Source organism: Glycomyces terrestris, assembly GCF_003933745.1.
Classification (GTDB): domain Bacteria; phylum Actinomycetota; class Actinomycetes; order Mycobacteriales; family Micromonosporaceae; genus Glycomyces; species Glycomyces terrestris.
This window is the reverse complement of record NZ_RSEB01000001.1, coordinates 1-112,320: the sequence shown is the minus strand read 5'-3', so window position 1 is coordinate 112,320 and position 112,320 is coordinate 1. Positions and strand designations below refer to the sequence as shown.

The 112,320-nt window shown below is 74.6% G+C and carries 102 protein-coding genes and 1 pseudogene (1 of these 103 only partly in view); 61 read left to right on the top strand and 42 right to left on the bottom strand.

The window, feature by feature from the left end:
* On the bottom strand, positions 1-519 hold the 5' portion of the coding sequence (locus EIW28_RS25550) for a ribosomal protein L7/L12 (protein ID WP_125245776.1). It extends 87 nt beyond the left edge of the window; the window shows 519 of its 606 coding nt (coding positions 1-519); its start codon is at positions 517-519; its stop codon lies beyond the left edge, outside the window.
* A gap of 196 nt (positions 520-715) precedes the next feature.
* On the opposite strand from EIW28_RS25550, the gene EIW28_RS00500 reads away from it, so the two are divergent.
* Complete coding sequence (locus tag EIW28_RS00500; RefSeq protein WP_125245775.1) at positions 716-1,930, top strand: glutamate-cysteine ligase family protein; 1,215 nt, start codon at positions 716-718, stop codon at positions 1,928-1,930.
* A gap of 56 nt (positions 1,931-1,986) precedes the next feature.
* On the opposite strand, the gene EIW28_RS00495 is transcribed toward EIW28_RS00500, so the two are convergent.
* The 3 genes from EIW28_RS00495 to EIW28_RS00485 form a co-directional block, all read right to left on the bottom strand.
* Positions 1,987-3,234, bottom strand: coding sequence for an MFS transporter (locus EIW28_RS00495; RefSeq protein WP_125245774.1), 1,248 nt, complete (start codon positions 3,232-3,234; stop codon positions 1,987-1,989).
* 256 nt (positions 3,235-3,490) lie between these two features.
* Positions 3,491-3,982 carry a VOC family protein gene (locus EIW28_RS00490; protein WP_125245773.1) on the bottom strand — a complete coding sequence of 164 codons (492 nt, stop codon included), beginning with the start codon at positions 3,980-3,982 and terminating at the stop codon, positions 3,491-3,493.
* A gap of 74 nt (positions 3,983-4,056) precedes the next feature.
* Positions 4,057-4,794: a class I SAM-dependent DNA methyltransferase gene (locus EIW28_RS00485; RefSeq protein ID WP_125245772.1), complete on the bottom strand. Its 738-nt coding sequence runs from the start codon at positions 4,792-4,794 to the stop codon at positions 4,057-4,059.
* Positions 4,795-4,994: 200 nt separating this feature from the next.
* Here EIW28_RS00485 and EIW28_RS00480 point away from each other — a divergent pair, with 200 nt between their 5' ends.
* Positions 4,995-5,507, top strand: a complete 513-nt coding sequence (locus EIW28_RS00480; protein ID WP_125245771.1) for a SigE family RNA polymerase sigma factor — start codon at positions 4,995-4,997, stop codon at positions 5,505-5,507.
* 17 nt (positions 5,508-5,524) lie between these two features.
* Entirely contained in the window at positions 5,525-6,934 is a 1,410-nt protein-coding gene (locus tag EIW28_RS00475) for a hypothetical protein (RefSeq protein WP_125245770.1), read from the top strand.
* A gap of 129 nt (positions 6,935-7,063) precedes the next feature.
* Here the strand turns inward: EIW28_RS00475 and EIW28_RS00470 are convergent, their stop codons facing one another.
* On the bottom strand, positions 7,064-7,897 hold the full coding sequence (locus tag EIW28_RS00470; RefSeq protein WP_197716996.1) for a sugar nucleotide-binding protein: 834 nt from the start codon (positions 7,895-7,897) through the stop codon (positions 7,064-7,066).
* Positions 7,898-8,258: 361 nt separating this feature from the next.
* Between EIW28_RS00470 and EIW28_RS00465 the strand changes: the two genes are divergently transcribed.
* The 11 genes from EIW28_RS00465 (at position 8,259) to EIW28_RS00415 (ending at position 17,247) form a co-directional block, all read left to right on the top strand.
* Positions 8,259-9,809 carry an SDR family oxidoreductase gene (locus EIW28_RS00465; RefSeq protein ID WP_125245768.1) on the top strand — a complete coding sequence of 517 codons (1,551 nt, stop codon included), beginning with the start codon at positions 8,259-8,261 and terminating at the stop codon, positions 9,807-9,809.
* Positions 9,810-9,959: 150 nt separating this feature from the next.
* Positions 9,960-10,493, top strand: a complete 534-nt coding sequence (gene idi / locus EIW28_RS00460) for an isopentenyl-diphosphate Delta-isomerase (protein ID WP_125246668.1) — start codon at positions 9,960-9,962, stop codon at positions 10,491-10,493.
* A complete protein-coding gene (locus EIW28_RS00455; RefSeq protein ID WP_125245767.1) occupies positions 10,490-11,548 on the top strand; it encodes a polyprenyl synthetase family protein in 1,059 nt (352 codons plus the stop codon). Before idi ends, EIW28_RS00455 begins: the two co-directional genes overlap by 4 nt.
* A complete protein-coding gene (locus EIW28_RS00450) occupies positions 11,545-12,402 on the top strand; it encodes a phytoene/squalene synthase family protein (protein WP_197716995.1) in 858 nt (285 codons plus the stop codon). Before EIW28_RS00455 ends, EIW28_RS00450 begins: the two co-directional genes overlap by 4 nt.
* The gene (crtI, locus tag EIW28_RS00445; protein ID WP_125245766.1) at positions 12,399-13,925 is read left to right on the top strand and encodes a phytoene desaturase family protein; all 1,527 of its coding nucleotides are present in this window, start codon (positions 12,399-12,401) and stop codon (positions 13,923-13,925) included. The genes EIW28_RS00450 and crtI overlap by 4 nt, the downstream gene beginning before the upstream one ends.
* Position 13,926: 1 nt before the next feature.
* Positions 13,927-14,250 carry a lycopene cyclase domain-containing protein gene (locus EIW28_RS00440; RefSeq protein ID WP_125245765.1) on the top strand — a complete coding sequence of 108 codons (324 nt, stop codon included), beginning with the start codon at positions 13,927-13,929 and terminating at the stop codon, positions 14,248-14,250.
* Positions 14,247-14,552, top strand: coding sequence for a lycopene cyclase domain-containing protein (locus tag EIW28_RS00435; RefSeq protein ID WP_125245764.1), 306 nt, complete (start codon positions 14,247-14,249; stop codon positions 14,550-14,552). The genes EIW28_RS00440 and EIW28_RS00435 overlap by 4 nt, the downstream gene beginning before the upstream one ends.
* Entirely contained in the window at positions 14,549-15,430 is an 882-nt protein-coding gene (locus EIW28_RS00430; protein ID WP_125245763.1) for a prenyltransferase, read from the top strand. Before EIW28_RS00435 ends, EIW28_RS00430 begins: the two co-directional genes overlap by 4 nt.
* A 12-nt stretch (positions 15,431-15,442) precedes the next feature.
* Positions 15,443-15,826, top strand: coding sequence for a DUF4267 domain-containing protein (locus EIW28_RS00425; RefSeq protein WP_125245762.1), 384 nt, complete (start codon positions 15,443-15,445; stop codon positions 15,824-15,826).
* 60 nt (positions 15,827-15,886) lie between these two features.
* Positions 15,887-16,519, top strand: a complete 633-nt coding sequence (gene sigK / locus EIW28_RS00420) for an ECF RNA polymerase sigma factor SigK (protein ID WP_125245761.1) — start codon at positions 15,887-15,889, stop codon at positions 16,517-16,519.
* Positions 16,516-17,247, top strand: a complete 732-nt coding sequence (locus tag EIW28_RS00415) for an anti-sigma factor (RefSeq protein WP_125245760.1) — start codon at positions 16,516-16,518, stop codon at positions 17,245-17,247. Before sigK ends, EIW28_RS00415 begins: the two co-directional genes overlap by 4 nt.
* Positions 17,248-17,299: 52 nt before the next feature.
* On the opposite strand, the gene EIW28_RS00410 is transcribed toward EIW28_RS00415, so the two are convergent.
* Entirely contained in the window at positions 17,300-17,962 is a 663-nt protein-coding gene (locus EIW28_RS00410) for a response regulator (RefSeq protein WP_125245759.1), read from the bottom strand.
* A complete protein-coding gene (locus tag EIW28_RS00405; protein ID WP_125246666.1) occupies positions 17,959-18,741 on the bottom strand; it encodes a sensor histidine kinase in 783 nt (260 codons plus the stop codon). The genes EIW28_RS00410 and EIW28_RS00405 overlap by 4 nt, the downstream gene beginning before the upstream one ends.
* Positions 18,742-18,898: 157 nt before the next feature.
* Between EIW28_RS00405 and EIW28_RS00400 the strand changes: the two genes are divergently transcribed.
* From EIW28_RS00400 to EIW28_RS00390, 3 genes are all read left to right on the top strand, one after another.
* Complete coding sequence (locus EIW28_RS00400; RefSeq protein ID WP_125245758.1) at positions 18,899-19,606, top strand: ABC transporter ATP-binding protein; 708 nt, start codon at positions 18,899-18,901, stop codon at positions 19,604-19,606.
* Entirely contained in the window at positions 19,603-21,930 is a 2,328-nt protein-coding gene (locus EIW28_RS00395; protein WP_125245757.1) for an ABC transporter permease, read from the top strand. Before EIW28_RS00400 ends, EIW28_RS00395 begins: the two co-directional genes overlap by 4 nt.
* Before the next feature lie 387 nt (positions 21,931-22,317).
* Positions 22,318-23,319, top strand: coding sequence for an NAD-dependent epimerase/dehydratase family protein (locus EIW28_RS00390; protein ID WP_125245756.1), 1,002 nt, complete (start codon positions 22,318-22,320; stop codon positions 23,317-23,319).
* A gap of 87 nt (positions 23,320-23,406) precedes the next feature.
* Here the strand turns inward: EIW28_RS00390 and EIW28_RS00385 are convergent, their stop codons facing one another.
* Complete coding sequence (locus EIW28_RS00385) at positions 23,407-24,828, bottom strand: FAD-dependent monooxygenase (RefSeq protein ID WP_125246665.1); 1,422 nt, start codon at positions 24,826-24,828, stop codon at positions 23,407-23,409.
* 536 nt (positions 24,829-25,364) lie between these two features.
* A complete protein-coding gene (locus tag EIW28_RS00380) occupies positions 25,365-26,618 on the bottom strand; it encodes an MFS transporter (RefSeq protein WP_125245755.1) in 1,254 nt (417 codons plus the stop codon).
* 303 nt (positions 26,619-26,921) lie between these two features.
* Here EIW28_RS00380 and EIW28_RS00375 point away from each other — a divergent pair, with 303 nt between their 5' ends.
* Positions 26,922-27,521, top strand: a complete 600-nt coding sequence (locus tag EIW28_RS00375; protein ID WP_125245754.1) for an HXXEE domain-containing protein — start codon at positions 26,922-26,924, stop codon at positions 27,519-27,521.
* A 7-nt stretch (positions 27,522-27,528) separates the two neighbouring features.
* On the opposite strand, the gene EIW28_RS00370 is transcribed toward EIW28_RS00375, so the two are convergent.
* Positions 27,529-30,252: an ATP-binding protein gene (locus EIW28_RS00370; protein ID WP_125245753.1), complete on the bottom strand. Its 2,724-nt coding sequence runs from the start codon at positions 30,250-30,252 to the stop codon at positions 27,529-27,531.
* A 102-nt stretch (positions 30,253-30,354) separates the two neighbouring features.
* Positions 30,355-31,296, bottom strand: coding sequence for an alpha/beta fold hydrolase (locus tag EIW28_RS00365; RefSeq protein ID WP_125245752.1), 942 nt, complete (start codon positions 31,294-31,296; stop codon positions 30,355-30,357).
* An 89-nt stretch (positions 31,297-31,385) separates the two neighbouring features.
* Between EIW28_RS00365 and EIW28_RS00360 the strand changes: the two genes are divergently transcribed.
* Positions 31,386-31,955, top strand: coding sequence for a TetR/AcrR family transcriptional regulator (locus EIW28_RS00360; RefSeq protein WP_125245751.1), 570 nt, complete (start codon positions 31,386-31,388; stop codon positions 31,953-31,955).
* A 357-nt stretch (positions 31,956-32,312) separates the two neighbouring features.
* On the top strand, positions 32,313-33,050 hold the full coding sequence (locus EIW28_RS00355) for a sigma-70 family RNA polymerase sigma factor (protein ID WP_125245750.1): 738 nt from the start codon (positions 32,313-32,315) through the stop codon (positions 33,048-33,050).
* A 34-nt stretch (positions 33,051-33,084) separates the two neighbouring features.
* Here the strand turns inward: EIW28_RS00355 and EIW28_RS00350 are convergent, their stop codons facing one another.
* Positions 33,085-33,915, bottom strand: a complete 831-nt coding sequence (locus tag EIW28_RS00350; RefSeq protein WP_125245749.1) for an NAD(P)H-binding protein — start codon at positions 33,913-33,915, stop codon at positions 33,085-33,087.
* Between the two features lie 483 nt (positions 33,916-34,398).
* On the opposite strand from EIW28_RS00350, the gene EIW28_RS00345 reads away from it, so the two are divergent.
* Positions 34,399-36,144, top strand: a complete 1,746-nt coding sequence (locus EIW28_RS00345) for an ABC transporter ATP-binding protein/permease (protein ID WP_125245748.1) — start codon at positions 34,399-34,401, stop codon at positions 36,142-36,144.
* The gene (locus EIW28_RS00340) at positions 36,144-37,934 is read left to right on the top strand and encodes an ABC transporter ATP-binding protein (RefSeq protein ID WP_125245747.1); all 1,791 of its coding nucleotides are present in this window, start codon (positions 36,144-36,146) and stop codon (positions 37,932-37,934) included. Before EIW28_RS00345 ends, EIW28_RS00340 begins: the two co-directional genes overlap by 1 nt.
* Positions 37,935-37,985: 51 nt before the next feature.
* Here EIW28_RS00340 and EIW28_RS00335 read toward each other — a convergent pair whose 3' ends face one another.
* Positions 37,986-39,713 carry an ABC transporter ATP-binding protein gene (locus EIW28_RS00335; protein WP_125245746.1) on the bottom strand — a complete coding sequence of 576 codons (1,728 nt, stop codon included), beginning with the start codon at positions 39,711-39,713 and terminating at the stop codon, positions 37,986-37,988.
* On the bottom strand, positions 39,710-41,446 hold the full coding sequence (locus EIW28_RS00330; RefSeq protein WP_125245745.1) for an ABC transporter ATP-binding protein: 1,737 nt from the start codon (positions 41,444-41,446) through the stop codon (positions 39,710-39,712). Before EIW28_RS00330 ends, EIW28_RS00335 begins: the two co-directional genes overlap by 4 nt.
* Positions 41,447-41,535: 89 nt before the next feature.
* On the opposite strand from EIW28_RS00330, the gene EIW28_RS00325 reads away from it, so the two are divergent.
* Positions 41,536-41,943, top strand: coding sequence for a MerR family transcriptional regulator (locus EIW28_RS00325; RefSeq protein WP_158630232.1), 408 nt, complete (start codon positions 41,536-41,538; stop codon positions 41,941-41,943).
* Between the two features lie 10 nt (positions 41,944-41,953).
* On the opposite strand, the gene EIW28_RS24025 is transcribed toward EIW28_RS00325, so the two are convergent.
* A complete protein-coding gene (locus EIW28_RS24025) occupies positions 41,954-42,643 on the bottom strand; it encodes a sigma-70 family RNA polymerase sigma factor (protein WP_158630231.1) in 690 nt (229 codons plus the stop codon).
* A gap of 234 nt (positions 42,644-42,877) precedes the next feature.
* Here EIW28_RS24025 and EIW28_RS24020 point away from each other — a divergent pair, with 234 nt between their 5' ends.
* The gene (locus EIW28_RS24020) at positions 42,878-43,540 is read left to right on the top strand and encodes a GAP family protein (protein WP_158630230.1); all 663 of its coding nucleotides are present in this window, start codon (positions 42,878-42,880) and stop codon (positions 43,538-43,540) included.
* Between the two features lie 99 nt (positions 43,541-43,639).
* On the top strand, positions 43,640-44,290 hold the full coding sequence (locus EIW28_RS24570; RefSeq protein WP_197716993.1) for a general stress protein: 651 nt from the start codon (positions 43,640-43,642) through the stop codon (positions 44,288-44,290).
* 106 nt (positions 44,291-44,396) lie between these two features.
* On the opposite strand, the gene EIW28_RS00310 is transcribed toward EIW28_RS24570, so the two are convergent.
* Positions 44,397-45,017, bottom strand: a complete 621-nt coding sequence (locus EIW28_RS00310; protein WP_125245742.1) for a sigma factor — start codon at positions 45,015-45,017, stop codon at positions 44,397-44,399.
* Between the two features lie 285 nt (positions 45,018-45,302).
* Between EIW28_RS00310 and EIW28_RS00305 the strand changes: the two genes are divergently transcribed.
* A complete protein-coding gene (locus tag EIW28_RS00305) occupies positions 45,303-46,058 on the top strand; it encodes an N-acetyltransferase (protein WP_197716992.1) in 756 nt (251 codons plus the stop codon).
* 9 nt (positions 46,059-46,067) lie between these two features.
* Here EIW28_RS00305 and EIW28_RS00300 read toward each other — a convergent pair whose 3' ends face one another.
* A complete protein-coding gene (locus tag EIW28_RS00300) occupies positions 46,068-47,039 on the bottom strand; it encodes an RNA polymerase subunit sigma-70 (protein WP_125245740.1) in 972 nt (323 codons plus the stop codon).
* Between the two features lie 223 nt (positions 47,040-47,262).
* Between EIW28_RS00300 and EIW28_RS00295 the strand changes: the two genes are divergently transcribed.
* Both EIW28_RS00295 and EIW28_RS00290 read left to right on the top strand, forming a co-directional pair.
* Complete coding sequence (locus EIW28_RS00295) at positions 47,263-47,826, top strand: dihydrofolate reductase family protein (protein WP_125245739.1); 564 nt, start codon at positions 47,263-47,265, stop codon at positions 47,824-47,826.
* A gap of 103 nt (positions 47,827-47,929) precedes the next feature.
* Positions 47,930-48,859, top strand: coding sequence for an alpha/beta hydrolase fold domain-containing protein (locus EIW28_RS00290; RefSeq protein WP_125245738.1), 930 nt, complete (start codon positions 47,930-47,932; stop codon positions 48,857-48,859).
* Positions 48,860-48,884: 25 nt separating this feature from the next.
* Here the strand turns inward: EIW28_RS00290 and EIW28_RS00285 are convergent, their stop codons facing one another.
* From EIW28_RS00285 to EIW28_RS00275, 3 genes are read right to left on the bottom strand one after another with little or no spacing between them, the layout of a single operon-like run.
* Positions 48,885-50,018, bottom strand: a complete 1,134-nt coding sequence (locus EIW28_RS00285; RefSeq protein ID WP_125245737.1) for a hypothetical protein — start codon at positions 50,016-50,018, stop codon at positions 48,885-48,887.
* Positions 49,909-51,516, bottom strand: a complete 1,608-nt coding sequence (locus EIW28_RS00280; RefSeq protein ID WP_125245736.1) for a M48 family metallopeptidase — start codon at positions 51,514-51,516, stop codon at positions 49,909-49,911. Before EIW28_RS00280 ends, EIW28_RS00285 begins: the two co-directional genes overlap by 110 nt.
* Positions 51,516-52,145, bottom strand: a complete 630-nt coding sequence (locus EIW28_RS00275) for a hypothetical protein (protein ID WP_158630229.1) — start codon at positions 52,143-52,145, stop codon at positions 51,516-51,518. The genes EIW28_RS00280 and EIW28_RS00275 overlap by 1 nt, the downstream gene beginning before the upstream one ends.
* A gap of 235 nt (positions 52,146-52,380) precedes the next feature.
* Here EIW28_RS00275 and EIW28_RS00270 point away from each other — a divergent pair, with 235 nt between their 5' ends.
* The 7 genes from EIW28_RS00270 to EIW28_RS00240 all read left to right on the top strand — a co-directional run bounded on the left by EIW28_RS00270 (position 52,381) and on the right by EIW28_RS00240 (position 60,548).
* Positions 52,381-54,804: an ATP-binding protein gene (locus EIW28_RS00270; protein ID WP_158630228.1), complete on the top strand. Its 2,424-nt coding sequence runs from the start codon at positions 52,381-52,383 to the stop codon at positions 54,802-54,804.
* 93 nt (positions 54,805-54,897) lie between these two features.
* Positions 54,898-55,926 carry a LacI family DNA-binding transcriptional regulator gene (locus tag EIW28_RS00265; RefSeq protein ID WP_125245733.1) on the top strand — a complete coding sequence of 343 codons (1,029 nt, stop codon included), beginning with the start codon at positions 54,898-54,900 and terminating at the stop codon, positions 55,924-55,926.
* Positions 55,927-56,092: 166 nt separating this feature from the next.
* A complete protein-coding gene (locus EIW28_RS00260) occupies positions 56,093-57,112 on the top strand; it encodes an ABC transporter substrate-binding protein (protein ID WP_125245732.1) in 1,020 nt (339 codons plus the stop codon).
* A gap of 4 nt (positions 57,113-57,116) precedes the next feature.
* Positions 57,117-57,926 (top strand): ABC transporter permease, encoded by an 810-nt coding sequence (locus EIW28_RS00255; RefSeq protein ID WP_125245731.1) that lies wholly within the window; start codon positions 57,117-57,119, stop codon positions 57,924-57,926.
* On the top strand, positions 57,923-58,726 hold the full coding sequence (locus EIW28_RS00250; RefSeq protein ID WP_125245730.1) for an ABC transporter ATP-binding protein: 804 nt from the start codon (positions 57,923-57,925) through the stop codon (positions 58,724-58,726). Before EIW28_RS00255 ends, EIW28_RS00250 begins: the two co-directional genes overlap by 4 nt.
* Positions 58,723-59,535, top strand: coding sequence for an ABC transporter permease (locus EIW28_RS00245; RefSeq protein ID WP_125245729.1), 813 nt, complete (start codon positions 58,723-58,725; stop codon positions 59,533-59,535). The genes EIW28_RS00250 and EIW28_RS00245 overlap by 4 nt, the downstream gene beginning before the upstream one ends.
* Positions 59,532-60,548, top strand: a complete 1,017-nt coding sequence (locus tag EIW28_RS00240; RefSeq protein ID WP_197716991.1) for an amidohydrolase family protein — start codon at positions 59,532-59,534, stop codon at positions 60,546-60,548. The genes EIW28_RS00245 and EIW28_RS00240 overlap by 4 nt, the downstream gene beginning before the upstream one ends.
* 45 nt (positions 60,549-60,593) lie before the next feature.
* Here EIW28_RS00240 and EIW28_RS00235 read toward each other — a convergent pair whose 3' ends face one another.
* A complete protein-coding gene (locus EIW28_RS00235; RefSeq protein ID WP_125246663.1) occupies positions 60,594-62,225 on the bottom strand; it encodes a GH39 family glycosyl hydrolase in 1,632 nt (543 codons plus the stop codon).
* A 171-nt stretch (positions 62,226-62,396) separates the two neighbouring features.
* On the opposite strand from EIW28_RS00235, the gene EIW28_RS00230 reads away from it, so the two are divergent.
* A complete protein-coding gene (locus EIW28_RS00230; RefSeq protein WP_125245728.1) occupies positions 62,397-63,431 on the top strand; it encodes a LacI family DNA-binding transcriptional regulator in 1,035 nt (344 codons plus the stop codon).
* 4 nt (positions 63,432-63,435) lie between these two features.
* On the opposite strand, the gene EIW28_RS00225 is transcribed toward EIW28_RS00230, so the two are convergent.
* Positions 63,436-64,233 (bottom strand): class I SAM-dependent methyltransferase, encoded by a 798-nt coding sequence (locus tag EIW28_RS00225; RefSeq protein ID WP_125245727.1) that lies wholly within the window; start codon positions 64,231-64,233, stop codon positions 63,436-63,438.
* A 176-nt stretch (positions 64,234-64,409) separates the two neighbouring features.
* Between EIW28_RS00225 and EIW28_RS25545 the strand changes: the two are divergent.
* The 3 genes and pseudogenes from EIW28_RS25545 to EIW28_RS00215 form a co-directional block, all read left to right on the top strand.
* Positions 64,410-64,655 (top strand): annotated as a pseudogene (locus EIW28_RS25545) (SRPBCC domain-containing protein); the annotation flags it as partial.
* Positions 64,656-64,705: 50 nt separating this feature from the next.
* Positions 64,706-64,936: an SRPBCC domain-containing protein gene (locus tag EIW28_RS25540; protein ID WP_408612175.1), complete on the top strand. Its 231-nt coding sequence runs from the start codon at positions 64,706-64,708 to the stop codon at positions 64,934-64,936.
* 127 nt (positions 64,937-65,063) lie between these two features.
* Positions 65,064-65,645: a redoxin domain-containing protein gene (locus EIW28_RS00215; RefSeq protein WP_125245726.1), complete on the top strand. Its 582-nt coding sequence runs from the start codon at positions 65,064-65,066 to the stop codon at positions 65,643-65,645.
* Position 65,646: 1 nt separating this feature from the next.
* Here EIW28_RS00215 and EIW28_RS00210 read toward each other — a convergent pair whose 3' ends face one another.
* Positions 65,647-66,423, bottom strand: a complete 777-nt coding sequence (locus tag EIW28_RS00210) for a cytochrome c biogenesis CcdA family protein (RefSeq protein WP_125245725.1) — start codon at positions 66,421-66,423, stop codon at positions 65,647-65,649.
* A gap of 232 nt (positions 66,424-66,655) precedes the next feature.
* Here EIW28_RS00210 and EIW28_RS00205 point away from each other — a divergent pair, with 232 nt between their 5' ends.
* On the top strand, positions 66,656-67,558 hold the full coding sequence (locus tag EIW28_RS00205) for an NADP-dependent oxidoreductase (RefSeq protein WP_125245724.1): 903 nt from the start codon (positions 66,656-66,658) through the stop codon (positions 67,556-67,558).
* A 242-nt stretch (positions 67,559-67,800) separates the two neighbouring features.
* On the opposite strand, the gene EIW28_RS00200 is transcribed toward EIW28_RS00205, so the two are convergent.
* The gene (locus EIW28_RS00200) at positions 67,801-68,391 is read right to left on the bottom strand and encodes a TetR/AcrR family transcriptional regulator (RefSeq protein ID WP_125245723.1); all 591 of its coding nucleotides are present in this window, start codon (positions 68,389-68,391) and stop codon (positions 67,801-67,803) included.
* An 87-nt stretch (positions 68,392-68,478) separates the two neighbouring features.
* Here EIW28_RS00200 and EIW28_RS00195 point away from each other — a divergent pair, with 87 nt between their 5' ends.
* The 5 genes from EIW28_RS00195 to EIW28_RS00175 all read left to right on the top strand — a co-directional run bounded on the left by EIW28_RS00195 (position 68,479) and on the right by EIW28_RS00175 (position 74,588).
* The gene (locus EIW28_RS00195) at positions 68,479-68,913 is read left to right on the top strand and encodes a VOC family protein (protein ID WP_125245722.1); all 435 of its coding nucleotides are present in this window, start codon (positions 68,479-68,481) and stop codon (positions 68,911-68,913) included.
* 115 nt (positions 68,914-69,028) lie between these two features.
* Positions 69,029-70,492, top strand: coding sequence for an RICIN domain-containing protein (locus EIW28_RS00190; protein ID WP_125245721.1), 1,464 nt, complete (start codon positions 69,029-69,031; stop codon positions 70,490-70,492).
* Positions 70,493-70,659: 167 nt separating this feature from the next.
* Complete coding sequence (locus EIW28_RS00185; protein ID WP_125245720.1) at positions 70,660-72,840, top strand: MMPL family transporter; 2,181 nt, start codon at positions 70,660-70,662, stop codon at positions 72,838-72,840.
* 130 nt (positions 72,841-72,970) lie between these two features.
* Positions 72,971-73,633, top strand: a complete 663-nt coding sequence (locus tag EIW28_RS00180) for a hypothetical protein (protein WP_125245719.1) — start codon at positions 72,971-72,973, stop codon at positions 73,631-73,633.
* 214 nt (positions 73,634-73,847) lie between these two features.
* Positions 73,848-74,588 (top strand): ABC transporter permease, encoded by a 741-nt coding sequence (locus EIW28_RS00175; RefSeq protein ID WP_125245718.1) that lies wholly within the window; start codon positions 73,848-73,850, stop codon positions 74,586-74,588.
* Positions 74,589-74,710: 122 nt separating this feature from the next.
* On the opposite strand, the gene EIW28_RS00170 is transcribed toward EIW28_RS00175, so the two are convergent.
* Positions 74,711-75,304: a TetR/AcrR family transcriptional regulator gene (locus EIW28_RS00170; protein ID WP_125245717.1), complete on the bottom strand. Its 594-nt coding sequence runs from the start codon at positions 75,302-75,304 to the stop codon at positions 74,711-74,713.
* Positions 75,305-75,409: 105 nt separating this feature from the next.
* On the opposite strand from EIW28_RS00170, the gene EIW28_RS00165 reads away from it, so the two are divergent.
* From EIW28_RS00165 to EIW28_RS00145, 5 genes are all read left to right on the top strand, one after another.
* A complete protein-coding gene (locus tag EIW28_RS00165; RefSeq protein WP_125245716.1) occupies positions 75,410-75,625 on the top strand; it encodes a hypothetical protein in 216 nt (71 codons plus the stop codon).
* On the top strand, positions 75,615-77,210 hold the full coding sequence (locus EIW28_RS00160; protein ID WP_125245715.1) for a carboxylesterase/lipase family protein: 1,596 nt from the start codon (positions 75,615-75,617) through the stop codon (positions 77,208-77,210). The genes EIW28_RS00165 and EIW28_RS00160 overlap by 11 nt, the downstream gene beginning before the upstream one ends.
* Positions 77,211-77,498: 288 nt before the next feature.
* On the top strand, positions 77,499-77,807 hold the full coding sequence (locus tag EIW28_RS00155; RefSeq protein WP_125245714.1) for a trypco2 family protein: 309 nt from the start codon (positions 77,499-77,501) through the stop codon (positions 77,805-77,807).
* 24 nt (positions 77,808-77,831) lie between these two features.
* Entirely contained in the window at positions 77,832-81,800 is a 3,969-nt protein-coding gene (locus tag EIW28_RS00150; RefSeq protein ID WP_125245713.1) for a S1 family peptidase, read from the top strand.
* Positions 81,797-82,246, top strand: a complete 450-nt coding sequence (locus tag EIW28_RS00145; RefSeq protein ID WP_125245712.1) for a DUF4913 domain-containing protein — start codon at positions 81,797-81,799, stop codon at positions 82,244-82,246. Before EIW28_RS00150 ends, EIW28_RS00145 begins: the two co-directional genes overlap by 4 nt.
* 7 nt (positions 82,247-82,253) lie before the next feature.
* On the opposite strand, the gene EIW28_RS00140 is transcribed toward EIW28_RS00145, so the two are convergent.
* Genes EIW28_RS00140 through EIW28_RS00110 form a run of 7 tightly spaced genes read right to left on the bottom strand, consistent with a single transcriptional unit; the run spans position 82,254 to position 90,253 of the window.
* Positions 82,254-83,459, bottom strand: a complete 1,206-nt coding sequence (locus EIW28_RS00140; protein WP_125245711.1) for an MFS transporter — start codon at positions 83,457-83,459, stop codon at positions 82,254-82,256.
* Between the two features lie 2 nt (positions 83,460-83,461).
* The gene (locus EIW28_RS00135) at positions 83,462-84,616 is read right to left on the bottom strand and encodes an ATP-grasp domain-containing protein (protein WP_125245710.1); all 1,155 of its coding nucleotides are present in this window, start codon (positions 84,614-84,616) and stop codon (positions 83,462-83,464) included.
* Positions 84,613-85,821 (bottom strand): ATP-grasp domain-containing protein, encoded by a 1,209-nt coding sequence (locus tag EIW28_RS00130; protein ID WP_158630227.1) that lies wholly within the window; start codon positions 85,819-85,821, stop codon positions 84,613-84,615. Before EIW28_RS00130 ends, EIW28_RS00135 begins: the two co-directional genes overlap by 4 nt.
* Position 85,822: 1 nt before the next feature.
* On the bottom strand, positions 85,823-86,857 hold the full coding sequence (locus EIW28_RS00125) for a cupin domain-containing protein (protein ID WP_197716988.1): 1,035 nt from the start codon (positions 86,855-86,857) through the stop codon (positions 85,823-85,825).
* A complete protein-coding gene (locus EIW28_RS00120; protein WP_125245708.1) occupies positions 86,854-88,035 on the bottom strand; it encodes an FAD-dependent monooxygenase in 1,182 nt (393 codons plus the stop codon). The genes EIW28_RS00125 and EIW28_RS00120 overlap by 4 nt, the downstream gene beginning before the upstream one ends.
* Positions 88,032-89,231 carry an aminotransferase class I/II-fold pyridoxal phosphate-dependent enzyme gene (locus tag EIW28_RS00115; protein WP_125245707.1) on the bottom strand — a complete coding sequence of 400 codons (1,200 nt, stop codon included), beginning with the start codon at positions 89,229-89,231 and terminating at the stop codon, positions 88,032-88,034. Before EIW28_RS00115 ends, EIW28_RS00120 begins: the two co-directional genes overlap by 4 nt.
* The gene (locus tag EIW28_RS00110; protein WP_125245706.1) at positions 89,228-90,253 is read right to left on the bottom strand and encodes an FkbO/Hyg5 family chorismatase; all 1,026 of its coding nucleotides are present in this window, start codon (positions 90,251-90,253) and stop codon (positions 89,228-89,230) included. The genes EIW28_RS00115 and EIW28_RS00110 overlap by 4 nt, the downstream gene beginning before the upstream one ends.
* Positions 90,254-90,734: 481 nt before the next feature.
* Here EIW28_RS00110 and EIW28_RS00105 point away from each other — a divergent pair, with 481 nt between their 5' ends.
* Genes EIW28_RS00105 through EIW28_RS00095 form a run of 3 tightly spaced genes read left to right on the top strand, consistent with a single transcriptional unit; the run spans position 90,735 to position 93,093 of the window.
* The gene (locus EIW28_RS00105; RefSeq protein WP_125245705.1) at positions 90,735-91,718 is read left to right on the top strand and encodes a fatty acid desaturase; all 984 of its coding nucleotides are present in this window, start codon (positions 90,735-90,737) and stop codon (positions 91,716-91,718) included.
* 38 nt (positions 91,719-91,756) lie between these two features.
* A complete protein-coding gene (locus tag EIW28_RS00100; RefSeq protein ID WP_125245704.1) occupies positions 91,757-92,482 on the top strand; it encodes a B3/B4 domain-containing protein in 726 nt (241 codons plus the stop codon).
* Positions 92,479-93,093: a LysE/ArgO family amino acid transporter gene (locus tag EIW28_RS00095; RefSeq protein WP_125245703.1), complete on the top strand. Its 615-nt coding sequence runs from the start codon at positions 92,479-92,481 to the stop codon at positions 93,091-93,093. Before EIW28_RS00100 ends, EIW28_RS00095 begins: the two co-directional genes overlap by 4 nt.
* Before the next feature lie 4 nt (positions 93,094-93,097).
* On the opposite strand, the gene EIW28_RS00090 is transcribed toward EIW28_RS00095, so the two are convergent.
* Positions 93,098-94,468, bottom strand: coding sequence for an alpha/beta hydrolase family protein (locus EIW28_RS00090; RefSeq protein ID WP_125245702.1), 1,371 nt, complete (start codon positions 94,466-94,468; stop codon positions 93,098-93,100).
* Positions 94,469-94,600: 132 nt separating this feature from the next.
* Positions 94,601-95,227 (bottom strand): GTP cyclohydrolase I, encoded by a 627-nt coding sequence (gene folE, locus EIW28_RS00085; protein ID WP_125245701.1) that lies wholly within the window; start codon positions 95,225-95,227, stop codon positions 94,601-94,603.
* Between the two features lie 90 nt (positions 95,228-95,317).
* Here folE and EIW28_RS00080 point away from each other — a divergent pair, with 90 nt between their 5' ends.
* Complete coding sequence (locus EIW28_RS00080; RefSeq protein ID WP_125245700.1) at positions 95,318-95,968, top strand: helix-turn-helix domain-containing protein; 651 nt, start codon at positions 95,318-95,320, stop codon at positions 95,966-95,968.
* Between the two features lie 15 nt (positions 95,969-95,983).
* On the opposite strand, the gene EIW28_RS00075 is transcribed toward EIW28_RS00080, so the two are convergent.
* Positions 95,984-96,541: a TetR/AcrR family transcriptional regulator gene (locus EIW28_RS00075; RefSeq protein ID WP_125245699.1), complete on the bottom strand. Its 558-nt coding sequence runs from the start codon at positions 96,539-96,541 to the stop codon at positions 95,984-95,986.
* 93 nt (positions 96,542-96,634) lie between these two features.
* Here EIW28_RS00075 and EIW28_RS00070 point away from each other — a divergent pair, with 93 nt between their 5' ends.
* The gene (locus EIW28_RS00070; RefSeq protein ID WP_125245698.1) at positions 96,635-97,477 is read left to right on the top strand and encodes an alpha/beta fold hydrolase; all 843 of its coding nucleotides are present in this window, start codon (positions 96,635-96,637) and stop codon (positions 97,475-97,477) included.
* 59 nt (positions 97,478-97,536) lie between these two features.
* Here EIW28_RS00070 and EIW28_RS00065 read toward each other — a convergent pair whose 3' ends face one another.
* From EIW28_RS00065 to EIW28_RS00050, 4 genes are all read right to left on the bottom strand, one after another.
* Entirely contained in the window at positions 97,537-97,956 is a 420-nt protein-coding gene (locus EIW28_RS00065) for an arsenate reductase ArsC (RefSeq protein ID WP_125246661.1), read from the bottom strand.
* A 20-nt stretch (positions 97,957-97,976) separates the two neighbouring features.
* On the bottom strand, positions 97,977-99,032 hold the full coding sequence (gene arsB / locus EIW28_RS00060) for an ACR3 family arsenite efflux transporter (protein ID WP_125245697.1): 1,056 nt from the start codon (positions 99,030-99,032) through the stop codon (positions 97,977-97,979).
* On the bottom strand, positions 99,029-99,400 hold the full coding sequence (locus EIW28_RS00055; RefSeq protein WP_125245696.1) for an ArsR/SmtB family transcription factor: 372 nt from the start codon (positions 99,398-99,400) through the stop codon (positions 99,029-99,031). The genes arsB and EIW28_RS00055 overlap by 4 nt, the downstream gene beginning before the upstream one ends.
* Positions 99,401-99,577: 177 nt before the next feature.
* A complete protein-coding gene (locus EIW28_RS00050; protein ID WP_125245695.1) occupies positions 99,578-101,068 on the bottom strand; it encodes an FAD-dependent oxidoreductase in 1,491 nt (496 codons plus the stop codon).
* A 106-nt stretch (positions 101,069-101,174) separates the two neighbouring features.
* Between EIW28_RS00050 and EIW28_RS00045 the strand changes: the two genes are divergently transcribed.
* From EIW28_RS00045 to EIW28_RS00035, 3 genes are all read left to right on the top strand, one after another.
* A complete protein-coding gene (locus EIW28_RS00045) occupies positions 101,175-101,534 on the top strand; it encodes an ArsR/SmtB family transcription factor (protein WP_125245694.1) in 360 nt (119 codons plus the stop codon).
* A gap of 114 nt (positions 101,535-101,648) precedes the next feature.
* A complete protein-coding gene (locus EIW28_RS00040) occupies positions 101,649-102,251 on the top strand; it encodes a maleylpyruvate isomerase family mycothiol-dependent enzyme (RefSeq protein WP_125245693.1) in 603 nt (200 codons plus the stop codon).
* 192 nt (positions 102,252-102,443) lie between these two features.
* Positions 102,444-102,710, top strand: a complete 267-nt coding sequence (locus EIW28_RS00035) for a hypothetical protein (RefSeq protein ID WP_125245692.1) — start codon at positions 102,444-102,446, stop codon at positions 102,708-102,710.
* Between the two features lie 49 nt (positions 102,711-102,759).
* Here the strand turns inward: EIW28_RS00035 and EIW28_RS00030 are convergent, their stop codons facing one another.
* Positions 102,760-103,173 carry a tautomerase family protein gene (locus EIW28_RS00030; protein ID WP_125245691.1) on the bottom strand — a complete coding sequence of 138 codons (414 nt, stop codon included), beginning with the start codon at positions 103,171-103,173 and terminating at the stop codon, positions 102,760-102,762.
* A gap of 141 nt (positions 103,174-103,314) precedes the next feature.
* On the opposite strand from EIW28_RS00030, the gene EIW28_RS00025 reads away from it, so the two are divergent.
* Entirely contained in the window at positions 103,315-104,280 is a 966-nt protein-coding gene (locus EIW28_RS00025; protein WP_125245690.1) for a sigma-70 family RNA polymerase sigma factor, read from the top strand.
* Between the two features lie 56 nt (positions 104,281-104,336).
* Here EIW28_RS00025 and EIW28_RS00020 read toward each other — a convergent pair whose 3' ends face one another.
* Entirely contained in the window at positions 104,337-105,899 is a 1,563-nt protein-coding gene (locus EIW28_RS00020; RefSeq protein WP_125245689.1) for an MFS transporter, read from the bottom strand.
* 110 nt (positions 105,900-106,009) lie between these two features.
* Between EIW28_RS00020 and EIW28_RS00015 the strand changes: the two genes are divergently transcribed.
* Positions 106,010-109,234 carry a BTAD domain-containing putative transcriptional regulator gene (locus EIW28_RS00015; protein WP_125245688.1) on the top strand — a complete coding sequence of 1,075 codons (3,225 nt, stop codon included), beginning with the start codon at positions 106,010-106,012 and terminating at the stop codon, positions 109,232-109,234.
* Positions 109,235-109,545: 311 nt separating this feature from the next.
* Positions 109,546-111,198 carry a PHP domain-containing protein gene (locus EIW28_RS00010; protein WP_125245687.1) on the top strand — a complete coding sequence of 551 codons (1,653 nt, stop codon included), beginning with the start codon at positions 109,546-109,548 and terminating at the stop codon, positions 111,196-111,198.
* Positions 111,199-111,227: 29 nt separating this feature from the next.
* On the opposite strand, the gene EIW28_RS00005 is transcribed toward EIW28_RS00010, so the two are convergent.
* Positions 111,228-112,103 (bottom strand): alpha/beta fold hydrolase, encoded by an 876-nt coding sequence (locus tag EIW28_RS00005; protein WP_125245686.1) that lies wholly within the window; start codon positions 112,101-112,103, stop codon positions 111,228-111,230.
* Positions 112,104-112,320 lie beyond the last annotated feature (217 nt).

The window sequence follows — 112,320 nt, the reverse complement described above, 5'->3', positions numbered from 1 at the left end:
GACGGTCGAGGGCACCCGTTCGGCCGCCTGCTTCGCCTCGGCGAGGCCGAGGCCCGTGAGGGACCGGATCTCCTTGATGACCTCGATCTTGCGGCGGCCCGCGTCGTCGAGGACGACGTCGAACCAGCCGCCGGGCGGCGGCGTCGGCACCGGGGCGGTCTCGGTGATCCGCACCGCCGCGCCCGCGTCCGCGAGAATCCGGTGGGCGGCCTCGGCCGAGGCCCGGTCGACGCCGTCGAGCACGACCGACGGCGTGCGGTCGGTCAGCGCCTTCGCATCGGCGAGCCCCAGTCGCGTGATCACGCGGAGCTCCTTGATGACCTGGATCTTCCTCGGCCCGGCGCCGTCCAGCACCAGCAACCACTCGCCGGCGCGCACCGACGCGGCGTCGAACGGCGCGGTCCCGGAGAGGCGGGGCCCGTTCCGGTCGGCGCGCCGGGCGCCGATCCACGCGGCCGCCGCACCCACGACCAGGATCGCCACCAGCGCCCACAGCGCCACGTTCGGGTCACGGCTCATAACGGTCCTTCCGGGTCGATCGGCCGCTTCCGGCGGCCCGCCCGCCCAGCCTAGTGGGAGCCCGCCCGCGCCCCGGGTCCGCGCGGGCGGCGGCCCGCTCTGCTTAACCGGCCCGGTTCTGGGAATCCTCCCGGCGCCTCCGGGCGGGCTCGGGCCCGCGCGGGGCGCTCTGCATTCTGGTGTGAGGAGACGTGCCATGGACACGCCGTTGACCTTCGACGACGCGGCCGCTTTCATCGGGCGGCGGGCGTTCACGACGGGCCCCTCGCGGCGCGTCGGCGTCGAGCTCGAATGGCTGGTCGACCCTCGCGGCGACCTGGAGACCGGCTGGGACCTGCCCAACGGCGGCACCGTCAGCCGCGAGGCCGGCGGCCAGGTGGAGATGAGCTCCGCGCCGGCCGACGACCTCGCCTCGTGCATCGCCGGGGCCGAGGCCGACCAGGCCGCGCTCGAGGCGGCCCTCGCCACGCGCGGCCAGACCGTCCGCGGGGGCGGCTTCGACGGCGTCCGCGACCCGGTCCGCTACGTCGACGACGACCGGTACCGGACCATGGAGGCCTACTACGACCGCACGGGGCCATGGGGCCGCATGGTCATGTGCGGGACCGCCTCCGTGCAGGTCAACCTCGACGCGGGCGACGACGACGCCGACCTGCGACGCCGCTGGGACCTCGCGCACCGGCTGGGCCCGGTCCTGATCGCGTCGTTCGCGAACTCGCCCGAGCTCGACGGCCGCCCCAGCGGCTGGAACTCCACCCGCCAGGCCCTGTGGTCGCGGCTCCCCGGCTGGGGCCGCCCGGTCTCCGAGGAGGGCGACCTGCGGCGCGACTTCGCGAACTGGGTGCTCGACGCCGAGGTCATGTGCCACCGCTGCGACCCGCCCGGCGGCTGGGGCGTCCCGCCCGGCATGACCTTGCGGGACTGGCTCCGCCACGGCCACGACGGCCGCTGGCCCACCCGCGGGGACCTCGAGTACCACATGAGCACGCTCTTCCCGCCCGTGCGGCCGCGCGGGTGGCTCGAGCTGCGCATGATCGACCAGCAGCACGGCGACGGCTGGATCGTGCCCGCCGTCCTCGCCGCGACCCTCATGGACGACCGCCGCGCCGCCGACGCCGCCCACGAGGCCACCGAGGCCCTCTGCGGCGGCCGCCCGCAGCCGCCGCCGGCGATGTGGGACCAGGCCGCGCGCATCGGCCTGGCCGACCCGGTCCTGCACGAGGCGGCGCAGGCGTGCTTCGCCGCCGCGGCGGAGGCGCTGGCGCGTGGGGAGGCGCCGCAGCGGCTGCGCTCCCGCCTCGCCGAGTTCCGGCTCCGCTACACCGACCTGCGCCGCTGCCCGGCCGACGACCGCCTCGACGCGATCCGCGCGAACAGGCCGATACCCCAGGAGGCGGCCCCGGCGCTCTGACCGGCGCTCCCGCGCCCGGCCGGCGTCGGGCGGCCGTACTGTGCGCGTTCGCGAGGTCAGTTGCGCCGCTTCATGATCCGTTCCGCCAGGACGATGAGGGTCGCCACCCCGGCGAGGGCGGCGAGGAGGGTGAACATCGGGGCGGTACCGCCGGTCCAGGCGGCGAGGTGGGCCCCGGCCCAGGGGCTCAAGGCGAGGGCGACGGTGGCGGGTGCGGTGAGGATGCCGTGGAGGGTGGCGTAGCCCTGCGGTCCCCAGCGGTCGGTGATGACCGTGGCGTCCAAGAGGGTGAAGGCGCCGCGGGCGGCGCCCAGGAGGACGACCGTGGCGAAGACGAGCGGGACGGGTCCGGCGATGAGCGCGGTGGCGAGCAGCATCGCGGCCCCGGTGCCGAGGATCGCGACGGCGCGGACGGTAGGGCCGGTGCGGATCGCGATGGGGGCGTAGGCGATGCGTCCGAGCAGCTGGCCGGCGCCGCAGAGGCCGAGCGCCCAGGCGGCGACGGTGGTGTCCATGCCGCGGCCGGTCATGAGCGGCACGAGGTAGAGGTTGGAGGTGCCCATCGCGAACCCGGTCAGGGCGATGGCGGCGGCGAGGGCGACGAACCCCGGTGAGGTGATGATCCGCCTGCGGTCCAGCGCCGGGGTTTCGAACGCCGCTTCGCGGCCGGCGTGGAGCGGCTGCGCGGGCCAGGGCGGATCGAGCGCGATGGCGTGGGCGGGGACGGTGAGGGCGGCCAGCACGACGGCGAGCACGAGGTAGGTGCCGCGCCAGTCGAAGTGGCCGTTGACGAACGCGGTGAGCGGGGCGAAGACGGTGGAGGCGAGGCCGCCGGCGAGCGTGACGATCGTCAGCGCGCGGACGCGCCGGGCGCCGTACCAGACGGTGATGGCGGCGAACGCGGGCTTGTAGAGGACGGCGGCCTGGGCGACGCCCGAGAGGACCCAGGCGGCGGTGAACCACCACAGGTTCGGGGCGGTCGCGATGCCGACGACCGCGAGCACGGCCGCGACCGAGCCGGCGGTCATGACCAGGCGGGGGCCGCGCCGGTCGAGGAGGTGGCCGATCCAGATCCCGGCGAGCGCGGAGGCGCCGAGCCCGATCGAGAAGGCGCCCATCACGGCCGCGGTCGACCAGCCGGTGTCCGCGGTGATGTCGGCGAGTAGGACGGGCAGGGCGTAGAACAGCACGCCCCAACTGGTGATCTGCGTGGCGCACAGCGCGATGAGGACCCGCCGCGGCACCCGCTCGCCTGCGGGCGGGCGGCGGTCGTCGGTCGCGGAGGCGGTGCCAGGAACGGGCATGGGGTCAGGTCTATCACCCCCGAGCCGCGTCTCCGCCGGAATGCGTCGCGCGACACTGCCTGGCGCACTGCACTTCTCGTCAGATCGCCGCGCCGGAACCCGGTCGGGCCGCCCCGCGGGAGGGCGGAACGACCGCCGCGCCGGTCCGGACCTGGCGCCTGCGACAGCCCCTCGCGGACCGGACCTCGACCGGGCGAAGCCGACCCGACGGCGGGCGGCCGCCGCGACCGGTTCGGGCCGCGGCGGCCGCGTGCCGTCAGGACAGGCCGGGCGCGTCCATGACCTGGGTCTGCTCCATCGCCTTGTGGTACTTCGGGTCTGCGAACCGGCGGCCCAGCTCCTGCTCGGTGACCTCCTCGACCCGCTCCTGGAGCCAGTAGAGGTTGCCGATCGGGTCTCTGACCCGGGCGATGCGGTCGCCCCAGGCCTGGACGTCGGTCACCGGGGTCACGACGGCCGCGCCGGCGCCGACGGCGCGCTGGAGCGCAGCCGCGGCGTCGGCGACGTACAGGCGCAGCATGGCGGGCGTCTCGACCGTGAACGGCGAGTCGAACATCATCACGATCGAGGTGCCGATGCGGACCTCCGCATGGCCGATCGAGCCCGGCTCGGCGCCCTCGACGCGGCCGAGTTCCTCGGCGTCGAACGCGGCCTTGAGGAAGTCGATGACCGCCGCGGTGTCCTTGGTGATGATCCAAGGGGTCACGGTGCCGTACCCCTCGGGGATCGGGTCGGGTCTGGTGGTCATGGCATGGTCCTTCCTCCGCTGGAGCGTCCGTCCCGCCCAGTATATCAGAACGGAATTATACGTTCCGAAAAGCCTCAGGCCGGCAGCCGGTACACCGAGACGTGCGAGCGCGACTCGGCGGTGAACTCGGCGCCCCTCCAGTCGGCGTGGCGCGATTCGAGTTCGAAGCCGGCCAGGCGCGCCATCAGGTCGAGTTCCGACGGCCAGACGTACCGCTGGGAGCTCCGCCCGAGCCGTGCCCGGCGGCCCTCGTCGAACCGGAAGTGGTGGGAGACGAGGCGCTGGTTCAGGACGTCGTACACGTCGACGCCCATGTAGCCGGGCTTGACGGCGAACACCGCCGCGCCGGTCCCCGGGGACGTGTGCGTGATCCCCGGGACGCCGAGCTCGACCGCGAACCGGCCGCCGGGGCCGAGGTGGGCGGCGGCGTTGCGGAAGCACTCGACCTGCTCGTCCTGGGTGACCAGGTTCGAGATCGAGTTGTAGACCACGTACACCAGCGAGAACTCGCCCTCGACCCGTGCGGTCGCCATGTCGCCCTGGACGACCGGGATCACGCTCTCGTCCACTTTGGCCCGAAGCCGCTCGATCATCGCCTCGGACAGCTCGATTCCGGCGACGGGCACGCCGCGCTCGGACAGCGGCACGGCCACGCGGCCGGTGCCGACCGCGAACTCCAGCGCCCGCCCGCCGGCGGCGAGTTCGGCGAGCCGGTCCACGGCGGGGTCGAGGACCTCCGGCGCGAACATGCCCTCACCGGGGGTGTCGTACGTGCGGGCCGTCTCCGCGTCCCAGATCTCACTTGAAGTCATGCGGCCAGCGTCGTACACCCCCGCGCCGGTGTCGACCCGTTTTCGCCCCTTTCGCGCGATGCGGGCCGCCGCTCCGAAACCAGGCACCGAAACCGGCAACCTCACGGACCCGGCGCAGCGGTACATACGGTGTCGGGCCTCGCCGCATCCACCGAGCGGGCGGGCCGGACCCCGCCACCCGTCACCAGAGAAGAGGCCACGTGCAGACCAGAGAGCAGCAGGAGGCCGAGTTCCGGGCCTTCACCGTCGCGCACAGGAGCGCGCTCCGCAGGCAGGCGTACCTGCTGTGCGGCGACTGGTTCCAGGCCGACGACCTCGTGCAGACCGCGTTGATCAGGCTGTTCGCGGCGTGGAAGCGCGTCGATCCGGGCGGAGCGCCCGCGTACGCGCGCCGCATCGTGATCAACGTCTTCTTCTCGCACCGCCGCCTGGCCTGGGTGCGCCGCGAGCGCGCCAGCAGCGAGACGCCGCCCGCCCGCCCGGAGGCGCCGCCCGACGACGACGGCCGGCTCCAGGAGGTCATCGACGCGCTGGCGCTGCTGCCGCAGCGGCAGCGGGCCACCCTCGTCCTGCGGTTCTGCGAGGACCTGTCGGTCGAGGACACCGCTGCCGCGCTGGGCTGCTCGGCCGGGACCGTGAAGAGCCAGACCGCCAAGGGACTCAAACGGCTGCGCGAGGTCCTCGCGCCGTCGGCGCTGATCAATCTCGTTTGACTGCTGAGGAAGGCACCATGAACTCGTACGAAGACACGCTGGCCCTGCTTCGCGGCACGACCGAGCACCTCGATGCCGGTGCTCCCGACATCGACGTCGACCTGATCGTCCGCGAAGGCTACCGGGCGCGCCGGCGCCGGTCCGCCGCCCTCGGCGGTGCGGTCGCCGCCGGCGTCGCCGCCGTGGCCGCGGTGCTGGCACTGTCCCTGGCGGGTCTGCCGGTCGAGGACCGCGTCCCCGCCGGCGGCGTCGACGACCCCGAGACCGCCGGGTACCCGTTCGAACCCGACGAGGAGTTCGGCACCGACGAGGAGCGCGCGCAACTGGACGATGCCGCGGCCACAGCCTTCGGGACCCTGCTCGCCGAGGCGGGCCTGACCGCCGCGGGGGAGGAGCCGGAGTTCGGCTTCGGGTCGGTGCAGACGCCCGGGAACTACGGTCAGACCTGGCTGCGCTCCTTCGTCTCCCAGATCCTGCCCGAGGGCGGACAGGCCCCCGAGGACACGGTCCTGCGGATCGAGGCGCTGCTGCCCGGCGGCTGGACGCCCGAACCGGGGCCGGCCACCGAGCAGGTGTTCCCGCAGCACCTCATCAGTGCCAGCGGCGCACCGTGGTACGACGGCGCCGACTGGACCGACGAGCTGACCACGACCGAGCTCGAGGACGGCCGGACCCTGTACGCCGTCGACCACGAGTGCGCGTACGAAGCCGCCGTCGCCTACCCCAACGGGACGGGCCTCCGCGTGGTCTGGGACATGGGGTGCCACGGACCCGAACCGGAGTACGCGATCGCGATGGAGGACTTCACCGCGGCCGTCGAGGCCATGCCGGAGTTCGACTTCGACACCACGGGCCTGGCCCCCGTGGGCGACCTCGTCGAGGTCCCCGCCGGCTGGACCCACGACCCCGAGTGGGAGGACGCGGCCGAGCCCGACGCCCTGTCCACGATGGAGGCCGCCGGGACTGCGCTGTCCGGCGTCCACCCCGATGGGGTCCTCGGCGCCGCGACCGCCGTGCAGCTGGGCGAGACCGGGTACGGCGCCGTCGTCACACGCGCCTACACCGCCGCCGGCCAGTACCCGGGCGCGGACGGCGACGTCGGGTTCGACCTGACCTACTACCTGCCGGGAGGCTGGATCCCCGGCGTCGCCGACCTGGTCGAGCGCGGCCCGTTCCCGGTCGTGTGCCGCGAGGGCTTCACCTGCACGCAGGCGACCGACGACGACGGCACCCTGTGGGTGTTCGCCGAAGGCCCGGCCGGTGTGAACTGGTTGGAGGTCGTCAGGTTCGACCCCGACGGCTGGGCCGTCGGCGCCTTCACGCAGGCGGACGCCCCGGTCGGCGCCGACGAGCTCGGCGACCTCCTCCGCTCGATGCCCGCGCCGGTGTACGACGCGGACGCGGTCCCCGCGATCCCCGCGGACTGACACCGCTCGCCCCGAGGCGAACGCGGCGACCAGGAGCAGGAGCGGCACTCCGAAACGGAGTGCCGCTCGACGCCCGCCTCCGGCGACGCGCCAGCGGGGGGAGCGCCGACCGCACCGCCCGCGCTCAGCTCACACCCAGCGGCCGGCGTCCCCGGCCGCGACGATCTCGGCGTAGCCTGAGCGGTAGTCCGGGTACCGCAGCGCGCCGAGGAACGACGCCAGGCGCGCGCCGGAGAGGACGTGGCCGCTCGGCTCCGTGTCCAGCGCGGGCGGCGGCGGGACGTGCAGCAGACGCGCGATGTGGTCGGCGACCTCGCCGCGGGTCGCGGGGCGGCCGTCGACCGCGTGCAGTGTGGACGGCGGTGACGGCGTGCGCAGCAGCTCGTGCAGGGTCCGCACGAGGTCGGTCTCGTGGATGCGGTTGGTGCGCCGGTTGCGGTCGATCGGGACGCCGCGCGCCACCTGGCGGATCAGGTGCTCGCGTCCCGGCCCGTAGATCCCCGCCGGGCGGAGGACGACCGCGCCGAAGCGGCGCCGGGCCTCGTTCTCGCTGTCCAGGAGCGCTTGCGCGCGTCCGCTCGCGGGCCGCGGCTCGTCGGCCTCGGTGAGCGGCCGGGTCCGCGGATCGCCGGCGAAGACGCCGGTCGAGGACACCAGGATCACGCGCCGCGGCCGCGCGGGCAGCGCCGCCGCGAGCCTGCGCAGCGGGCTCACGAGGTCGGGCGCGTCGGCCTCGGACCGGTCGGGCGTCAGCGTGACGACCACCGAGTCCACATGCGGCAGCGCGGCGGTGAAGGGCCGGCGGTAGTCGAGCGCGATCCCGGTGAACGAAGGCGGGAGCGCCTCGACGCGGCGGCGCACCGCGACCACGCGCCGCCCTGACGCGGCGAGCCGCTCGCCGAGCCGCACACCGACCTTCCCGCAGCCGAACAGGAGCACCGAGGACTCGGCCTGATCCGTCACGCGATCCCCCTTCGCCGCTCCCCGGCGCCCGCGTCCGGCGCCCTCGAGGATCCTCCCACGGCCCGCCGCCCCCGGCCGCCGCCCGGCCGCGCGGACGGATCCCGGTCTCACCGGGCCCGCCGCGCTGCGGCGCAGCCCGCTCGGCTCACAGTCGATAATGAGACCGGTTTGCATTCCGGTTCCCTCGGCAACATCGACGCCGTCCGGACCATCGCCGCCGGCCTCCACCCCGAGGCATTCGCGGAGTGACCGCCGCCCGGCGCGGAACGGCGGCATTCCGGCCGTGACCGGGACGACCAGCGGTCCGCTCCCATAAGCTGCCCTGGAGGAGCCGTGCGCGCACGGCGGCGGGGAGGCGCGGATGGGCGGGCCGGATCTGACGGCGCCGAGCGGGCGCGAGCCCGCGTACCGCTGGGCGCCGACCCGCGCGGGGGAGCCGCGCCCGCTCGTGCTGCTGCTCGGGGCGACCGGGTACATCGGCGGGCGGCTGCTGCCGCGGCTCCTGAACGCCGGATACCGGGTCAGGGTCCTCACCAGACGGCCCGAACGCGCGCGCGGCCTCGCATCGGCGGACGTCGAGGTTGCGGCGGGCGACGCCGCCGACCCCGCGGCGGTGCGGTCGGCCGCGGACGGCGTCCGCTTCGTGTACCACCTGGTCCACTCGATGACCGACCGCCGCGACTTCGAGCGGCGCGACCGGCTCATCGCCCGCAACGTCGCCCGCGCCGCCGCGGCCGCGGGCGTCGAGCGCGTGGTGTACCTCGGCGGGCTCTCCCCGCGCACCGGGCCGCTGTCGCCGCACCTGGCGTCGCGGCGCGAGGTCGGCGAGATCCTCCAGCGCTCCGGCGTGCCGGTACTCGTCCTCCAGGCCGGCGTCGTCATCGGATCGGGCTCGGCCTCCTTCGAGATGATCCGGCACCTGACCGAGGTGCTCCCGGTGATGACCGCCCCGCGCTGGGTCCGCAACCGCATCCAGCCCATCGCGGTCCGCGACGTCCTCCACTACCTCCTCGCCGCACTGCGCACCGACGGCGCCGACGGCGCCTTCGACATCGGCGGACCCGACGTGCTGCGCTACGACCAGATGATGAACGGGTACGCCCGCGTCGCCGGACTGCCGCCCCGCTGCGTCCTCGCCCTTCCGGTCCTCACCCCGCGCCTCGCCTCGCACTGGGTCGGGCTCGTGACGCCCGTGCCCCGCAACCTGGCCCGCCCGCTCGTCGAATCGCTCCAGCACGACTGCGTCATGCACGACCACCGCATCGACACCCTCATTCCGCCCCCGCCCGGCGGCCTCCTCCGCTACGACGAGGCCCTGCGCCTCGCCCTCGGCCGGATCGAGGTCGACCGGGTCGAGACCAGCTGGGTCGACGCCACCGTCGCCCGCGCCCCGAGCGACCCGCTGCCCGGCGATCCCGAATGGTCCGGCCGCGTCGTCTACACCGACGAGCGCACTGTCGCCACCACCGCGAGCCCCGAAGCGCTGTGGCGCGTGATCGCCGGCATCGGGGGCGAGAACGGCTGGTACTCCACGCCTCTGCTGTGGGCCGCCCGCGGCTGGGGCGACCGCGCGTTCGGCGGCGTCGGCCTCCGACGCGGACGCCGCAGCCGCTCCCGCGTGAGCGTCGGCGACGGCATCGACTTCTGGCGCGTCGAGGTCTGCGAGCCCGGGCGCCTCCTGCGCCTCCGAGCCGAGATGCGACTGCCCGGCCTCGCCTGGCTCGACCTCGCCTGCGAACCCGGCGCCGCCACCCGCTACCGCCAACGGGCCGTGTTCTTCCCGCGCGGCCTCGCCGGACGCCTCTACTGGCTCGCGGTGCTCCCCTTCCACGGCCTCGTGTTCTCCGGCATGGCCCGCCGCATCGTCGCCATCGCCGAAACCGAGGAACGGTCCCGCGCCGGGCCGCGATAGCCCGCGACCTGGGACGGGACCAGCCAGAAAAAAATCCGGTCCGGGACCAATCCGAAGCCCGGCCGGCTCCGAATGCCTGCTCGAGATCCAGGAGAGGACGTGAGGCATGGTCGGGACCGCAGCTCCGCACACCACGAGGGGACGGGCGCCATGGGCGACGACGTGATCCTCCTCGACGACGCCGGGAACGCGATCGGGACCGCCCCGAAGACGTCGGTCCACACCAGCGACACCCCGCTCCACCTGGCCTTCTCCTGCCACGTCACCGGGCCGGACGGCAGGCTGCTGGTCACGCGCCGGTCGCTGGCGAAGACCGCCTGGCCGGGCGTGTGGACCAACGCGTTCTGCGGCCACCCGCGGCCCGGCGAGTCCTTCGAGGACGCGATCGAGCGCCACGCCGACCGCGAGCTCGGCCTGCGCGTCACGGCGATCGCACCCGCGATCCCCGGCTTCCGCTACCGCGCCGTCGACCCCGGCGGCATCGTCGAGAACGAGGTCTGCCCCGTCTACACCGCGACCGCCGCCGGCCCCGTCCGTCCCGAGCCGGCCGAGGTCATGGACGTCGCCTGGACCGAGGCGCGCGACCTCGCCTCCGCGATCGCCGCCGCGCCGTGGGCCTTCAGCCCCTGGCTCGTCCTCCAGGCCCGGGGCCTCGACCTGCTCCGCCCGGACGGTGAACCGTGACGGCCCTCGAAGCCGGGCGGACCGCCGTCGGCACCGCCGTCGACCTCGCCCTGGCGCGCCTCGTCGAGCAGGGCCGCGCCCGCGACCGCCGGTCCGCGGTCCTCGCCGAAGCCGCCCGCGACGCCGCCGCGGGCGGGAAGCGGTTCCGGCCGCGCCTGGTAGCCGAGTCCAACCTGGCCTTCGGCGGCCGCGGTACCGCCGATCCCGCGGTCGCCGACGTCGCCGCCGGCTTCGAGCTGCTGCACACCGCCTTCGTCGTCCACGACGACGTCATCGACGGCGACGTCGAGCGCCGCGGCCGGCCCAACACCTCCGGGCGCTTCCGCGCCGACGCGCGGGCGGCGGGTGCGGCAGTCGGCCGCGCCGCCCGCTACGGCGACGCCGCCTCGATCCTGGTCGGCGACGTCCTCCTCTTCGAGGCCGTGCGTCTCATCGCCGCCGCCGACCTCCCGGCCGGCCCGCGCCGCAGGCTCCTCGACCTCCTCGACGACGTCATCCTCCTCTCGGCCGCAGGCGAACTCGCCGACGTCGAGTACGCCTCCCTACCCGACCCGCCCGACCCCGAAGCCGTGCTCGCCGCCGCCCGCGACAAGACCGCCGTCTACTCCATCAGCGCCCCGCTCCAAGCAGGCGCGATCCTCGCCGGAGCCCCCGAACCCGCCGTCGCCGCGCTCGGCGCCGCCGGACGCTCCCTCGGCCTCGCGTTCCAGCTCGCCGACGACCTCATCGGCGCCTTCGGCACCGCGGAGCAGGCGGGCCGCGCCCCCGGCGCCGACCTCCGCGAAGGCAAGCACACCGCGCTCATCGCGACGGCCCGCCACAGCGGCTCCTGGCCCGAAGTGAAGGCCGCGCTCGCACTGGCCCCCACCGGACCCGAAGGGGTGCAGGCCGCGCGGCGCGCCCTGGACGCCTGCGGCGCCCGCAAGCGGGTCCACGCCCTGATCGACGAGATCCTCGGCGCCGCGCGCGAGCGCTGGTCCCGCGCCCCCGTCCCCGAAGCGTCCAAGCGAATGCTCGGCGACCTCACCGACGTCATCGAGGAGCGCATCCCGTGAACGACCCCGTAGGACTCGACCTCTACCACCGCACCGCGATGCGCGCGGCCGCCGAGGTCATCGCCGGGTACTCGACCTCGTTCGGCCTCGCGTGCCGGCTCCTGGGCCCGCGCGTGCGCGCCCACGTGCGCGCGGTCTACGCGCTCGTGCGCGTCGCCGACGAGATCGTCGACGGCCCCGCCGCCGCGGCCGGCCTCGAACCGGCCGCCACCCGCCACGTCCTCGACGACCTCGAGGCCCACACCCTGCTCGCGATCAAGGAGGGCTTCAGCGCCAACCTCGTCGTCCACGCCTTCGCGCTCACCGCGCGCGAGTGCGGCATCGGCCCTGACCTGGTGCGGCCCTTCTTCGCCTCGATGCGATCCGACCTCGAGGTCGTCGAGCACGACGAGCGCTCCCTGCGGCAGTACGTGTACGGCTCTGCGGAAGCGGTCGGGCTCATGTGCCTCCAGGTCTTCCTGAACGCCGGCCGTCCCGGCACCGACCGCGCCGACCCGCTGGTCAGCGAGGGCGCGCGCCGCCTCGGCTCGGCGTTCCAGGAGATCAACTTCCTGCGGGACGCCGGCCACGACCGCGACCGGCTGGGCCGCGACTACCTCGGCGACGCCCCCGGCACCCGAGCGGCCGTCCTCGACCGCATCGACCGCGACCTGCACGCCGCCCGCGCGTGCATCCCGCTGCTCCCCAAGGACTGCCGCCGCGCCGTCGCCACCGCCCACGGCCTGTTCGCGGCCCTCGCGCACCGGCTGCGGGAGGACGACGGGACCGGCCGGGCCCGGGTCTCCAACTGGCGCAAGGCGGTCATCGCCGCCAAGGTCTCACTCGCCCCCTCCCCGCGAGGAGTGCGGGCATGAAGGCGATCGTCATCGGCGCGGGGATCTCCGGCCTGGCGGTGGCCGGCCTGCTCGCGAAGGACGGCCACGACGTCACCGTGCTCGAGGCCCGCGACGCGACCGGGGGCCGCGCCGGCGTCTGGGAGCACGGGGGCTTCCGCTTCGACACCGGCCCGAGCTGGTACCTGATGCCCGAGGTCTTCGAGCATTACTTCCGGCTCATGGACACCACGGCCGCAAGGGAACTCGACCTCGTCCGGCTCACCCCGGCCTTCCGCGCCCATTTCGAACCGCCCGGCGCCGGCCCGGTCGACGTCGTCTCCGGCCGCGAAGCGGCCACCGCGCTGTTCGAGCGGATCGAGACCGGTGCGGGCCCCCGCCTGGCGTCCTACCTGGACTCGGCCCGGGACGCGTACGAGCTGGCCGTCGGCCGCTTCCTCTACGACACGTACGAGACGACCGCCGGCCTGCGCGACCCGGCGCTGCTGCGGCGCCTGCCGAGACTGGCGCCCCTGCTTACCCGCCCCCTCGCCGCCCACGTCGAGCGCCGCTTCGCCGACCGGCGGCTGCGACAGATCCTCGGCTATCCGGCGGTCTTCCTCGGCAGCTCCCCGTACCGGGCGCCGAGCCTGTACCGCCTCATGAGCCACCTCGACCTCGCCGACGGCGTGCTCTACCCCATGGGCGGGTTCACGAGCGTCATCGCCGCGGTCGAACGGCTCGCCGCGGCCGCCGGCGCCAAGATCCGGACCGGCGCGCCCGTGGCGCGCATCCTCACCCGCGACGGGCGGGCGCGAGGCGTCCGCCTCACCGCCGGGGGCGACCTCGAAGCGGACCTCGTCGTCTCCACCGCCGACCTGCACCACACCGAGACCGCGCTGCTCGGCGGCCGCGACCGCACCTACCCCGAGTCCTGGTGGCGGCGGCGCTCACCGGGCCCCGGCGCGCTCCTGCTCATGCTCGGCGTCGACGGCCCGCTTCCGCAGCTCGCCCACCACAACCTGCTGTTCACCCGCGACTGGAAGGCGAACTTCGACGCCGTCTTCGGACGCCGCCCGCGCGTCCCCGATCCCGCCTCGATCTACGTGTGCCGGCCCGGCGCCACCGACCCCGCCGCGGCTCCGCCGGGGAGCGAGAGCCTGTTCGTCCTCGTCCCCGTCCCCGCCGACCCGGGACTCGGCCGCGGCGGCGACCTCCGCGTCGAGGCCGCCGCCGACCGCGTCATCGCGCAGATCGCCCGCTGGTGCGGCATCGGGGACCTGCCCGAGCGGATCACCGTCCGGCGCACCGTCGCCCCCGGCGACTTCGCCGCCGACCTCAACGCCTGGCGCGGCGCCGCGCTCGGCCTCGAGCACACCCTCCGCCAGAGCGCGGTCTTCCGGCCGCGCAACGCCTCCCGCAAGGTGCGGGGACTGTACTACGCCGGAGCCTCGACCCTGCCGGGCATCGGTCTGCCGATGTGCCTGATCTCGGCCGAACTCGTCCTCAAACGGGTGCGCGGAGACCGCTCCCCCGGCCCGATCCCCGAACCCGGAGCGGAGTGACATGCCCGGCCTCTACCTCCTGGCGATCCTCGCCGCCGCCGGCGGCGTGGCCGCCCTCGACCGCCGATTCCGCCTGGCCGCGTTCCGGTCGCCGCGCCGCACGCTGCTCGCGGTCGCCGCCGGCACGGTGTTCTTCCTGCTGTGGGACGCCGCCGGGATCGCCGCGGGCGTCTTCGTGAAAGGCGGCTCGGACCTCCTCCTCGGCATCGACCTCGCCCCGCACCTCCCGCTCGAGGAGCCGTTCTTCCTGGCGTTCCTCAGCTATCTGGCGGTCGTGGTCTGGGGGTCCGCGCTGCGGACCGGCTCCAGCGGGGAGGTCCGGTGACGTACGCGCTGCTCTGCCTCCCCTTCCTGGCCGCCGCCGCGGCCGTGACCGTCCTCAGCGCACGGCGGCCCCGCTTCGGGCGGCGGATGGCCGCCTCGGCGGTCGCCGCGGCGGTCCTGGTGCTGCTCACCGCGGCGTTCGACAACCTGATGATCGCCGCGGGCCTGTTCACCTACCCTGAGTCCCACCTTCTCGGAGTCAAGGTCGGCCAGGCGCCGATCGAGGACTTCGCCTACCCGGTGAGCGCCGCGTTCGCGGTGCCCGCCGCCTTCGTCCTCCTACCGGAACGGCGCCGCCCATGACCGTCCTGACCGCCCGGAGCACCGCCGCACAGCTGCTCGTCGCCTCGCGTCCGGTGAGCTGGATCAACACCGCCTACCCGTTCGCGGCCGCCTGGCTGCTGACGGCCGGCGCGGTCGACGCCGTGTTCGTCCTCGGCACCCTGTTCTTCCTGGTGCCGTACAACCTCGCGATGTACGGCGTCAACGACGTGTTCGACTACGAGTCCGACCTGCGCAGCCCGCGCAAGGGCGGCGCGCACGGCGCCGTCCTCGACCGGCGCCTCCACCGGGTCACGCTGGCGGCCGCGGCGGCCGCGTGCCTGCCGTTCCTGGCCTTCCTCCTCGCGGTCGGCTCGACCGCGGCGAACCTCGTCCTCGCCGCCTCGATGCTCCTGGTGGTCTTCTATTCGACTCCGCCTCTGCGGCTCAAGGAGATCCCGCTGGCCGACTCGCTCACCTCCAGCGCCCACTTCTGGTCCCCGGCCGCCTACGCGATCGTCCTCGCCGGCGCGCCCTGGACGACCGCGACGACCGCGGCGTTCGTCGCCTTCGGGCTGTGGGGGATCGCCTCGCACGCGTTCGGGGCCGTCCAGGACGTCCCCTCCGACCGCGAGGCCGGGATCGCCTCGATCGCCACGTGGTGGGGCGCGGCCGCCACGGTCCGCTTCGCGATCGCCGGCTACGCGGCCGCCGGCGCCGCCGTGCTGCTCACCCCCTGGCCGGGCCCGCTCGCCGCGCCGCTCGTGCTGCTCTACATCGCCTCCGCCTGGCCGTACCGCTCCGTTCCGGACGAGCGCGCGCGCGAGTCGACGCGGGGGTGGCGGCGGTTCCTGTGGCTCAATCAGATCGCCGGGTTCGCGGTGACGCTCATCCTGATCGCCGCGGCCCGCGGCGCCTGAGAGGAGTTCCGAGTGGACGCATCGACCTTCGCCGCCCTCGCGGACCTGGCCGCGATCGCCCTCGGGGCCGCGTTCGTCTGCCTCGGCGCGGCCGGGGTCCTCGCCCCGCAGCGCGCGTCCCGCGCCTACGGCATCCCCGCCGCGACTCCGGAGACGCGCGCCTGGGCCGCCGCGGCGGCCTGGCGCGACATCGCCGCGGGCGCGGCCGTGCTCGCCGCCGCGTGGACCTCGTCCGGGCTCACCACCGGGCTGGTCCTGTTCGCCCTCGCGCTGATCCCGCTGGGGGACATGGCGACGCTGGCCCGGCACGGGATCCGCACCCCGCGGTCGCACCTGCCGCACGCGGCCGGGTTCGCCGCCGTCGCCGCCGTCGCGGCGGCCCTGGTCGCGCTGTGAGCGCACGTCGAGGCCGTCCCCGCCGTGCGGACCGCTAAGCTGGTGGTCCGCCGCGCCGGGATGGAGAACGCACAGTGCACGCACACGCCGAGGACGAGCGGGCGCCCCGTGCGCACGCGCGGCGCGCCGGTCGGCGCCGTGGTTGACACCGTCTCGGCCGAGACGCTGCTGCTGCGCTCGGGACGCGGCGAGCACGACGCGTTCACCGAGCTCTACGGCCTCGTCTCGCCGCGGGTCTACGGCATCTGCCTGCGCGTCCTGCGTGACCGCGCCCAGTCCGAAGAGGTCGCCCAAGAGGTCCTGGTCGAGATCTGGCGCACCGCGTCCCGGTACGACGAGCGCCTCGGCTCGGCGACCTCCTGGGTCGCCACCATCGCGCACCGGCGCGCCGTCGACCGGGTCCGCTCCTCCCAGGCCGCCGGCGACCGCGAGCGGCGCGCCGCGGCCGAGGCGACCGTCGCCCCCGTGGACCCCGTCGCCGACGCCGCCGAGCGGCGCCTCGAACACCGCCAGGTGCGCCGCTGCCTGAAGACCCTCACCGACCTCCAGCACCGCGCCGTCACCCTCGCCTACTACGGCGGCTACACCTACCGCCAGGTGGCCGCGCTCCTGGACACCGCCGTCCCGACCGTCAAGACCCGCATCCGGGACGGGCTCGGGAAACTGCGCGACTGCCTGGAGGCGTCCCGGTGAGCGACGACGTCCACTCCCTCATCGGCGCCTGGGCCGTCGACGCGGTCGACGACGACGAGCGCCGCCGTGTCGAGGCCCACCTCCTCGAGTGTGAGTCCTGCGCGGCCGAGGCCGTCGAGCTCCGCGAGGCCGCCGGGCGCCTCTCCGACGTCCTGCTCACCGACCCGCCGCCGGAGCTGCGCGACCGGGTCCTCGCCGCGACCAGCCGCACCGGGCAGGAGGCCGCCCCCGCGCCGCGCCGCCGGCCCGCGCGCCGCCCCGGCACGCTGCGCGTCCCGCGCCGGCGCCTCGCCCTCGGCGCGGCCGCGCTCGCCCTGGCCGCCGCCTTCGCGGGCGTGTTCGCCACGTGGCAGGTCATGCGCTCCACCGATGCGCCCCTTGCGGAATCCGAGATGGCCGCCGTTCTGGAGGCGCCCGACGCCGACGTGGCCGTGCAGCGGGCCGAAGGCGGCGGCCGCGTCACCGTGGTCTTCTCCGCCGAACTCGACCAGGCGGTGGTCGTGGTCTCCGACCTCGCCGAGATCGGCGACGACCGCTCCTACCAGGTCTGGCTCGTGGACGAGGCCGGCCAGACCTCGGCGGGCGTCATGGACCCGGGCGACTCCTCGGCGACGATGCTCGTCGACGGCCTCGGCGACACCGAGATCGTGGGCCTCACCAACGAACCCGCGGGCGGCTCCGACCAGCCGACCGAGCCGATGATCGCCGACCTCGCCCTCCCGGCCTGACCGGGGCCGGCCCGCCGGCGCCGCCGGCCGCGGTCGCCCCGACGCCGGGCCGTCAGCCGCCGCCGGGCGTGACCAGGCCCGTCTCGTAGGCCACCACGACCGCCTGGGCGCGGTCGCGCAGGTCGAGCTTGGCGAAGATGCGGGCCACATGGGTCTTGACCGTCGCCTCGCTCAGCGTCAAGTGCTCGGCCAGCTCGCCGTTCGACAGACCGCGGCCCAGGAGCGCGAGCACCTCCAGCTCCCGGGGCGTCAGCGCCTCCAGGCTCCGGTGGGGGGCGAGTTGATCGGGCGCGAAGCGCTCCACGAGCCGGCGCGTGATCGACGGCGCCAGCAGCGCGTCCCCGGTGCCCACCAGGCGGACCGCGGCGGCCAGGTGCTCGGCGGTCACGTCCTTGAGCAGGAACCCGCTGGCGCCCAGGGCGAGCGCCGCGTACACGTACCGGTCGAGGTCGAACGTGGTCAGCATGATCACGCGGCACTCCGGCACCAGTCCGAGAATCCGCCGCGCCGCCTCCAGTCCGTCCATATTGGGCATCCGGATGTCGAGCAGCACCACGTCGGGACGCAGCCGCCGCACCGCGGCGACCGCCTCGGCGCCGTCGCCCGCCTCGCCCACGACGTCGATGCCGCGCGCCGTCAGGATCATGCGGAACCCGGCCCGCACCAGCGCCTGGTCGTCCACGACCAGCACGCGCGGACCCTCGACGGCGTTCACGGCCGGTCCAACGGCAGTCGGGCCCGCACCCGGTAGCCGCCGCCGAGGCGCCGGCGCGCGTCCAGGTCGCCGCGGTAGACGCCCACGCGCTCGCGCAGGCCCACCAGGCCCCGGCCCGGCCGCGCCGGCCCCGCCGCGACCCGCGGGGCGTCGCCGGCGAGGACGCTCGGCCCGCCGTTGAGCACCTCGACGCGCAGCGAGCGGTCGCTGTATCGCACCGTCACCTTCGCCTCAGCTCCCTTGGCGTGCTTGAGGGTGTTCGTCAACGCCTCCTGGACGATCCGGTACGCCGTCACGTCGATGCCGGTCGGCAGCGGCCGCGGCGTCCCCGAGATCCGGACCTCCACCGGCAGCCCCGCGAACGCGAACCGGTCGATCAGCGAACTGAGCCGGTCCAGGCCCGGCTGCGGCCGCAGGTCGGCCGGGCCGTCCTCGCCGTCCTGCGCCGGAGCGAGCACCCCCAGCAGGTGGCGCAGCTCGGTCAGCGCCGCGCGCCCGGCCGCCTCGACCGCGCCCATCGCGGCCGCGGCCTCCTCCGGCATGGCGGCGACGACCTCGCGCGCCGCCGCCGACTGCACCACCATCAGGCTCACGTTGTGGCTCACGATGTCGTGCAGCTCCCGGGCGATCCGGGCCCGCTCGGCGTCCACCGCGGCGCGGGTCGCGTTCGCGCGCTCCCGCTCCAGCAGCCACCGCTGCTCCTCCAGCGCCTTGCGGTGCGCCCGCCGCGACCGCAGCAGCGCCGCCGCCAGGACCGCCGCCGCGGCCAGCGCCGGCATCGTCGTCAGAGCCCACACAGGATGATTCTGGCAGGAGCCCGCTCCCGCGCGCATCGGTCGCGGGATCCACGCCCCTACATCCCCGGGATGAGGCGCGCCCGGAGTTCCCTCCCGCGACCGATGCGCCCACTTCGGACCGGCCCGTAGCTTGGGCTGCATGAACGATGCGACCCAACCCCCTCCCGTCCTGGTCTCCATGGACGGCCTCCGCAAGGAGTACGGCGACACCGCGGCCCTCGACGGCGTCTCCCTCCAGATCCGCCGCGGCGAGGCCGTCGCGGTCATGGGGCCCTCCGGCTCCGGCAAGTCCACGATGCTCAACATGATCGCCGGCCTCGACCGGCCCACCGCCGGCGCCGTCACCGTCGACGGCAAGGACCTCAACGGCCTCAACGAGACCGGCCGCGCCCTCTTCCGCCGCCGCACCATCAGCATGATCTTCCAGTTCTTCAACCTCCTCGACGACCTCACCGTCCTCGACAACGTCGCCCTCGCCGCGCAGCTGACCGGCGTCCGCGCCCAGCAGGCCCGCCAGCGCGCCCTGGAGCTCCTCGACGAGCTCGGCATCGCCGACCGCCGCGACCTGTACCCGGCCGCGCTCTCCGGCGGCGAGCGCCAGCGCGCCGCCGTCGCCCGCGCCCTCGTGAACCGGCCCGCGCTGCTCCTGGCCGACGAGCCGACCGGCGCGCTCGACAGCCATGCGGGCGAACAGGTCATGGACCTCCTCATCGACCTCAACCAGATCGGGCAGACCCTGCTCATCGTCACCCACGACCCGAACCTGGCGCAGCGGTGCGCCAGCCGGATCGTGGAGTTCGCCGACGGCCGCATCGTCGGCGAGCGCACCCTGGAGCGGACGCCGTGAGCGCCGTCTGGCGCACCGCCCGCGCCTCGATGCGCCGGCGCCGCTTCCAGACCGCGGTCATCGCCCTGGTCGTCATGTTCTCCAGCGGCACCGTCGTGGCCGCGCTCGCGCTCCTCGCGGCCTCCTCCGGACCGTTCGACCGCGTCTTCGCCGAACAGCAGGGCGCGCACCTGACCGCGACGTTCGACCCCGCCGCCGCGAGCGACGCCCAACTGGAGTCCACTGCGGACCTCGACTGCGTCGCGGAAGCCGCCGGGCCCTTCGGCCAGCTCGCCACCACCCTCGCCGTGGACGACGACGCCGCTGTCGAGTTCCCCGCCACGATCGCCGGCCGCGACGACCCCGCCGGCCCGGTTGACCGACTCGACCTCTGGGAAGGCCGCTGGGCCGCAGCCGAAGGCGAGATCGTCCTGAACACCGCGCCCGCCGACCCGGGCGACCCGGGCGCGCCCCTCCCGGTCGGCGCGACCGTCCGGGCCGGCGACGGCACGGTCCTCACGGTCGTGGGCCACGCCTACAGCTTCGGACAGACCGCCGACGCCTGGGTCACCGCCGACCAGCTGGAGGCCATGGGCCCCACCGCCGTTCAGATGCTCTACCGTCTCGACGACCACGACACCGCCGCCGACGTCGAAGCCGGCCTGGACGCGGTCACCGCGGCCGTCCCCGCCGGATCGCTCACCGGCGCGCAGTCCTACCTCGCGCTCAAGGAGCGCATCTCGGCCGAGCTCGGCATCTTCGTGGTCCTGCTGACGGTCTTCGGCGTCCTCGGGCTCGCGGTGGCCGTCCTGATCGTCGCCAACGTCGTCAGCGGCGCGGTCGTCTCCGGCCTGCGCCACATCGGCGTCCTCAAGGCCATCGGATTCACGCCGCGCCAAGTGGTGTGGGTGTACCTGACGATGGTGTCGCTCCCGGCGCTCGTCGGCGCCGCGATCGGCACGGTCCTCGGGCACTTCCTGGCCGCCGGGGCGATGAGCGAGACGTTCCGTGAAGCGGGCCTTGGCAACCCGGTCGTGAGCCCGTGGGCCGACGCGGCCGCGTTCGTCGGGATGCCGCTGCTGGTGCTCCTCGCGGCGCTGGCGCCCGCGATGCGCGCCCACCGGCTCTCGGCCGCCGAGGCCATCAGCGCGGGCAGCGCGCCGCGCTCGGGCCGCGGCCTGCGGGCGCACCGCTGGCTCTCCGGCACCCCGCTGCCCCGCTCGGTGAGCCTGGGCCTGGGCCTGCCGTTCGCGCGGCCCGGCCGCACCGCCCTGACCGCCACCGCCGTGGCGCTGGGGGTGACGACCGCGACCTTCACGGCCGGCCTGGCCGCGTTCGCGACCGAGATCGACGGCCTGATCCAGCGCCACGAGGCCGCCCAGATCGAAGTGGTCGGCGGCCCGGGCGGCCCCTCCGGCGCGACCGGCCTGGGGGACCAGGAGACCCAGGACCTGCTGGCGTCGCTCCCCGGGGCGTCCGAGGTGACCGCGAATCTGCGGATGCCGGTCACCGCCGCGGGATTCGTGCAGAGCGCGGAGCTGTGGTTCATCCGCGGCGAGTCGTCGCGGATGGGCTTCACCGACCAGCTGGTGGACGGCCGGTGGATGGACGGCCCGGGCGAGGCGGTCGCCTCCTCGAAGACCGTGCACGAGAACGACTTGGCGATCGGCGACGACGTCACCCTCGAACTCGGCGGGCGGACCGCCACGGTCACGATCGTCGGCGTCGTCATGGGCAGCGGCACCGGCACGGTCTACGCCGACTGGTCGACCCTGACCGACCTCACCGCCGACGTGGACGGCCTCGGCCACCCGATCAGCTACGAGGTCCGCCTAGAGGACGGGACCGACCCGCAGGAGTACCTGACCGCCCTCACCGGCGCCGGCCTCACGGGACAGTCCACGCGGCAGTCCGACGCCGTCTCGATCGCCGTCGTCGGCCTGGCGACGATGTTCGCGCTCATGCTGGGCACGGTCGCGGCGCTTGGGGTCTTCAACACCGTGGCCCTCAACGCCCGTGAACGCCGCCGCGACCTGGGCATGCTCAAGTCGATCGGCATGACCCCGCGGCAGGTGGTGACCATGATGGTGACCTCGATGGCGTCCCTCGGCGTCATCGGCGGCCTCATCGGCATCGCCCTCGGCGTGGTCGCCCACCGCGAGATCCTGCGCCTGGCCGCCGCGGCCTCCCAGATCGACATGCCGGCCTCGGCCCTCGCGACCTGGAACGCCCCGCAGCTCGCCCTCCTGGCCCTCGCGGGCCTCGCCATCGCGATCGCCGGCGCCTACCTCCCGGCCCGCCGAGCGGCCCGCCTGACCATCGCCGAAGTCCTCCACAGCGAATGAACCCGACCCGGTGCCCCCGCCCGCCGAAGCACCGGTGGGCGGGGACGCCGGCTCGGCTCAGGGTGGACTTGCGGACGGCTTCGGATTCACCTCGATCCCGCAGAGGGCCTGCTCCCGCGGGTCCGGACATCAACCCTCGTTGTCGAGAGGGGAGGTGGTCGAGAGGATGCCGTCGCCGCAAGGCCTCGCTGTGGGCCGATTTTCAGAACCAGTGGAGACCGGTGGCTCCTGAGTGAGCTCCATCGGCGTGTCTCGTGTCCGGTGAGTGTGACGGGTTCGGCCGAAGGCGCGTGCTTGCCCATCGCCGGTTGCAACGGGATGATCGAGTCCGCACCGTCATCGAGGTGATCGATGGCTCCACCGGTGCCGACCAGAAGGGGTGACGGCGTGCGACTGCTCGTCCTCGGAGGAAGCCAGTTCGTCGGGCGGGCGATCGTCGCCGAAGCGCTCGCGCGCGGCTGGGACGTGACCGTGTTCAACCGGGGCCGATCCGGCCTCGATCTGCCAGGCGTCGAGGCGGTTCGAGGCGACCGCGGGAGCCGCGCCGACCTTGAGCGGCTGGCCGCGTCGGGGACGTGGGACGCGGTGGTGGACTCCTCCGGTTACGTGCCCCGGAACGTCCTCGAAGTCGCACGCGCCCTGCGGCCGTCGGCGCGGCGGTACGTCTTCGTCTCGACCCTCTCGGTCTACGAGGGGTGGCCGGTGCGGCCGCTGACCGAGGAGTCGCCGGTCCTGCCGTGCCCGCCCGATGCCGACGAGACGTTCGGGACCGATACCGAGAACGGCCCCACCAAATACGGCTACCAGAAGTCCGGCTGCGAGGCCGCGGTCCTGGAAGTGTTCGGGACCGCGAGCAGCATGCTCCTGCGCGCCGGCGTCGTCCTCGGCCCGCACGAGTACGTCGGCCGCCTCCCCTGGTGGTTGGAGCGGATCGCCCGCGGCGGGCGCGTCCTCGCCCCGGGTGACCCCGCGCGGAGCATCCAGCCGATCGATGCCAGGGACATCGCGGGCTTCGCGATCGACGTGGTCGCGAACGGCGTCGAGGGGGCGTTCAACGTGACCGGGTCGGGTGAGGCGACGTTCAAGGACCTCCTCGACGCCTGCGCGAAGGCGACCGGTGCCGCTCCTGATCTGGTCTGGACCCCCGACGAGGTGCTGCTGGAGCACGGAGTGCGGCAGTGGTCGGAGCTGCCGCTGTGGCGGACCTCCCCTGGCACCTGGGACGTCGGCTCCGCGAAGGCGCGGGCCGCGGGCCTGGCGACCCGGCCGCTCGCCGACACCGTCAGGGACACCTGGGAGTGGATGCGGGACGCCGAGCTGGACGGGAACGAGCGATCAGCCGAGATCGGTATCGCACCCGAGAAGGAGCAACGCATCCTCGACCGGTGAAGCGCTGCTCGCCGACCGCGGTCGAGACCGGATGATCCCGCCGACCCTGGGCGGCGGCGGATCAGCTCCGCCGCCGCATGCCATGGGTCAGTCCTTGCCCGCGTGGGTCTCCAGGTAGGCGCGGATCGCGGCGGGGTCGTCGTCGCCGGCCCAGCCGATGTAGGCGTCGGGGCGGATGACCTTGGCGACGCCGTCGGGGGCGGCCGAGGCGGCGTCGGCGGTGAAGCGGGCCGCGTAGGACTCGGCGCTGTCGAGGACGACGAAGCGGCCGCCGCGCAGGGCCTCGTACAGGCGCGTGCCGTCGGCGAGGGCGATGTCGTTGGCGCGGTGGCCGACGAGGGCGTCCTCGTCCTTGTCGTGCCCGTAGTGGAACCCGACGCCGGAGATGACGCCCATGGCCTTCGCCTCGATGGGCTTGATGTGCATGGCCGCGCCGAAGGCGAGGCCGCCGATGGCGGCCTTGATCTTCGAGCGCTCGGCGGCGAGGCGGATCATGGTCCCGCTGGAGCGGAGCACGGCCTTGCCGACGGGGTGGCGCTCGGCGTGGTAGGTGTCGAGCAGGGCCGGGTCGGCGCCGCGGAGGACGGCCGCGAGCTTCCAGGCGAGGTTCGCGGCGTCCTGGAGGCCGGTGTTCATGCCCTGGCCGCCGGCGGGGGAGTGGCAGTGCGCGGCGTCGCCCGCGAGGAACACGTTCCCGTCGCGGTAGGACGGCACCTGGCGCTCGTCGGAGTGGAAGCGGGAGATCCAGCGCGGCTCGTACATGCCGAAGTCGGAGCCGAAGACCAGGCGCGTGGCCTCCTTGATCTCGTCCAGGTCGATCGGGTCGTCGTCCTGCTTCTGCTCGGCGGAGTTCCACGCGAAGATCCGCCAGTACTCGTCGCCGAAGGACGCGATGAAGCAGAACGCGCCGTTGATGCCGTGGATGGCGGGGCTCTCCGCGGGCGGTTCGGCGAGTTTGACGTCCGCGAGCATGATCGACTTCAGGACCGCCTCGCCCGGGTAGGGCATGCCGATCGCCTCGCGGACGGCGGACTTGACGCCGTCGGCCCCGACGACGTAGGTCGCGGTGAACTCCCCGCTCGACGTGCGCAGCGTGACGCGGCCGTCGCCGCGGTCGAGCCCGGTCACCTTGTGGTCGTAGCGGATCGAGGCCCCCGCCGCGAGCGCGCGCCGGCGCAGGACCTCCTCGACGGTGTACTGCGGGGTCATCAGGAGGTACGGGAAGCGCGTCTCCAGGTCGGCGAGGTTGAGGGTGACGCGGTTGAACAGGCGGATGCCCGGCAGCCGCGCGCCGCCGTAGCCGAGGAGCTCGTCGGCGATCCCGCGCGCGTCGAACTCCTCCATGGTGCGGGCGTGGACGCCGAAGGCCCGCGAGAGGTTCGAGAGGTCGGCGCTCCGGCTCTCCAGGACGAGGACGTCGACGCCCGCTTCGGCGAGGTCGCCCGCCAGGAGCAGCCCGGTCGGTCCTGCCCCGACGACGATGACGTCGGCCTGCTGGTGGTCGGACATGTCGGTCTCCTCAGTGGTGCTCGGTCGGGATGGTCGCATGAAACCCGAGCGTAGTGGCGCTGCACGTGCTGCTCAAGGGACGCAACGGCAGTCACGTCGACTGGTGTGCGGAAGGCGAGCGCAGGGCGACGCGGGGCGCACGCGGGACCGGCCGGCCGGCCGCGCGACCGGTCCACCGACGGATACGGTGCCCGCAGCGGGCGGCGACGACCGGTCGCACGACGGAAGCGGCCGCGTCCGGACGCGGTGTCGGATTCGCGCGCGGCAGCGGTCCGTCGAAGCGCGGGTCCGCCCGCACGCCGGGCCGGACTTCACCAGTAGCGCAACGGATGCGGTGCCACCCGGTTCGCATGGAGGCTGGACCGGCACCGGCTCGCGACCGCGGGCCCGGCCCATGAAAGGAGGACGTCCGATGATCGACAACAAGACGCTCAAGGACTCTGCCTGGTCCTAACCGACCGAAGGGGACGCGTCCGGCCGTTCCTCGGGCGCGTCCACCGGGCCGCCGCATTGGCGGCGGCCCGGCCCCTCAGCCGTCACCGCGCTTCGGACGGCTCGACCGGCTGACCGGACTGCGACTGCGGCGCAGGCGGGTCGGCGCGGTGGACCCGGGAGACGAGGCCGATGAGCGCGGCGAGGCAGGCGCCGACCGCGGCGCAGACGCCGATCGCGGTCGAGGGCGACGTCCATTCCGCGAGCGCGCCGCCGGCCGCGATGCCGAGGCCCTGCGCGGTCTGGAGGCCGGCGGCGGCGAACCCGATGGCGCGCGAGCGCATCCCGTCGGGGATGAACTGCGTGAACCTGATCTGGGCCAGCACGATGTACGCGTGGAACACACCCGCGAGCGTCCACAGTGCGATCGTCGCCCACAGCGGCGGCGCGGCCGCGGTCGCCGCGAGCGGCACGCCGGCCGCGACCGCCAGCGGCACCACGAGCCGGCGGCGCCAGGCGCCGTCGAGCTTCGCCACGAGCAGCGAACCGATCGCGGTGCCGACCACGACCGACGCCATGAGCACGCCGGCCGCCTCCCCGCCCGCGCCGATCTGCGCGGCGTACGGCGCGGCCAGCGCCTCGGCCACCACGTAGCAGCCGACGAGCCACACCAGCCCGGCGACGGCGAGCAGTCGCCGGTCGCCGACGACGAGCCTGATGCCCGCCAGCGCGAACCCGCTGCCGCGGGCCGGCCCGGCGCCGTCCCGTTCGGGCAGGTGCGGGCCGACGCCCCAGTGCAGGAGCGCCGCCGAGACCAGGAACGTGCCCGCGTTCACGGCGAGCGCGACATGGGGACCGTACGCGCCGACGAGGACGCCGCCGAGCGCGAACCCGGCGATCTGCGCGATCTGGTCGGTGGAGGTGATGACGCCCATCCCGACCGGGAAGAGCGGCCCCGGGAGCGTCCGCGGCACCGTCGCGACCCGCGCGGCCGAGAACAGCGGTTCCGGGCACGTGGCGGCCACCAGGAGCACCGCGACGACCGCGAGCGGCGTCCCCGGGATCGCCATGGCGCCGATGAGCGCGGCCCGCAGCAGGTCGACGGCGACCATGACGGCGCGGCGCGAGTACCGGTCCGCCAGCCCCGCCAGCAGCGGCGCGGTGAGCAGCGGCGGCAGGTAGGTGAGCGCGTACGTGAGGGCCGTGAGCCCGGCGGAGCCGGTGCGGTCGAGCACGAGGAGGGCGACGGCGACGCGGGCGATCTGGTCGCCGACGCGGGATTGGGCCTGCGCGGCCCAAAGGAACCGGAACTCGCGGACGGCGACGACGTCGCGGAACCGCGCGGCGGACTCGGCCATGTGGATCCTTGCGGGTGGGAGACGGGAGGCCGGCGACCGGCGCTCGGGAGGCCTATTGAAACCCGCTGCGGGACAGGGGGACAAGCCCGGCACGACTGGTCGGCGACCGGTGTCGGCGCGGCGCGCGACGGGCCCTCGCGCGCCGCGGATCGGTCGGCCGCGCCGGCCGGCGGCGCACGCCGCGGACGGCCGGGGCCCGACCGGCCGCCGGTCATGTCACTGAACCGCGCCCGCCGGACGGCGGCCGAGGACCGGTCGCGCTGCCGAAGCGGATGAGGCCCTGCCGTCCGTAGGTTCGAGGCCATGACAACCGAATCGATCCCTCAACGGCGCGTCGAGCCCTACTCGGCGATCGTCATGGGCGTCCTCGCGGCGGGCTTCGCCGCCTGGGCCCTGCTCGCCCTGCCCCTCCAAGGCGCGTTCATCCTGACCCTCGCCAGCGTGCTCGGCTGGACCGGCTGGATCACCTTCAGCTACAAGCGCCCGGTGAAGTCCCGCAAGGTGATCGCGACCTACCTGTGCGCGGTCGGCTTCCAGCTCATCCACATGGCCGAGGAGTACACCGGCGGCTTCCCGCACGAGATCGTCGAGCTCTTCGACTCCCCGCGCGACTGGCCCGAGGAGCAGTTCCTGCTGGTCTTCGTGTTCGGCTTCGGGGCGCTCTACTTCTTCGCGGGAGCCGGTGCGCTGTACCGCATCCGCGCCGCCAACTTCTTCCTGTGGTGGTACGCGCTCGGCGCCGGGCTCCTGAACGGCATCTCGCACTTCGTCTTCCCGGTCATCAAGGGCGGCTACTTCCCGGGCCTGTACACGGCCGGCGGCCACCTCGTCATGAGCGCGCTGCTCATCTACTTCCTCATCCAGGAGCACCGCAAGCTCAAGCGCGAGGACGAGCCGGGCTGACCCGCGGCTACTCGCCGGCCACGAGCGCGCCGAGCTCCGCCCTGGAGGCGACGCCGAGCTTCGGGAACGCCTTGTAGAGGTGGTGCGCGACCGTGCGGGGACTGAGGAACAGCTGCGCGCCGATGTCCCGGTTCGTCGCCCCGGTCACCGCCAGGCGCACCACCGCCAGCTCCTGCGAGGTGAGCGCGGCCAGCGGGTTCCCGACGGCCCGCCCGGGTACGGCGACGCCCGAGGCGCGTAGCTCCGCGGCGGCCCGCGCCGCCCACGGCGCGGCCCCCAACCGGTCGAAGGCCCCGACTGCGGCCTCAAGCTGGTGGCGGGCCTCGCCGCGGCGGCGGTCGCGGCGGAGCCACTCGCCGTACGCCAGGCGGGTCCGGGCCAGGTCGAACGGCTGCTCGTGCACCAGGTGCAGCTCCAGCGCCCGCGTGAACTCCGCTTCGGCGCGCTCGTCGTCGCCGGTCAGCGCGCGGACCCGGTGCAGGACGGCGAGCGCCCCGCTCTTGCCGGTCGACTCCGCCCACGACGCATATCGCTCCACAAGGGACGACGCGCGCTCGGGCTCGCCGGTCTTCACCGCCGACTCGATGTAGTCGGGCCAGGCGAACCGCCACACGAACGCGTGGCGGCACGGCCCGGCGACCGCCCGGTCGATGCGGTCGAGCACCCCCGCGTACCGGCCGGCGCCCAGATCGAGCATCGCGCCGGCGTACTCGGCCCAGCAGCGGCTCGGCATCCACGCCAGGTCGTCCGCGCTGCGCATCGCCTCCTCCGACAGCGCCGCATGCGATGCCTCGTCGCCGGCGACCGCCGCGAGCCAGGCGTGGATCCCGGCGAGGTAGCCGCGCCACACCGGCTGGTCCATGTCGGCCGCCAGGTCGAGCCCTTCGGCCGCCGCGGCGCGCGCGGCCGGATGCCGCCCGCCCGCCAGCCGCGCGATCGCGAGCGTGGTCATGGCCTGGGGGATGCGGCCGAGCCGCCCCTCGGTCCGGCACTCGCCCACGAGCGCTTCGGCATCGCGCGCCATCGCGTCGAAGTCGGCCTGGACCAGCATGTGCATCCCCACCAGCGGCCGCAGATCGGCCGGCGTCCGCTGCGACGACGCGGGGAACGACGTCGTGACCCTCGTGCCGCCGCCCAGGATCGAGCAGAAGTCGCGGACGATCGCCTCGGGCGCCTCCATCGGCTCGGCTCCCCGCGGCGTCAGCGCCTCGATGCGGCGGGCCGTCTCGGCCTGCTCGGGGTGCGCCGCGCTCGTCCACGCGTAGTACGCGGCGAGACCGAGGAACGACAGCCGCTCCAAGTCGGTCCTGCTCATCTTGACGTGGCCCATGAGGATTTGCGCCGCCTCCAGCGGCTTCCCCGACTCGAACGCCAGGCGGGCCCGGACCCGGGCGAGATCGGCGGCCACCGTGTCGTCCAGCCCCGCCGGACCGGCGGCGCCCGTCGCCCGGCCGACCAGCTCCGCGGCCCGGTCGCGCAGGCCCGCCTCGACGGCGCTCAAGGCGGCGGCGGTGTAGCGCCGCGCGGCGTCCGCAGCACCCGGCGAGAGCTCGGCCGCCCTGGCGTACGCCGCCGAGACCGCGGCCTGGCCGCCGCGCTGGCGGGCGCGCTGCGCGAGCCGTTCGAGCTCCGTCGCCACCTGCTCGTCGGCGCCGAGCGCGACCGCGGACAGGTGCCACGCCCGCCGGTCGTCGTCCACGGCCTCCGCCAGTGCCCGGTGCGCGGCCAGCCGCGCGCTGATGTCGCAGGTCAACGGGACTGCGGCCCGCACCAGCGGGTGGCGGAAGACGACGCCGTCGCCGCCGATGCGGATGAGGCCCGCGCGCTCGGCGGGCGCCGCTTCGGCGAGGGACACGCCGAGCCGCTCTCCGGCGTGGACGAGGACCTCCAGGTCCCCGCGGTCGTCGAGCGCGGCCGCCAGCAGCCACAGGCGGGCGCCCTCGGGCAGCGCGGCGATCCGCTCGCAGAACCCGGCCAGCACCCGGTTCGTCACCGGCTCCGCGGTCGACAACGAGAACGCCAGCGGCGCAAGCGATCCCGCCCGCTGCTCGGCGGTGAGCATCCGCGGCAGCTCGATGAGCGCGAGCGGGTTGCCCTGCGCCTCGGCCGCCAACTGGGCGCGGACCGCCGGAGGCAGCGTCCCCGACCGCTCGGCGAGCAGTCCTTCGGCCGCCGCCCGGTCGAGCCTCGCCACCTGCAGCTCGTCCAGCCCCGGCGGGGTGAACGCGCTGCCGGTGCGGGCCGCGAAGAGCACGGCCACGGGCTCGGCGTGGAGGCGCCGCGCGGCGAACAGGAGCGCGTCCGCCGACTCGCCGTCCAGCCACTGCGCGTCGTCGACCAGGCAGACCAGCGGCCGCTGGGAGGCGAGCTCGACGAGCAGGTTCAGGGTGGCGAGCCCGACGAGGAACCGGTCGCCGCCGGCGCTGCCGCCCACGCCGAGCGCGCTGTGCAGCGCCTCGGCCTGCTGCGCCGGCAGCGCCTCGGCGTGCGCCATGATCGGGCGCAGGAGCGCGTGGAGCGCCGCGAACGGCAGTTCGGCCTCGAATTCCACGCCGGTCGTGCGGAGCACATGCGCCCCTTCGGTTCCGGCGCGCTCGGCGGCGTAGTCGAGGAGCGCCGACTTCCCGATGCCGGGCTCGCCGCGGATCACCAGCGAACCGGGATGTCCGTCGAGGACGCCGTGGAGCATGAGGTCGATCGCGGTCTGCTCCGCCCGCCGGCCGTGCAGCATGAGGTACTCCCAGGGGTGAGTGCGCCCAGGCGCCGCTCGCGCCCGTACCGCAATAATAGGCAGTCACTGTCAACTGGCACTGACTGCCACGAACAGTTTCGCTTATGCCGCAAGGAACTCGGTGACGAGCGGGACGGCTGCGTCGGGGCAGTCCTCGTGCACATTATGTCCGCAGCCGGGGATGACCTCGGCGGCGGCGTCGGGGATGCGGTCGGCCAGGCCCTGCGCCTGCGTCGCGGGAAGCCACGAGTCCTCTGCGCCCCAGAGGATCAGGGTCGGCGCGGCCACGTCGCCGAGGCGCTCGTGCGTCTCGTCGAAGTCGAGTCCCCGGGCGAGGGCCACGAACGCATCTCGCTGCGTCGGCCGGGAGAACCAGGCCCAGCCCTCGTCGACCACGTCGTCGGTGACGCGCTCGGCGTTGCTGAAGGCGCTGCGCAGGCTGTCGGCGTAGAACTCCCTCGTGGTGAGGTTCGCCGCGGCCTCGCCCAGCAGCGGGACCTTGAAGACCTCGGTCTGCCGCGCCCGCTCGGCGTCCAGGCCGGGGGCGTCGAGGAGCACGAGCCGGTCCACGCGGTCCGGCCGCGTCTCGGCGAAGTAGAGGCTCCAGGCCCCGCCCCAGGAGTGCCCCACGAGGGAGGCGCGGTCGAGGCCGACGGCGTCGAGGAACGCCTCGATCGCACCCGCCATGCCGTCGAGGTCGTAGGCGAAGTCCTCGTCCCGGACCTCGGTGTAGCCCTGGCTGGGCATGTCGACGGCGTAGACGGTGTGCGACTCGGCGAGCGCGGGGATCGTCTCGCGCCAGGAGTGCAGCCACATCGCCCCGCCCGCGAGGAGCACGACGGGCGGGCCCTCGCCGGTGACCGTGTAGTGGAACCGCACGCCGCCGGTGTCGGCGTAGCGCGACTCGATCTGCGCGAGGTACGCCGACTCGTACTGCGACGCCCGCGGCTGCCAGACGTAGGCGATGTAGGCGGCGGCGCCGAGGAGGAGCACGAGCGCGGCGGCGACGGCCGCGGACGCGCGGGGCTTGCGGCGAGCGGTCATGACGCTCCCTTCTACAAGTGGAGAATTATTCTCTACAAATGTAGAGAGACTGCCGCGGCGCGTCCAGCCCCCATGGCACAATTGCGGCCATGCCCACAGACCGGCGCACCCAGCTGCTCGACACCGCGATCGCCGTCATCGCCGAGCAGGGCCTCCGCGGGCTGACCCACCGCGCGGTCCAGGACGCGGCCGGACTGCCGCACGGCTCGGTGACCTACTACTTCAAGACCCGGGACGAACTCCTCCTCGCCGTCGTCGAGCGCATCATCGAGGTCGACCGCGAACGCGCCCTGCCGGCCGTGCACCGGGCCGTGCGGGCCCTGGCCGCCGAACGCGACCGGCCCGACGCCGCGGGCATCGCCGCGATGCTGCGCGAGTGGTGGACCGACAGCCGGCAGCTCCTGCTGGCCCGCTTCGAACTCGAACTCGCCGGCGCGCGCGACCCGGTCGTGCGCGACGCCATGGCCCGCTGCGGCGCCGAGTTCCGCGACCTCGCCGAGCTCGTGGCGGCGCAGGCCGGTTCGCCCGACCCGGCCTTCGACGCCCGGGTCGTCGCGGCCCTTGTGGACGGTCTGATGTTCGACTTCGTCGCCAGGGGCGGCCTCGCCGCGGCGCATCTCGAAGAGGGCGTCCGCCGCGCCCTCGCCATGCCCGCGTGAGCCGGAGACCCCGTCGCAGGTGTGCTCGACCTGGCATCCCGCCCGGGTTTAGAAAAATCAGGAGTGGTCACGCCGGCGACGTCGCCGCCGGTCCGGACTAGACTGGGACCATCGATGGAGCCGCTCGTGCGATGTGCGGGTCCTCCCCTTGAGGAGGAGCGACCCACAGCAGCGGAAGAAACGGTTCGAGCGCTCCACGCCAGTGCCGGATACGGCGGTCCTCAAGCCGCCCGGGGCCCGGTCCCGCACGGGGGACGCGCGCCGTGCCGGTCCCAGCCCGGGCGTACGCGACCTGGTCGATGTGAGGCCGGCACCGTGCCGGCCTGACGATCCGGAAGCGCAAGGCGGTGGCCCCCCATGGCACCCGAGCACGACCCCGAACACGACGACACTCCCGACGCACCGGCGACGCACCGGCCCCAGGACCCCTACCGGGAACTGCGGCCGCTGTTCGAGCGCATGGCCGCGCTGGACGATGACGACCCCGCGCGAGCGGCGCTCCGCGAGCGGCTCGTCACCGGTTTCCTCCCGCTGGCCGAGCACGTCGCCCGCCGCTACGCCCTCGCCGGCGCCGGCCATGACGACCTCGTCCGGGTCGCCGTTCAGGGCCTCGCCCGCGTGATCGAGCGCTTCGATCCGGCCCTCGGCAAGGACTTCCTGTCCTTCGCCGTCCCCGCGATCATGGGCGACGTGCGCCGCCACCTGCGCGACACCGCCTGGCCCGGGCGACTCCCGGCGCACTCCAGGGAACCGGACCCGGCGACCGCGGACGCCGCCGCCGGCCCGCCGGAAGCGCCGTTCCACGCCGACACGGGCGGCGTCTCCATGGCCGAGACCGCCCGCTTCGAAGACCTCGCGCTGCGTCTCGCGGACGACCCCGACGCGCTCGTGCCGCTCCTGCGGCAGCTGCCCATGCGCGAGCAGCGCATCCTGGCGCTGCGGTTCTTCGAGTTCAAGACCCAGGCGCAGATCGCCGCCGAGGTCGGGCTCCCCCCGGCCCGCGTCGCGCACCTGCTCGAACAGACCCTCACCGCGCTCCGCGAGCGCATCGACGCCCGCACCGACCCGCGCCGCGAGGCCACGAAGCGACCCTGATCCCGACCCGGCGAGGAACCCGGCTTCGGGCTCCTCAGCGGAAGGCGGCGGCGTTGGCCTCGGCCCACTGCTCGAACGTGCGGGGCGGGCGGCCGGTGACCTGCTCGACCGTGGGGTAGACCGGCGACTCGTCGAGGGACCCCTCGACGTAGAAGTCGAAGAAGGCGTCGACGTACGCCTGGGGCATCGTGGCCTCGAGCTCGGCCCGCGTCTCCTCGATCGTCAGGCTCTCGAAGCGGAGCGGGCGGTCGAGCACGCGGCCGAGGATCTCCAGCTGCTCGGCCGGGAGCATCGCGCGGGGCCCGGACAGCCGGTAGACGGCCCCGTGATGGCCGTCCCCGGTCAGCGCGGCCACGGCGACGGCCGCGATGTCGAACGGGTCGATGCAGGCCACCGGGATGTCGCCCCAGGGCGCGCGGACCACGTCGCCCGCGCGCAGCTGCGGCAGCCACCGCAGCGTGTTCGACATGAACCCGCTGGGGCGCAGGACGGTCCACTGGAGCCCCGACTCGCGCGCCGCCTCCTCGGACCGCACCATCATCGCGGTGATCGCGTTGTCGGCGTTGCCGGTCTCCGGGGAGCTGCCCGAGAGCTGCACGATGCGCTTGACGCCCGCGTCCCGGAGCCGCCCGCACACCGCCGGCATGTCGGCGAAGCCCGGCAGCACGAACGCCGCCTCGACGCCGTCGAGCCACGGGTCCAGCGACTCCGGGCGGTCGAGGTCCGCGACCGCCGGTTCGACGCCCGCGGGCAGCGCCGCACGGCCCGCGTCGCGCACGAGCGCCCGCACCGGGAGCCCCCGTTCCACCAGCGCCTGCACGACTTCGCGACCGATGTTGCCCGTGGCGCCCGAGATCAGATACATGCGACGATGCTAACAAGACAGCCGTTGCGGCACAACAAGGTCGCGACCTGCGCTGATCGCACGGCCGCCGCGCGAGACCGCGACCCCGCGCCGCTTCGGCCTGATCGAGCGCCTCGGCGATCGCGGGCGCCGCGTCGAACCGCCGCCTCGACGTCTCCGGCACCCCGGCCGCGAACGGGACCCGGGCGCACCTGCGGGACCGCTCCGGCGGCGTCAAGGCGGGGCCGCCGCGACACCCGGTCATCCTCCGGACGCGCGGCGGCACCGCGAACCAGCGCTGGACCGTCCGGTGGTCCGACCGCGCCGACCGCACCCCCGCGGTCAGCCCCGACCGGGCCGCCCGCTTCGCCATGCCCCGGCCGGTCCGAACGCGGTCACCCCGCTCCGGTCCCACCACGACCAGTAACTGACAATCATTTGCAATAAGATAGGCTGGGTCCCTCCGGCGGCACGCCCCGTGCCGCACCGCCCGAAGGAGGCCACGTGACCCACCTGCGGCTGATCCCGCTGGCCCGCACCGTCTTCCCGCTCCTGGCGCTGCTGGTCCTGATCGGGCTCGCGCTGAGCGCGGTCGCGATCGGGCAGGCCCTGGTGAGCGCCCGGATCTTCTCCGGCGTCGTCACCGGCTCGGACCTGGCCGACCTGACGACCTGGCTCGCCCTCCTGGCGGCCGCCCTGTGCGCCCGGCCCCTCCTCGCCTTCCTGCGCGAACTCGCCGTCCACGCCGTCGCCACCGGCTTCAAGTCCTCGCTGCGCGCCCGCCTCCTCGACGCCCAGGCCGAGGCGGGCCCGATCGCGCTCAGCCACGAGCGCAGCGGCCACCGCCAGTCGCTCATGACCGACGCCGTGGAGAACCTGGAACCCTACTTCGGCCGCTACCTGCCGCAACTGGTGATCGCCGCCGCGACCGCCGTCGCCGTCGTGGCCGCGCTGGCCGCCGTCGACCCCGTCGTCGCCCTCAGCGTCGGCCTCTGTGCCCTGGCCGTGCCGCTCGCCCCGCGGCTGTGGGACAAGCTCCTCGCCGACAAGGGCGAATCCCACTGGAGCGCGTACGCCGATCTGAACGCGGACGTCGTCGACTCGCTGCGCGGCATGCCCACCCTGAAGGCGTTCGACGCGGCCGCCCGGCGGCGCACGACCCTCGAGCGCACCTCCGCGCGGCTCCTCGCCTCCACCCTCGGCCAGCTCAAGGTCTCGCTGGTCGAGTCGAGCCTCACCGCGCTGTTCCTCATCGCGGGCCCGGCGATCGCGCTCGCGGTCGGCGTCGCCCGGGTCGGCGCGGGCGACCTCGCCGCGCCCGCCCTGTTCGCCGTCGCCCTGCTCTCCTTCGAGGCGTTCCGCCCGTTCAAGGAGCTCTCGAACCACTGGCACGCCGGCTACTTCGGCGTGGCCGCCGGACGCCGCGTCCTGGACGTCCTCGAAGCGCCCGCCCCCGAGGCCCCCGCCGCGCCCGAGCGCCGGCCCGACCTCACCGCCGGGCCCGCGATCGAGGCGGTCGGCCTCGGCTTCACCTACCCCGGCGCCGAGCGGCCCGCACTGTCCGACGTGGACTTCACGGTCCCGGTCGGCGCCACGGTCGCCGTCGTCGGCCCCTCCGGCTCCGGCAAGTCCACCCTCGCCAGCCTCCTGCTGCGCCTGGCCCTCCCCACCGGCGGCGAGCTCCGCCTCGGCGGCGTCCCCACCGCCGACCTCACCCGCGAGGCGTGCACCGACACCGTCGCGGTCGTCTCCCAGTCCCCGCTCCTGTTCGCCGGCACCGTCGCCGAGAACCTGCGCCTGGTCGCCCCCGGCGCCGACGACGGCGCGCTGCGGGACGCCCTCCGCGCCGCCGGCGCGACCGAAGTGGACGATCCGCGCCGCGGCGGCCTCGACACCCCCGTCGGCGACGGCGGCGCACTCCTGTCCGGCGGCCAGCGCCAGCGCCTCGCCATCGCCCGCTCCCTGCTCAAGGACGCGCCGGTCCTCGTCCTCGACGAAGCCTCCAGCGCCCTCGACGCGCGCCGCGAGGCCGAGATCCTCGACGCCCTCGCCGCCCGCCGCACCAGTGAAGGGACCCCCGTGACCACCGTGATCATCGCCCACCGCATCGCCTCGGTGCGCCGCGCCGACCGCATCCTCGTCCTCGACGGCGGCCGCGTCGCCGAGGCCGGCACCTGGGACGAACTCCTCGACCGCGGCGGCCTGTTCGCCCGCCTCGAACGCTCGCAGCGGACGGAGGCCGCGGTCTGATGCCCACCGAACCGTCCGCGACCCCCGCGAGCAGCGCCGCCCTGCTGCGCCCCGTCCTGCGCCTGCTCGGCGCGATCGGCGAGGACCGCGCCATGTTCTGGCGCTCCACCGCCTCCATGGGCGCCTATCAGCTCTTCGCCGCCGCCGCGGCGGGACTGAGCGCCGCCACCGCCGCCCTCGTCGCCACCGACCCCGGCGCCACCGGCACCGCCACCCTGCTCCTCATCGGACTCGCGGTCGCCGTGGCCGCCAACGGCCTCTTCACCTGGGCCGAGTCCTGGCTCAGCCACGTCCTCGCCTACCGCGTCCTCGACCGCCTCCGCCTGCGGCTGCACGACGCGATCGAGCGCATCACCCCCGGCGGCCTCAAGCGCCGCCGCGCCGGCGAGGTCTCCGGCGCCGCGATGGCCGACATCGAGAGCCTGGAGTGGTTCTTCGCCCACACCGTCGGCGCCGGCCTGAACGCGGCGGTCGGCCCGCTGCTCGTGGTCGCGGCCCTCGCCGTCCTCACCGGACCCGCTGCGCTCATCCCGCTGGCCGGGGTCGCCTGCCTCCTGGCCGTCCCCTGGCTCATGGGCCCGCTCCAGGCCCGCCAGGGCAAGCGGGTCCGCGACGAGCTCGGCGAGCTCAAGGCCGCCTCCCTCGAAGGCGCCGAGGGCCTGCGCGAGATGCTCTCCCTCGGCCTCGCCGAACGCCAGAAGCGCCGGATGCTCGAGACGACCGCCCGCGTGCAGCGGCGCAAACGCGCCGCCGCCCTGCGCGCCGGCGCCGAGTCCGCGCTGGCCGACCTCATCGTCGCCGCCACCACGCTCGCCTACGTCCTGGCCCTCGCCGCCGCGGTCCGGGCCGGGGACCTCGACGCGGCGCTGTTCCCCGCGGCGATCGTCCTGCTGGGCGCGGCCTTCGCGCCCGCCGCCGGCATCTTCCCGATGTTCCAACGGCTCGGCGAGATGTCCGCGGCCGCCGCGCGCGTCCTCGACGTCCTCGACGCGCCGCCCGCGGTCGCCGAGACCCGCGGCGGCGCGGACCCCGAACGCCGCGGCGCGGTCCGCTTCGAAGCGGTCGAGTTCGCGTACGACCCCGGCACGCCGGTCCTCAAAGGACTCGATTTCGCCCTCGCGCCCGGTGAGCACGCGGCCCTGGTCGGCGCCTCCGGCGCCGGCAAGTCCACGATCGCACACCTGCTCGTCCGCTTCTGGGACCCCGTCTCGGGCCGGGTCCTCCTCGACGGCGCCGACCTCAGGGACGTCGACACGGCCGCCCTGCGCGCCCGCGTGGCCCTCATTCCCCAGCAGCCCTACGTCTTCCGCGGCACCGTCCGCTCCAACCTCGAGATCGCCGCCCCCGCGGCGACCGAGGCCGCCATGTGGCGGGCCCTGGAGAGCGCCCAGCTCGCCGGCACCGTGCGCGACTGGCCCGGCGGCCTCGACGAACCGGTGGGGGAGGGCGGGGCCACGCTCTCCGGGGGCCAGCGCCAGCGGCTCGCCATCGCGCAGGCGTTCCTGCGCGAACCCGACCTGCTCGTCATGGACGAGGCCGCCGCCCACCTCGACGGCCTCGGCGAGCAGGCCCTCGCCGCCGCCGTCGCCGAGATCCAGGCCGGGCGCACCACGCTCGTCATCGCCCACCGCATCTCCACGATCCGGCACGCCGACCGCGTGCTGTTCATCGAGGACGGCCGCATCGCCGACGAAGGCGCGCACGAGGACCTCCTGGAGCGCAACGCCGACTACCGGTCGCTCCTCGCCCAGGCGGACCGCGCCGAGACGGCCGAATCCGCCGCGACCTGACCCGCGACACCGCGAGGGCCGGCCCGGAACCGGGCCGGCCCTCGCCTCGCGCTACCCGGTCTCGGCTCCCGCCGAGCGGTGCGCCCAGAACGCGGCGTACCGCCCGCCCAGCCGCAGCAGCTCCTCGTGGCTCCCGTGCTCGACCACCCGGCCGCCCTCCACGAACGCGATCCGGTCCAGGCCGGTGATCGTCGAGAGCCGGTGGGCGACCGCGATCACCGTCTTCCCCTGGGCCGACAGCGCCCGCATGCCGGCCGCCACCGCCGCCTCGTTCTCGGCGTCGAGCGCGGCGGTGGCCTCGTCGAGCAGCACCACCGGCGCGTCCTTGAGCAGGGCGCGGGCGATCGCGACCCGTTGGCGCTCACCGCCGGAGACGGACGCGCCGCCCTCGCCGACCCGGGTGGCCCAGCCGTCCGGCAGCCGGTCGACGACCTCGTCGAGCCGGGCCGCGGCCGCCGCCGACCGCAGCTCGGCCGCGCCGGCGCCGGGCGCGGCGAGCCGCAGGTTCTCCTCGATGGTCCCGTCGAACAGGTACGTGTCCTGGAAGACGATCGCCACACTGTCCATCAGGGTCGGCGTCGACACCGCCCGCACGTCGACGCCGCCGAGCCTGACGGCCCCGCCGTCCGCGTCCCAGAACCTGGCGACGAGCCGCAGCACCGTGGTCTTGCCCGCACCCGACGGCCCCACCAGCGCGCACGAGCCGCCCGCCGGAACCGACAGGCTCAGCCCCGCGAGCACCGGCGCGCCCTCGTACGCGAAGTCGACCGAGTCGAGCTCGACGGCCATGCCGGCGCCGCGCGCCGGCTCGACCGGCGCTTCGGACTCGGGCAGCGGCCGCGCCTCCAGGATCTCGCCGACCCGGTCGACGGCCACCTCCGCGACCCGGATCGCGCCGAACAGGTTGGCGACGACCGCGAGCGGCTCGACGAACCGGGCCGCCAGGACCAGCAGCGCGATCCCGTCCGCGACCGGCACCGCGCCGCCGGAGACGAGCAGGACACCGGTGAGCAGCACGGCCGTGAACCCGAGCTGGACGACCGCGGTGTACGCGAACTGCGGCAGCGTGTGCAGGGTGAGCGCGCGCCGGAACGTCCGCCGCTGCTCCTCAAGCGCGCGCTCCAACGGCGCGAACCCCGCCAGGGTCCGGCCCGTCGAACGCAGCACCGGCTGCGCCTGCGCGAACTCGATCGCCCGCCCCGCGGCCTCGGCCGAGGCCGCGTCCATCGCCGCCTGCGTCTCCCGCACCACCGGGCCCGACCGGCGCAGCACCCCCACCGCCAGCGGCACCGCCGCCAGGAACGCCAGACCCATGCGCCAGTCGACCGCGAACACCCCGACCACGACGGTCAACGGCGTCGCCACGGCGGACACCAGCTCCGGCCAGAGGTGCGAGACGGTGCCGGCCGCCGAGGGTGTCGACTGCGCGACGGTGCGGGCGAGCCGGCCGGAGGCGTTGCCGACGAACCATCCGAGCGGCAGCAGCCGCAGGTGCTCGCCCATGCGGTGCTGGAGATCGCGCATGACCCGGTTCGCGGTCCGGTACCCGATCGCCTTGATCCGCGCCTGCGCCGCCAGGTACACGGCGCCGAGTCCGAGGACGAGCCCGAGCCATCCGGCCGCCTCGCCTGCCTTCACGGGCTCGGCGAGCAGCGCGCGCAGCAGCGGCACCAGCGAAAGCAGCAGCGCGCCCTGGAGCGCGCCCGCCACGGCGTAACCGGCGGTCAGCCGCCGCATCTCGGCCTCGTGCGGCCATAGCCGCAGCAGTCGCTCGATCATCGGACGGTCTCCGTTCCGTGCTGGAAGTGCCAGGCGCGCGCGTACGCGCCGTCCGAGGCGAGCAGCTCCCGGTGGGTGCCGGACTCGCGGACGCGCCCGGCCTCGAGGACCACGATCCGGTCGGCTGCGGCGACCGTGTGGAGGCGGTGCGCGATGACGATCACTGTGCGGCCCGCCGTGAGCCGGGACAGCGAATCCCGGACGGCCGTTTCGTTCTCCGGATCGACGTGGGCCGTCGCCTCGTCGAGCAGCACGATCGGCGCGTCCTGGAGCAGCGCCCGGGCGATGGTCAGCCGCTGGCGCTCGCCCCCCGACAGCGCCCCGCCGCGGGCCTCGACGACGGTGTCGTACCCGTCCGGCAGGGCGGTGATCGCGTCGTGCAGGTGCGCGGCCCGCGCGGCGGCCTCGACGTCGGCGTCGCCCGCGTCCGGGTCGCCGAGGCGGATGTTCTCCCTGACGGTGTCGCGCACCAGGATCGCGTCCTGGAAGACGATCGCGACGCTGCGCAGGAGCGCCGCCGGGTCGATGTCGCGGACGTCGGCGCCGCCGATGCGCACCGCGCCGCCCGAGGGGTCGAAGAAGCGCGGCACCAGCCGCAGCAGCGTGCTCTTGCCGGAACCCGAAGGGCCGACGAGCGCGGTGGTCGTTCCGGCCGGGCAGCTGAACGAGACGCCGCGGAGCACGGGGTCGCCGCCGTACGCGAAGGTGACGTCGGCGAAGTCGACGCCGGAGTGCCCGGGCCGCGTCGGCGCGGCCGGGGCCGGCAGCGGCGGTTCGGCGAGCACCCGGCCGACGTGCGCCGCGGCGGCCTGGGCCTTGCGCAGCAGCTGTGTGCCCTGGAGCAGGGTCATGAACGGCGCCGGCAGCCCGACGCCGACCAGGAGGAAGGGCAGCAGGTCGACCGGGTCGAGGGCGCCCGCGGCGACGAGCGCGGTGCCGGTGCCGGCCACGACGAGCAGGACCGCCGGCGGGGAGAGGATCGCCAGCGTGGCGAACATGGCCCGCCCGGCTTCGGCGGTCCAGCGCGCGAGTGTGTCGCAGAAGTCGTCCACCGCTTCGGCGAAGCGCGCGTGGCGGCGGTCGCGGCTCCCGTACGCCTTGACGACCTGGATGCCGTCGACGTACTCGACGACGGCGTTGTTGATCCGCTGCTGGGCGGCGTTCAGTTCGGCCATGCGCTCGGGCATCGTGCGGTGCGACCGGCCGATCGTGATCGTCGCGATCGGCAGCAGCGCCAGCGTCACCAGCGTCATCCGCCAGTCGACGGCGGCCAGGTACACGACGGCGGCCAGCGGCAGGCCGAGCGCGCCGGCCATGTCGAGCGCGGCGTGGGCGACGAGGTGGTGCATGTCCTCGATGTCGTCGTCCATGGCCTTCTTCAGCGCTCCGGAGCCGCGCCCGGAGAACCAGCCGAGCGGCACCGTCGCCAGGTGCCGTGCGAGGCGCAGTCGCAGGAGGCGCTGGAGGTCCGCGTCGGCGTAGTGGGTGATGAGGCCGGCGGTGACCAGGAGGCCGAGCCGTGCCGCGACGCCCCCGGCGCCGGCCGCCGCCCAGGTCCAGACCGCCGCGGTGCCGCCGCCTTGCAGCAGCAGCCGGGCGATCTCGGCGATCGCCGCGTAGGGGAGCAGGCCGAGCGCCGAGCCGGCGAACGCGAGGGCTGACCCGGCCAGGATCCTGCCGCGCACCGGTCGGATCAGCTCGCGGACCGGTGCGGCCGTGGCCGGGGCGCTCATGCGCGCCACCGCCGTTTATTGAAAATCGTTATCGAAAACACCATGCGGCAATGGTGCGGCCTCAAGTCGGCTTGAGGTCAAATGGCGGGATGGACGACGAGAATCTGGTGCCGATCGGGACCGCGGCGAGTCGGCTCGGCGTCTCGGTGGCGACGCTGCGCTATTGGGACGAGCGGGGTCTCGTGGCGCCGGCGGCGCGCCGCCTCGGGCAGCGGCAGTACGGCCCCGATGAACTGCACCGGCTCGCCGTGGTCAGGTCCATGCAGGACGGCGGCGCGATGAGCCTCGACGAGATCGCCCGCCTCCTCCACGGTCCGGACTCCGGCGAGGACTGGCGGCCCGCCGCCCGGTCCGCGCTCGAGCGGGTCCGGGCGCAGATCGAGCGGCTCTCGGCGGCGGCCGACTTCCTCGACCACGTGCTCACCTGCCCGAGCGACCACCCGGTCGAGCGGTGTCCGCGGCTGCGCGAGGCGGTCGCGAGCCGCCTGCACCGTTGAGGCGCGCCGTTCAGCGGTCGGCGCGCTGCGCGGCGTCCGCCGCCGCGAGCCGGGCGCGCAGTTCGCGGAGGGCCTGGTCGACCTGCTCGGTGACGTGCATCTGCGGGGTGCCGGTGATCTCGCCGATCTGGACGGTGGAGCGGCCTTCGACGAACCGCAGCTCCAAGAGCCGCCGGGCCGGTTCGGGCAGCTCGGCCATCGCCGCGGCGAGCACGCGGGGCTCGGTCCTGAGCCGGCTTCCGAGCTCGTCGGAGCGGATCGCGTCGATGACCTTCCGGCTCGACCGCTCCGCGACCGGCGACGGCAGCGTGCGCGGCGGCCGCGCCTCGCACGCCGCGTCGCCCACCCTGCGCTCGCCGGGGCTGCGGCGCGGCCAGGCGGTGTCGCGGACGTGGCGGCGCACCTCGCCCAGGACCGCGGGCAGCGCGAAGGTGAGGAAGTCGCCGCAGGCGCCGGGCCGGTAGCCGTCCACGGCGCGGCCCATCGCGGCTTCGGCGACGGGCATCACGGCCGCCGCGTCACCGCCGTCGCGGAGGGCGAAGCGTTCGGCGATGTGCCTGGTCAGCGGTCCGCACTCGTGCAGGACCTCTTTGCGGAGACGGTCGCGGTCCCCGCTGTCGGGCGGGAGCGCGCTGAGCTCCCGAAGCCGCGCGTGGAGCACCGTGAAGTCCTCCTCGTCGGCGGGGTGTTCCCTGGTCATGGGCATCGCCTCGTCGCATCGCGCGGTCACTGTGTCCAGACTATACCGATTCGTGTGCGCCGTCACCAGGCACCATGCGCCGGCGCGAACCGATCGGCGGCCGCCTGCGCGGAACCCCGGGCCGGGTACTGTGCGGTCGGGGCGGCGCGGGCCGCCCGCGGCACGCGGGTGCCGCGACGACCGGGGAGGATCGCGCATGGGCCTGCGAAGGCGCGCCGGGGAACGGGGTCCCCGGTGACCGGCGGACTGCTGTGGGCGCTGACGGGCCTGGCGCTGCTCGACTCGGTCAACGCCGCCACGATCTGGATCGTCATCGTGATCCTGCTCGGCGCCAAGCGCCCCGCGCCGACCGGCTGGGCGTTCATGCTCGGGGCGGCGGCCTCGTTCCTGGCCTTCGCGCTCATGCTCTACTTCGGCCTGTCGTTCGCCGACACCGTCCTGGACGGGTTCACGCTGTGGCTGCGCCGCCTCCTGTTCGCCGCCTTGGCACTCGTCCTGGTCGTCATGGGCGTGCGCCGGCTCCGGCCGCGGGAACGCCGGGGCCGCACGCTGCCCGCGTGGGTGAACGCCTGGAGCGCCCTCCCGTTCGGCGTGCTCGCCACGATCGGCGACCTGCCCAACGCCTTCCCGCTCGTCCTCGCCGTCGAGCGGCTCATCGACGCCGACGTCCCGGCCCCCGCCGCGATCGCCGTCCTCGCCGGCTACACGTTGCTCTACGCGCTGCCCTCGGCCCTGATCCTCGCCGCCGGACTGGCCTTCAACACCGAACTGCGCGAACAGCTCCAGTCGATGCTGAGCGGCCACGCCGGCACCGCCCCGCCGAGCCCGGCCCTCGCCGCGGCCTGCTTCGCCGGCGCCGCCGCGAGCCTCGCCGTCCTGCTCCTCTGGGTCGGCTGAACCGCCCGGGTCCGCAGGCGGCGCCGTGAGGGTTTCCCGGTTCCGACGGCGGGGAAGCCCGGTGGTACAGCGACCACAAGCGACGAAGGATGGTGCGCAATGAGTCGACATCACGAGGGAAGCGCCGAGGGATTCGCCGGCGCCGGCCAGGTCCTGGTCGGCACCTACGCCGACTACGCCGGGGCCGAGCGAGCGGTCGACCACCTTTCCGACTCCGGGTTCCCGGTGGAGCGCACGGCGATCGTGGGCCGCGGCCTCACCACCGTCGAACGGGTCACCGGCCGCATGACGATGGCCGGGGCGGCCGGGCAGGGCGCGGTCTCCGGTGCGCTGCTGGGCGCGGTGCTGGGCTGGCTGTTCGGCCTGTTCAACTGGGTCGACCCGCTCATCGCCGGGCTGCTGCTCGCCCTCTACGGCGCGCTCCTCGGCGCGATCGCGGGCGCGATCGTCGGGCTGGTCGCCCACGCGCTCACCGGCGGCCGCCGCGACTTCTCGTCGGTGGGCGAGCTCCGCGCCGACAGCTACGACCTGCTCGTCGACGCCGCCCACGCCACCGAGGCCGGGCGCCTGCTCGACGCGGACGGCGGCCCCGGCCGCGGCCCGGCCCTCACCGCCGAGCCGCGCGTCCCCGCCGCCGACCGCAACGAGACGGACGTCGACCGGGAGCTCCTGAACGAGGACCGCCCCGACTACGAACGCGTCGAGGACGAACGCACGGCACGACCGAGCGAGGAGCGCCGCCGGGCCTAGCGGCATCGAGCGGCGCCGACGACGCACGAAAGACCGGTGGCAGCGCCGGCCGGGGCCGTCCCCGGCCGGCGCTGCGCCGCGTCCGGCCGCGCTCGCGCCGGTCGCGTCACGTGCGCGGATCGGCCTCTGGCGCGGGCGAGGAGTCCTGGGCCGCCTCCCAGGCGGCGACCAGCTCGGCCACCTGCGTCCGGTCGACCCCCAGCCGCGCCGCGAGCGCCGCCGCGAACGTCGGGCGCGGCGCCGGCTCGCCGCCGCCGCCGTCCCGAGGGCTCGGCAGCGGCGGCGGGGTGCGCTCGGGCCACGCGGTGTCGCGAACGCAGCGCCGCATCTCCCCGACGACGAGGGGGATCGCGAAGAGCAGGAAGTCGCCCCCGGTGTCGGGATCGAACCGCTCGATCGCGGAGACGAGGGCGATGACGCCCACCTCCAGCAGGTCCCGGGGGCTGGCCCCCTCGCCCGCGTACCGCCGGACGGCGTGCTCGACCAGCGGCAGGTGGCCGGTGACGAGGCGGTCGAAGCAGCGCCGCCGCTCAGGGTCGTCGGCATCGCGCTGCGCGAGCTCGCGGAGCAGCGGACGCAGACGCTCGAACTCGTCGGGATCGCGCTCGGGGCGCCGGTCGCCGTGCTCGGGCATCACAGGGTCCTCGTCCGCGCCGCCAGCGGCCCGCCTCCCTCTGCGCCGCAGCTCGACCCCGCCGCCGCGCTCGGCGGCAGGACGGTCGGACATGCGACGCGAGAAGGAGAGCCGTGACGGTGAACCGGATCGGGCACCGGTTCCCTTGCGCCTGGGAATCCCCTGACGTGCTGTTCTACTGGAGTTTCTGGGTGGGCTCAACGGTACGCGAGGGGCCGCGGCCGCGCCATGGCCGCCGACGTGACCACCGCCTCCACGCCGAGCGCACCCGGCCGCGCACCCGCGCCCCGCCGCGCTCCCCGCACCCCGCCACGCTCCTCCCACCCCGATCCGCCGCGGCCGCGACCGGCCCGCGGCGCACGTGTTTGAATGACCCGCGTGAAAGCCGTCCCCCTGCACACCTCAGCCGCCATCGCCGAGGCCGCGATGGCCGTCCCGTACCCCGAGGACGCCGGCGCGTTCATGGCCGGGCACCTGACCGGCCAGGTCGTCACCCGCACGCGCATCCTGCGCCACTGGAGCGACCTCAGCGTCGCGGTCGTCGACGACGGGGGAGCGGTCCTCGCCCGGGGCCTGACGGTCCCCCTCGACGCCGGCGTCGAAGGGCGCGACCCGTTCCCCGACGGCGGATGGGAGCAGGCCGTCCTCTGGTCGATCGACGACCTCCTGGAGGAGCGCACCCCCGACACGCTGTGCGCCCTGGAGATCGTCGTGCACCCGCGCGCGGCGCGGCAGGGCGTCTCCCGCCTCGTGCTGGCGGGCATGCGCGCCCTGGCCCGCGAGCGCGGCTTCCGCCGGCTCATCGCCCCCCTGCGCCCGCCGCTCAAGGCGAACGAGCCCTGGGCGGCAATGGACGAGTACGCCGCCCGCCGCCGCGACGACGGCCTGCCCCAAGACCCGTGGCTGCGGACGCACGTCCGAGCCGGGGGCCGGCTGCGCGGCGTCGCCTACCGGTCGACGACGATCACCGCCGGCCTGGAGCGGTGGCGCGCCTGGACGGGCCTGCCGCTCGACCGCGACGGCCTCGTCGCCGTCCCCGGCGGGCTCGCGCCGCTGCTGGTCAACCGCGACCTCGACCTGGGCTGCTACGTCGAACCGAACGTCTGGGTCGACCACCCGCTCGACGCGGACTGACCGGGACCCTCACGCGGGCAGCGCGAGCGGCAGGCCGCAGCGCGCCAGCAGCGCCGGGTCCGCGAAGACGCTGACCCGGGAGATCCCGGTGGCGGTCACGGTCAGCACGCCGATGCCGAGCCCGCGATAGCCCCGGTCGCCGTCGCGGCGGTAGGAGGCCAGGGCGGGCTGACCGTTCGCCGCGGTGGCGAGGATGCGCCACTCGCCCGGCCCCGCCGCGACCCGGCCGAGATAGGGCACGCAGGCGCGCCGCCCCTCGAACCACCTCGCGGGCCCGGTCGTCTCCAGCACGGCGTCCTCGCGCAGGAGGCGCTCGAACGCCGCCGGATCGGCCCGCTCGAAGGCGTCCATGTACTCCCGGACCAGGCGCCGGGCCTGCGGATGGCTCGGTTCGAGGACGTCGCCCGGCTCCGGGCCCGCCTCCTCCAGCCGCCGGCGGGCGCGCTGGAGCAGGCTCTTCACCGCGCCGACGTTCATCTCCAGGGCCTCGGCGACCTGCGCGGCCGGCCAGGCGAGCACGTCGCGCAGGATCAGCACCGCCCGCTGCCGCGGCGACAGGAGCTGAAGGCTCGCGACCAGGGCCAGGCGGACGCTCTCCCGCTCGACCATGATCGCGGCCGGGTCGCCCGCCTCCCCGAGCACCGCCTCCGGCAGCGGCTCGACCCACCGCCCGCCCGGGTCAGCGGTCGCGAACGCCCCCAAGGGGTCCGCGCTCGACGGACCGAACCCCGACGGGAGCACGCGGCGGCGGCGGTGCTCCAGCGCGGTCAGGCACGCGTTCGTCGCGATCCGGTAGAGCCAGGTGCGCACCGACGAGCGGTGCTCGAATCGGCCGTACGCCCGCCACGCCCGCAGGTACGTCTCCTGCACCAGGTCCTCCGCGTCCTGCACCGAACCGGTCATCCGGTAGCAGTGGGCGAGCAGCTCCGCCCGGAACGGCTCGGCCCGGTCGCTGAACTCGTCCGCCACGGGCACCGTCATGCTCGACGTCGTCCTCCTCATCGTCCTCCCCATCGTCCGACACCCCGCGCCCGCCCGCGCTGCGGGCGCGGGACACGGGTCCTGACATGTAGACCGCCCGCACGGCCGAAAAGCATCGCGCGGCGGCGAGATTCCGCGCCGCCCGCGATTCCTTTCCCGCCCGGCCCCGGTCCATACCAGTGCCGCACCGACGCGGCAGGACACCACCAGAGAAAGGCAGCGCATGCGCACCATCATCGAGTCCACGCTCATCTCCGCCGACGGCGTCGTCAACGACCCCGGCTCGTGGGCCCTGCCCTACTTCGACGAGGAGTTCACCGAGGAGGCGGCCGCGCTGCTCGGCGGCGCCGACGCGATGCTCCTCGGCCGCGGCACCTACGACGACCTCTCCTGGCGCTGGCCCGGCCAGACCGGCCCGTTCGCCGACGCCGTCAACGGCATCCGCAAGTACGTGTTCTCCTCCACGCTCGACCAGGCCGACTGGAACAACTCGGTCATCGTCCGCGGCGACGTCGTCAAGGAGGTCACCCGGCTCAAGGAGGAGGGCGGGAAGGACCTCGTGCTGTTCGGCCACGGCCGGCTGAGCCACACCCTGCTCGAGCACGGCCTGCTGGACGTGCTCCGGCTCGCCGTGCACCCGCTCCTGGTCGGCGCGCCGCTCGGCTCGTTCACCGAGAACCCGAGGACGCCGCTGGAACTCCAGAGCAGCCACGCGCGCGGCAGCGGTGTCGTCGTGCTCACCTACCGGACCCGCGCCGCCGGACCGGACGCCCCGGCCGAGGCCTGACCGAGCGGCCGGCGCCGGACCCGCGGGTCCGGCGCCGCCGATGCCAGAACCCGGTAAAGCATGAGGCAGAATCGCTTCGAACCTGACAGACGAGGAGGCGGCCGTGCCGGTCGACGAATACTTCACCGAGATGCACGCGGCATGGGAGCGGGCGACCGCGGCCGTCCCCGAGACCGAGCGCGGCGAGATGATCGGCCCGTTCATCGACCGGTACACCGCGAGCGCCCGCCCCGTGGACGCCACCGGAGTCGCCGTGGAGGACACCGCGATCGACGGGCCGCACGGCCCGATCGGACTGCGAACCTACACCCCCGAGGGACCCCTCGCCGGGTCCCTCCTGTGGGCCCACGGCGGCGGCTTCCTCTCCGGCGACCTCGACATGCTCGAAGGCCACATGGTGAGCATGGAACTCGCGCGCCGGGCGCGGGTCGCGGTCGTCTCGGTCGACTACCGCCTCGCCCGGGACGGCGTCCGGCACCCCGTGCCGATCGACGACGTCCACGCGGCCTGGAACTGGTGGAGCGACCGGGAGCCCCACCGCGGCCTCCCGCGCGCGATCGGCGGCGCCAGCGCCGAGGGCGCGCTGGCGGCCGCGGCCGCGATGCGGCTGCGCGACGAGGGGGAGCGCCTGCCCGAGGCGCTCCTGCTCGCCTATCCGTGGATGCACTTCCCCGTCCCGGCCCTGACGCCGTCCCTGAGCGCGGAGATGACCGCCGTCCCGTGGCGGTTCGACCCGCTCGGCCTCGAGTGGGCCGTCCGGAACTACGTCGGGCGCACCAGCGACCTCCCGCCGGACGCCCTGCCGGGGGCGGGCCGCCTCGACGGCCTGCCTCCCGCGCGGATCGTCGTCTCCGAGTACGATGACCTGCGGCCCTCGGCGGAGCTGTTCGAGCGCCAGCTGGCGGAGGCCGGCGTCGCGGTCGAGTCCTATGTGGCCGCCGGCATGACCCACGGCCACCTCAACCACCCCGCGAGCGTGCCGGAGGTCGGCCGCTCCCTGGACTTCCTCGCGTCAGGTTGGGCCGCTTCGTGACAGCGGGCCGGGAGGCGGGGGCGGTTCACGCCGCCGCGCAGGCCCGCCGCCGGAAGCTGTCGAAGACCGCGATTGCCGCGTCGTTGTAGTCCTGCCAGGGGCGGGCCGAGACGTCGGTGCCGAGCTGCGCGAACAGCGGGATCGCGGCCGCGCCGCGGCCGGCGCTGACGAGCGCGTACGCCGCCCAGTGCCGGTCGCCGTTGGCGAACACGCCGCTCGCGCCGGCGGGGGTCGAGAGCCGGTGCAGGACGGTCTCGAGCGCGTGCAGCACCCGGGCGTCGCGCCAGATCGCCTCGTCGCGGTCCTCGTAGTCGACCGCCGCCTGGAGGACCAGGAACGCCAGTGAGGGGGACGCGGCGGCGGCGCGCTCGGCGAACGCGAACAGCGGATCGTACGAGCCCGGTCCGTCCTCCGGGGACAGGTACATGGCGGCGAACTCGTGGCCGGCCCGGTGCAGCGGGTCGCGGGCCTGGAGCTCGCGCCAGACGGACGCGAACGTCTCGGCGTCGTAGCCGCGGCCGCGCGCCAGCGTCACGAGCGTGAACCACGGCGTCGGGTCCTCCGGCGCGAGCCGGCTCGCGTGGTGCGCGGCGGCCTCGGAGCGTTCGAGCGTCGAATAGAACGCCTCGTGCTGAGCGGCGGCGGTCTGGTCCGGCTGGGCGCTGCCGCGCAGCTTCCATGCGAGCCAGAGCAGTCCGTGGGCGTCGACGGCGGCCAGGTGCCGGTTCTCGCCGGCCGCGGCGCGCCACGCGCCGAGCCAGCGCGCGTCGTCGGCCGCGGCCTCGCCGAGGGCGTGGACGGCGGCGGCGCGCATCGCCCAGTCGCCGTAGCTGCGTTCGAGCAGGTCCGCGGCGGGCCGCCAGTCGCCGGCCCGGGCGGCGCCGACGGCCGCGGCGAGCACCGGGACGGGCAGGCTCAGGTCCGTGCTCAGCGCCTCGATCGGCGGCAGGCCGAACCGGGTGACGTCGACGGCGGGGATGTCAGGCAGGCCGGGCACGATCTCGGCCGGGTTGGCGGTCGGGTCGACCCCGCGGATGAGTTCGATCATCTCAGGGGCGGTCACGACCTCCATGTACGTCGCGAACGACAGGCCGCGGTGCTTGGCGTCCTTGCGCATCGCCATCAGGACGCGGGTCTTGGTCTTCAGCAGCAGTGCCATGGTGCGGCCTTTCAGCGGGTGGTCGGATCGATTCGAGGAGCGCCCGCAGGGGCGCGGTGCGCGGGGGATCGGCGACGGCGGCGTCGACCAGATCAGGGAGGGCCGCCCGGAGGCGCTCGTCCATCACGGCGGCCCCGGGCCCGGGCCAGGACTCGCGCCAGGACACGGCGCCCGCGGCGTCGAGGGCGAGGACCACGGCCCCGTGCAATCCCTTGCGGACGGACAGCCGGGCCCGTTCGCGCCGCACGCGGGGCGGGTCCGGCAGCGGCGGCGCCGCGGCCGGGTCGGCGCCGAGTTCGAGCAGCAGCCCGGCGTCGAGCGCGTCGAGCAGCGCCTCCGGCGCCGGCGGGCGGCCGGTCGCGGCGGCCGCGGCGGCGAGGACCGCCCCGGCGTCCGCGGTCAGGGCGGCGAGGGCCCCTTCCCGGATGAGCTCGGCCCACGGGACGCGGCGCTTCGCGTGCGCCTCCGGCCCGAGCGCGTCGAGCAGGGCGGCGTCGAGCAGCCGGGCCGGGTCGCGCAGCAGTCCGAGCGCGGGCCCGGCCGGAACCGGGACCCGGCCGGGAGCCCCGAGCGCGGCGACGGCGGCGATCCGCTCGTCCAGCGGCGGGTGCGTGTCGAACGGTTCGCCGCCCGCGGGCGGGGCGGCGCGGAGCCGCTCCAGTTCGTCTTCGAGCGAGGCCCGCAGCCGGGCGTAGCCGGTGAACGCGTCCGCGGGCAGGCAGCCGGCGTCCCAGCCGGCCAGCAGGTGGTCGCGGCGGAACACGGCCCACGACCGGGCGATCGGGGCGAGCTCGCGCAGCGCCGCGGCCGTGTTCGCCGAACCGGTGGCCCGCGCCGCCGCCTCGTCGGCCGCCCGCTCCTGCCGCCTGCTCAGCGACGCCGACGCGCGGAGCACCAGCAGTCCGTAGGGCCGCAGCAGGAACCGCACCGCCCGCTGGAGCGGGTCGCCGTGCTCGGCGGCCGCCACCGTCCGCGCGAAGGCGCGGCGGCTCCGGTAGGCGGCGCCCGCGAACCGGGTGTCGCGGTTGGCGTAGTGCGCGAACTCGTGCGTGAGCACCGCGGCGAACTCGCCCGCGCGCAGCGCGGCGACGAGCGGCGCGCCGACGAACAGGTGCCGCCGCGTCGCGACCAGCCCGAGCAGCCGGGTGTCCTCCCTGACGGCGGCGTCGGCGTCCGCGGTCACGCGGATCTGGTGCGGCGGCGCGGTTCCCGCGGCGGCCGCGAGCCGGCGCACCAGCGCCCACAGCTCCGGCTCGTCGCGCTCGGCCACCGCGACTCCCGCGACCGGGCGGTCGACCGGTGCGACCAGCATCCACAGCCCCAGGCCCAGGACGGCCGCCGGCGGCGTGAACGCGGCCGCTATCCGCACCGCAGTCACGGGCGAGACCGTGAACGCGTACACCGTGAACCACACCATCGCGCCCGCCGCGGCGGCCATCGCCGCCGGCACGGCGCCGATGAGCACCAGCCACCACCAGGTGCGCGTCCGGTCCCGCATCACCGCTCGCGCTCGCGCCGGTACGCCTGGAGCGACGCCTCGACCTCCCGAAGCCTCGCCGCCCGCTCGGCCGCCGCCGCGGGGTCGGCGCGCCGCCACAGCTCGTCGAGCGCGTCCTCGGCGGCCCGGCGGTTCGGGCGGCCGACTCCCGCCGCCTCCCAAGCGATCCGGTGCACCTCGTGCTCGCGCGCCGGGTCCCGGGCGAGGATCGCCTCCACGCGGTCGGCGACGCCGCCGGCCGGGCGGGCCAGCGCGGCGACCTCGGCGATCGCCTGCTCGGCGGTGCGCCCGCTCCGCAGGCGGGCCTGGAGGTGCGCGACCGAGGTGAGCGCACCGCCGGTGACGACCGCGACCGCCACGCCCACGCCGAGCCCGGAGGCGACGCTCATCCAGCGGCCGTCAGGCGCCGCCGCGGCGAACACCACCGCGGTCGCGACCATGCAGATCGGATACCACCAGTACCCAAGGCGCTCAAGCGCAGCGAACCACGCCGGCCTCACCCCGGCGAACCCGGACAGCGCCGCCTCCAACCGCTCCACCGCGGCACCGGTGCCCACCGTGGCGTCCGGGGCGGTGATGATCACGTGCTCGGATCGCGCCGGCCGGATCAGCCAGCGAACCTCGGTCATGACGTCCTCTCGCGACGGGCTCCGGCGCGCCGGCGGACCGGTAGGCGGGAGCGGGGATCGGCGCCGGCTCGCGCCGACCGACCCAGCCTCCCCGGCCCGCGCCCGAACCTCAAGGTGCGCAACCGGCAGGACACCGGCAGGATCAGCGGAGGCGGCGTACGCGCCCCCCGCCGCCGCGTCCCTCCGGCGGGTGCTCGCCGCGTCGGGCCGCCGCGGCGGCAACTACCATGGCGGCATGGCCGACCGAGCGTCCGATGCCCTGCGAAGCCTCAGGTCGCTTCGGCTCCAAGCGCTGCTGACCCAGGAGGAGCTCGCCCTCAAGTCCGGTCTGAGCACGCGCACGATCCGGGACATCGAGCTCGGCAGGGTGCGGCCGCAGCCGCGGACCCTGCGCCTCCTCGCCGAGGCGCTCGAACTCGGACCGGACGGCCGCACGCGCCTGACCGGGGCCCCCGCGGAGGCCGCCGCGGTTCCGCGCGAACTGCCGCGGACCCTCGCCTCGTTCACCGGCCGCGCGCACCACCTCGACTCGGTCTTCGGCGCGATCGACCGCGGCGCCACCGTCATCGCCGTCCACGGCATGGCCGGCGTGGGCAAGACCGCGCTCGCGGTCCACGCGGCCGCCGCCCTCGCCGAGCGCTGCCCGGACGGGCAGCTGTTCGTGGACCTCCGCGGCTTCACGCCGTCCGCGCCGCCGCTGAGCACCGCGTCGGTGCTGACCCGCGTCCTGCGCGGCCTCGGCGCGGACGACCGGCCGCTCCCGACGGACCCCGACGAGCTCACCGCCCGCTACCGCAGCGTCCTCGCCGACCGCCGCGTCCTCCTCGTCCTCGACAACGCCGCGAACGCGGCACAGGTGGAGGCGCTCCTGCCGGGCACCCCCAGCAGCCTCGTCCTCGCCACGAGCCGCCACGACCTCTCCCTGCTCGAAGGCGTGCACTCGGTGCCGCTGGAACCGCCGCCGCCGGCCGAGGCCGCCGCGATGCTCGGCGCGATCCTCCCCGGCCGCCTCGCCCCGGCCGAGGCCGCCGCGATCGCCGAACGCTGCGGGCGCCTGCCCCTGGCGATGGAGCTCGCCGCCGGACGGCTGCGCAGCCGTCCACTATGGAGCACCGACGACCTGCTGCGCCGCCTCGACGACGAGGACCGGCTCCTCGCCGAGTTCGACATCGGCCACCGCGGCGTCACCGCGGCCCTGCACGCCTCCTGCCGCGAACTCGACGCCGACCAGCGGCGGCTGCTGCGCCGCCTCGCGCTCGTCCCCGGCGACGACGCCGACGTCCACGCCGCCGCCGCGCTCGGCGGCACCGGCACCGGCGAGGCCGCGGCCCTGCTGGAGTCCCTCGTGGACGTCCACCTCCTCGAGACCCGCGCCCCCGGCCGCTACCGGCTCCACGACCTGGTGCGGCTCCACGCCTCCCGGCTCGCGGCCGCGGAGGAGTCCGCGCCCGACCGCGACGCGGCCTTCGCCCGGCTGCTCGAGACCTACCTCCATTTCGCGTACCGGGCCGCCGCGCGCGTGGTCCCCGAGGTCGCCCGCTTCGCCGCCGGCGCCGCCCGGTACGACGCCGGCCGGCCCGGCTTCGCCGACCGCGAGACGGCCCTGGCCTGGTTCCGCACCGAGCGCGGCAACCTGGAGTCGGCCGCCGCCGCGGCCGAGCGCGCCGGCCTCGCCGAACCCGCATGGCACCTCGCGTGCGCGTTCGGCGGGTTCTTCCCCTACGACCGCGACCCCAGCGCCCACGCGGCCGTCAACGCGATCGGGCTCGCCGCCGCCCGCGCCCTCGGCGACGCCTGGAAGGAGGCGTACGCCCTCGGATACCTCGGCCGGCAGCTGGGGACCGAAGGCCGGCTGCGGGAGTCGATCGCGCACCTCGAACGCGCCGTCGAACTCAAGCTCGACCTCGGCGAGTCCGGCGACGCCGGCCTCACCCTCGCCAACATCGGCGTCCTGCACAGCCGCTCCGGCCGGTTCAGCGACGCGCTCGCCGTGTACGAGCGGGCCCTGGCGCTGGCCGCGACGTCCGCCGATCCCGCGGCGGTCGCGATCGTCGGCCTCAACATGATCACGCCGCTGATCCGCCTCGGCCGGCTCGACGAGGCCGAGCGGCGCCTGCGCGACGCCGAGGCACGGCTCGCCCCCGGCGACCTCCACAACCGCACGCGCCTCGAGGTCTTCCGCGCCGGCCTGCGGCGCGAGCGCGGCGACGCGGCCGGGGCCGCGGAGCTGCACCGCGCCTGCCTCGAAGCCCTCCAGCGCGAGGACGTCCCCGCCGGGACGACCGCGACGCTCATCGAACTCGGCGAGGACCTCCTGCGGCTCGGCCGCCTCCCCGAGGCGACCGAGCGCTTCGAGCAGGCCCTCGCCTGGGCCGAGGACCTCGCCGACCGCTCGCTCGAACGCGTGGCCCGCAACGGCCTCGGCCGCGCCCTCACCGCCTCCGGCCGCGCGAAGGAGGCCCTCGACCACCACCGCCGAGCGGCCGCCCAAGCAGAGGCCCACGAGGACGCCTACGAACTCGCACGGGCCCACCACGGCCTCGCCGACGCCCACCACCGCGACGGCGACCCCGCCGCCGCCCGCCGCCACCGCGACCGCGCGCTCCGCGGCTACGCCGCCTGCGGCGTCCCCGAAGCCGCGCGGCTCGGCGGGCCCTGAACCCGCCGCCGGCCGGCCGGTTCCCGACCTGACCGGACGGCGCGCACCCCGATCCGCCTAGAATCGGGATCGATCCCGATCTAGGAGGCGACCATGTCCACGGACGACCCCAAGCCGCGCCGCGCGCTCACCCTGAACGACATCGCCGCGCTCGCCGGCGTCAGCCGGTCCGCGGCCTCGCGGGCCCTGGACCGGAAGGCGCCGGTCAAGGGCCCCAAGGCCGACCGGGTGCGGCAGATCGCCGCCGAGCACGGCTACGTGCCCAACGCCTGGGCCGCCAACCTGCGCCGCCAGCGCACCGGCCTGATCGGCGTCGTCGTCTCCCGGCTCACCGACACCCCGATGGCCATGATCTACGAGGCCGTCGTCGAGCAGGCCGCCGCCCGCGGCTACCAGGCCGCCGTCGTCTCCACCGACGACGACCCGCGCAAGGCCCTCGAACGCGGGCGGCTGCTCCTGGCGCAGCGCGTCGACGGGTTCGTCCTCACCACCGCCCGCACGGACGGCGCCGACCCGTTCCTCCTCGAACTCCAGGAGCAGGGCGTCCCGTACTCACTGGTCATGCGCACCGACGGGACCGGTCCCGCGGCCCTCACCGACGACGTCGCCGGCGGCGGGCTCGCCACCCGCCACCTCATCGAGCACGGCCACCGGCGCATCGCCTACGTCGGCGGGCCCTTGTACGCCTCCAGCTCCCAGAACCGCGAGGCCGGGTACCGGCGGGCCATGGAGGAGGCCGGCCTCCCGGTCCCGCCCGAGCTGGTGCACCACTCCGACTTCAGCATCGACGCCGGCGTCGACGTCGGCCGGCGCCTGCTCGCGCTCGCCGACGTGCCCACCGCCGTGTTCACCGCGAACGACAGCCTCGCGATCGGCGTCATGTTCGCCGCGCAGCGGGCCGGCGTCGACGTGCCCGGGCGCCTCTCGATCGTCGGGTACACCGACACCCCCATCGCCGCGCGGCTGAGCGTGCCGCTCACCAGCGTCAACGTGCCCTTCGACGCCCTGGCCGCCGACGCCCTGGACCTGCTCCTCGCGGACGGCGGGGACCGTCCGGCCGCGCCGCGGCTGTCGGACCCCTCGCTCGTCGTGCGCGACTCGGTCGCCGCGCCGCACCGCTGATCCCGGCCCCGGCCGCGACCCCCGCGGCCGGACGATCCCTTCCGAACCGGACCCACCGGGCGAAGTCCCTTGGCGAAGTCTCTTGGCGAAGTCTCTTGACCTATCGGGATCGATCCCGATATTGTAGGCATCACCGCATCCATTCCCATATCCGAAGGTGATGCCAATGTCAGCAACGAAACTCGCCCCCGCAACCCGAAACGTCCCCGACCCTTCACCGCCATCGAATCGGAATCGTTCCCGAAGAATCCGGGCCGCCCTGGCCGCCTCCGCGCTCGCCGTCGCCGCCGGCCTCGCCGCCTGCGGCAGGACCGACCCCAACGCCTTCACCGTCGCCCTCGTCGAACCCGACCTGACCACCGTGCCCCTGCTCGCCGCCGTCGACGCCGTCCGCGAGCAGGGCTACGACGTCGACGTCGTCGAGCTCGCCGAACCTGAACTCGCCATCGAGGGCCTCGCGCGCGGCGACTACGCCTTCTCCGCCGAGGCCACCAGCCCCGCCCTCCTCGCCATCGAGCAGGACGCCCCGATCCGCATCGTCGCCGACGTCATCGGCAACCAGTGGGCCGTCTACGGGCGGCCGGGCGTCGACGAGTGCGACGACCTCGCCGATCGGCCCGTCGGCATCTTCAGCGAAGGCGCCGTCGCCACCGCCATGGTCCGCGACTGGGTCGCCGACGAGTGCACCGCCGGCGAACCCGAGTACCTCGTCATCGGCGGCTCCGACGTGCGCGCCCAAGCGCTCCTGGCCGGCCAGATCGACGCCACCGCGCTCGAGGTCGCCGACGCGGTCGCGCTGGCCGCCGCCGGCGAGACCGAGCTCGAGCCGCTCGTGGACTTCGGCGCCGCGCTGCCCGACCTCCACCCGCAGACCGTCTACGCCAACACCGGCTTCCTGGCCGACGCGCCCGAGGCCGCCGACGCGTTCATCGACGCGCTCGTCGCCGTCCACGAGCGCATCAACGCCGACCCCGGCCACCTCGTCGACCTGGCCGTCGAGTACCTGGGGGAGGAGCCGGGCCCCGTGCTCGACGCGATCGCGCAAGCCTATGTGGACGAAGGACTGTTCGACGCCGCCGCGCTCACCGAGGAGAACGTCCAGGGCACCATCGACTTCTTCACCGAAGCCGGGGTCATCGGGGAGCTCTCCGCCGACGACGTCGCCGACCTCTCCTTCCTCGGGTAGCGCCATGACCGCGTATCCGACCCGCGCCCCGCGCTGGAAGCGCGTCCTCGACTCCGACCGCTCCTACCGCCTCCTGACCTTCGCGGTCTTCGCCGCGGTGTGGGAGGTCTACGGCACCTTCTGGGGCGGCCTGCTCATCCCCACGTTCACCGAGACGGCGGCCGCGTTCGCCGACCTGCTGCGCACCGCGGCGTTCTGGGACGCGCTCTGGGTCAGCAACCAGGCGCTCCTCCTCGGCTTCGCCTGCGCGGTCGCCGTCGGCGTCCCGCTCGGCGTCCTCCTCGGCCGCTTCCGGCTCCTCGAACGCCTCACCGACGTCTACCTCAACATCCTGCTCGTCACCCCGATGGCCGCGATCATCCCGCTCCTGATCATGTCGGTCGGGTTCGGACTGCTCTCGCGCGTGATCCTCGTAGCGCTCTTCGCGGTCGTCATGGTCGTGGTGAACGTCAGGACCGGCGTGCGCCAGGTCGACCCGGGCCTCATCCAGATGGCCCGCTCCTTCGGCGCGAGCGAACGGCAGCTGTGGCGCGACGTGCTCATCCCCGGGGCGCTCCCGGCGATCATGACCGGCATCCGCCTCGGCCTCGGCCGCGCCGTCACCGGCATGGTCATCGTCGAGCTCCTCATGGTCTCGCTCGCCCTCGGCGGCCTCATCCTCCAGTTCCGCGGCACGTTCAACGCCGCCGGCCTCTACGCCGTGATCGCCGCCGTCCTCATCGAATCCCTCCTCCTCATCGCCCTCGCGCAGCGGCTCGAACGCCTCATCGCGCCCTGGGCGTCCACCCACCAGCAAGGGAAGGCCCGCAGATGATCGAGATCTCCGGACTCCGCAAGACCTTCACCGGCCAGGACGGCGCGCCCGTCCAAGCCCTCGGAGGCGTCGACCTCACCGTCCGCGACGACGAGTTCCTCACCGTCCTCGGCCCCAGCGGCTGCGGCAAGACCACGATGCTCAAGATGATCGCCGGCCTCCAGACCTGGGACGCGGGGGAGATCACCGTCGGCGGCCGGCCCGTGCGCGGCCCCGGACCCGACCGCAGCATGGTCTTCCAGAACTTCGCGCTCCTCCCGTGGGCCACCGTGCTCGACAACGTCGCCTTCGGCCTGCGCCTCAAGGGCGTCGGCAAGGCCGAGCGCACCGAGCGCGCCCGCGACCTCATCGCGAAGGTCGGCCTCGCCGGCTTCGAGTCGAAGCGCCCCGGCGAGCTCTCCGGCGGCATGCAGCAGCGCGTCGGCATCGCCCGCGCCCTCGCCGTCGAACCCCAGGTGCTCCTCATGGACGAGCCCTTCGGCGCCGTCGACGAGCAGACCCGCCGCCTCCTCCAAGAGGAGCTCCTGGCGATCTGGGAGGCGAACCGGCTCACGGTCGTGTTCATCACCCACTCCATGGAGGAGGCCGTGCTGCTCGGCGACCGCGTCGTCCTCATGAGCGCCCGGCCCGGCCAGATCGCCGAGATCGTCGACGTCCCGCTCGACCGGCCCCGCTCCTCCGACGTCGGCGGCCTCGAACGCTCCCGCGAGTACGTCGAGATCACCGCCCACCTGTGGGACCGCCTGCGCGACATGCACGAAGAGCACCGCGCCGCCCCGAGCGAACAGGCCGTCCGGTGAGCGCCCTCGCGCCGCCCCGGGCGCGCACCGCACCGCGGTTCGAGCCCCGCGCCCGGCGGCTGCCGCTCGGCCTGGTCTCCCTCGCCGCCGGCGCCGTGCTGTGGGAGGTCGTGGGCCGCGCCGCCGGCGTCCCGTTCTTCCCGCCGCTCAGCGAGGTCGTCGCGACGCTCGCCGCGATGACCGCGAACGGCGAGATCCTCGGCAACCTGCTGGTCAGCCTCGGCAACCTCGCCCTCGGCTTCGCCGTCTCGCTCGCCGCCGGCCTCGTCGTCGGCACCGCCATGGGCAGGTACCGGCGGGTCAAGGCCGCCCTCGGCGTCTACGTGTACGCGCTGCTGACGGCGCCCGCGCTGGTCTTCGCGCCGATCTTCTTCTCGGTCCTCGGACCCGGCCAGTCGTCCATCGTGGCCGTCGTCTTCATGTACTCGGCGTTCATCATGATCGTCACCACCGCCGACGCGGTCGAGCAGGTGCCCGCGCACCTGGTCGAGATGGCCCGCTCCTACGGCGCGAACGAATGGCAGCTCGTCACCCGCGTCATCCTCCCGGCGGCCTCGCCCACGATCCTCGCCGGCGTCAGGCTCGGCATGGGCCGCGCCGTCACCGGGATGATCAACGGCGAGATGTTCATCGCCGTCACCGGCCTCGGCCGCATCGTCACCCAGGCCGGCAAGAGCTTCGACGGCGCCGCCGTCCTCGCGATCCTCCTGGTCGTCATCGCCGTGGCGCTCGCCTCGGTCGCCCTCGTCCAATTCGTCGACCGCCGCCTCACCGGCTGGGTCCCCGACACCGCGAAGGAGTCGCGTTGAAGATCGACGCGTTCAGCCACATCCTCCCGCCCCGCTACTTCGAGGCCATGCGCGAACTCGCGCCCGACCCGAAGGCCCTCAAGCGCTGGCTCAACCTCCCCGCCCTCCACGACGTCGAGTCCCGGCTGCGGATGATGGACGAGTTCGGCCCCGACTACCAGCAGGTCCTCACGCTCTCCTCGCCGCCGATCGAGATGCTCGCCGGCCCCGACGAGTCGTGGCGCCTCGCCCGCCTCGCGAACGAGGAGATGCGCGGCCTCGTCGAGCGCCACCCGTCCCGCTTCCCCGCGTTCGTCGCCTCCCTGCCGCTCAACAGCACCGAGGCGTCCATGGCCGAACTGCGGTACGCCCTCGACGAACTCGGCGCGGTCGGCGTCCAGGTCTTCACCAACGTCGGCGGCGTCCCCCTCGACGACCCGCGCTTCGCGCCCGTCTTCGCCGAGATGGCCCGGCGCGACCTCCCGGTGTGGATGCACCCGGCCCGCTCGGCCGCCGCCAGCGACTACCCCGGCGAGGCGACCTCCAAGTACGAGGTCTGGTGGGCCCTCGGCTGGCCGTACGAGACCAGCGTCGCCATGTCCCGCATGGTCTTCAGCGGCCTGCTCGAACGCCACCCCAACCTCGCGGTCGTCACCCACCACATGGGGGCGATGATCCCGTTCCTCGAAGGCCGCATCCGCCTCGGCTGGGCCGACCAGTTCGGCAGCCGCACCCACGGCGGCGAGGCAGCGAAGGTCCTCGACGGCCTCTCCCGGCCGCCGATCGACTACTTCCGCTCCTTCTACGCCGACACGGCCCTCTCCGGCTCGGCGATCGGCACCCGCTGCGGCCTCGAGTTCTTCGGCGCCGAGCACGTCCTGTTCGCCAGCGACTGCCCCTTCGACCCCGAAGGCGGCCCGATGTACATCAGGGAGATGATCCGCATCGTCGACGACCTCGACATCACCGAGGAGGACCGCGACCTCATCTACTCGGGCAACCTCCAGCGCATCACCGGCCACCGCTGCAAGTGAGCGCCGGTCCCGGGCGGCACGCGCCGCCCGGGACCGCCCGGACCGTCAGACCGCCTGCCGCACCGACGCCACTGCCCACGGCGCCAGGTCCAGATCGAGGTCGAGCACGCCCGACTCGGGCACGGTCACCGTGTACCGCAGCAGCGCGTCCGCGACCGCCGCCAGGTGCCGCGCCTCCTCCCGCGAGAGGTTCACCGGGCTCCCGAGCCGGTGCCACTCCTCGGCCGGGTTCCCGTGCTCCCAGTCGAGGACCTCGACCACGAACACCGCGCCCGGCTCCAGACCGGCGACCTCGTGCCGCACCCTCCGGTTCGGACCCTTCCCCGCCAGGTGCCGCGTCGCCTCGTACGAGTCGGCCGAGCCGACCGACGCCGTGCCCATCTCCTCGGGGTAGTTGCAGAACAGGGCCGACACCGCGCCGGTGCGGCTGTCGCGGGTCACCGCGCCGTGCGGCGTCGAATGCAGCAGCCGGTCGCCGAGGGCGCCCAGCATCCTGAACGCGTGGAACGTCGGCTTGTGGATGCCCTGCTCGTTCACCAGGCCGAACCCGCCGTGGAAGGGCCCGATCCCGGCCCCGCCCTCCTCGAAGACGTCGGTGAACGTCCAGTACGAGATCGACTCGGCGAGCGGGGCGCACTGGAGGTACGCGCGCGTGATCGCGGTGGCCGCGAACACCGTGTCGTGCATGCGGTCCCGCGAGGACGGGGAGGTCGACCACTCCGTGATGTGCACTTCCGCGTCGGGGAACGCGCTGGCGGCGATGAGCTTGCGCAGGAGGGTGAGGTCGTCGCGGGTGGCGTCGGCGTAGCGCGAGAGCGGCACGCCCACGCCGTTCACGTCGAACGCGTAGTCGGTCGGGTAGGTGTGGGTCGAGACGAAGTCGACCGGGACCCGCCGCCGCTCGCACCAGTCGAGGAACTCCTCGATCCACACCGGACGCCAGTCGAGGGCGTCCACGTCGGCCGCGGCCGCGGTGGCGTGCTCCTTCGAGCGGTCCTCGACTTCGCCCTTGTACCGGTCGTCGGGCACGAACACGCTCGTGGAGGGCCCGCCGACGCGCAGCTCAGGGTCGATCCGCTTGATCGCCGCCGCGGTCGCCTCGTACAGCTCGAAGTACTCGGTCCTCGTGCCGGTCCAGAAGTGCGGCACCAGGTTCGGCTCGTTCCACACCTCGAAGCGCCAGCGCCGGACCTCGTCGAGCCCGTACCGCTCGATCCAGTGCTCGACGGTCGCGGTGACCAGCTCGACCCAGCGGCCCATGTCCTTCGGCGGGCTGCAATGGGCGCCCCACCAGAACACCGTCTCGGTCTGCGTCGCGAGTTCGCGCGGCATGAAGCCGAGCTCGACGAACGGGCGGGCGCCGGTCTCCAGGATGAAGTCGAAGACCTTGTCCACGTAGCTGAACGTGTGCACCGGCTCCGGCAGGGGCGTGTTCGGGCCGAAGCCGCCGCCGCTGCTCTCCCGGTAGACGAACATGTCGTCGTGGAACAGGCCGTGGAAGCGCACGTACCTGAACCCGAGCACGTCCACGGCCTCGGCGAACTGCCGCTGCCAGTCCGCCCGCAGGGCCTCGTTCGCCCGGCCCGCGCCGGCGCACTCGTTCCACACGTGCACCAGCGGGGTCTCCTCGCACGGGCGGCCGTCGACGGTGATCGCGGATCGGAGGGTGTTCGCCATGCTGCTCACTTCGCTCTGCATCATCTTCGAAACATTTCGAAAGTTTCTCGGTCCGCATGGAGGGTAAACGCCGGAACCGACCCCGGTCAATAGGCGCTGTCATGCGTCTTTACTTCACCGAACGCACGGTGTTATCCTCGAAATGTTTCGAAACCCCTGGAAGGTGCGATCGTGAACCGGCAGTCCCGACGCGGCAAGGTCACCCTGAACGACGTCGCCGCGCGGGCGGGCGTCGCGCCCTCGACCGTCTCCAAAGTCCTCAATGGACGCAGTGACGTCTCCGCCGCCACCCGCGAGCACGTGCTCGCCGTCGTCGCCGAGACCGGTTATGCGGGACCGCGACCGCGCGACCTCCCCCGGCGCCCGGCCCTGGTGGTCGTGCTCGACTTCATGGCCTCCCCCTACGCCGGCACCGTGCTCCAGGAGATCCTCGCCGCCGCCACCGAAGCGGGCACCGAGCTCCTGCTCCGCCTGGCGCCGGACGGCCCCGTGGGCGCGGAGACCGCCGACGCCTGGATCACGGAACTCCAGGCGGCCGGCGCCGTCGGCCTCATCGAACTCGCCGTGCCCGTGCCCGAGCCGCTGCTCGCCGCCGCGGGCGCCCGGGGACTGCCCGTGGCGGCGATCGACCCGCTCGGCGCCGCCGACTCCCGCGTCGTCACCATCGGCTCCACCAACTGGGCCGGCGCCCGCTCCGCGACCGACCACGTCATCCGCCTGGGCCACCGGCGCATCGCCTGGATCGGCGGACCGCCGCACTCCGATCCCTCCGCCGAGCGGTTCCAGGGCTACCGGGCCGCGCTCGACGCCGCCGACCTGCCCTTCGACCGCGATCTGGTCCGCCACGACGCCTTCACCGTCGAAGCCGGATTCGCCAACGCCCGCAGCCTCCTCGCCCTCGACCCCCGCCCGACCGCCGTCGTCGCCGGCAACGACGAGATCGCCATCGGCGTCCTCGCGGCGGCGAAGGAGCTCGGCGTCGACGTCCCCGGCGACCTCTCCGTCACCGGCTTCGACGGCACCGAACTCGCCGAGTGGACCTCACCCGGCCTCACCTCCGTGGAGCAGCCGCTCACCGGCATGGGCCGCATGGCCGTCGAGACCGTCCTCGGCATGGCCAAGGGCGTCAAGCCCGCCTCCCAGCACCTCCACCTCGCGACGACCCTCACCGTCCGCGACTCCACCGGCCCCGCCCCGGCCCGCTGACGAGTCACGCTGCCGCCGAAGCGGACTCGCCCCTTCGCAGCCGCAGCACGCCGGTCCGCAGCGGCCACGTGAACTCGCCCTCGGCCGTCTCGGGCCGACCCGCCAGGTACGCCCGGACCCGGGCCAGCACCGCCGTCCGCTCCGGCTCCGGCATGACGACCAGGCCCGCCCGGGTCGCGAGCGCGGCGACGAGCGAGTCCGCCGTGCGGCGCTGACCGTGCGCGAACTCGGCCCGCTCCGGCGAGCCGAACCTCGGCACACCGGCCCGCGGCAGGTGGATGCCCGCCGTCGCGGCCCGCCATCCGGCGGGCGTGTCGCGCGGCCCGATGGCCGCCGGGCCGCCGGCCTCCACCAGGCCGCGCACCCACGCGACCCCGTCGTCGACGACGTTCCACAACCCGGCGAGCACCCCGCCGGGCGCCAGGACGCGGGCGATCTCCGGCCCGGCGGCGTCCATGTCGAACCAGTGCATGGCGTTCCCCGCGACCACCGCGTCCACCGCGGCGTCCGGCAGCGGGATCGCCTCGGCACTGCCCGCGAGCGCCCGCACCCCGGGCAGGGACCGGCGCAGCTCGGCCAGCATCGCCGCGTCGGGCTCGACCGCCACGACCTCGGCGCCCCGAGCGATCAGCGCCCCGGTCAGCTTCCCGGTGCCGGCCCCGAGATCGAGCACGCGCCGACCGGGCGCCGGCTCCAGCGCCCAGCCGACCGCCGCCGGCGCATAGTCCGGCCGGTGCTCCGCGTACGCCTCGGCCACCGCCCCGAACGACGACGCGTGCCGGTGCCGCTCATGCTCGTCCATGCCGCCACGCTAGCGGCACCGCGCCGGGGCCGGAACCCCGCCGCGACGCCGCCTTCACGGAGACGGCATGACGCCCGGCCCGGCCGGCACCCGCGGGGCGACGGACCTGTGAAGAAGACGACGCCGGGCCCCCGGATGGCCGAGACTGGAGCCATCGCCGACCACTTGCGGCCGCGATGCCCGTCACCGGACTCGCCTGCGGCCGACTCGCACCGGAGGAGCACCACATGGGCGACGACGCCTTCGTCTACGTCACGTACGTCAAGACCACGCCCGAACGGCTCTGGCAGGCCCTGACGGACCCCGAGTCCACCCGGCGGTACTGGGGCGTGGCCTTCGCGACCGACTGGACGCCCGGCGCGCCCATGGCCTGGGTCGAACGCGGGACGACGACGAGCGATCCCGGGCAGCGGGTCCTCGAGTGCGACCCGCCGCGGCGCCTGTCCTACACCTGGCACACCTTCACCCCCGAATGGGCGGCCGGAGCCGGCGTCGACGAGGAGCTTCGCGCCCGGATCGCCGCGAGCCGCGTTCCCGGGTCGGCTTCACGCTCGAACCGGCGGGCGCCGCCGTCAAGCTCACCGTCGTCCACGACGGCTTCGCACCCGGCAGCACCGTCCGCGACATGATCGGCGAAGGCTGGCCCGCACTCCTGTCGAGCCTGAAGACGCTCCTGGAGACGGGCGAGCCGCTGCCCTCCTGAGCGCGGCCGCATCTCGGCGCGGGTCGACCCCGCGAGACTTCACCGGAACGTAAGGATTCCCGCGCGCCCGCACGGCCCCTGGCGGGCAGGATGAAAGGACGATCACCCTGACGAACGGAGCATTGCCATGAAGCGCACCGTCATCGGCGTCGCGGCCGCCGCGGCCGCGGCCGTCCTCGCCCTGAGCGCGTGCGGCTCGGAGGAGCCCGACGACACCGGAGACGCGGCGACCACCATGGGCGAGACCACCACCGCGCCCGGCGAGTCGACCGCCGCCGAGACCGACGCCGCCGTCCCGGAACTGCTGGACTTCACCGCCACCACCGTCGACGGCGACGCCTTCGAGGGCTCGTCGCTGGCCGGCAGGCCCGCCGTGCTGTGGTTCTGGCAGGAGGACTGCCCGATCTGCCAGGGCCAGGGGCCGGACGTGGAGGCCCTGATCGAGGAGCACGGGGACCGGGTCGCCGTCGTCGGCGTCGCCGGGACCGGCCTCTACCGCTCCAGCACCGAGGAGCAGCTCCAGGCGTTCGTGGAGGACACCGGCACCGCCGAGGCCACGCACCTCCAGAGCCCCGACGGGGAGCTGTGGACCCGGTTCGACGTGACCTCCCAGAGCACCTACGTGCTCCTGGACTCGGCGGGCGAGATCGTCGACAGCGGGTCGTTCTCGGGCGGCGAGCTCGACGAGAAGGTCGCCGGACTCGGCTGACTCACCCGCCGAACACCGACCGCACGACCTCCTCCAGGAACCGCTGCACGGTGCGCGCCCCTTCGACCACCGGGTCGGAGGGGTCGCCGCCCGCGAGCACCCGCATGTCCCACCAGCCGTAGTACGCCACGTAGAGCCCCGCGACGACGAGCAGAGCGCCCACGACCCGCGTCACCTTCGGGTACTGGCGCCGCATCCAGGCCACCATGCCCTGGCGCGCCAAGGCGATAGCGAGCGAGACCGCCCCCACGACCAGCGCCATGCCGAGCGCGTACGCCAGGAACACCAGCGTCCCGCCGAGCACCGAGGCCGAGCGGAACGTCTGCGCCATGACCGCCAGGAACGGCGCGACGGTGCACGACAGCGACGCGAGCGCGTACAGCAGCCCGAAGACCGTCATCGAACCGAACGAGCGGCGCACCTCGCGGCCCCCGATGCGCGGCAGGAACGACGGCAGCTCCCGGCCCAGCAGGAGCCACACCCCGACCGCCGCGACCGCGGCGCCCACGCCCACGGTCACCCACGGCAGCACCGCCGCCAAGTTCACCGCGACGAACGAGACGACGAGCCCGAACGCGCCGAAGACCGCCGTGAACCCGATCGTCACCGCGAGCGAGAACAGCCCGGCCCGCGCCAGCGCCTGCCGCCGCGAGACCTCCTCGCCCGCGGCGCCGCTGATGAGGAATCCGGCGTACACCGGCAGGAGCGCGAACCCGCACGGGTTGACGGCGGCGACCGCGCCCGCGATGAGCGCGAACGCGAAGGGGAGCTCGGTCATGCAGAAATTGTCCCGCGCCCGCGGCCCGAACCCCGCGGATCGTCCTTACAGTCAGCTGAACTCTCGCACCGGAGCGATCGGCGCCGCCCGCACCCCGAACGCGGCGGCGTCCTGACGAGCGGCCAAGGCGCAGTGCGGTATCGGCCGCCCCGCACGGGGACGCCCGAGGAATACCCGGTGCGGGCGGCGGGTTGATCCACCTCGAATGGCCTCACTGGGAAAGGGTGCTCTCTTGCGCGCTGTGCAGATCGACCGGTTCGGATCGCTCGACGTCCTCGGGCTGGTGTCGGCCTCCCCTCCGGAACCGAAGGACGGCGAGGTGCTGGTCCGCACGGTCGCGACGAGCCTGAACCCCGTGGACGTCAAGACACGGGAAGGCGTCTTCGGTGAGACGACACCGCTGCCGGCCACGCTCGGCTGGGACTTGGCGGGGATCGTGGTCGAAGGCGCCCGAAGCGGTCTGCGAACCGGGGACCGCGTCATCGCCATGTCGCACCAGCTCGCCGACGGCCGAGGAACCTGGGCCGATCTGGTCGCGGTCCCCGCTCGGGCCGTGGCGCCCGCGCCGGCGGCGGCCAGCCTCATGGAGGCGGCCACGCTGCCGCTCGCGGGACTGACGGCGCTGCAGTCGCTGGACTGGCTGGGGTTGTCCGCCGGGCAGCGGCTGCTCGTCACCGGGGCCGGCGGCGCGGTCGGCGGCAACGCGCTCCAGATCGCCCGCGCCCGCGGCATCGAGGTCGACGCCCTGGTCTCGCGCGACGAACAGGTGGCTCCCGCGCTCGAACACGGTGCCGGCACCGCCACGGCAGACCGCCGAGAGCTCCGCTCCCGCGCATATGACGCGGTGTTCGACACGTTCGGCGCCTTCACGACCGAGGCGGTCGCCGACGGCGGGCGGTACCTGTCCGTCGCGACGCAGGCAGGCCCGATCCCCGACCTGTCCTCGCGCGGTGTCGAGACCGTCGTCAATCAGGTGCGCGAGGACGGCGCCGGACTGCGCGAGCTGGCGCGACTGGTCGACGACGGCTCGCTGCGGCCCCGCGTGCACGCCGTGTTCGGCCTCGGCGAGATACGAGCCGCCCACGAACGCCTCCAGGGCGGGGGATTGAACGGCAAGATCGTCGTCGTCTTCTGAGCCGCCCGGCGGGACCGCCCCGTCCGGCGCGCCCAGGCCGACCCGGTACGAGCTGGGACGGCGAAACGAGATCGACCGCGACGCATGCTCCCGGCATCGACGACCGGTCCGACAGGTCGATGACCTGATCGCGCCCCACCTCGGGGCGTCGAGGATCGACCGGTGCCGCGGTCCGGACCGCCGGGACTCGACGGCGGCCGCTGCCCGCGCTTGCAGGTTTCCGGAGGCCCGATCGACTGCGACTAAGCCGCCTCGGTAGCCCGCAGGCCCTCCAGGAGCCGGTCGAGGGCGGCCGCGGCCTGGTCGAGGGCCTGCGGGTCGCCGGAGCGGGCGATCCACAGCGCCGCCTCGTTCATCGCGCCCGACAGGAGCCGCGCGAACGGCTCGACCGGCTGCGCCGCGATCACGCCGGCCCGCGCGAGCGAGTCGAGCGCTTCGGCGAGGTGCCGCGCTGAGGACGCCTCGTCCATCGCGCGCCACTCGTCCCAGCCGAGCACCGCCGGGGCGTCCTCGAGCAGGATGCGCCGCACGGCCGGGTCGGTCCCGGACGCCAGGAACGCCCGGCAGCCGGCGCGCAGCTGCGCCCAGGGGTCCGCGACCGCGTCGGCCGCGGCGGCGACGCGCCCGCCGAGCTCGTCCTGCACCTCGGCCACGACCGCCCGGAACAGCCCGAGCTTGCTCCCGAAGTGGTGGTACGCCGCGCCCTTCGTGGCCCCGATGGCCTGCGCGACCTCCGCGAGGACCACCTCGTGGTACCCGGCGGCGGCGAAGCGCCGCCGCCCCTCGGCGAGGAGTGCCCGCCGCGTCGCCTCCCGCTGGTCGGCCCTGCCCATCCGCGACCTCCGTTTCACATACCCAGGGTATGTTAACATCATCTTCGCATACCCAAGGTATGCGAAGATGACGAAGGAGACCACGCCATGACCACCCGCCTGACCGGCTTCTACCCGGTCCTCGCCACCGGCGACGTCGCCGTCGCGCGCGACTTCTACACCCGCCACTTCGGATTCGAGGCCACCTTCGCCGCCGACTGGTACGTGAGCCTGCGCCGCCCCGACGCGCCCCAGTACGAGCTGGCGATCCTCGACGCCGCGCACCCGACCGTCCCCGACGGCCACCGCGCCGCCCTCCGCGGCGGCCTGATCCTCAACTTCGAGGTCGACGACGTCGACGCCGAGCACCGCCGGCTCGTCGGCGCCGCGGGCCTGACCGAGCTGCTCCCGCTGCGCACCGAGGACTTCGGGCAGCGCCACTTCATCGTCGCGGCCCCCGACGGCGTCATGGTCGACGTCATCACCGTCGTCCCCGCGACGGGGGAGTACGCCGACCAGTACGCCCCGGGGCACGCGCCCTGACCGCCGCCCGCAGGTCGGGCAGCGTCTTGACCCGACTTGCGAGCGCTGTCATAATTCGGACGGGATCGCGCCTCACTTCCAGACCCGTGCACCGACGCACGAGAACGGACGCAACATGAACGTGTCGCATCGACCCCGAAACCGCTTCCGCCGCCTGCTGTTCGCCGTCCTGGCCGCCCTCCTGCTCACGCCGCTGACCGTCCTCTCCGGAGCGTCGCCGGCGGCCGCCGACACCAGCCGGTTCCGCGGCTTCAACTGGGCCGTCCTGGGGGACAACTTCGTCGAAGGCCCCCTCGTCCTCGACCGGCTCAGCCAGTCCGACAGCTACGACACCGTCCGGGCCAAGGCCGACGCCATATACGCCGACATGGCCGCGACCATGGGCGCCGACACCGTCCGGCTCCCCGTCAACACCCACACCGTCGGCACGGCCTGGTGGAACGCCTACCGCGGCACCATCGACGCCGCCACCGCCCGCGGCTTCAAGGTGATCCTCGCCTACTGGGAGGACGGCGCGGCCTCCGGCGGGCGCATCACCGACATGAACGCCTTCAACGCCATGTGGAACACCGTGACCGCGCAGTACGGGTCCAACAGCCTCGTCCACTTCGAACCGATGAACGAGCCCCACGGCTACAGCGCCACCGAGTGGACGAACATCGCCGCCGCCTGGATCAACGCCCGGCCCTCGATCCCGAAGGGCCGCATCCTCATCGGCGGCACCGGCTTCAGCCAGGACGCCAAGCCGATCTGCGCCGACGCCCGCCTGAACGGCACGCTCGTGTCCTTCCACCACTACGCGTTCTTCTACGGCACCAAGGACTACGCCGGCTGGGTCCAGAGCGTCCGCGACCAGCTGGGCAGCTGCGGCTCCCGCGCGGTCCTCACCGAGTTCGGCGCGCCCATGAACGACGGCCGCGACTACGCGAACGCGGCCAGCACCGACAACTTCGTGCGCTACCTCCGCGCCGTCACCGACGTCGCCCGCGAGCAGCGCATGGGCTCGACCTACTGGCCCGCGATCGGCGGCAAGCCCGGCTCGATCGGGTACGACTGGTACTCAATGTTCAGCGCGAGCGGCAGCGGCACCGCGATCGACCTCGCCATCCGCAACCCCTCCGGCGCCGACCGGATCCGCCACGCCTGGGGCGAGGACATCGGCGGCGGCCAGACCACCGACGTCGTGAACCGCCTCTCCGCCAAGTGCGTCGACGTCGTCGGCGGCTCGACCGCCGACGGGGCCGAGGTCATCCAGTACGACTGCCACGGCCGCGTCAACCAGCAGTGGACCCTGCGCCCCTCCGGCGGCGGCTACGTCCAGCTCGTCTCGGCCGCCTCCGGCAAGTGCCTCGACATCAGCGGCGCCTCCACCGCCGACGGCGCCAGGGCCATCCAGTGGACGTGCGGCAGCGGGACCAACCAGCAGTGGCAGGTCCGCGACGCCGGCGGCGGCTACGTGCAGCTCGTCGCCCGCCACTCCGGCAAGTGCCTCGACGTCATCGGCTCCGGCACCGCGAACGGCGTCCGCCTCCAGCAGGCCGCCTGCACCGGTGCGTCCAACCAGCACTGGACCCTCTGAGATCCGCGGCGCGTCCGGCCCGCCCGGACGCGCCGCACCCCGGTGACCTGCGCCGTTCCGGTGCGCCCCACTGGAAGAGGTAGGGCCAGCGCTACCGACTTGCGCCGTTTTCCCGTCTAGCGTCGGCTTGTGCGTACTCGCCGACTCCTGACAGGATCTGAGCCTCGATGACCTCTCGTACCGCCGTGTCCCCGCCTCCTGCCGCGCGCCGCCGCCCGACCGCCGTCCGCATCGCCGCTTGGAGCGCCGCCAACCCCTGGAAGGCCGTCGCCGCCTGGATCGTGTTCGTCGCCGTCTGCTTCGGCACCGGCGCGGTCGCCGGCACCGAACGGGCCGCGTTCTCCGACTTCTGGATCGGCGAGGCCGGCGACGCCGAGGCGATGGCCGTCGAACACGGCGTCGCCGCCCCCGCCGTCGAACGCGTCCTCATCACCGACCCGGAGGGCGGTCTCGACCCCGCGGCCGCCGACGCCGCCGCGGCCGACCTCACCGCCCGCATGGAGGCCCTCGACGAGGTCGGCTCGGTCAGCGACCCCGTCACCTCCGCGGACGGCGACGCCGTCATGGTCGCCGTGACCATGTCCATGCCCTTCCACGAAGCCGTCGACCACATCGACCCGCTCCTGGCCGCCACCGCCGCCGTCCAGGCCGACCACCCCGGCCTCGACCTCGCCCAGACCGGCAGCAAGTCGATGTCCGCCGAACTCGACGAGCAGCTCGGCGCCGAACTCGCCGGCGTCGAGCGCTTCACGCTCCCGCTCACCCTCGCGATCCTCTTCGTCGTCTTCGGCTCGCTCCTCCTGGCCGGCGTCCCGCTCCTGCTCGCGGTCACCTCGATCATGGCCGGCCTCGGCGTCTACGCCCTCGCCTCGCACGTCTTCCCCGACGCCGGCGGCGCCGTCACCAGCGTCCTCGCCATGATCGGCATGGCCGTCGGCGTCGACTACTCGCTCTTCTACCTCAAGCGCGTCCGCGAGGAACGCCGCCGCGCGGGCGCCGACGCCGGTCTCGACGCCGCCGTCCTCGCCGCCGCCGCGACCGCCGGCCGCACCATCGTCACCTCCGGCATCGCCGTCGCCGTCTCCCTCGCCGGCCTCTACCTCGTCGGCGACATCATCTTCTCCTCCATCGCCACCGCCTGCATCATCGTCGTCGCGATGGCCGTGGTCAGCTCCCTCACCGTCCTCCCCGCCCTCCTCGCCAAGTTCGGCCGCCGCGTCGACGGCGGCAGGCTCCTGCGCCGCAAGGCCACCGCCGACCAGAGTCGACTGTGGACGGCACTCCTGCGCCCGGCCCTGCGCCGCCCCGCCGTCACCGCCGCCGTCGGCCTCGCCGTCACCGTCGGCCTCGCGATCCCCGCCCTCGGCATGACCACCAGCGTCGAAGGCAAGGAGACCTTCCCCAAGTCCCTGGAGACCATCGCCGCCTACGACGACCTCACCGAAGCCTTCCCCGACGCCGGCGTCGCCTTCACCGTCGTCGCCCGCACCGACCCCGCCGGCGCCGACGACCTCGCCGCCGCCGTCGCCGAACTCGAAGCCGCCACCCAGGCGAACCCCCTGTTCGCCCCCACGGACGGACCCCGCACGCGCGTCTCCGACGACGGCACCGCCATCGCGATCGACCTGCCCGTGCCCTACCCCACCAGCGACCCCCGCGCCGCCGAGTCCCTCGAGCTCCTCCGCGGCGACCTCGTCCCCGCCACCGTCGGCCGCGTCGACGGCGCCGAGTACGCCGTCTCCGGCGAACCCGCCTACGCCGCCGACTACTCCGCCCACCAGGCCGAGCGCCTCTACCTCGTCCTCGCCTTCGTCCTCATCGCCACCTTCCTCGTCATGCTCGCCGCGTTCCGCTCCGCGCTCGTCGCGGCCCTGAGCATGGTCCTCAACCTCCTCTCGACCCTCGCCGCCTGGGGCGCCCTCGTCCTCGTCTTCCAAGGCACGTGGGCCGAGGGCCTCCTCGACTTCGACTCGCCCGGCTTCATCGGCACGCGCACCCCGCTCCTGGTCTTCACCATCCTCTTCGGACTGTCCCTCGACTACCAGCTGTTCGTCATGAGCCGCATCAAGGAGGCCGCCGAACGCGGCCTGGAGCCCCACGAGGCGGTCCGCCAGGGCATCCTCTCCTCCGCCAGCGTCGTCACCAGCGCCGCCGTCATCATGATGTCCGTCTTCGTGGCCTTCGTCTTCATCGACCGCATCGAGATGAAGCAGCTCGGCTTCGCCCTCGCCCTCGGCGTCCTCCTCGACGCCGTCGTCGTCCGCGTCATGATGCTGCCCGCCCTCATGGCCGTCGTCGCCCGCCTCGGCCGCTGGCCCGCGCGCTGGCGTCCGCAGCCGACGCCCTGAGCGGCGGCCGCGGTTGCACCTCAGGCCGAAAGGTGACGGATTCGGGAAGCTCGGGGCGACGGGCAACGTTCCGGACGGATCGGGGCATCTAAGGACCAGCAACGCTCGGAACCATTGGAAGGTGACCATCATGTCGTCAATCAAGCGCTCAGCCGCCGTCGTCGCCGCGGCCGCCGCGGTGCTCCTCCCGGCGTCGGCCGCCGCGGCCTCGCTCCCGGAGATCCCCGAAGCGGGCTGGGACTACTCGGAGCGGTGGGACTTCGTCCAGGACGAGCTCACCGCCGAGGCCCACGACGAGACCGTCGAGGCCCTCGCCGAGCACTTCGAGGACTGGACGTTCGACTCCTCGCTCCCGATGAAGCGGCTCCAGAACTACTACATCGACGGCCAGAACGAGACCCCGGTGCAGCGGAAGTTCCGCGCCGACTTCTACGTCGACCAGACCGGCGAGGGCCTCGAGACGGCCCTGTACCTGCCCGGCGGGATCACCCCGGGAATCCAGGACGTCTCCGGCGGCGAGGACCCGGACATGCACTACCTCCTCCACTGCCGCGCGAGCGACACCGACTGCGGCGAGACCGAACTCGAGGACGGCACCACCGTCGCCTGGACCACGGACGGCACCTACGTCGAGGCCGCGGCCTTCTTCGAGGACGGCTCCGTCGCCACCGTGTGGTGGGGCGACATGGACGGCGACGAGGTCGACGTGACCGCGGACCAGATCGTCGTCCTCGCCGCCGACCTCGACACCGAACCGGTGTGGGAGGCCCTGAAGGCCGACGCGGAGTCCTGACCTCCGACCGGTGACGGCCCTCGCCGAGCGGCGGGGGCCGTCCGTCGCCGCATCAGACCCCTTGTGCCGCAACCGGTGAGGCGATCGATCGCGCAGCTGCCGACTGCGCGCGACGCCGCCCGGGCGTCCCGCGCCTCCTCCGGCGCCGGCCGGGGTCTACGCTCGCCTCCGGCCCGGAACCGCGGCCGGCATCGGGCGAGTGGAGGAGCGGGACATGGGCGGCGCGGCGATCGCGATCGACTGGCGGTTCGCGGCGGTGCTGACCGTCCTGCTCGGAGCCGCCGCGCTCGCCGCCAAGCTCTCGGGCCTGCGCTCCTCGAAGGGCCTCGTCACCGCCGGGCTGCGGGCCGCCGTCCAGCTCGCGGCCGTCTCGCTCCTCATCACCTGGGTCCTCACCGCCTGGGGGCCGACCGCCGCGTTCATCGTCCTCATGGTCGCCGTCGCCGCCTTCACCTCCGCCCGGCGCCTCGGCACACGGCGCCTCCACTGGGCGGCCGCCGCGATCTGCGCCGGAACCGCGCCGGTCCTCGCCCTGATCCTCGCCGCCGGCACCGTCCCGTTCGAGCCGGTCGCAGTGGTCCCGGTGGCGGGCATCCTCATCGGCGGCGCCATGAACGCGACCTCGCTCGCCGGCCGGGGCGCCCTCGACGCGCTGCGCGACCGCCACGGCGAATACGAGGCCCTCCTCGCGCTCGGCATCACCGAGCAGCACGCCGTCCGCGAGCTGTGCCGCCCCGTCGCCGCCCAGGCCCTGCACCCCGCGCTCGACCAGACCCGCACGGTCGGCCTGGTCACCCTGCCCGGCGCGTTCATCGGCGTCCTCCTCGGCGGCGGCGACCCCGTCCAGGCCGGCGCCACCCAGCTCCTGGTCCTCATCGGACTCCTCGCCGCGGAGACCCTCGCGGTGGCCACGATCACCGAGGCCGTCGCCCGCCGCCGCGTCCTGCCCGCGTGAAGTCCTGCGCCGGACCGATTGGCAGGGAATAAGAGAGGTATATCGACCACGATGTAGTCGATCGCTGATCGACCCGCACCGCGACCTTGAAGCGACGAAGAACGGTCCGATCCAGGCCGCGCTCACGCCTCGAAGCTGCGCCGCACCTGGTCGGCGATCGCGCGCCTGGCCCGCTCCGGTGCGTCGTTGCCGGTCACGACCAGTGATCCGAGGCCGTTCGCGAGCGCGACGAGGTCCCGTGCCGCCGCACCCCGGTCGCCGCCGCTCGGCAGGAGTCCCGCGATCAGTTCGATGAGCCCGTCGTAGTCGGCGGTCAGGCGCCGCCGGAGTTCGAGGCGTGTCGAGGCGTAGACCTCGAAGGCCTGGCCGATGCGCACGAGGCGCCGGTGCTCGTCGTCGGCGGGGACCAGCTCGATCAGGACCGCGGTCGCGATCGCCTCGAGATCACCGGGGTCGGTCGCGCCCAGGCGCCGCCGGACGCTGCGGGCGCCGCGCTCGTTGATCTCGGTGAAGGCCGCCTCCAGCAGGGCGTCCTTGGTGGGGAAGTAGTGCTGGACGCGACCGGGGGAGATGCCGGCCTCGCCGGCCACGTTGCGGACGGAGACGTGCTCGGTCCCCCGCTCGTCGACGATCGTGAACACCGCTTCGAGGATGAGGCGGCGCTGCTGGTCGTGGGCGGCGCCGGGGCCTCGGGCGGCGCGGGGCGGCGGTGGCATCGGCCTCCGATCGGCGGGACGGCGGAATCCGGTTGATGGTAGCGCGGCGGGAGGGGTACGCTCGTCGCATCAGATCAATACGATCGTATTGAAAAAAGGAGCGTCATGTCCGCGATCGCGATTCCGCTCGGGCTCCTGCTCGCCGTCCAAGGCGGCGGGGGCCTGCTCAACCAGCTGCTCTCCGACTCGCGAAGCTGGTTCCTGCTCAACTACATCGACATGCCCGGCTGGCTGCGGCTGACCGCGCACGTCCTCCTGCTCGCCGCCGGACTCGGCCTCCTCGTCCGCTCCAAGGGCTGGCGGTGGCTCCTTGACGACTGACCGCGCCCGCGCGGCCCTCGCCGCGGCCGCCGCGGCCCTCGTCCTGGCCGCCGCCTGCACACCCGGCGGCGATCCGCCGCCCGACGCCACCGTCGCCATCGGCGACGGCGAGGTCCGCGGGGTCGCCGCCGACGGCTACCGCGAGTTCCTCGGCATCCCGTACGCGGCCCCGCCGGTCGGCGACCTGCGCTGGCGTCCACCGCAGCCCGCCGAGCCCTGGGACGGCACACTGGACGCGACCCGACCCGCGCCCCGCTGCCTCCAGGACGCCCGGCTCAGCGGCGACGACGTGGACCGCTCCGAAGACTGCCTGCACCTCAACGTGACCGTCCCCGACGATGCGGGGGCCGACCTCCCCGTGATGGTGTGGATCCACGGCGGCGGTTTCATCGAAGGCGCGGGCGACGAGTACGATCCGCGCCGCCTCGCCGTCGAAGGCGGCGTCGCCGTGGTGACCCTCAACTACCGCCTCGGCGTCTTCGGCTACTTCGGACACCCCGGTCTCGACGGATCGGGCTCGTACGGGCTGCTCGACCAGCAGGCGGCCCTGCGCTGGGTCGAGGCGCACATCGGCGCCTTCGGCGGCGACCCGGGCAACGTCACCGTCTTCGGCCAGTCCGCCGGCGGCCAGAGCATCTGCGCCCACCTGGCCTCGCCGTCGGCCGAGGGCCTGTTCGACCGCGCGATCATCCAGAGCGCCTTCTGCACCTGGGACCTGCCGGCGTCCATGCTGGCCCCCGGCATGCCCGCCGCCTCCCCGTGGGAGGAGGCCGGCGACCGCGCCGCGCGGGGCAGCGCCGCCGCCGCGTCCCTGGGGTGCGACGGCGAGGACCCGGTCGCGTGCCTCCGCGGGCTTCCCGCCGACGCCCTCATGCCCGTCTTCGGCGAGTTCGCCGGACCGGCGTACGGCACGCCCGACTTCCCCGACGACCCCTACCTGGCCCTGCTGGAAGGGCGGACGCGCCCGGTGCCGGTCCTCTCCGGCACCACCCGCGACGAGAACACCCTCCTCCAAGCCCTCCAGGACCTCGCCGGCGGGCCGCTGCGCGAGGAGGAGTACCGCGGGCGCCTCGCCGCGGCGTTCGGCGCGCATGTCGACGAGGTCGACGCGAACTACCCGCTCGCCTCCTTCGCCTCCCCGGGGCACGCGTGGGCCGCCGTGACCACCGACCGCGCCTTCACCTGCCCGACGATCGAGCGCACCCTGCTGCTCGCCAGGCGGGCGCCGGCGTTCGCGTACGAGTTCGCCGACCCGAACCCGCCGCCGATCCTGCCCGAGGTCGAATATCCGTACGGCGCCTACCACTCCGCCGACGAGGCGTACCTGTTCGACGAGCGCTTCCCCAGCGGGAGGCCCGCGCTCGACGACGCGCAGCGGGAACTCGCGCGGGACATGATCGCCTACTGGACCCGCTTCGCCCGCACCGGCGACCCGGGGCGGGGCCCGCAGCCTGCCTGGGACCCGGTCGACGCGGACCCCGCGCCGCGCGTCCAGTCCCTCGCGCCGGGGACGATCGGCCCCGCCGACGTCTGGGCGGCGCACCAGTGTCCGTTCTGGACCGAGGCCGCCGCGTCGGCCCGCTGAGGCCCGCCGACCGGCGCCCGCTCCCGGAGGACTCGAAGATCCGCTGATCCTCGCCCGCGCCGAAGCGTTCCGGGCCGCGTCAGCGGCGGGCGGCGCGGATGAGGGTCCAGGCGAGGTACGGTGCGCCGAAACCCCGGTGACCCGTCGCGGCACCGAGACACGCTCGCGTCCGCTCCGGGTGTGCAAGCGGCCCAACGCCTCGCGCCCGTCCCCCGGGGTTTCGGGCCCGCGGGCGATGGCCGGCTGCGGTTATGATCTGGGGCGAGACGACGGCGAGCGGAGGTCGAGTTGACGCGGCGGGAACAACACGAGGACTGGCTGGACCTGGCCGACGCCATCGAGGTGCTGCGCAGCCAGCTCGCGGAGGCGCAGCGCCGCGGCCAGGACTCCCAGTTGCAGTTCGTGCTCGGGGAGATCACCGCGGAGTTCGAGATCGAGCTGGTGCGCGCCAAGAGCGGCGGCGGGGCGCTGCGGTTCAGCGTCGTCGAGGCCGACGCCCGCGGCGAGCGGTCCTCGCGCTCCACCCAGCGGCTCACGCTGCGCCTGAACCCCGAGCACCGCGGCGGCGGCGACGTGGCCATCGGCGACGTCGAGTAGCGCCGGGCGCGCGGGAGCGAGTGGATGCAGGAAGCGCAGGTCGTCCAGGTCCGCCACGTCGAAGGCGGTGACGTCCGGACCTTCGGCACCGGGTACCTGATCGCGCCGCGGCTCGTCCTCACCTCCGCCCACCTCATGCCCGAAGGCCCCGCCACGGTGCGGATCGCGGTCCCCGACTCGGGTGCGAGCGCCGACGGCGTCGTCAGGTGGCGGCGGCGCGACGACACCGTGGACGCCGCCCTCGTCGAGATCCCCGCCGACCGGGACTGGACGCCGCCCGCCACGCTCCGCGGCGGCTTCGAGCACCGCCCCCAGCGGTGGGGCCGCTGCGTCACCGGCACCGGCGAAGTCGCGGTCACCGCCATGGGATTCCCGCGGCAGCAGCGCCTCCGAGGCGCCGACGGGCCCGTCCGCGCCCGGGAGCGGCTCACCGGCCGCATCAGGCCGCACGGCGGCACGGGGAACGTCGAGATCCTCGACGAGGCCGGCCTCCTCGCGGTCGACACCGCCGGACTCGGCGGCCCCGCGACCACCACCGCCTGGTCCGGCATGTCCGGCGCGGCCGTCTTCCTCGACGGCGAGGACCTCCTGCTCGGCGTCGTCCAGGACGACCGCCGCCCCAGCCACGGCACCCGCCTGAAGATCACCCGCAGCGAGGACCTCCTCGCCGACCCCGGGTTCCGCGACGCCGTGCGGGAGGCCACCGCCACGCCGCCGCAGCTCGAAGCCGCCGAGTTCACCCTGCTCCTCAAGCCCGCGCCGCCCGAGCCCGCCGGCTCCCTGTCCATGCTGCTGCGCGCCGACGCCGAAGTGGTCCCCTTCCGCGGCAGGGAGACCGCGCTCGCCGAACTCGAGCGGTGGTGCCTCGACCCGCAGGGCCCCCTCCCGTCCGTGCGGGTCCTCACCGGACAAGGCGGCCAAGGCAAGAGCCGCCTCGCCCGCGAACTCGCCGCCCGCATGCGCGCCCGCGGATGGGTGGCCGGCGAAGTCGTCCGCGAACCCGCCGGCCTGCCCCTCCTGCGCACCGTCCAGCACCCGCTGCTCCTCGTGGTCGACTACGCCGAGACCCGGCCCGACCAGGTCAGGGCCCTCCTCGAGCACACCGGGCGCCTCCGTCAGCCCGTGCGGCTGCTCCTCCTCGCCCGCGCCATCGGCTCCTGGAAGACCAGGATGGACGGCTACCGGGAGATCAGGCTCCCCGCCCTCAGCGTCGCCGACACCGACCTCGAACGCGACTTCCGCGACGCCGCCCAGGCCCTCGCCCGCCGGCTCCCCGACGTCCTCGGATCGGACGTCGACTGGCGCGAGGCCGCCGCCGCCCTCCCGCCGCCCCGCCTCGGACGCAGCCGCGGCGGCGAGACCGCGCTCACCGTCCAGATGCACGCCCTCGCCGCGCTGCTGCACGAACTCCCGGCCCGCTCCCGCGACGGCCTCGCCCCCGAGGCCGTCGTCCTCCGCGACGAGATGCACCACTGGATCCGCACCGCCGTCCAGCCCCGGCACCTCGGCCCGCTCGGCCACGACGAGGACCTCCTCGCCCAGGCCGTCGCCGCGCAGGCGCTGTGCCCCGCCCGCGACCGGCGCGAAGCCGAGGCGACCGTCGCCCGACTCCTCCCCGACGAGAACCCGGCCCTCATCGGCAGCCTCGTCACCTGCCTGCGCGAGCTCTACCCGCGCCCCGACGACCGCTACTGGGGCCGGCTCGAACCCGACCTCCTCGCCGAGTTCCACGCCTCCGCCGAAGTCCTCCACGACCCCCGCCTCCTCGAACGCCTCTTCTCCCGCGCCCCCGACCACCAACGCGCCCAGACCCTCACGGTCCTCGCCCGCGCCGCCGTCGCCCACGCCAACGCCGACCGCACCGACGAAGCGCGCCTCCTCGTCGACCGCCTGCGCGAGGCCCTGCGCACCGTCCCCGCCGACGCCCCGCTCACCGCGGCCATGCTGCGCACCCACTCCGACGCCCTCCCCGAACGCAGCCACCTCCTGCGCGACTACGCGCTCGAAGTCGCCCGCGAACTCGACCGCCGCTCCGCCGGCGCGGACGACGCCGACCGCGCCTGGGCCCTCCAGAACCTCGCCGAACGCCACCTCGCCGTCGGCCACTGGCCCGAGGCCCGCCGCGCCGCCGAAGCGGCCGCCGCCCTCCGCGAACGGCTCGCCGCCGACGGCACCGCGCCCCACCGCACCGCCCTCGCCAACGCGCTCCTCGTCCTCTCCCGCGCGCAGTTCCAAGACGAGCGCACCGCCGACGCCCACCGCTCGGGCACCCGCGCCCTCGACCTCTTCCGCGCCCTCGCCGACCAGGACGGCCCCGACCCCGAGCTGCGCGAACACGGACTCGTGCGCGCCCTCATCAACCAGGCCCGCGTCGTCTGGCGCCTCGACCCCGAGTCGATCCCGTTCGACCAGGTCGCACAGTCCACCAAGTACACCGACGAGGCGGTCCGGCGCGCCCGCGCCCTGCGCGACGCCCACCCCGACCTCGACCCGCTCCTCCTCGCCGACGCCCTCGCCGAGCACGGCACGACCCAGTCCCGCCTCGACCAGCGGCGCGAGGCGCTCGCGCTCAGCGAAGAGGCGGTCGCGAACGCCACCCGGCTCCAGCGCGAGAACCCCGACGCCTGCACCGCCGACCTCGCCCGCGCGCGCATGCTCCTGGCGATCGACCAGAGCGCCGCCTCGGGGCCTCGCAGCACCGTGATCGCGCTGCTGGAATCCTCGATCGCGCTCCTCCGGCCGCTGGCACGCGACCTCCCCGCCGTCTACCTCCCCTATCTGACCCAGGCCCTCCACAACCTCGCCTGGGAGCACCTCGACGACGGCGACCGCGACGCCGCGGCGGCGGCCGTCGGCGAGGCCGTCGACCTGCGGCGCAGGCACGTGCGCGCACCGGGCGACATGGGCGAGCTCCTCCTCGCCCAGTCCCTGTACCTGCTCGCGGAGGTCCGGGCCGCCGCGGGCGACCACGGCGCCGCGGCCGACCTGAACGAGGAGGCGCTCGCGATCTTCGCGCGAGCGGGGCAGCCGCTCAGCGCCATGGGACTGCGATCGCAGTCCGAGATCGCCCTCGCCCTCGCCGACCACCTCCTCGAACTCGACCGGCCCGAGGACGCACTGGCCGCGCAGAACCAGGCGCTCGCGATCCGCGACCGCCTCAACGCCTACGCCCCCAGCCTCTACTCGCAGGCGTACGCCGAGGCCCTCGGCCAGAACCTCGACCTGTACTGGCGGCACGGCCGGCCCATCGCCCGGCGCATCAAACTGCGCCAGCTCATCGCGCACCACCGCCGCATGCCCCTCGACACCGCGGAGCGCCGCCGCTACCTCGCCTTCTGCCTGCACGACCTCGGCACCGCCTACGCGGCGCTCAACACCCGGACCGCCGTCGACCGCGCCGTGGACGCGCTGCGCGAGGCGTACGCGATCCATGTGGACCTCGCCGACGACGGCACCGGATTCGAGCACTACCTCGCCGACACCTGCGCGCAGCTGGCCGCCGCCCTGATCCGGGCCGGGCGTCACCGCGAGGCCGCCCGGATCGCCGCGCACGAAGTCCGGTTGCGGCGCAACCCGACCGATGCCGACCGGCCCGACCGGGAGCACGCGCTCTTCCTCGCCCTCGCCCGTTCGGCGGAGGCACACGCGCTGGCAGGGGACGACGCCGCGGCCTGGCGCACCGCCCTCGAAGCCGAGCGGACCCTCGCCGGGATCGCCGACCTGTCCGTATACGACACCGCGTTCTGCCACCGGCGGCTCGCCCGAGTCCTGAGCCTGAGCGGGCGGGGATCGCTCGCCAGGACCGCCCGCGCGGTCGGGCCCGCGCAGGCCGCCGTGCGGATCTTCCGGGACCTCGCCGACCGCGACCGCGGCAACGCCCAGAACCACGCCGACCTGCGAGCGGCCGTCGAGCTGCTCGGCACCGTCCTGGACCGCGTCGGCCGCGGCGACCTGGCCGCCGACGTACAGCTGCGAAGAGGAGCACTGCAATGAGCACGTTCAACGACGACGGGCCCGACGCCTCCCCCGAGGAGGTCCGGGCCGACGAGGAGCAGCTCGACCGCGAGTCGGAGCTGTTCTACGGCAACGTCAACGAGTTCGTCGAAGACCGGTTCGTCTACTTCGTCAACCTGCCCGCCGCCGGGTCCGGGCGCGTGTGGTGCCCCGAGTGGTACCGGCACGCGCAGGCGCTCAGCCGCCTCGACTCGCTGTGGCGGGCCTGGGAGCACCTCCGCTTCGACCCCGCCCTGGGCATGTCCGCCTGGTGGACCCAGCACCTGGACCCGCACTGGCGCGCCCTCACCGACCCGGTGACCGGCCCGTTCGTCAACTGCGTCGGCGGCCACGGCGGCGCCGAGCCGCTGCCGGTCGCATCCCCGCCGGACGGCCTCTTCACCGACCAGCGCGGCACCGCGAGCGACCCGCTCGCGCTCTCCTGACCCCGGTTCAGGCGAGGGCGCGGTCCGGCTCGCGGGTGCGCGCCTTCGCCGCGTACCAGGCGAAGTAGCCCGTCACGACCAGCAGGCCCGCGCCCGCGGCCCAGAACGGGATGCCGGCCGCCGGCCACGCGAGGCCGGTCACCGCGGTGATGCCGAGCCAGGAGCCGGCCGACTCCGCGCCGCCGCGGGCCGCGCCCGCGACGCCGTAGGCCCCGACGGTGCTCATGCGGCCCTTGACCTCCGCGACCATCGCGTCGTACGCCGGGCCGAAGACGAGCTCGGCCACGGTGAAGGCCGCCATCGCCGCGTACACGGACCAGAGTGGGGCGTGCCCGGTGAAGCCGAACGCGAGCACCGACACCGCCAGGACCGCGTGCGCCCCCGGCAGGACCGCGAGCGCGGCCGCGCGCGGCCGGGACCGCCGCCAGCGCTCCAGCGCGGCCGTGAGCGGCGCCTGGAGCGCCAGGACCATCACCGAGTTCAGGACGAACAGCGCGGCGATCGCCTTGGGCCCCACCGTGTCGGCGCTGAAGGCGGGAAGCACGTTGAACACCTGCGCGTACGCGGTCCAGGTGATCGCGGTGAACCCGAGGAACGCCCACAGTGCGGCCCGGCCGCCCGCGGCGGGCGCCTCGGCGGCGTCCGTGCTCGGCGCCGCGTCCGCGCCCGGCATGAACCGCACCGCCGCCAGTGCGCCGCCGTACAGGACCACCGCGCACCACGCCAGCAGGTGCGGCGCCTCGGCGACCACGTAGCCGCCCGCGGCCACGCCCGCGGCCGAGCCGGCGTTCACTGCGAGGTTCAGCTTCGCGAAGGCCCAGAGCCGCTGCTCGGGGGAGTACGCCGCGGCCACGAGCGCCTTGAGGGCCGCCGTCGCCGAGGAGAACGCCAGGCCCAGCACCGAGGCGAGGGCGATCCACACCGCGAGCCGGTCGCCGGGGTACAGCGCCATCGCGGCGGCGGTCCCGACGGCGACGGCGTAGGCGAGCAGGACCGCGCGCCGCAGGCCGATGCGGTCGAGGGCCCGCGCGGCCATCATGCCGCCGGCGCGGCCGAAGAACAGGCACAGCGCGACCACGGTGGCGGCCGCGGCGCCGCCGAGGCCGCGGGCCTCGATGAGCCACAGCGCCAGGAACGGCACCAGCAGGAAGTACGCGGCGGCGCTGCACCCGCGCACGGCGAGGAAGGCCAGTTCGGCCCGTTTGGACGACATCGCTACGCGGTCTCGACCCGCACCTGGTCGAGGGCGCGGTTGGCGTTGTCGAGGGCCTCCTGCGGGTCGCGGCCGATCGCGACCACGCCGAGCAGCCGGTCGTGGGAGCTGGTGATCGCGCGGACCTCCACGCCTGGAGCGAGGTCCGACTCGACGAAGTTCACGCCCGGCTGGTGGCGCGCGACGTCGACGCCGGCGACGCGCGCGACCGTCCCGGGTGGGAAGGCGCGGAACTGCGCGGTCGCCCAGGAGTGGTGTCGGACCTCGAACTCGGGTGCGCCGCCGGTGGCGGTCACGACGCTCTCGGCGATCGGGTCGACCCCGGTCGCGAGCGTCACGAGCTTCGCGATGTGGTCCCCGCCCGAGCGGGTGTGCGTCTCGATCACCTTGGGGCCCTTGGCGGTCAGCTTCACCTCGGTGTGGGTGACGCCGAGCCGGACGCCGAGGAGGTCGAGGAAGTCCCCGACGTGGGCGGTGACCTCCGCGGCGGCCGCGGGCGCGAGCCGCGCCGGGAACAGGTGCCCCGACTCGACCACGGTGCCGGGGAACAGGAACTTCTCGGTGATCCCGAGGATCCGGTGCCCGCCGTCGACGCTCAGGGCCTCCACCGAGAACTCGGGCCCGTCGAGGTACTCCTCGGCGAGCACCGGGTAGGTGATCCCGGCGAGGTCCGAGGCCGCGTCGAGGACGCGGACGCCGACCGAGCCGGCGCCGTCGCGCGGCTTCGCGACCACCTTGCCGTGCGCGGCGATCGCGGCGGCGAGCTCGTCCCGGTCGGCCGCGACGCGGTGGGCGACGGCGAACCGCTCGTCCTCCTGGAGCAGCCGGCGCATGGCGGCCTTGTCGACCGAGGCCGCGGTGGCCCGGGCCGGGTTCGCGGGCAGGCCGAGGCGGTGCGCGACCTCGTCGGCGAGCCGGAGGGCCGCCTCGCTGTGGGTGAGCGCCCCGGCGACCGGGAGCCCGGCGGCGTCGAGCGCCTTGACCACGGCGTCGGCGTCGGCGTGGTCGACGACGAGGGCGCTCAGCGGCGCGGCGTACTCGGGCGCGGCCCCGGGGAACACGGCGACGGCGTCGAACCCCTTGGCGCGCAAGCGGTCGAGGATGTTGGGCTTGGGGTTGAACGCGAGCACGCAGCGGCGCTCCTGGGGACGGCTCACTCGCTGCTGACCTCCACCCGGTAGGCGCCGTAGATCTCCTTGTGGAGGCGCTCGACCTCGGCCAAGCTGTCGGCGCGCGCGAACACGAGCATCGCGGCCGTGGCCGAGTTCTGCCGGGTCGGGACCGAGTCGCCGACCTTGAAGTTGGCGACGACGTCGATCACGCCGTCGATCTGGCGGAGCTGGTCGGCGTCGGTGAGCTTGACGATCCGGCCCGGCGGCACGGTGAGGTACCAGTGGGCGACGGTCCCGGCGCCGGTCTCAGTCTCGGCGGTCTTCGGGGCGCGGCCGAGCGCCGTGTCGAGGCAGGCGGCCCAGATGTCGACCCCGGTCTGGAGCTTCACGGCGTGCGGGATGCCGCCGCCGGCCGGGCGGCAGGCGATCTCGCTGGCGAGCAGGCCGTCCTCGGTCTGGAAGAACTCCATGTGCGTGACGCCCGACTCGAGGCCCGTCGCGGCCACCGCGCGGCGGTGGAGGTCGAGGATCTCGGCGGCGACGGGGTCGCCGTCGGGGAGGATGCGGGACCCGAACTGCTCGCCGTGGCCGAGGACCGGCACGAAGTACTCGGACGCCTTCGCGAACCGGACCTCGCCGCCGTCGACGACGCCGTCGCAGTGCAGCTCGGTCCGGATGTCCACGAAGGACTCCACGACGAGCGGGCAGGTGAGCTTCCTGATCGGGTCGGCGTCGCGGCTCGCGGCGAACGCGCGGGCCTCCGCGGCGGAGTCGAACGTGAAGACGTCGAGCGAGCCCCCGCCCACGGCGGGCTTGACGACGACGGGCCAGCCGACCTCGTCGCCGGCCGCCTCGATCCGGTCGACGCCCGCGGCGAGGGCGAACGGCGCCTGCGGGAGGCCGGCCTCGCGCAGCCGCAGCTTCATCACGTACTTGTTGGTGAGCGCGTTGGCGGCGGTGAAGCCGATGCCGGGGATGCCGAAGTACTCCCGGACGAACGCGGCCTGGGCCTGGCCGAGCTCGAACGGCATGAAGATCCGGTCGATGCGCCGCTGCCGCAGCACCTCCAGGACCTCGGCGCGCAGGCACTCGAGGTCCTGGACGTCCTCGACCAGGCGCACGTCGACGCCGGGCCCGTACTCCTGGAGGTGCCCCGGTTCGGTGATGACGGTGAGGAACTGCGGGAACAGCGCCTTGACGATGTGGTCGGGGAGGCGGTTCTTCTTGACGTGGACGAGGAGGACGTTCATCTCAGGCTCCATGGCGGGTGGTGTCGAAGGCCTCGCGCCAGAGGCCGAGGGCGGTCTGGGCGGCGCGGTCGCTGTAGGAGAAGACGACGGCCGCGCCGTCGTCCACCTCGTGCGCGTACGGGACCCACGCGGGCAGGACGAGCACGTCGCGCGGCCCCCACTCGAAGACCTCGCCGCCCACGGTGGTGGCGCCGGTGCCTTCGACGGGGACGAACACGGTGGCGTCGGTCGACCGGTACGTCCCCCGGCTCGGCCCGGCCGGCAGCAGGCTGAGGAACGCGCTGATGGTCTTGAGGATCGGGCCGCCGGTGGACGGGTCGGTGTACTCGGCCTCCCAGCCGCGCACCGGGTGCGGGGCCTGGCGGGCCGCGTACTGCTCCAGCCGCTTGAGCGCGGCCGCGTACGGGTAGGAGGTGACGGGGTTCGCCGGCTGCGGCCGGTCGAGGGGCCGCAGCCCGGCGGCCCATAGCGCGGCCCGGCCGTCGGGCTCGGGCTTCTGGGCTCGGTCGGGGTGGTTCTCCATGAACGAGGCGTCGTAGAAGCCCACCGTGGGGATGTCGAGCGCGTCGAGCCAGATCGTGTCCTCGGCGGGCGCGCCGTCGTTGCCGTGGTCGTGCCAGGACCACGGCGGCGTGACCACCACGTCCCCGAAGCGCATCGGCGTCTTGTCGCCGTCCACCGTGGAGTACGCGCTCTCGCCTTCGAGGATGAGCCGCAGCGCGGACTGGGTGTGCCGGTGCGCGGGGGCGACCTCGCCGGGCCGCACCAGCTGGAGGCCGGCGTACAGCGTCCGCGTGATCGAGGAGGTGCCGGCGAGCGCGGGGTTCTCGAGGATGAGGACGCGGCGCTCGGCCTCCTCGACGGAGATGAGCTCGCCCGCGCGCATGAGGTGCTCGCGCATCGCGGCGTACCGCCAGCGGTGGGCGGCCGCGCCGCCGGCGGGCTCGGGCCGCACGAGCGTCCTGAAGCGGTCCCAGAGCGGGACGAGGCCCTCGGCGGCGATGGACGCCGAGTACCGTTCGAGTCCTGTGGTCACGCGATCCCTCCGAACGGGGTGTAGAGCCAGGCGAGGTGGTCGAGCAGGCGCTCCTCGGACAGGCCGAGGAGCATGGCGTCGCGGCGCTTCGCGGCGGTGCCCGCGGGGTGGTAGACCTCCGCGGCCATCCAGCGGGAGAGCCGCTGGACGCGGGCGGTGCGCTCGCGCCGCGCGGCCGCGTACCCGTCGAGGGCCGCCTGCGGGTCCTCCTGGGCGGCGAGGTGGCCGGCGAGCGCGGCGGCGTCCTCGATCGCCATGCACGCGCCCTGGGCCGCGTACTGGAGCATCGGGTGGGCGGCGTCGCCGAGGAGCGCGGCGCGGCCCTTGGTCCAGGTCGCGACGGGTTCGCGGTCGCGCAGCGTCCAGCGCCGCCAGCCGGTGCCCGCGCTGAGGAACGCCGCCGCGCCCGCGCCGATCCGGTCGAAGCGGGCGCGGACCTCCTCGTCGGGCACGGCCTCGCCGCGGGCGGTGTCCGCGGAGCCGTCGTTGACGGTGACCACGGCGTTGTAGACGGCCCGGTCCTTGAGCGGGTAGTGCACGAGGTGGCAGTCGGGTCCGGCCCACAGGACGGCCCCGTCGACGCGGCTCGCCGCGGGCATCCGGTCGGCCGGGATGAGGCAGCGGTACGTCGCGTGTCCTGAAGGGACGGGCTCGCCGTCGCCGGCGATGGCCTGGCGGAACCGGGAGTGGAGGCCGTCGGCGGCGATGACGCACCGGCCCTGGAGGCGGCGGCCGTCGGCGGTGCGGACCTCGACCCGGTCGGGCCGCTCCTCCCAGTCGACGGCCTCGGCGTTCACCGCGAGCGCGACGAGCGGCGACTCGAGGCAGCTCTCGTGGAGCGCGCGCAGGAGGTCGCCGCGGTGGATGACGCCGTACCCGGCGCGGTAGCGCTCGCGGAAGGCGCCGCGCAGGTCGAGCCTGACGAGGGCGCGGCCGTCGAGTGCGTCGCGGATCTCCAGGTGCCCCACGGGGATGAGGCGCTCGCGCACGCGTGCCCCGGCGCCGATCGCGTCGAGGACGGCGAGGGCGTTGGGGCCGAGCTGGATGCCCGCCCCGATCTCGTCGAAGGCCGCGTTGCGTTCGAGCACGAGCGAGGGGATTCCCTTGCGGGCCAGGCTCACCGCCGCCGCGAGGCCGCCGATGCCGCCGCCCGCGACCAGGACCGGCAGGCCCGTCATGCGACCACCCCGTGCTTGAGGAGGATCGGCGCGAGCCGTTCCAGGGCGGCCCTGGTGGTGTCGAGGTCGTGGACCATCGCGACGCGCACGTACCCGGCGGCGGACCAGGTGCCGTCGTGCGCCTTCGGTCCGATGTAGGCGCCGGGGACGACGCGGAGCCCGGCGCGCTCCCAGCACTCGACGGCGACGGCCTCGCCGTCGTCGACCCGCAGCCACAGGAACATCCCGGCCTCGGGGGACCGGTAGCCCGGGAGGCCGCCGAGGATCGCGTCGGCGGCGTCGAACAGCTCGCGGTAGAAGCCGCGGATGCGCTCGACGTGCGACTCGTCGGCGAGGAGGTCGGCGGCGGCGCCCAGGTTCGGGCAGCCGACCGTGCCGGCGGTGTAGGCGCGGAGGTCGATGAGGCCCTGGACGAGCCGGCGGTCCCCGGCGGCGAACCCGATGCGCAGGCCGGGCGCCGAGGACCGCTTCGACAGCGAGTTCACCGCGAGGACGTTCGCAAACGGGTCGCCGCCGCCTGCCTGCTCGGCGCAGACGCGGAGGACGCCGTACGGGGGTTCGCCGCGGTAGATCTCGGAGTAGCACTCGTCGACGGCGAGCACGAACCCGTGCCGCCGCGCGAGCCGCACGGCCCGGTCCAGGTAGCCGCGGCTCGCCACGGCCCCTTCGGGATTGGTGGGGGAGCAGAGGGTGAGCAGCGCGATCCGCGGGCCGAGGCGGTCGACCTCGTCGAGGTCGGGGAGGAACCCGCCGGCCTCGTCGCAGGCCAGGTAGACCGGGTCGAGGCCGGTGAGCCGCGCGGCGGCCCGGTAGGGCGCGTAGTGCGGGGTCGGCATGACCGCCAGGCCCTTCCCGCGCGCGAGCAGGCCCAGCTGGAACAGCACCTCGCGGGCGCCGGAGCTCGGCACGACCGCCTCGGGCGGGAGCGCGGGGTCGAGCTGGAACCGGCGGTCGAGCCAGCCGGAGGCGGCCGCGCGGAACGCGGCGGTGCCCTCGTTGCGCGGGTAGGTCCCCAGCGTGCCGCCGTGCTCGGCGAGCCGGGAGGCGAGCCAGGCGGGCGGGGCGACGCGCGGCTCGCCGATGGTCAGGTCGACGGCGGGCCCGGGCGGCGGCTCGACGCCGTCGAGCAGCGCGGCCACGCGCGGGAACGGATGCGCGCCGAGCCGTGCGATCTCGGGGTTGACCAGGTCGCTCATGCCCGCACCGCCTCGGCGCCGACGGCGGCGCCGCCGACGATCGCCTCGATCTCCACCAGCAGGTCGCCGCGGCAGATGTCCACGTTGAACACCGCCAGCGAGGCGCGCGGGCCGAACGCCGAGGCGCAGAACTCGCGCACGTACTCCACGTGGTGGGCATGGCGCACATAGGCTTTGACGGCGTCGACGTCGGTGAGCGACTTCGCGCCGCCGTAGCAGTTGCCGATGAGCTCGGCGATGTTGTCGGCGGTGGTCGCGCACTGCTTCTCGATGTCGCCCGCGAACACGGTCTCGTGCCCGAGGATGCTCGCGGTGCCGGAGACGAACAGAGTCGGCGCCTCGCCCGGCCGCGCGGTCATCGTGGTCGCGCGGGCGAAGCTGGGGCTGCGCGGCCCGTACCGCGCGGGGTACCGGTACGCGGGCGTCTGCCGGCGGTTCTCGATGTGGCGGACCTCGGCGTCCTTGACCGCCAGCAGGAAGAACGAGATGCCGCTGCCGGTGGTGCCGATGCCCGTGGCGGCCGGCATCGACCGGGAGAACACCGGGTGCGCGGCGAACGCGTCGGCGCGGCCCTTGCAGAAGTCGCGGTAGACCTCGAGGCCGTCGGCGTTCGCGGCGTTGATGGTCTCGATGAAGTTCCAGACCCGCAGCAGGCGCCGGTAGCCGTGGGCCTCCAGGAACGCGAAGACCTCCCGGTACCGCTGCTCGACGGCGGGCGCGTACACGGACCGGTGCTCGACGACCGCCGCGCACAGGGCGACCTCGTCGCCGCACGCGTACAGGATGTCGCCGGCGCGGCCCGTCTCGGGCGGCTCCTCGCACCACCAGGTCTCGACGCAGCCGGGCTCGCCCGGGCGCGCCATCGGGACGGTCATCGCGAGGTGGTCGCCCGCGGGCGCGAACCCGAGGGAGGCCGGGCCGTTGCGGAACGCGACCGCGGCCATCGGGAACGCGCCCGCGGGGCCGGGAACGGGCAGATCCGTTCCCTCCCTTGTAAACGGTTCGAGAGTAGAGAAGATCAACTGGACACCTATCCGTGGAATACGGGCCCGCCCGGGGAGGAGGCGCGCCCGAACACCGGGACCGCGCACACCGATGTGCACTATTCCGGATTGCAGTGAACGGTTCGAGAATGGGGATCGACAGTCCGGGGAAGAGACTGCAATGGGGGCGTTCCCGACTTCCGGGAAACCTCGGACAATCTAGCATGACGCACCGATCACGTCCGGTCACCGCTCCGCAGGAAAACAGTGAACGGTCGTGAAATCCCAGCTCATCACCGATGAAAATATTGAAAAGTGTTCTGGGTCACAAGTAACAGGCGTCTATTCGAGTCCCTTCAAGAACTCCATCCAAGATCATTTTCGCGCCCCGCGACTCGTCGCGAGAAAACGATCTTGATCCTCCGATCCTCCGCCGGTTACATGCATCACAATGGCTGGAGTTGATCTTGCAATCCTGCTTTCCTTGCTCCCGGCCGACCCCCTTCATTCGGAGCGGACAATGCGAGCAACGAATTCAGCCGTCCCCAGTCAAATTGTCGACAAAGTCGAATCCCACCGATACCGCCGCGGCTATTCGACCCCCGCGGCACTCCGCGAGGACATCAAGGCCGCCCACCGCACCCGCCCCTGGCGCACCGCGGCCGCCGCCGTCGCCGACCAGGCCGCCATGATCGCCGCCTGCGCCGCCGCCGGCTGGCTCCTCACCGTGCAGCCCTTCGCCGGACTGGTCGCCGCGGTCCTCGCGGCCGTCCTCACCGGACGCCAGCTGCGCGCCCTCGAGAACCTCGTCCACGAAGGCTCCCACTTCAACTGGAGCCGCAAGCACCGCCTGCTCAACGACGTCCTCGCCACGGCCCTCGCCGCGCTCCCGACCGGCGCCCGGCTCGCCGGCTACCGCGAGAGCCACCTGCGCCACCACGGCGCCTTCGGCACCGACGAGGACCCCGACCGGCAGCGCTACCGCGAACTCGACCTCGAGGCCCTCGACCGCTCCAGCGCCGCCGCGTTCGCGCTCGGGCTCCTGCGCCGCCTCCCGGCCTACCAGCGCACCTGGTGGCGCGACAGCCTCCAGACCGCGCCGGCCCTCGCCCTCGTGCCCGTCGCCTGGGGCCTGGCCGCCGCGGCCGCCCCGGCGTGGGCCGCCGCCGGACCGCGCGCCGCCGCCGCGTCCGCCGCGGTCTGGCTGGCCGGATACGCGCTCGCCCTGCCGGTCCTGCGGTTCATCGCCGAGGCCAGCGAGCACGTCTACACCGGATCGGACACCGTCTTCGACGCCACCGTCAGCAACCTGGGAACCCTCCAGCGCGCGCTGATCCATCCCCATAACGACGGCTACCATACGGTTCATCACCTGTGGCCGGGCGTGCCGCACCACCGGCTCGCATGGCTCCACCGGCGGCTCATGGCCGCCGACCCCGAGTACGCGACGCGACTGCGCCGGCGCTCCGGGGTGCTCGCGACGCCCGCCCGCGGCGGGGCGTGAGCGCGGACCGTGCGACGACACACCGAGAGGACCAGCGAATGAGCCCCGAGTTCACCGTCGCCGACGGCGTCGCCGAGGCGTTCCCGCAGCTGCGGATCCACCTGATCGCCGCCGCCTCCCTGCGCAACGGCGAACCCTGGCCCAAGGCCGCCGCCGCGATGGACGAGCTCGAAGCCGAAGCCGCCCAAGGCGCCTGGACCGCGCTCGACGCCGAGGACCCGCGCATCGCGACCTGGCACGCGGCCTACCGCGCGTTCGGCACCAACCCGAAGCGGATGCGCCCCAGCGTCGAAGCGCTCCAGCGCCGCCTCGCCAAGTCCGGCCGCCTGCCGCGCATCACCCCGGCCGTCGACGCCTACAACCTCGTCTCGGTGCGCTTCGGCGTGCCCGCGGGCGCGTTCGACCTGGCCGCGCTGGAGCCCCGGGTCGACATCCGCTTCGCCGCCGACGGCGACGGCTTCACGCCCCTGGGCGAACCCGACGTGCGTGAGGCCCCCAAGCCCGGCGAAGTGGTCTACGCCCAGGGCGCGGAGGTCCTGACCCGCCACTGGAACCACCGCGACGCCGACGCCACCAAGGTCACCGCCGCCACCACCCGCGCGGTCTTCGTCTTCGACAGCGTCGGCGACGCGGCCCGCGAGGCCGTCGACGCCGCCGCCGAGCGCCTCAAGGAGCTCCTGTCCGAAGGCGCCGCGGTCACCGACCACCGGGTCCTCACCGCCGCCGACCGCACCGTCCGACTCGACGCCGAAGGGCCCCAGTGACCGCCGCCTACTTCACCGGCCTGGCCCTGGGCCTGGCGCTCATCGTCCCGATCGGGGCGCAGAACGTCTTCGTCTTCGGCCAGGGCGTCACCCTCGGCATGCCCCGCGCCCTGTGGGCCGTGGTCGGCGCGGGCCTGTGCGACACCCTCCTCATCGTCCTCGGCGCGGCCGGGACCTCGGTCCTGCTCGACTCGGTCCCCGGCCTGCGCCCGGCGATGCTCGTGGCGGGCGCGCTCTTCCTCACCTACCTCGGCGTGAAGTCCCTGCGCACCAAGCCGGCCGACTTCGACGACCTCACCGGCACCTGGTCCCGCGGCCAGGTGCTGCGCCAGACCGCGGCCGTCTCGCTGCTCAACCCGCACGCCATCCTCGACACCGTCGGCGTCCTCGGCGCGGCGATCACCGCCCAGGCCGCGGCCACGCGCCTGCCGTTCGCGATCGGCGCGGTCACCGCGTCCTGGACCTGGTTCCTCATCCTCGCCGCCGCCGCCCACGGCATGCGCCGCTTCCTCACCAAGGAGCGCCGCGTCTGGTTCGACCGCGTCTCCGGCGTCATCCTGCTGGTGTTCGCGGCCTGGCTCGCCGTGGAGTTCGTCCAGACCTTCGTCTAGCGCCTCAGGCGTACTCGGTCAGCGGCCCGTACCGCGCCAGTTCCGACGCCAGATCGGTCGGGACGGCGCGGAGGGCCGCGTCGAGGAACACGCCGGTGGCCTCGGCGGTGGCGCGCAGGCCCTCCCGGCGGTCGGCGGCGCCCAGGACCGACGGCAGCGGCGGGAAGTACAGGGCCGCGTCGGTGAACGAGAAGTGGCCCGCGCCCGGCAGCTCGATCCGCAGCCGCTCGCCGGTGCCGGCCTCCAGGGCCCGGTCGAGCTCCGGCAGGTAGTCGGGGTTCCGGTCCGCGGAGACGGGGCTGACGATCGACAGCGCGGGCTGGCCGAACGGCCCCGGCGGCAGCGACGGCTCCAGGCCGCCGTCGAGGTGGACCACGGCGTCGAAGCGGGGGTCGGCGGCCGCCGTCGCGAGCGCCGCGGCCGCGCCCCGCGAGTGGCCGGCCACCGCGGCCCGGCCGGCGTCGACCCGGCCCGCCAGCGGCTCCGGCACCGCGCCGTCCTCCACCTGCGAGAGCACGAAACTGAGGTCGGCGGTGCGCATCCCGAGGTTCTCGCGGTTCGCCCGCGCGGCCTCGGCCTCGGTCGCCGGCACCGTGTTGCGGCCGGCGACCGGTTCGTCGCCGACGACCGTGACCGCGGCGTCGAAGGTGTGGTCGACCGTGACCACCACATAGCCGCGGCTCGCCCACTCCTCGGCGAGGACGGTGTTCGCCGTGCGCGTCGCCGACAGCCCGGGGGAGAACACCACCACCGGGTACCGCTCGGTCCCGGCCGCGGGCGCGCCGAACACCGCGTGCGACCGCGCGGTCGCGGTGTCCGCCACCAGGAACGGCGGGATGCCGAAGAACTCGGCCGAGGACTCGGTGACGAGCCGCGACTCCGCCGCCGTCTCCCGCCCCGCGAAGGCGCGCTCGGCGCCGGGCGCCGCCTCGGCCGGGTACCAGAACTGCGCCACGATCACCCGGCGGTCGTCCGGATCGGCGGTGAACGGCTCGGGCCGCGCCTCGTCCGTCCACTCCACCACCGCGGCGCCGACCGCGAAGGGCCCGGTCGGCTCGGGGTACACCGCCACCGGCATCGCCCAGGACGCGACCGGCGTCGCGGCCACCAGGCCCGCGCACCCGGCCGTGCCCGCGACCGCCGCCCACCGCCGCACCCGCCGCCGCGTGCACACCCGCGCCGCGCAGGCGATCGCTGCCGCCGCGAGCATCGGCGCCGCCTGCCACCGCAGTCCGGTGAACCCCAGCACGACCGCGGCGACCGCGACGGCGACGAGCGCGCTCGCGAACACCGGCCGGCGGGCGCCCCTCGGCAGCCAGTACGCGGACACCGCCGCGGCGGCCGCGATCATCGCGACGATCTCGACGGGGGACATGCTCAGCCCCGCAACGGGTTCGGTCAACACGCCGGCGTCCAGTCCATCCGCCCATCATCGCCCGGCGTCGCCGCCCGCCTCGGCAATCCGGCCGACTTCCCGGGCCGCGCCTCCGCCGGACGGCCGACGCCGTCAGCACCCGGCGAGCGCGAGGAACTCCTGCCGCGAACTCGGATCGGTGCGCAGGCTGCCGAGCAGGGTCGAGGTCACCGTGCTCGAACCCGTCGCCAGCGCCCCGCGCAGCGTCATGCACGAGTGCTCGGCCCTGACCACGACCCCGACCGCCCTGGCGCCGAGGCGCTCCTGGAGCCAGTCGGCGGTCTGCTTCGTCAACCGCTCCTGCGTCTGCGGGCGGCACGCGAAGTGCTCGACCACCCGGGCGAGCTTGGAGAGGCCGAGCACGCGCTCCCCGGGCAGGTAGCCGACGCAGGCGCGGCCGGTGAACGGCAGCAGGTGGTGCTCGCAGATCGACCGGAACGGGATGTCGCGGGCCAGGACGAGCTCGTCGTAGCCCTCGTCGTTGGGGAAGGTCGTCAGGTTGAACGGGCGCGGGGTGAGCATCTCGGCCCAGGCCCGGGCCATCCGCCCGGGGGTCGCCCGCAGGTGCTCGGAGTCGTGCTGCATGCCCAGGGCCTTGAGGAACGCCGACGCCGCGGCCTCCGCCGCGACCAGGTCCGGTTCGAACGGCGCCTCGCCGCCGGTGAGCGGGTCGAGGCCGCGAGCGGGGTCCGGGGCGGTCTCCGGTGCGGTGGTGGGCATGCCGCTTCCCTTCTAAAGACAACGATGATTGTTTTTAGTCTCGGAGCCCGACCGGTATTTGTCAAGATTCATTGGTGGTAGATTCGCCGCATGGACGAGGCTGCGCCCCGCAGGGCGGCTTGGGACCCGGACGTGCTGTCGAACCCATTGCGGCGCAAGGTCTTCGACTACGTCTCGACGCAGTCCGGGCCGGTCCGGCGGGACGAGGTGGCCGCCGCGGTCGCGATCAGCCGGACCCTCGCGGCCTACCACCTCGACCGCCTCGCCGACGCCGGCCTGCTGACCACCGGCTACGCCCGCCCCGAAGGGCGCGGCGGGCCCGGGGCCGGACGCCCCGCGAAGCAGTACGCGCCGGCGCGGGACGAGGTCTCGCTCACCATCCCGCCGCGCGACTACGGCCTCCTCGCCGAGATCCTCGCCGACGCCGCGGCCGCCGCCGACTCGCCGGCCCTGCGCGAAGCCCTGACCGCCGCCGCCGAGCGGCGGGGCCGCGCCGTCCCCGCCGGCGACCTGCTCGGCGCGCTGGCCGACCGCGGCTACGAGCCCGACCGCACCGACCGCGGCGACATCGAGCTGCGCAACTGCCCGTTCCACCGGATCATGCGGCAGGAGACGGCCCTGGTCTGCGGCATGAACCGGGCGTTCCTGCGCGGCGTGCTCGCATCCCGCGGCGCCGACCCCGACCGCGCCGACCTCGCCCCCGGCCCCGGCCGCTGCTGCGTGGTCATCCACCCGGACTGACCCCGCCGCCGCGGGTCAGCCGGTGTTGTCCAGCAGGAACTCGGCCGCCGCCCGGGCCTGGCGGGCCGGTTCGGACGAGGCGGCGATCGCGGTGTTGGTCATGGCCCCTTCGAAGAGCAGGAAGATCGAGTCGGCGACCCATTCGGGCCTGCCCGCCGCGGCGGCCATGGCGTGGATCGCGCCGTGCATCCCGCTCTTCTGGTGCCGGACGGCGGCGGTGATCCGCTCCGAGGAGGCGCCGTGCTCGGCGTAGGCGTTGATGAAGGCGCACCCGCGGAACCCCGGGCTCCCCGACGAGTCGGCGATCCAGTCGAACACGGCCAGCACCTGCCGCTCGGGGGTGTCCTGCCGCGCCGTGTACGCCGTGATCTCGGCGGTGAGGGTCGCGTCGCGCCACTGGAGGACCGCCTCGATGAGCGCCTCCTTGGATTCGAAGAGCTGGTAGAGCCGCTTGAGGGAGACGCCGGCGGCGGCGCGCAGCTCGTCCATGCCGACCGCGTGCGTGCCCTTGGCGTAGAACAGCCGGTCAGCGGCCTCGAGCACCTGGTCCCGAACGGGCGTGTCCTGTGTCATATCGCAAAATCCTTGCCGCGAGAACGAACGTTCTCTACCGTAGCAAGTATACCGGAGAACGACCGTTCTCCACGATTCGAGAGGACCACGGCCATGGGCACCATCAAGGTCGGCACCGAGAACAGCACTCCGATCGAGCTCTACTACGAGGACCAGGGCACGGGGCAGCCGGTCGTCCTCATCCACGGCTACCCGCTCAACGGCCACAGCTGGGAGCGGCAGACCCGCGAGCTCCTCGACGCCGGCTACCGCGTCATCACCTACGACCGCCGCGGCTTCGGCCGGTCGAGCAAGGTCGGCACCGGCTACGACTACGACACCTTCGCCGCCGACCTCGACACGGTCCTCACCGAGCTGGACCTGCGCGACGTCATCCTCGTCGGCTTCTCCATGGGCACCGGCGAACTCGCCCGCTACGTCAGGAACCACGGCCACGACCGCGTCGCGAAGCTCGCCTTCCTCGCCTCGCTCGAGCCGTTCCTCGTCCAGCGCGACGACAACCCCGAGGGCGTCCCGCAGGAGGTCTTCGACGGCATCGCCGCGGCCGCCCGCGGCGACCGCTACGCCTGGTTCACCCAGTTCTACAAGGACTTCTACAACCTCGACGAGAACCTCGGGACCCGCATCAGCCAGGAGGTCGTCACCGCCAACTGGAACACCGCCACGACCTCGGCGCCCGTCGCCGCCTACGCGGTCGTCTCCTCCTGGATCGAGGACTTCCGCCCCGACGTCGAGGCCGTCCGCGCCGCCGCCAAGCCGACCCTGATCCTGCACGGCACCGAGGACCACATCCTGCCGATCGACGCCACCGGGCGCCGCTTCCACCAGGCCGTCCCCGACGCCGAGTACGTCGAGGTCGAAGGCGCCCCGCACGGGCTCCTGTGGACCCACGCCGCCGAAGTCAACGAAGCCCTGCTCGCCTTCGTCAAGGGCTGACCGATGAGCGGGGCCCGGGACGCGACGCGTCCCGGGCCCCTCGTGTGCTCGACGAGCGCTCACGCCTTGGCGCCGCCCTCCGGAAGCAGCTCCGCGATGAGCGCCTCGACCCGGGCCCTGATCTCGTCGCGGATGGGCCGCACGGCCTCGACGCCCTGCCCGGCCGGGTCGTCGAGGACCCAGTCGAGGTACCGCTTCCCGGGGAAGACCGGGCACGCGTCGCCGCAGCCCATCGTGACGCACACGTCGGACGCCTCGACCGCGTCGACCGTGAGGAGCTTGGGCCGCTGGTCGGCGATGTCGACGCCGACCTCCCGCATGGCCTCGACGGCGGCGGGATTCACCCGGTCGCCGGGGGCCGACCCGGCCGACCGGACCTCGATCCGGTCCCCGGCCAGGTGCCGGAGCCATCCGGCGGCCATCTGGGAGCGGCCGGCGTTGTGGACGCAGACGAAGAGCACGGACGGCTTGTCGGGCATGGCATTCCTTTGCGGTCGGGTCATGACGTGACGGTTGCGGTTGCGGGAGTAGGGAAGCGGCGACGCGCCCGCAGGCTCACGTACACCAGGCCCACCAGGACCGGGACTTCGATGAGCGGGCCGACGACGCCGGCGAGCGCCTGGCCGGAGGTCGCGCCGAAGGTCGCGATCGCGACCGCGATGGCGAGTTCGAAGTTGTTGCCCGCGGCCGTGAACGCGAGCGTCGCGGTGCGCTCGTAGCCCAGGCCGAGGGCCCGGCCCAGCGCGAAGGCCCCGGCCCACATGAGCCCGAAGTACGCCAGCAGCGGCACCGCGATGCGCACGGCGTCGAGCGGTCGGGCGAGGATCGCCTCGCCCTGGAGCGCGAAGAGCACGACGATGGTGAACAGCAGCCCGTACAGCGCGAACGGCCCGATCCGCGGCAGGAACCGCTCCTCGTACCACGCGCGGCCCCGGCGCCGCTCCCCGAGGCGCCGCGTCAGGTACCCCGCGGCCAGCGGCACGCCGAGGAACACCGCCACGTTCAGCGCGATCTCCCAGCCGGAGACCTCCAGCCCGGTCGCGTCGAGCCCGAGCCAGCGAGGCAGGGCGTCGAGGTAGAACCAGCCGAGCGCCCCGAACGCGGCGACCTGGAAGACCGAGTTCAAGGCGACGAGCACGGCGGCGGCCTCCCGGTCGCCGCAGGCGAGGTCGTTCCAGATGACGACCATCGCGATGCACCGGGCGAGGCCCACGATGATCAGGCCCGTCCTGAACTCGGGCAGGTCCGCGAGGAAGACCCAGGCGAGGGTGAACATGAGCAGCGGGCCGGCCAGCCAGTTCAGTGCGAGCGAGGCGACCAGCAGGCGCTTGTCGGCGGTGACCGTGTCGAGCCGGTCGTAGCGGACCTTCGCCAGGACCGGGTACATCATGAGCAGCAGCCCGGCGGCGATCGGCAGGCTGATGCCGCCGACCTGGACCGCGTTGAGCGCCTTGCCGAGCACGGGCGCCCAGTGCCCGAGCGCGATCCCGGCGAGCATGGCCGCGCCGATCCACGCCGGCAGGAACCGGTCGAGCGTCGACAGCCTCGGGCTCATGCGCCGGCCCGCCGGGGGACCGAGAGCACCGTGGAGAGCAGGTCGAGGGCGGCGGGTTCGGCGCGGTAGTACACCCAGGTGCCGCGCCGCTCGGAGGCCACCAGGCCGGACTCGCGCAGGACCTTGAGGTGGTGGGAGACCGTGGGGGCCGAGACCGCGAAGGCGTCGGTCAGGTCGCACACGCACGCCTCCCCGCCCTGGTGGGAGGCGATGAGCGAGAGGAGCCGCAGCCGGATCGGGTCGCCCAGGGCCTTGAACGAGGGCGCGAGCCGCTCGGACTGCTCGGCCGTGAGCGGCTCGCTCACCAGCGGGGTGTGGCAGTCGGCCGCGGCGAGCGGCAGCGGGGTCCGGGCGGGCTGATTCGACATGCGTCTACTTTTACAGGAATCGAATCAGCCCGCCACCACCGCCCCGCCCGCAGTCCACGTCCCGGAGCGTTCGCCGGCGCCGACCAGGCGTCCGACGCCGCTCCGCGGCCTCGGCGGCATCCGAACGCCGCCCGAAGTTCACCGCGGGTTCGCCGAGCCGGGAGGCGGCCCGGCGCGTCAGCCGCAGCAGCCGCCGCCCGCGTTGAGCTGCGGGAGCTCCCGGCGCTCGCCGGCGCGGCCGTGCAGCACGCCGGTGGCGAGGCCCCGGGCGCCGACGGCAACCGGTTCGGGCGTCCCGCACCCCGCCGAGGCGGCCCCTTCAGTGCCGCGACCGGAGTCGGCGGTGCCGCAGCAGCCGCCGGCCTCGCCCGCGTCGGCGATCGAGGTGGCTTCGAGCGAGCGCGACGAGGAGCAGACGCCGGTCTCGGGCAGGTCGAGTTCGACCTTGTCGGCGGCCTCGCGGTCGCCGGCGAGGGCCGCGGCGACGGAGCGGACCTGTTCGTACCCCGTGGCGAGCAGGAACGTCGGGGCGCGGCCGTACGACTTCATGCCGACCAGGTAGAAGCCGTCGTCCGGCTGGGCGAGGTCGGCCTCCCCGTGCGGCGGCACGGTGCCGCAGGAGTGGAAGTTCGGGTCGATGAGCGGCGCGAGCTTGGCGGGCGCTTCGACCGTGGCGTCGAGGTCGAGCCGGATCTCGCGCAGCATCTCCAGGTCCGGGCGGAACCCGGTCGCGGCCGCCACCTGGTCGGCCTCGATGACGTGCTCGACGCCGCCGATGCTGCCGGCCACCGCGACCGAGCCGTCCGGGCGGGTCGTGAAGCGGTCGACGGTGAACCCGGTGACCAGTTCGATCGCGCCGGCCTCGACCAGTTCGCGCAGCCGCGTGCCGATCGTGCCCCGCGCCGGCAGCGCGTCGGCCGCGCCGCCGCCGTACAGCCGGGCCGGCGAGTCGCCGCGGATCGCCCACGTGACCGCGGTGCCCGGCTCCCGCTCGGCGAGCCGGGCCAGGTTCAGCAGCGTGTTCGCCGCCGAGTGCCCCATGCCGACGACCAGGGTCCGCTTGCCCGCGAACCGGTCCCGCTCGGCGCCGAGCACGTCGGGGAGCGGCCCGGCCGCCCATGCGGCCGCGTGGTCCTCGCCGGGGGCGGCGAGCCCGTGCGCGCCGAGCGGGTTGCGCCGGCCCCAGGTGCCGGAGGCGTCGAGGACCGCGTCGACCACGAGGTCGGACCATGCGCCCTCGGTGTCGCGGGTGCGGACGAGGTAGGGGCGGCCCTCGCGGCCGATGGTGCGGGTCTTGTCCACGCCGAGCCGCGCGACGGCGGTGACGCGGCTGTCGTAGCGGAGATGCGGGGCCAGCTCCGGGGTCCGCGCCAGGGGCGCGAGGTAGTGCTCGATGAGCTCGGCGCCGGTGGGCAGCCCGTCGGGGTCGGGGGCGGTCCAGCCGTGCGATTCGAGCAGTCTCCTCGCGGCGGCGTCGATGTCGAACCGCCACGGCGAGAACAGGCGCACGTGTCCCCATTGGCGGATCGCGTCGGCCGGGCCGCTCCCGGCTTCGAGCACGATCGGCGTCAGGCCGCGCTCGAGCAGGTGTGCGGCGGCCGCGAGGCCGACCGGGCCGGCGCCGATGACGGCGACGGTCTGGACGGGTCTGGTGACGGGGTCGGACATGACGGGCTCCTGTGCGTTCGGGGAGGCGACCACCACGGTCGCATCAACTGATCTAACTAATATCAGTGAATGCTGTTGATAGCAAGTTCTGTGGTTTACTTGACGCATGAGCCGCACGATCGAACTCACCTTGACCGACGTGAGCGCCGGGCACTCCGACGCGTCGGTGATCGAGCACGCCAAAGACCTCGCGCCGCAGTTCAAGGCCCTCGCCGACGAGAACCGCCTCGCGATCGTCCTGCTCCTGTCCGAGCAGTCGCGCACCGTCCGCGAACTGACCGAGGCCACCGGTCTCGCCCAGACCCTCGTCTCCCACCACCTCGCGCCCCTGCGCGAGCTCGGCCTCGTCTCCGTGACCCCCAAGGGCCGCAGCAACGTCTACTCCCTGTGCTGCGAGGCCTTCTCCGCCCCGCTCCGCGCCCTCGCCGGCCTCTCGAACCCCGCCGAGCACGACGGCTGCTGCTGACGCCCGCCGACCGGGCCCCGCTCGGACCGGCGCGGGCCCGGACCTCCTCCGCGACCTGAGCGAGGACCGGCCCGGCCCGCAGACGGCGTACGGTGTCGGTGAAGGGGAGGACGAATGGGCGCCACGCAGCACCGGACACCGCTGGACGCGCGCGAGCGCGAGGACCTGTGCGACCTGCTGGCCGAGGTGGGACCGGACGCGCCGACGCTGTGCGAGGGCTGGACCGCGCTGGACCTCGCCGCGCACCTCGTGCTCCGCGAGCACTTCAACCGCTGGACGGACGCGAAGATGGCCGCGGCGAAGGCGAAGGGCCTTCCCGCCCTCGTCGACCGGCTCCGCGCCGGGGCCCCGCTCCTGCCGTGGTGCATTCCCGGGCTCCGCAGCCTCCTCAACGGCGCCGAGTACCTCATCCACCACGAGGACGTCCGCCGCGCCAACGGCCTCGGCCCCCGCGCCGGCCGCCCCGACCTCGACGAGGCCGCCTGGAAGACCAGCCGCCTCACCGCCTGGCGGGCCGCCCGGAAGATCCGCCCGCACGGCCTCGAACTGCGCACCCCCGACGGCCGCGCCCGCCACTTCGGGCCCGGCGGCGGCGCCGTCCTCACCGGCCGCCCCGTCGAACTCCTCCTCTACCTCAGCGGCCGCCGCGACGCCGCCGACACCCACCTCACCGGCGACCCCGAAGCCGTTGCGGCCCTGACGAACACCGGCGCCTGACCCGGCGAGGCCGACCGGCGGCCGCTCCGGGGACCGCCGATCCGCCCGTGAACACCGTCCTCGCGCTCGAACCGAAGGCCCTGTCGGATTTCCGATCGACGGAGGTGGCCCGTTCCCCCGACGTCTCCGCCCAGGCGTCCCTACGATCAGGCGAGCTTCCGGCTGGAGGCGTTCACGAACAGGGGGAACGGCATGACATCGACCGCTCGACGCACCGTCCGGGGCCTGGCGGTGCTCGCGCTCGCCGGCGGCATCGCGCTCACCGCGCCGGCGCCCGCGCAGGCCGGGGTGCTCGACTGCACCGGCTACCTCAGCGATCGGAAGTACATCGTCGGGCCGAGCGTCTACCTCGCCTGCGAGGAGGCGCAGGACTGGGACGGGCACCTGCGGTGCTTCGACCGGCTGGTGTCCATCCGCGTCCACCCGGCCCACGCCGACGAAGCCTGCCACCTGGTGTGACCCGGGACCGCGACGGGCCCGCGCCGGTCTCGGCGCGGGCCCGCGGTGCTCAGGCGTTCAACTGGGCGATCGCCTCGACGGCCTCCGGGTCGTCCGACTGGAGCCGGCCCTGGAAGCCCGCGGCGTGGAGCGGGTACCGGTTCATGAGGATGAGGGTCTCGTCGGTGTTCGCGATGCCCTGGTACGCGGTCCCGATCGCCTCGTTGACCGCCGAGGTCAGCTTGCGGCTGGCGTCGGTGCTGGCGAGTTCGGGCGCCTCGAGGAAGCCGACGATGCGCATCGGCTCGTCGCCGTAGAGCTCACCGTCGTAGGAGACGGCGTCGCCGCTGTACTCGCGCAGCCACACCTGGATCTCCGGCCGCATGTGGTACGCCTCGTCGATCGCGTCGGTGACCTCGCGCATCAGCCGGCGCTTCGCGTCGGGCGCGATGCCGGCGGGGGCTTCGATGAAGAACTGTGGCACGGGTGCCTCCTGGATCGGGGGCGCCGGGTCGGCGCCGCTCACCGGTACTGATACGACCGCCGCCCGGAACTCATCGCGGACCGATGAGTTCGCGCCCCCGCGCGGGTCAGTACCGGTGAGGAACGACGAAAGGGAGCACCCGTGGTCCAGACCCTGGTCGACGCCGAGGAGTTCACGCGGCTCACCGACCCGCACCGGCGCGAACTGCTCGCGCACTGCTACCGCATGCTCGGCTCGGCGCACGACGCGGAGGACGCCGTGCAGGACGCCTACCTGCGCGCCTGGCGCGCCTTCGACCGGTTCGAAGGCCGGTCGTCGCTGCGCACCTGGCTGTACCGCATCGCCACGCACGTGTGCCTGCGCGCGATCGAGCGCCGCGGCCGCCGGCCCCTCCCGGCCGGGCTCGGCGGCCCGAGCGCGGACCCCGAGGGGCCGCTCGAGTCGCCCCCGGCCGAGGTGCCGTGGCTCCAGCCGCTGCCGGACGCGCTGCTCGGCGGCGACCCCGCCGAGATCGCCGCGTCCCGGGAGGGCACGCGACTCGCGTTCACGGCGGCCCTCCAGCACCTGCCCGCCCGCCAGCGCGCGGTCCTGATCCTGCGCGACGTCCTCGACTGGCGCGCAGCCGAAGTCGCCGACCTCCTCGGCACCACCACCGCCGCGGCCAACAGCTCCCTGCAACGCGCCCGGGCCCGCCTGGCCCAGCTCGACCCCGCCGAACCGGTGCGCGAGCCGACCGATCCCGAGCGCCGAGAACTCCTCGACCGGTTCGTCGCCGCGTTCGAGCACAGCGACGCCGACGCCCTCACCCGCATCCTCCGCGCCGACGCCGCCCTGGAGATGCCCCCGTTCACGACCTGGTTCAGCGGCGCCGACGCCATCGCGCGCTTCATGCGAGCCCAGGGCTTCGCCGCCTGCGGCGGCGCCCCGATGCTCCGCACCGCCGCGAACGGCCAGCCCGCCTTCGCCTCCTATGAGCGGGCCGCGGACGGCGGCCGCCGCGCCCACGGCATCCACGTCCTCACCCTGACGGGCGCCGGCATCACCCGCATCACCTCGTTCCTGGACCCGACCCTGTTCCCCCGCTTCGGACTCCCGAGGCATCTCTGACCACATCGGACTCGGGCGCGTCCCTCGGTCAGGCCCGCCGAGGGACGCACCGGCGTTCACGCTCGATCGGCCTCGGAAGGCGACGGCTCCTCCGCGCTCCCGGCCGGCACGTGGCGCAGGAACACGACCACGGCGAGGGCCAGCGCCGCCACCACCGCTCCCGCGATGCCCGCCGCGAGGCTCAACCCGTTCGTGAACGCCTCCCGGGCCGACGCCAGCACCTCGAGGCGCATCGGATCCGGGAGGGCCCCGGCGGCGGACTCGGCGCCCGCCAAGGTGTCGAGCGCGGCGTCCCGCACCGCTTCGGGCGCGTCCGCCGGCAGGGCCCCGGCGAGGTCGCCCCGGTAGACGGCGGTGACCGCGCTGCCGAGCGCGGCGACGCCCAGCGCGATGCCCAGTTCCATGCCCGACTCGGACATCGCCGCGGCCGAGCCCGCCCGCTCCGGCGGCGCGGCGCCGACCACGAGGTCGGTGCCGAGGACCATCATCGGGCTGATGCCGGCGTACACCAGCGTGAAGCCGGCCGCGACCAGCGCGGCCCCGCCGGTCCCGTCGACCGCGGCGATCATGACGTAGCCGGGAACGGAGAGCAGCAGCGCGCCGCCGATGACGTACGCCGGGCGAATCCGCCTGGTGAGCACCGGCGTCAGCATCGCCGTCCCGATGAGGGCGGCGGCCGCGGGCAGCAGCAGGAGGCCGGCCCGCAGCGACGAGAGCCCGGCCACCGACTGGAGGTACTGCGTGATGAACAGGTACAGCCCGCCCATCAGCCCCAGGCCCAGGAGCAGCACCAGGATCGCCGCGCTGAACGCCCGGTCCGCGAACAGCCGCAGATCGAGGAGCGGATCGGCGGACCTGCGCTGGCGGATCGCGAACAGCGCTCCGACGACGAGGCCGAGGGCGACCGCCGCGCCCGCGACGCCGTCCGCGCCGTGTTCGGCGATTCGCTTGACGCCGTAGACCGCCGGCAGGATCGCCGCCAGGGACAGCAGGATGCTCACGAAGTCGATCCGGCCGGCGCCGGCGTCCCGGTACTCCGGCAGCAGGAACGGCGCCGCGGCCAGCAGCAGCGCCATCACCGGGACGGCGAGGAGGAACACCGTGCCCCACCGGAACCACTCCAGGAGCGCCCCGCCCAGGATCGGCCCCACCGCGGCGCCCAGCGACAGGCAGGTCGCCCAGGCGCCGAGGGCGGTCGCGCGCTGCCGCCGGTCCTTGAACATGTTCGTGAGCAGCGCCAGCGTCGAGGGCATCAGCGTGGCGCCGGTGACGCCGAGCAGTGCGCGGGCGGCGATCAGCGCCGCCGGAGTGGTCGCGAAGGCCGCGAGGACCGAGGCGGCCCCGAAGCCGGCCGCGCCGATCATCAGGAGCCGGCGGCGCCCGATGCGGTCGCCGAGCGAGCCCATGGTCAGCAGGAAGCCGGCGATCATGAACCCGTAGACGTCGACGATCCACAGCAGTTCGGCGCCGGTCGGCTCGAGGTCGGCGCTCAGGTGCGGCACGGCGAGGTTGAGGACCGTCACGTCGATCGCCAGCACGAGCGTGGGCAGCAGGAGCACCAGGAGCCCGAGCCACTCGCGGGGCCCGGCCTTCGGCACGGTCGGGGTCGTGGTCGTCATCGGAAGCCTTCCGGGAGTAGAGGAAGCGGACCCGACCGACTCTGCGCCGCGCCGCTCTCGGTCCGCTCTCCGTCCGCTCTCCGTCGGCCCGCCGCGCTACGGTGGCGTCCGTGCGATTCGGAGTGCTGGGCCCCCTGGAGGTGCGGACGGCCGACGGCCGCCCGGTCGCGGTCCCCGGGCTCAAGACGAGGACCCTCCTGGCGGCCCTCCTCGCCCGCGAAGGACACCCCGTCACCGCCGACCGCCTCACCGAGGACCTCTGGGGCGCCGAGGCACCGCCGAGCGACCCGGCCGGCGCCCTCCAGACCCGGATCTGGCAGCTGCGCAAGACCTTCGAGGACGCCGAACCGGGCGCCCGCGAACTCCTCCTGCTCGGCGACGGCGGCTATGCCCTGCGAACGGACCACCTCGACAGCACCCGGTTCACCTCGCTCACCGCCCGCGCCCGCGCCGCGCGCGATCCGCACGAGCGCATCGCCCTCCTGACCGAGGGCCTCGCCCTGTGGCGGGGCGCGGCGTTCGCCGGGCACAGCGACGCCGCATTCGCGCGGCCCGTCGCCGCCCGCCTGGAGGAGGCCCGGCTCACCGCCCTCGAAACCCTCGCCGAGGCCCGCCTCGACGCCGGCCGGCACCTCGACGCGGCGGACGAACTCCACGAGCTCGTGCTCCGCCACCCGCTGCGCGAGCGCCTCCGCGCCGTCCACATGCGAGCGCTCCACGCCGCCGGCCGCACCGGGGAGGCACTGGCCGAGTTCCAGGACCTGCGGACACGGCTCGCCGAGGAGCTCGGCCTCGACCCGAGCCCCGAGACGACCCGGCTGCACCGCCGGCTCCTGCACCAGCATGCCCCGGCGGCCGACCCGCCCGCGCCCCGCGGCAACCTGCCCGCGCCCGTGACGCCGCTGATCGGACGCGGGGACGACATCGCAGCGTTGCGCCGATCCCTCACCACCGCAAGGCAGGTGACCCTCACCGGCCCCGGCGGCGTCGGCAAGACCCGGCTCGCCGTCGAGACCGCGGCGCGCCTCGCGCCCGACTTCCCCGACGGCGCATGGCTGATCGAGCTCGCCGCCGTCACCGAAGCGGACGGCGCGACTGACGCGGTCGCCGAAGCCGCCATGGCCGCGCTCGGCATCCGGCCCGGCCCGGACGCCGCACCGGCCGACCGCCTCGCGACCGCCCTCCGCGACAAGCGACTCCTCCTCGTCCTGGACAACTGCGAGCACCTCCTCGACGCCGCCGCCGACCTCGCACTGACCCTGCTGCACCGTTGCCCCGACCTCCGCGTGCTCGCCACCGGCCGCGAACCCCTCGGCTTCCTCGGCGAAGAGGTCCGGACCGTCCCGCCGCTGGCGGTCCCCGCACCCGATCGCGAAGCCCCCGCCGACATCGCCCGCGCGAGCGCCGTCGAACTCTTCGTCGCCCGCGCCCGCGCCGCCGCACCCGGGTTCGACCTCCACGCCGGCAACGCCGCGCACGTCGCCGAGATCTGCCGCCGGCTCGACGGCCTCCCGCTCGCGATCGAACTGGCCGCCGCCCGCGTCCGCGCACTCGGCGCCCGCGAGGTCGCCGCCCGCCTCGACGACCGCTTCCGGCTCCTCGCGGCCGGACCCCGCGGCGCGGCCCCCCGGCACCAGACGCTCCGGGCGATGATCGACTGGAGCTGGAGCCTGCTCACCGATCCCGAGCGCGCCGTCCTCCGCCGCCTCGCCGTCCACAACGACGGATGCACCCTCGCCGCGGCCGAAGCCGTCTGCGGCGGCGGCGAAGCGGACGTGCCCGACCTGCTCCACCGGCTCGTCTCCCGCTCCCTCGTGACCGTCGACGACACCGGCGGCGCACCCCGCTACCGCCTCCTCGAATCCATCCGCGAGTACAGCCTCGCCCGCCTCGACGACGCCGGCGAGCGCACCGCGGCCCGCACCCGCCACCGCGCCCACTACCTGGACCTCGCCAAGCGCACCGCACCCCTGCTGCGCGGCCCCGGCCAGAGCGCAGCGCTCGCCGTCCTCGACGCGGAGGCGGCGAACCTCCGCGCCGCCCTGCACGCCGCGCTCGGGGACGACGCGATCGAGGACGCGCTCGACCTGGCGCTCGCGCTCACCTGGTACTGGTACCTGCGGGGCCGGCTCAGCGAAGGCCGCCGGCTCCTCGAAGCGGTCCTCGCCGCGGTGCCCGCCGGCCTCGACCGGTCGTCACCGGCGACCCGCGCCCGCGCCTGGAGCGCCGGGTTCGCCGCCCTCGTCGACGGCGAGGCCGACCCGGACCGCATCGCCCGCGTCAGCGACGCGCTCGACGCCGTCACCGACGCCGCCGAGCGGGCCCGCGTCCAGTGGTTCCTCGGCTTCACCCTCTTCGGCGTCGGCGCCCAGGACCAGAGCGAGGCCCTCATCGAGCAGGCCCTGACGGCCTTCGAACGCCTCGGCGACGACTGGGGCGCCGCCGCGGCCCTGAGCGTCCGGGCCAACCAGGCGCACGTCCGCGGCGACATCGCGGCACTCGAACGCGACGGCCGCCAAAGCGCGGCCCGGTTCGCGGCCCTCGGCGACCCGTGGGGCCGCCTCCAGACCGTCGAACCGGTTGCGGCGCTCGCGGAGATGTCGGGCGACTACGCCGAGGCGGCCCGACTCCACCGGGAGGGCCTGCGACTCGCCGAAGACCTCGGGCTGTGGCCCGAGGCGTCCTACCGGCTGGCGAGCATCGGCAACATCGCCATGCTCACCGGCGACTTCGCGACGGCCCGGGAGCACCACGACCGGGCCCTGCGCCTCGCCGCCGACCACGACTTCACCCCCGGGCGGATCCACGCCGAGATCGGCAGCGCCCTCGCCGCCCGCCGCGAGGGACGACTCGACGACGCCGAGACCCTCTTGCGCCGCGTCCTCCGCCGCCGGTCCACGGCCGGCTTCGACCCCGGCCACGCCCTCGTCCTCGCCGAACTCGGCTTCATCGCCGAAGCACGCGGCGACGCCGCCGCAGCGCTGCGCCTCCACCGCGAAGGCTGGAGGGCGGCGCACCGCTCCGGAGACCCGCGCGCCATGGCGCTGGCACTCGAAGGCACCGCCGGCGCGCACGCGCTCGCGGGCCGCCACCGCACCGCGGCCGCCCTCCTCGGCGCGGCGGCGAGCGCCCGCCAGACCGTCGGCACGCCCCTTCCCGCGGCCGAAGCCGCCGACGTCGACCGCACCACCCGCACCCTGCGCGACCACCTCGACCCCGACCAGTACCTGCGCGCCTACCGCCACGGCACCGGCCTCACCCCGGCCGAGGCGATGCGCCTCGCCCCCGACTGGAACCCGCCGGCCCCGCACCACACCGACAGCGCCCCGAGGTGAGACCGGAACAGCCCCAACCGAATCCGACCGCGCCCGCTGAGGGCTCCCGGAATCGACGCGGCGTCGCGGTCGGAAGCGCACCGCTCCGCGGCGGTGCCCCGGGCCTGGGCCGCCTCCGCGATCGCTCACCTGGGCCGGAGCGTGATCGGCCACCGCCGCCGCGACGGCGCGAGGCTCGCCCCGCCGCACCGCCGCGGCCACGCGAATTCACCTCCCGGACAGCGGCGGTTCGACCGCAGGTCCGCCGCAGGCACGAGGATCGGTTCCGCCCCGGCGCCATCGGCGGGGACGACGCCCACCCTGGAGGACTCATGACCGAACTCGAACCCGCCCCCGCCGGCACCGACCGCCGCGGCTTCCTGCGCGGCGCGGGCCTGGTCGGCGCCGGACTCGCCGGCGCCGCCGCGGCGGCCGCGACCGCCGCGCCCGCCGCCGCGCACGACCGCGAGCGCCGCGGCGGCTACCTGTGGCTCGCCGGCGACCACCACCTCCACAGCCAGTACAGCAACGACGCCATGTACCGCATCGACGACCAGGCCGTCCGCGCGATCGCCGGCGGCCTCGACTGGATCGCCATCACCGACCACGGCAACCAGCCCTTCGCCGCCCACAGCATCGCCCCGCAGCGCGAGGACCTCCTCGCCGCCCGCGAACGGCACGGCGAGAACCTGCTCATCTTCAGCGGCCTGGAGTGGAACATCCCCGCCGGCGAGCACACCACGCTCATGATGGCCCCCGGCGACCATGAGGCCGAAGTCCTCCAGGAGTTCGTGAACGCTTACGACGCCAACGTGGTCGGCGCCCGCGACGGCACGCCCGCCAACGAGGCCCTCGCGGTCGAGGCCCTCGCCCACCTGGGCGACGCCGTCGCCGACGGCCGCCTCGCCGACGCCCTCGTCCTCCCGAACCACCCCGCCCGCAAGGGCATCGACTCCCCGGCCGAGCTGCGCGCCTGGCAGGACGCCGCGCCCGGCATCGTCATCGGCTTCGAGGGCGCGCCCGGTCACCAGGCCGCCGGCCTGCCCGCGCCCGGCATGGCGCGCGGCCGCGGCCTCTACGACTCCAGCCCCGGCAGGCACTCGTTCCCCGGCTACCCGGCCGAGAGCTACCGCACCTGGGGCGGCTTCGACTGGATGACCGCCACCGTCGGCGGCGTGTGGGACAGCCTCCTGTCCGAGGGCCGCAAGTGGTGGATCACCACCACCTCGGACGGCCACCAGGCGTGCGGCGACTGGGTGAAGAACCCGGTCGACCCGCTCGACCAGACCGGGTACGACACCATCCCCTACAACGAGGACGGCGACACGTTCGACTCCACCGGCGTCTACCCGCCGCCGGTCGGCACGGGCCGGCCCGTCGCCGAGTACTCCTCGTTCCCGCCCGGCGCCTACAACAAGACCTGGGTCGGCGCGAGCGACTTCACCCACCGCGCCGTCATGAAGGCCATGCGCGCCGGACGCATGTGGGTGTGCTTCGGCGACCTCGTCGCCGGCCTCGACACGCGCCTGCGCGTCAAGGGCCGCCGCGGCTCCCGCCACGAGGCCGTCCTCGGCGGCACCCTCGCCGTCCGCGCCGGCACCGAAGTGGAGCTGAGCGTCAAGATCGACCTCGCCGACCGCGTCAACCACGCCGGGCTCCTGCCGCGGCTCGCGCGCGTCGACGTCATCGCCGGCAAGGTCACCGGGCCCGCCGCGGACCCGAACACCCTGTACGCGCCCGAGACCAGGGTCGTCGAGTCCTGGGACGTGGCGGGGGAGACCGGCTCGATCGAGCTCGTCCACACCTTCACCGTCGAAGCGGGCATGTACGTGCGCGTGCGCGGCACCGACGGCAAGCGCAGCCAGCCCGGCTACCTCGGCGCCGACGTCGACCCGGCCGGCCCCGCGCTCGACGTCCCCGGCGAGGTCGACCCCTGGGAAGACCTCTGGTTCTACACCAACCCGATCTTCGCCGAACTCAAGTAGCGGCCCTTCCGCCGCCGCACGAGACCGCGTCAGGAGTTGTCGAGCACGAACGCGCGCATGAGGGCCGCGCACTCGGGGGCGTGCGTCTCCAGGAGCAGGTGGCCGCCGTCGAGGATGTGGGCGTCGGCGCGGTCGAGGGCGCGGAGGTAGGCCAGGACCTCCTCGACGTCGAAGAACGGGTCGTGCCGGCCCCACAGCACGAGCGCCGGCGGCTGGTGGGCCCGGTGGTACGCGGCGAGTTCGTCGAAGCGGGCGGTGTGGCTCGCGTAGTCGGTGAACAGCGCGAACTGCGCCTCGATGTTCCCGGGCCGGCGCATGCGCTCCCAGTCGAGGTGCCAGGACTCGGGGGCGTGGAGCTCCCGCAGCCGCTCGGGCAGGCCGCCGAGGTACTGCTCGCGCGTGCCCTCGAAGTCGAGCCACTCCGGGAGGGCGGCGCGCGTGGTCTCGTTCGGATCGGCCCAGTACGCCTTGGCGGTGTCCCACTGCCCGCCGAGGCCCTCGGGGTGCGCGTTCCCGTTCTGGACGATGAGGCCGCGGATGCGGCCCGGGTCGCGGGTGGCGAGGTGGTAGCCGACGGGCGCGCCGAAGTCGTGCAGGTACACGAAGAATCGCTCGACGCCGAGCCGGTCGAGGAGGCGCTCGACCGTGCGCGAGAGGTTCGCGAAGGTGTACTCGTACTCGCCGACCCCGGGGGAGGAGGACATCCCGAACCCGGGGAGGTCCGGCGCGATGACGTGCGCCGCGTCCGCGAGCACCGGCATCACGTCCCGGAACGTGTGCGACGAGCTCGGGAACCCGTGCAGCAGCAGCACCGCCGGCAGGCCCGGCGCCCCCGCCTCGCGGTAGGCCACCTCCAGCCCGTCGATGTCGGCGCGGCGGTGGCGGACCTTCCAGATCGTCGGCATGCGGGCCTCCTGCGGTCGTCGGGCGGACGTCGCCGGTAGCAGTGCCCCGAAACCGCGCGGTCATTCCTCCGGCGCCGGCGGGACGACGCACCGAACGGCCGGGCGCGGTGCCCGGCCGTTCGGCTCTGGGGGAGAGGGTCAAGGGGTCCCTCAGGTGATGGTCCAGCGTTGGTTGGTGCCGGCGTGGCAGCTCCACAGCTGGACCAGGGCCGCGTTC

What these genes read in the sequence shown, in the direction of transcription:
- EIW28_RS00500 (WP_125245775.1), top strand. Translation starts at nt 716, where the DNA reads ATGGACACGCCGTTGACCTTCGACGACGCGGCCGCTTTCATCGGGCGG.
- EIW28_RS00495 (WP_125245774.1), bottom strand. Translation starts at nt 3,234, where the DNA reads ATGCCCGTTCCTGGCACCGCCTCCGCGACCGACGACCGCCGCCCGCCC.
- EIW28_RS00490 (WP_125245773.1), bottom strand. Translation starts at nt 3,982, where the DNA reads ATGACCACCAGACCCGACCCGATCCCCGAGGGGTACGGCACCGTGACC.
- EIW28_RS00485 (WP_125245772.1), bottom strand. Translation starts at nt 4,794, where the DNA reads ATGACTTCAAGTGAGATCTGGGACGCGGAGACGGCCCGCACGTACGAC.
- EIW28_RS00475 (WP_125245770.1), top strand. Translation starts at nt 5,525, where the DNA reads ATGAACTCGTACGAAGACACGCTGGCCCTGCTTCGCGGCACGACCGAG.
- EIW28_RS00465 (WP_125245768.1), top strand. Translation starts at nt 8,259, where the DNA reads ATGGGCGGGCCGGATCTGACGGCGCCGAGCGGGCGCGAGCCCGCGTAC.
- idi (WP_125246668.1), top strand. Translation starts at nt 9,960, where the DNA reads ATGGGCGACGACGTGATCCTCCTCGACGACGCCGGGAACGCGATCGGG.
- crtI (WP_125245766.1), top strand. Translation starts at nt 12,399, where the DNA reads ATGAAGGCGATCGTCATCGGCGCGGGGATCTCCGGCCTGGCGGTGGCC.
- EIW28_RS00440 (WP_125245765.1), top strand. Translation starts at nt 13,927, where the DNA reads ATGCCCGGCCTCTACCTCCTGGCGATCCTCGCCGCCGCCGGCGGCGTG.
- EIW28_RS00430 (WP_125245763.1), top strand. Translation starts at nt 14,549, where the DNA reads ATGACCGTCCTGACCGCCCGGAGCACCGCCGCACAGCTGCTCGTCGCC.
- sigK (WP_125245761.1), top strand. Translation starts at nt 15,887, where the DNA reads ATGGAGAACGCACAGTGCACGCACACGCCGAGGACGAGCGGGCGCCCC.
- EIW28_RS00405 (WP_125246666.1), bottom strand. Translation starts at nt 18,741, where the DNA reads ATGCCGGCGCTGGCCGCGGCGGCGGTCCTGGCGGCGGCGCTGCTGCGG.
- EIW28_RS00400 (WP_125245758.1), top strand. Translation starts at nt 18,899, where the DNA reads ATGAACGATGCGACCCAACCCCCTCCCGTCCTGGTCTCCATGGACGGC.
- EIW28_RS00385 (WP_125246665.1), bottom strand. Translation starts at nt 24,828, where the DNA reads ATGTCCGACCACCAGCAGGCCGACGTCATCGTCGTCGGGGCAGGACCG.
- EIW28_RS00380 (WP_125245755.1), bottom strand. Translation starts at nt 26,618, where the DNA reads ATGGCCGAGTCCGCCGCGCGGTTCCGCGACGTCGTCGCCGTCCGCGAG.
- EIW28_RS00375 (WP_125245754.1), top strand. Translation starts at nt 26,922, where the DNA reads ATGACAACCGAATCGATCCCTCAACGGCGCGTCGAGCCCTACTCGGCG.
- EIW28_RS00370 (WP_125245753.1), bottom strand. Translation starts at nt 30,252, where the DNA reads ATGCTGCACGGCCGGCGGGCGGAGCAGACCGCGATCGACCTCATGCTC.
- EIW28_RS00365 (WP_125245752.1), bottom strand. Translation starts at nt 31,296, where the DNA reads ATGACCGCTCGCCGCAAGCCCCGCGCGTCCGCGGCCGTCGCCGCCGCG.
- EIW28_RS00360 (WP_125245751.1), top strand. Translation starts at nt 31,386, where the DNA reads ATGCCCACAGACCGGCGCACCCAGCTGCTCGACACCGCGATCGCCGTC.
- EIW28_RS00355 (WP_125245750.1), top strand. Translation starts at nt 32,313, where the DNA reads ATGGCACCCGAGCACGACCCCGAACACGACGACACTCCCGACGCACCG.
- EIW28_RS00350 (WP_125245749.1), bottom strand. Translation starts at nt 33,915, where the DNA reads ATGTATCTGATCTCGGGCGCCACGGGCAACATCGGTCGCGAAGTCGTG.
- EIW28_RS00340 (WP_125245747.1), top strand. Translation starts at nt 36,144, where the DNA reads ATGCCCACCGAACCGTCCGCGACCCCCGCGAGCAGCGCCGCCCTGCTG.
- EIW28_RS00335 (WP_125245746.1), bottom strand. Translation starts at nt 39,713, where the DNA reads ATGATCGAGCGACTGCTGCGGCTATGGCCGCACGAGGCCGAGATGCGG.
- EIW28_RS00330 (WP_125245745.1), bottom strand. Translation starts at nt 41,446, where the DNA reads ATGAGCGCCCCGGCCACGGCCGCACCGGTCCGCGAGCTGATCCGACCG.
- EIW28_RS00325 (WP_158630232.1), top strand. Translation starts at nt 41,536, where the DNA reads ATGGACGACGAGAATCTGGTGCCGATCGGGACCGCGGCGAGTCGGCTC.
- EIW28_RS24025 (WP_158630231.1), bottom strand. Translation starts at nt 42,643, where the DNA reads ATGACCAGGGAACACCCCGCCGACGAGGAGGACTTCACGGTGCTCCAC.
- EIW28_RS24570 (WP_197716993.1), top strand. Translation starts at nt 43,640, where the DNA reads ATGAGTCGACATCACGAGGGAAGCGCCGAGGGATTCGCCGGCGCCGGC.
- EIW28_RS00310 (WP_125245742.1), bottom strand. Translation starts at nt 45,017, where the DNA reads ATGTCCGACCGTCCTGCCGCCGAGCGCGGCGGCGGGGTCGAGCTGCGG.
- EIW28_RS00300 (WP_125245740.1), bottom strand. Translation starts at nt 47,039, where the DNA reads ATGACGGTGCCCGTGGCGGACGAGTTCAGCGACCGGGCCGAGCCGTTC.
- EIW28_RS00295 (WP_125245739.1), top strand. Translation starts at nt 47,263, where the DNA reads ATGCGCACCATCATCGAGTCCACGCTCATCTCCGCCGACGGCGTCGTC.
- EIW28_RS00285 (WP_125245737.1), bottom strand. Translation starts at nt 50,018, where the DNA reads ATGGCACTGCTGCTGAAGACCAAGACCCGCGTCCTGATGGCGATGCGC.
- EIW28_RS00280 (WP_125245736.1), bottom strand. Translation starts at nt 51,516, where the DNA reads ATGCGGGACCGGACGCGCACCTGGTGGTGGCTGGTGCTCATCGGCGCC.
- EIW28_RS00275 (WP_158630229.1), bottom strand. Translation starts at nt 52,145, where the DNA reads ATGACCGAGGTTCGCTGGCTGATCCGGCCGGCGCGATCCGAGCACGTG.
- EIW28_RS00270 (WP_158630228.1), top strand. Translation starts at nt 52,381, where the DNA reads ATGGCCGACCGAGCGTCCGATGCCCTGCGAAGCCTCAGGTCGCTTCGG.
- EIW28_RS00265 (WP_125245733.1), top strand. Translation starts at nt 54,898, where the DNA reads ATGTCCACGGACGACCCCAAGCCGCGCCGCGCGCTCACCCTGAACGAC.
- EIW28_RS00260 (WP_125245732.1), top strand. Translation starts at nt 56,093, where the DNA reads ATGTCAGCAACGAAACTCGCCCCCGCAACCCGAAACGTCCCCGACCCT.
- EIW28_RS00255 (WP_125245731.1), top strand. Translation starts at nt 57,117, where the DNA reads ATGACCGCGTATCCGACCCGCGCCCCGCGCTGGAAGCGCGTCCTCGAC.
- EIW28_RS00250 (WP_125245730.1), top strand. Translation starts at nt 57,923, where the DNA reads ATGATCGAGATCTCCGGACTCCGCAAGACCTTCACCGGCCAGGACGGC.
- EIW28_RS00235 (WP_125246663.1), bottom strand. Translation starts at nt 62,225, where the DNA reads ATGGCGAACACCCTCCGATCCGCGATCACCGTCGACGGCCGCCCGTGC.
- EIW28_RS00225 (WP_125245727.1), bottom strand. Translation starts at nt 64,233, where the DNA reads ATGGACGAGCATGAGCGGCACCGGCACGCGTCGTCGTTCGGGGCGGTG.
- EIW28_RS25540 (WP_408612175.1), top strand. Translation starts at nt 64,706, where the DNA reads ATGGGCGGCCGGAGCCGGCGTCGACGAGGAGCTTCGCGCCCGGATCGC.
- EIW28_RS00215 (WP_125245726.1), top strand. Translation starts at nt 65,064, where the DNA reads ATGAAGCGCACCGTCATCGGCGTCGCGGCCGCCGCGGCCGCGGCCGTC.
- EIW28_RS00210 (WP_125245725.1), bottom strand. Translation starts at nt 66,423, where the DNA reads ATGACCGAGCTCCCCTTCGCGTTCGCGCTCATCGCGGGCGCGGTCGCC.
- EIW28_RS00200 (WP_125245723.1), bottom strand. Translation starts at nt 68,391, where the DNA reads ATGGGCAGGGCCGACCAGCGGGAGGCGACGCGGCGGGCACTCCTCGCC.
- EIW28_RS00195 (WP_125245722.1), top strand. Translation starts at nt 68,479, where the DNA reads ATGACCACCCGCCTGACCGGCTTCTACCCGGTCCTCGCCACCGGCGAC.
- EIW28_RS00190 (WP_125245721.1), top strand. Translation starts at nt 69,029, where the DNA reads ATGAACGTGTCGCATCGACCCCGAAACCGCTTCCGCCGCCTGCTGTTC.
- EIW28_RS00185 (WP_125245720.1), top strand. Translation starts at nt 70,660, where the DNA reads ATGACCTCTCGTACCGCCGTGTCCCCGCCTCCTGCCGCGCGCCGCCGC.
- EIW28_RS00180 (WP_125245719.1), top strand. Translation starts at nt 72,971, where the DNA reads ATGTCGTCAATCAAGCGCTCAGCCGCCGTCGTCGCCGCGGCCGCCGCG.
- EIW28_RS00175 (WP_125245718.1), top strand. Translation starts at nt 73,848, where the DNA reads ATGGGCGGCGCGGCGATCGCGATCGACTGGCGGTTCGCGGCGGTGCTG.
- EIW28_RS00170 (WP_125245717.1), bottom strand. Translation starts at nt 75,304, where the DNA reads ATGCCACCGCCGCCCCGCGCCGCCCGAGGCCCCGGCGCCGCCCACGAC.
- EIW28_RS00165 (WP_125245716.1), top strand. Translation starts at nt 75,410, where the DNA reads ATGTCCGCGATCGCGATTCCGCTCGGGCTCCTGCTCGCCGTCCAAGGC.
- EIW28_RS00150 (WP_125245713.1), top strand. Translation starts at nt 77,832, where the DNA reads ATGCAGGAAGCGCAGGTCGTCCAGGTCCGCCACGTCGAAGGCGGTGAC.
- EIW28_RS00145 (WP_125245712.1), top strand. Translation starts at nt 81,797, where the DNA reads ATGAGCACGTTCAACGACGACGGGCCCGACGCCTCCCCCGAGGAGGTC.
- EIW28_RS00140 (WP_125245711.1), bottom strand. Translation starts at nt 83,459, where the DNA reads ATGTCGTCCAAACGGGCCGAACTGGCCTTCCTCGCCGTGCGCGGGTGC.
- EIW28_RS00130 (WP_158630227.1), bottom strand. Translation starts at nt 85,821, where the DNA reads ATGAACGTCCTCCTCGTCCACGTCAAGAAGAACCGCCTCCCCGACCAC.
- EIW28_RS00120 (WP_125245708.1), bottom strand. Translation starts at nt 88,035, where the DNA reads ATGACGGGCCTGCCGGTCCTGGTCGCGGGCGGCGGCATCGGCGGCCTC.
- EIW28_RS00115 (WP_125245707.1), bottom strand. Translation starts at nt 89,231, where the DNA reads ATGAGCGACCTGGTCAACCCCGAGATCGCACGGCTCGGCGCGCATCCG.
- EIW28_RS00105 (WP_125245705.1), top strand. Translation starts at nt 90,735, where the DNA reads ATGCGAGCAACGAATTCAGCCGTCCCCAGTCAAATTGTCGACAAAGTC.
- EIW28_RS00100 (WP_125245704.1), top strand. Translation starts at nt 91,757, where the DNA reads ATGAGCCCCGAGTTCACCGTCGCCGACGGCGTCGCCGAGGCGTTCCCG.
- EIW28_RS00090 (WP_125245702.1), bottom strand. Translation starts at nt 94,468, where the DNA reads ATGTCCCCCGTCGAGATCGTCGCGATGATCGCGGCCGCCGCGGCGGTG.
- folE (WP_125245701.1), bottom strand. Translation starts at nt 95,227, where the DNA reads ATGCCCACCACCGCACCGGAGACCGCCCCGGACCCCGCTCGCGGCCTC.
- EIW28_RS00080 (WP_125245700.1), top strand. Translation starts at nt 95,318, where the DNA reads ATGGACGAGGCTGCGCCCCGCAGGGCGGCTTGGGACCCGGACGTGCTG.
- EIW28_RS00075 (WP_125245699.1), bottom strand. Translation starts at nt 96,541, where the DNA reads ATGACACAGGACACGCCCGTTCGGGACCAGGTGCTCGAGGCCGCTGAC.
- EIW28_RS00070 (WP_125245698.1), top strand. Translation starts at nt 96,635, where the DNA reads ATGGGCACCATCAAGGTCGGCACCGAGAACAGCACTCCGATCGAGCTC.
- EIW28_RS00065 (WP_125246661.1), bottom strand. Translation starts at nt 97,956, where the DNA reads ATGCCCGACAAGCCGTCCGTGCTCTTCGTCTGCGTCCACAACGCCGGC.
- arsB (WP_125245697.1), bottom strand. Translation starts at nt 99,032, where the DNA reads ATGAGCCCGAGGCTGTCGACGCTCGACCGGTTCCTGCCGGCGTGGATC.
- EIW28_RS00055 (WP_125245696.1), bottom strand. Translation starts at nt 99,400, where the DNA reads ATGTCGAATCAGCCCGCCCGGACCCCGCTGCCGCTCGCCGCGGCCGAC.
- EIW28_RS00050 (WP_125245695.1), bottom strand. Translation starts at nt 101,068, where the DNA reads ATGTCCGACCCCGTCACCAGACCCGTCCAGACCGTCGCCGTCATCGGC.
- EIW28_RS00045 (WP_125245694.1), top strand. Translation starts at nt 101,175, where the DNA reads ATGAGCCGCACGATCGAACTCACCTTGACCGACGTGAGCGCCGGGCAC.
- EIW28_RS00040 (WP_125245693.1), top strand. Translation starts at nt 101,649, where the DNA reads ATGGGCGCCACGCAGCACCGGACACCGCTGGACGCGCGCGAGCGCGAG.
- EIW28_RS00035 (WP_125245692.1), top strand. Translation starts at nt 102,444, where the DNA reads ATGACATCGACCGCTCGACGCACCGTCCGGGGCCTGGCGGTGCTCGCG.
- EIW28_RS00020 (WP_125245689.1), bottom strand. Translation starts at nt 105,899, where the DNA reads ATGACGACCACGACCCCGACCGTGCCGAAGGCCGGGCCCCGCGAGTGG.
- EIW28_RS00010 (WP_125245687.1), top strand. Translation starts at nt 109,546, where the DNA reads ATGACCGAACTCGAACCCGCCCCCGCCGGCACCGACCGCCGCGGCTTC.
- EIW28_RS00005 (WP_125245686.1), bottom strand. Translation starts at nt 112,103, where the DNA reads ATGCCGACGATCTGGAAGGTCCGCCACCGCCGCGCCGACATCGACGGG.